The sequence below is a fragment of the Gordonia hankookensis genome, assembly GCF_014673215.1.
Classification (GTDB): Bacteria; Actinomycetota; Actinomycetes; order Mycobacteriales; family Mycobacteriaceae; genus Gordonia; species Gordonia hankookensis.
Genome location: NZ_JACWMS010000006.1, coordinates 172187 through 287529 on the forward strand (window position 1 = coordinate 172187; position 115343 = coordinate 287529).

Annotated in this window: 111 protein-coding genes and 2 pseudogenes (2 of these 113 running past the window's edge); 53 read left to right on the forward strand and 60 right to left on the reverse strand. The window is 66.1% G+C overall.

Annotation, left to right across the window (positions count from 1 at the left end; genetic code table 11):
- Positions 1-515 carry the 3' portion of an MFS transporter gene (locus tag IDF66_RS23155; protein ID WP_190268799.1) on the forward strand. Its footprint begins 1063 nt before the window's first position, so the window shows 515 of its 1578 coding nt (coding positions 1064-1578); the start codon falls outside the window, past its left edge; the stop codon is at positions 513-515.
- Here IDF66_RS23155 and IDF66_RS23160 read toward each other — a convergent pair.
- The 6 genes from IDF66_RS23160 to IDF66_RS23185 form a co-directional block, all read right to left on the reverse strand.
- Entirely contained in the window at positions 477-1616 is a 1140-nt protein-coding gene (locus tag IDF66_RS23160) for a PDR/VanB family oxidoreductase (protein ID WP_190268800.1), read from the reverse strand. The two genes, IDF66_RS23155 and IDF66_RS23160, sit on opposite strands and share 39 nt — an antisense overlap.
- Before the next feature lie 13 nt (positions 1617-1629).
- Complete coding sequence (locus IDF66_RS23165) at positions 1630-2565, reverse strand: metal-dependent hydrolase (protein ID WP_190268801.1); 936 nt, start codon at positions 2563-2565, stop codon at positions 1630-1632.
- Between the two features lie 16 nt (positions 2566-2581).
- The gene (locus IDF66_RS23170) at positions 2582-4369 is read right to left on the reverse strand and encodes an SDR family oxidoreductase (protein WP_190268802.1); all 1788 of its coding nucleotides are present in this window, start codon (positions 4367-4369) and stop codon (positions 2582-2584) included.
- A gap of 117 nt (positions 4370-4486) precedes the next feature.
- Positions 4487-5740, reverse strand: a complete 1254-nt coding sequence (locus IDF66_RS23175) for a pyridoxal phosphate-dependent aminotransferase (RefSeq protein ID WP_190268803.1) — start codon at positions 5738-5740, stop codon at positions 4487-4489.
- 149 nt (positions 5741-5889) lie between these two features.
- Positions 5890-9552 (reverse strand): heterodisulfide reductase-related iron-sulfur binding cluster, encoded by a 3663-nt coding sequence (locus IDF66_RS23180; protein WP_190268804.1) that lies wholly within the window; start codon positions 9550-9552, stop codon positions 5890-5892.
- A gap of 233 nt (positions 9553-9785) precedes the next feature.
- Positions 9786-11186, reverse strand: a complete 1401-nt coding sequence (locus IDF66_RS23185) for a WS/DGAT/MGAT family O-acyltransferase (RefSeq protein WP_190268805.1) — start codon at positions 11184-11186, stop codon at positions 9786-9788.
- Positions 11187-11343: 157 nt separating this feature from the next.
- Here IDF66_RS23185 and IDF66_RS23190 point away from each other — a divergent pair, with 157 nt between their 5' ends.
- Complete coding sequence (locus tag IDF66_RS23190; protein WP_317628832.1) at positions 11344-11937, forward strand: SanA/YdcF family protein; 594 nt, start codon at positions 11344-11346, stop codon at positions 11935-11937.
- A 19-nt stretch (positions 11938-11956) separates the two neighbouring features.
- Here the strand turns inward: IDF66_RS23190 and IDF66_RS23195 are convergent, their stop codons facing one another.
- Positions 11957-13150, reverse strand: a complete 1194-nt coding sequence (locus IDF66_RS23195; RefSeq protein WP_190268899.1) for an acyltransferase — start codon at positions 13148-13150, stop codon at positions 11957-11959.
- Positions 13151-13397: 247 nt separating this feature from the next.
- Positions 13398-15536: an acyltransferase family protein gene (locus IDF66_RS23200; protein ID WP_190268806.1), complete on the reverse strand. Its 2139-nt coding sequence runs from the start codon at positions 15534-15536 to the stop codon at positions 13398-13400.
- A gap of 200 nt (positions 15537-15736) precedes the next feature.
- Here IDF66_RS23200 and IDF66_RS23205 point away from each other — a divergent pair, with 200 nt between their 5' ends.
- Positions 15737-17098, forward strand: a complete 1362-nt coding sequence (locus IDF66_RS23205) for a styrene monooxygenase/indole monooxygenase family protein (protein WP_190268807.1) — start codon at positions 15737-15739, stop codon at positions 17096-17098.
- 16 nt (positions 17099-17114) lie between these two features.
- On the opposite strand, the gene IDF66_RS23210 is transcribed toward IDF66_RS23205, so the two are convergent.
- Together IDF66_RS23210 and IDF66_RS23215 are read right to left on the reverse strand one after the other, a co-directional pair.
- Entirely contained in the window at positions 17115-17357 is a 243-nt protein-coding gene (locus IDF66_RS23210; RefSeq protein ID WP_190268808.1) for a hypothetical protein, read from the reverse strand.
- Positions 17354-17545, reverse strand: a complete 192-nt coding sequence (locus IDF66_RS23215; RefSeq protein WP_190268809.1) for a hypothetical protein — start codon at positions 17543-17545, stop codon at positions 17354-17356. The genes IDF66_RS23210 and IDF66_RS23215 overlap by 4 nt, the downstream gene beginning before the upstream one ends.
- A gap of 219 nt (positions 17546-17764) precedes the next feature.
- Here IDF66_RS23215 and IDF66_RS23220 point away from each other — a divergent pair, with 219 nt between their 5' ends.
- A complete protein-coding gene (locus IDF66_RS23220; protein WP_190268810.1) occupies positions 17765-18763 on the forward strand; it encodes an iron-containing redox enzyme family protein in 999 nt (332 codons plus the stop codon).
- A 5-nt stretch (positions 18764-18768) separates the two neighbouring features.
- On the opposite strand, the gene IDF66_RS23225 is transcribed toward IDF66_RS23220, so the two are convergent.
- On the reverse strand, positions 18769-18978 hold the full coding sequence (locus tag IDF66_RS23225; protein ID WP_190268811.1) for a CDGSH iron-sulfur domain-containing protein: 210 nt from the start codon (positions 18976-18978) through the stop codon (positions 18769-18771).
- Entirely contained in the window at positions 18975-19646 is a 672-nt protein-coding gene (locus tag IDF66_RS23230; protein ID WP_223310030.1) for a methyltransferase, read from the reverse strand. Before IDF66_RS23230 ends, IDF66_RS23225 begins: the two co-directional genes overlap by 4 nt.
- Before the next feature lie 198 nt (positions 19647-19844).
- Here IDF66_RS23230 and IDF66_RS23235 point away from each other — a divergent pair, with 198 nt between their 5' ends.
- Positions 19845-20297, forward strand: a complete 453-nt coding sequence (locus IDF66_RS23235; protein WP_190268813.1) for an ATP-binding protein — start codon at positions 19845-19847, stop codon at positions 20295-20297.
- On the opposite strand, the gene IDF66_RS23240 is transcribed toward IDF66_RS23235, so the two are convergent.
- Entirely contained in the window at positions 20275-20685 is a 411-nt protein-coding gene (locus tag IDF66_RS23240; RefSeq protein WP_190268814.1) for an STAS domain-containing protein, read from the reverse strand. The genes IDF66_RS23235 and IDF66_RS23240 overlap by 23 nt on opposite strands.
- A 266-nt stretch (positions 20686-20951) precedes the next feature.
- Here IDF66_RS23240 and IDF66_RS23245 point away from each other — a divergent pair, with 266 nt between their 5' ends.
- On the forward strand, positions 20952-21767 hold the full coding sequence (locus tag IDF66_RS23245) for a SigB/SigF/SigG family RNA polymerase sigma factor (protein ID WP_387999193.1): 816 nt from the start codon (positions 20952-20954) through the stop codon (positions 21765-21767).
- Here the strand turns inward: IDF66_RS23245 and IDF66_RS23250 are convergent.
- Complete coding sequence (locus IDF66_RS23250; protein WP_190268815.1) at positions 21745-22923, reverse strand: zinc-dependent alcohol dehydrogenase; 1179 nt, start codon at positions 22921-22923, stop codon at positions 21745-21747. The genes IDF66_RS23245 and IDF66_RS23250 overlap by 23 nt on opposite strands.
- A 192-nt stretch (positions 22924-23115) precedes the next feature.
- Here IDF66_RS23250 and IDF66_RS23255 point away from each other — a divergent pair, with 192 nt between their 5' ends.
- The 4 genes from IDF66_RS23255 (at position 23116) to IDF66_RS23270 (ending at position 25363) form a co-directional block, all read left to right on the forward strand.
- The gene (locus IDF66_RS23255) at positions 23116-23616 is read left to right on the forward strand and encodes a hemerythrin domain-containing protein (protein WP_190268816.1); all 501 of its coding nucleotides are present in this window, start codon (positions 23116-23118) and stop codon (positions 23614-23616) included.
- 94 nt (positions 23617-23710) lie between these two features.
- Complete coding sequence (locus IDF66_RS23260; RefSeq protein WP_190268817.1) at positions 23711-23908, forward strand: CsbD family protein; 198 nt, start codon at positions 23711-23713, stop codon at positions 23906-23908.
- Positions 23909-23957: 49 nt separating this feature from the next.
- Entirely contained in the window at positions 23958-24233 is a 276-nt protein-coding gene (locus IDF66_RS23265) for a GlsB/YeaQ/YmgE family stress response membrane protein (protein ID WP_190268818.1), read from the forward strand.
- A 188-nt stretch (positions 24234-24421) separates the two neighbouring features.
- A complete protein-coding gene (locus IDF66_RS23270; RefSeq protein ID WP_190268819.1) occupies positions 24422-25363 on the forward strand; it encodes an oxidoreductase in 942 nt (313 codons plus the stop codon).
- 28 nt (positions 25364-25391) lie between these two features.
- Here the strand turns inward: IDF66_RS23270 and IDF66_RS23275 are convergent, their stop codons facing one another.
- The gene (locus IDF66_RS23275) at positions 25392-25586 is read right to left on the reverse strand and encodes a hypothetical protein (RefSeq protein ID WP_190268820.1); all 195 of its coding nucleotides are present in this window, start codon (positions 25584-25586) and stop codon (positions 25392-25394) included.
- Between the two features lie 14 nt (positions 25587-25600).
- Positions 25601-26431 carry a helix-turn-helix transcriptional regulator gene (locus IDF66_RS23280; RefSeq protein ID WP_317628835.1) on the reverse strand — a complete coding sequence of 277 codons (831 nt, stop codon included), beginning with the start codon at positions 26429-26431 and terminating at the stop codon, positions 25601-25603.
- 175 nt (positions 26432-26606) lie between these two features.
- Here IDF66_RS23280 and IDF66_RS23285 point away from each other — a divergent pair, with 175 nt between their 5' ends.
- Entirely contained in the window at positions 26607-27353 is a 747-nt protein-coding gene (locus IDF66_RS23285; protein WP_190268822.1) for an SDR family oxidoreductase, read from the forward strand.
- A 319-nt stretch (positions 27354-27672) separates the two neighbouring features.
- On the opposite strand, the gene IDF66_RS23290 is transcribed toward IDF66_RS23285, so the two are convergent.
- Together IDF66_RS23290 and IDF66_RS23295 are read right to left on the reverse strand one after the other, a co-directional pair.
- Positions 27673-27810 carry a hypothetical protein gene (locus IDF66_RS23290; RefSeq protein WP_164310561.1) on the reverse strand — a complete coding sequence of 46 codons (138 nt, stop codon included), beginning with the start codon at positions 27808-27810 and terminating at the stop codon, positions 27673-27675.
- Positions 27811-27991: 181 nt separating this feature from the next.
- A complete protein-coding gene (locus IDF66_RS23295; protein ID WP_190268823.1) occupies positions 27992-29755 on the reverse strand; it encodes a glycoside hydrolase family 15 protein in 1764 nt (587 codons plus the stop codon).
- A gap of 77 nt (positions 29756-29832) precedes the next feature.
- Between IDF66_RS23295 and IDF66_RS23300 the strand changes: the two genes are divergently transcribed.
- The 5 genes from IDF66_RS23300 (at position 29833) to IDF66_RS24170 (ending at position 33851) form a co-directional block, all read left to right on the forward strand.
- Positions 29833-31194 (forward strand): glucose-6-phosphate dehydrogenase, encoded by a 1362-nt coding sequence (locus IDF66_RS23300; RefSeq protein WP_190268824.1) that lies wholly within the window; start codon positions 29833-29835, stop codon positions 31192-31194.
- The gene (locus IDF66_RS23305) at positions 31191-32348 is read left to right on the forward strand and encodes an epoxide hydrolase family protein (RefSeq protein WP_317628836.1); all 1158 of its coding nucleotides are present in this window, start codon (positions 31191-31193) and stop codon (positions 32346-32348) included. The genes IDF66_RS23300 and IDF66_RS23305 overlap by 4 nt, the downstream gene beginning before the upstream one ends.
- Positions 32349-32426: 78 nt before the next feature.
- Positions 32427-33038 (forward strand): VOC family protein, encoded by a 612-nt coding sequence (locus IDF66_RS23310; protein WP_190268825.1) that lies wholly within the window; start codon positions 32427-32429, stop codon positions 33036-33038.
- A gap of 57 nt (positions 33039-33095) precedes the next feature.
- Positions 33096-33584: a DinB family protein gene (locus tag IDF66_RS23315; RefSeq protein ID WP_164310565.1), complete on the forward strand. Its 489-nt coding sequence runs from the start codon at positions 33096-33098 to the stop codon at positions 33582-33584.
- Between the two features lie 90 nt (positions 33585-33674).
- The gene (locus IDF66_RS24170; RefSeq protein WP_396264282.1) at positions 33675-33851 is read left to right on the forward strand and encodes a VOC family protein; all 177 of its coding nucleotides are present in this window, start codon (positions 33675-33677) and stop codon (positions 33849-33851) included.
- Here the strand turns inward: IDF66_RS24170 and IDF66_RS23320 are convergent.
- Positions 33839-34621, reverse strand: coding sequence for an ArsR/SmtB family transcription factor (locus IDF66_RS23320; RefSeq protein ID WP_190268826.1), 783 nt, complete (start codon positions 34619-34621; stop codon positions 33839-33841). The two genes, IDF66_RS24170 and IDF66_RS23320, sit on opposite strands and share 13 nt — an antisense overlap.
- Before the next feature lie 64 nt (positions 34622-34685).
- Between IDF66_RS23320 and IDF66_RS23325 the strand changes: the two genes are divergently transcribed.
- From IDF66_RS23325 to IDF66_RS23335, 3 genes are all read left to right on the forward strand, one after another.
- Positions 34686-36089, forward strand: a complete 1404-nt coding sequence (locus IDF66_RS23325) for an MFS transporter (protein ID WP_190268827.1) — start codon at positions 34686-34688, stop codon at positions 36087-36089.
- Between the two features lie 82 nt (positions 36090-36171).
- Positions 36172-36591, forward strand: a complete 420-nt coding sequence (locus tag IDF66_RS23330; RefSeq protein WP_190268828.1) for a hypothetical protein — start codon at positions 36172-36174, stop codon at positions 36589-36591.
- Positions 36592-36662: 71 nt separating this feature from the next.
- Complete coding sequence (locus tag IDF66_RS23335; protein WP_164310571.1) at positions 36663-37313, forward strand: dihydrofolate reductase family protein; 651 nt, start codon at positions 36663-36665, stop codon at positions 37311-37313.
- Here the strand turns inward: IDF66_RS23335 and IDF66_RS23340 are convergent.
- From IDF66_RS23340 to IDF66_RS23355, 4 genes are all read right to left on the reverse strand, one after another.
- Entirely contained in the window at positions 37285-37887 is a 603-nt protein-coding gene (locus IDF66_RS23340) for a dihydrofolate reductase family protein (RefSeq protein ID WP_190268829.1), read from the reverse strand. The two genes, IDF66_RS23335 and IDF66_RS23340, sit on opposite strands and share 29 nt — an antisense overlap.
- A gap of 93 nt (positions 37888-37980) precedes the next feature.
- Positions 37981-38628 carry a cutinase family protein gene (locus IDF66_RS23345; protein ID WP_223310031.1) on the reverse strand — a complete coding sequence of 216 codons (648 nt, stop codon included), beginning with the start codon at positions 38626-38628 and terminating at the stop codon, positions 37981-37983.
- Positions 38629-38816: 188 nt separating this feature from the next.
- Positions 38817-39146: a VOC family protein gene (locus IDF66_RS23350; protein WP_190268831.1), complete on the reverse strand. Its 330-nt coding sequence runs from the start codon at positions 39144-39146 to the stop codon at positions 38817-38819.
- Positions 39147-39326: 180 nt separating this feature from the next.
- Entirely contained in the window at positions 39327-40838 is a 1512-nt protein-coding gene (locus IDF66_RS23355) for an MFS transporter (protein ID WP_164310576.1), read from the reverse strand.
- Positions 40839-41216: 378 nt separating this feature from the next.
- On the opposite strand from IDF66_RS23355, the gene lon reads away from it, so the two are divergent.
- Complete coding sequence (gene lon / locus IDF66_RS23360; protein WP_190268832.1) at positions 41217-43544, forward strand: endopeptidase La; 2328 nt, start codon at positions 41217-41219, stop codon at positions 43542-43544.
- A gap of 120 nt (positions 43545-43664) precedes the next feature.
- Here lon and IDF66_RS23365 read toward each other — a convergent pair whose 3' ends face one another.
- A complete protein-coding gene (locus IDF66_RS23365; RefSeq protein ID WP_164310578.1) occupies positions 43665-44234 on the reverse strand; it encodes a TetR/AcrR family transcriptional regulator in 570 nt (189 codons plus the stop codon).
- A 400-nt stretch (positions 44235-44634) separates the two neighbouring features.
- Between IDF66_RS23365 and dnaK the strand changes: the two genes are divergently transcribed.
- The 5 genes from dnaK to IDF66_RS23390 all read left to right on the forward strand — a co-directional run bounded on the left by dnaK (position 44635) and on the right by IDF66_RS23390 (position 50143).
- Entirely contained in the window at positions 44635-46491 is a 1857-nt protein-coding gene (gene dnaK, locus IDF66_RS23370) for a molecular chaperone DnaK (RefSeq protein WP_190268833.1), read from the forward strand.
- Positions 46488-47180, forward strand: coding sequence for a nucleotide exchange factor GrpE (gene grpE / locus IDF66_RS23375; protein ID WP_190268834.1), 693 nt, complete (start codon positions 46488-46490; stop codon positions 47178-47180). Before dnaK ends, grpE begins: the two co-directional genes overlap by 4 nt.
- A gap of 170 nt (positions 47181-47350) precedes the next feature.
- Positions 47351-48550, forward strand: coding sequence for a molecular chaperone DnaJ (gene dnaJ, locus IDF66_RS23380; protein WP_164310581.1), 1200 nt, complete (start codon positions 47351-47353; stop codon positions 48548-48550).
- Between the two features lie 2 nt (positions 48551-48552).
- Positions 48553-48948 carry a heat shock protein transcriptional repressor HspR gene (locus IDF66_RS23385; RefSeq protein WP_164310582.1) on the forward strand — a complete coding sequence of 132 codons (396 nt, stop codon included), beginning with the start codon at positions 48553-48555 and terminating at the stop codon, positions 48946-48948.
- A 64-nt stretch (positions 48949-49012) separates the two neighbouring features.
- Positions 49013-50143 (forward strand): hypothetical protein, encoded by a 1131-nt coding sequence (locus IDF66_RS23390; RefSeq protein WP_190268835.1) that lies wholly within the window; start codon positions 49013-49015, stop codon positions 50141-50143.
- A 34-nt stretch (positions 50144-50177) separates the two neighbouring features.
- Here the strand turns inward: IDF66_RS23390 and IDF66_RS23395 are convergent, their stop codons facing one another.
- The gene (locus IDF66_RS23395; RefSeq protein ID WP_190268836.1) at positions 50178-51329 is read right to left on the reverse strand and encodes an FAD-binding oxidoreductase; all 1152 of its coding nucleotides are present in this window, start codon (positions 51327-51329) and stop codon (positions 50178-50180) included.
- Between the two features lie 135 nt (positions 51330-51464).
- Here IDF66_RS23395 and IDF66_RS23400 point away from each other — a divergent pair, with 135 nt between their 5' ends.
- Positions 51465-52592 carry an amidohydrolase family protein gene (locus IDF66_RS23400; protein ID WP_190268837.1) on the forward strand — a complete coding sequence of 376 codons (1128 nt, stop codon included), beginning with the start codon at positions 51465-51467 and terminating at the stop codon, positions 52590-52592.
- 237 nt (positions 52593-52829) lie between these two features.
- On the opposite strand, the gene IDF66_RS23405 is transcribed toward IDF66_RS23400, so the two are convergent.
- Positions 52830-54335, reverse strand: coding sequence for an amino acid permease (locus tag IDF66_RS23405; protein ID WP_190268838.1), 1506 nt, complete (start codon positions 54333-54335; stop codon positions 52830-52832).
- Between the two features lie 214 nt (positions 54336-54549).
- A complete protein-coding gene (locus IDF66_RS23410) occupies positions 54550-55509 on the reverse strand; it encodes a serine/threonine-protein kinase (RefSeq protein ID WP_190268839.1) in 960 nt (319 codons plus the stop codon).
- Positions 55510-55549: 40 nt separating this feature from the next.
- Here IDF66_RS23410 and IDF66_RS23415 point away from each other — a divergent pair, with 40 nt between their 5' ends.
- Positions 55550-56947 carry an FAD-binding oxidoreductase gene (locus IDF66_RS23415; RefSeq protein WP_190268903.1) on the forward strand — a complete coding sequence of 466 codons (1398 nt, stop codon included), beginning with the start codon at positions 55550-55552 and terminating at the stop codon, positions 56945-56947.
- Here IDF66_RS23415 and IDF66_RS23420 read toward each other — a convergent pair.
- From IDF66_RS23420 to IDF66_RS24175, 5 genes and pseudogenes are all read right to left on the reverse strand, one after another.
- Positions 56944-57387 (reverse strand): DUF1330 domain-containing protein, encoded by a 444-nt coding sequence (locus tag IDF66_RS23420; RefSeq protein ID WP_190268840.1) that lies wholly within the window; start codon positions 57385-57387, stop codon positions 56944-56946. The genes IDF66_RS23415 and IDF66_RS23420 overlap by 4 nt on opposite strands.
- A 6-nt stretch (positions 57388-57393) precedes the next feature.
- Positions 57394-59076 (reverse strand): acyl-CoA dehydrogenase family protein, encoded by a 1683-nt coding sequence (locus IDF66_RS23425; RefSeq protein WP_190268841.1) that lies wholly within the window; start codon positions 59074-59076, stop codon positions 57394-57396.
- A 94-nt stretch (positions 59077-59170) separates the two neighbouring features.
- A complete protein-coding gene (locus IDF66_RS23430) occupies positions 59171-59848 on the reverse strand; it encodes a TetR/AcrR family transcriptional regulator C-terminal domain-containing protein (protein WP_190268842.1) in 678 nt (225 codons plus the stop codon).
- A 241-nt stretch (positions 59849-60089) separates the two neighbouring features.
- Positions 60090-61523 (reverse strand): exonuclease domain-containing protein, encoded by a 1434-nt coding sequence (locus IDF66_RS23435; RefSeq protein ID WP_223310069.1) that lies wholly within the window; start codon positions 61521-61523, stop codon positions 60090-60092.
- A gap of 237 nt (positions 61524-61760) precedes the next feature.
- Positions 61761-62027, reverse strand: a pseudogene (locus IDF66_RS24175) (DUF2510 domain-containing protein); the annotation flags it as partial.
- Positions 62028-62873: 846 nt separating this feature from the next.
- Between IDF66_RS24175 and IDF66_RS23440 the strand changes: the two are divergent.
- Complete coding sequence (locus IDF66_RS23440; protein ID WP_190268844.1) at positions 62874-64415, forward strand: lipase family alpha/beta hydrolase; 1542 nt, start codon at positions 62874-62876, stop codon at positions 64413-64415.
- A gap of 403 nt (positions 64416-64818) precedes the next feature.
- On the opposite strand, the gene IDF66_RS23445 is transcribed toward IDF66_RS23440, so the two are convergent.
- The 3 genes and pseudogenes from IDF66_RS23445 to IDF66_RS24185 all read right to left on the reverse strand — a co-directional run.
- A complete protein-coding gene (locus tag IDF66_RS23445; protein ID WP_190268845.1) occupies positions 64819-65436 on the reverse strand; it encodes a hypothetical protein in 618 nt (205 codons plus the stop codon).
- Positions 65437-65558: 122 nt separating this feature from the next.
- A complete protein-coding gene (locus IDF66_RS24180) occupies positions 65559-66425 on the reverse strand; it encodes an MSCRAMM family protein (RefSeq protein WP_387999188.1) in 867 nt (288 codons plus the stop codon).
- Positions 66426-66461: 36 nt separating this feature from the next.
- Positions 66462-67943: pseudogene (locus IDF66_RS24185) on the reverse strand (MFS transporter); the annotation flags it as partial.
- Between the two features lie 103 nt (positions 67944-68046).
- Here IDF66_RS24185 and IDF66_RS23455 point away from each other — a divergent pair.
- Positions 68047-68526, forward strand: coding sequence for a MarR family winged helix-turn-helix transcriptional regulator (locus tag IDF66_RS23455; protein ID WP_164311115.1), 480 nt, complete (start codon positions 68047-68049; stop codon positions 68524-68526).
- Positions 68527-68602: 76 nt separating this feature from the next.
- Complete coding sequence (locus IDF66_RS23460) at positions 68603-69433, forward strand: SDR family NAD(P)-dependent oxidoreductase (protein ID WP_190268847.1); 831 nt, start codon at positions 68603-68605, stop codon at positions 69431-69433.
- A gap of 36 nt (positions 69434-69469) precedes the next feature.
- On the opposite strand, the gene IDF66_RS23465 is transcribed toward IDF66_RS23460, so the two are convergent.
- The 9 genes from IDF66_RS23465 to IDF66_RS23505 all read right to left on the reverse strand — a co-directional run bounded on the left by IDF66_RS23465 (position 69470) and on the right by IDF66_RS23505 (position 76549).
- Entirely contained in the window at positions 69470-70324 is an 855-nt protein-coding gene (locus IDF66_RS23465) for a class I SAM-dependent methyltransferase (RefSeq protein ID WP_317628840.1), read from the reverse strand.
- 34 nt (positions 70325-70358) lie between these two features.
- The gene (locus IDF66_RS23470) at positions 70359-70931 is read right to left on the reverse strand and encodes an AAA family ATPase (protein WP_190268848.1); all 573 of its coding nucleotides are present in this window, start codon (positions 70929-70931) and stop codon (positions 70359-70361) included.
- Entirely contained in the window at positions 70928-71314 is a 387-nt protein-coding gene (locus tag IDF66_RS23475; RefSeq protein ID WP_164310593.1) for a TA system antitoxin ParD family protein, read from the reverse strand. Before IDF66_RS23475 ends, IDF66_RS23470 begins: the two co-directional genes overlap by 4 nt.
- A 72-nt stretch (positions 71315-71386) precedes the next feature.
- A complete protein-coding gene (locus tag IDF66_RS23480; protein WP_190268849.1) occupies positions 71387-72535 on the reverse strand; it encodes a threonine synthase in 1149 nt (382 codons plus the stop codon).
- Positions 72532-73362 (reverse strand): oxidoreductase, encoded by an 831-nt coding sequence (locus IDF66_RS23485; RefSeq protein WP_190268850.1) that lies wholly within the window; start codon positions 73360-73362, stop codon positions 72532-72534. Before IDF66_RS23485 ends, IDF66_RS23480 begins: the two co-directional genes overlap by 4 nt.
- A 31-nt stretch (positions 73363-73393) precedes the next feature.
- A complete protein-coding gene (locus IDF66_RS23490) occupies positions 73394-74128 on the reverse strand; it encodes an SDR family oxidoreductase (protein WP_190268851.1) in 735 nt (244 codons plus the stop codon).
- Between the two features lie 37 nt (positions 74129-74165).
- Positions 74166-75182, reverse strand: coding sequence for an aldo/keto reductase (locus IDF66_RS23495; RefSeq protein WP_190268852.1), 1017 nt, complete (start codon positions 75180-75182; stop codon positions 74166-74168).
- 75 nt (positions 75183-75257) lie between these two features.
- Positions 75258-75656, reverse strand: coding sequence for a (R)-mandelonitrile lyase (locus tag IDF66_RS23500; protein ID WP_190268853.1), 399 nt, complete (start codon positions 75654-75656; stop codon positions 75258-75260).
- A gap of 8 nt (positions 75657-75664) precedes the next feature.
- Complete coding sequence (locus tag IDF66_RS23505; RefSeq protein WP_190268854.1) at positions 75665-76549, reverse strand: aldo/keto reductase; 885 nt, start codon at positions 76547-76549, stop codon at positions 75665-75667.
- A gap of 125 nt (positions 76550-76674) precedes the next feature.
- Here IDF66_RS23505 and IDF66_RS23510 point away from each other — a divergent pair, with 125 nt between their 5' ends.
- On the forward strand, positions 76675-77049 hold the full coding sequence (locus IDF66_RS23510) for a DUF2255 family protein (protein WP_164310600.1): 375 nt from the start codon (positions 76675-76677) through the stop codon (positions 77047-77049).
- A 3-nt stretch (positions 77050-77052) separates the two neighbouring features.
- Here the strand turns inward: IDF66_RS23510 and IDF66_RS23515 are convergent, their stop codons facing one another.
- On the reverse strand, positions 77053-78102 hold the full coding sequence (locus tag IDF66_RS23515) for an alcohol dehydrogenase catalytic domain-containing protein (protein ID WP_190268855.1): 1050 nt from the start codon (positions 78100-78102) through the stop codon (positions 77053-77055).
- Between the two features lie 102 nt (positions 78103-78204).
- Here IDF66_RS23515 and IDF66_RS23520 point away from each other — a divergent pair, with 102 nt between their 5' ends.
- The gene (locus tag IDF66_RS23520; RefSeq protein WP_190268856.1) at positions 78205-79104 is read left to right on the forward strand and encodes a helix-turn-helix transcriptional regulator; all 900 of its coding nucleotides are present in this window, start codon (positions 78205-78207) and stop codon (positions 79102-79104) included.
- Positions 79105-79322: 218 nt separating this feature from the next.
- A complete protein-coding gene (locus tag IDF66_RS23525) occupies positions 79323-80705 on the forward strand; it encodes an HNH endonuclease signature motif containing protein (RefSeq protein WP_387999183.1) in 1383 nt (460 codons plus the stop codon).
- Positions 80706-80735: 30 nt separating this feature from the next.
- On the opposite strand, the gene IDF66_RS23530 is transcribed toward IDF66_RS23525, so the two are convergent.
- Entirely contained in the window at positions 80736-81341 is a 606-nt protein-coding gene (locus IDF66_RS23530) for a TetR-like C-terminal domain-containing protein (RefSeq protein WP_190268857.1), read from the reverse strand.
- 51 nt (positions 81342-81392) lie between these two features.
- Here IDF66_RS23530 and IDF66_RS23535 point away from each other — a divergent pair, with 51 nt between their 5' ends.
- Genes IDF66_RS23535 through IDF66_RS23545 form a run of 3 tightly spaced genes read left to right on the forward strand, consistent with a single transcriptional unit; the run spans position 81393 to position 85890 of the window.
- On the forward strand, positions 81393-82523 hold the full coding sequence (locus IDF66_RS23535) for a hypothetical protein (RefSeq protein ID WP_190268858.1): 1131 nt from the start codon (positions 81393-81395) through the stop codon (positions 82521-82523).
- Positions 82520-83497 carry a TIGR03617 family F420-dependent LLM class oxidoreductase gene (locus IDF66_RS23540; protein ID WP_190268859.1) on the forward strand — a complete coding sequence of 326 codons (978 nt, stop codon included), beginning with the start codon at positions 82520-82522 and terminating at the stop codon, positions 83495-83497. Before IDF66_RS23535 ends, IDF66_RS23540 begins: the two co-directional genes overlap by 4 nt.
- Before the next feature lie 5 nt (positions 83498-83502).
- The gene (locus IDF66_RS23545) at positions 83503-85890 is read left to right on the forward strand and encodes a PEP/pyruvate-binding domain-containing protein (RefSeq protein ID WP_190268860.1); all 2388 of its coding nucleotides are present in this window, start codon (positions 83503-83505) and stop codon (positions 85888-85890) included.
- Here the strand turns inward: IDF66_RS23545 and IDF66_RS23550 are convergent.
- Complete coding sequence (locus IDF66_RS23550) at positions 85882-86391, reverse strand: VOC family protein (protein ID WP_190268861.1); 510 nt, start codon at positions 86389-86391, stop codon at positions 85882-85884. The two genes, IDF66_RS23545 and IDF66_RS23550, sit on opposite strands and share 9 nt — an antisense overlap.
- A gap of 51 nt (positions 86392-86442) precedes the next feature.
- Here IDF66_RS23550 and IDF66_RS23555 point away from each other — a divergent pair, with 51 nt between their 5' ends.
- Positions 86443-87399 carry a Gfo/Idh/MocA family protein gene (locus tag IDF66_RS23555; RefSeq protein WP_190268862.1) on the forward strand — a complete coding sequence of 319 codons (957 nt, stop codon included), beginning with the start codon at positions 86443-86445 and terminating at the stop codon, positions 87397-87399.
- Here the strand turns inward: IDF66_RS23555 and IDF66_RS23560 are convergent.
- The 6 genes from IDF66_RS23560 to IDF66_RS23585 form a co-directional block, all read right to left on the reverse strand.
- Entirely contained in the window at positions 87384-88064 is a 681-nt protein-coding gene (locus tag IDF66_RS23560) for a DUF3159 domain-containing protein (RefSeq protein ID WP_190268863.1), read from the reverse strand. The genes IDF66_RS23555 and IDF66_RS23560 overlap by 16 nt on opposite strands.
- Positions 88061-89977, reverse strand: a complete 1917-nt coding sequence (locus tag IDF66_RS23565; RefSeq protein WP_190268864.1) for a S9 family peptidase — start codon at positions 89975-89977, stop codon at positions 88061-88063. Before IDF66_RS23565 ends, IDF66_RS23560 begins: the two co-directional genes overlap by 4 nt.
- Positions 89978-90101: 124 nt before the next feature.
- Positions 90102-90722 carry a response regulator transcription factor gene (locus IDF66_RS23570; RefSeq protein WP_190268906.1) on the reverse strand — a complete coding sequence of 207 codons (621 nt, stop codon included), beginning with the start codon at positions 90720-90722 and terminating at the stop codon, positions 90102-90104.
- On the reverse strand, positions 90719-91885 hold the full coding sequence (locus IDF66_RS23575; RefSeq protein ID WP_317628844.1) for a sensor histidine kinase: 1167 nt from the start codon (positions 91883-91885) through the stop codon (positions 90719-90721). Before IDF66_RS23575 ends, IDF66_RS23570 begins: the two co-directional genes overlap by 4 nt.
- Positions 91882-92712 carry an ABC transporter permease gene (locus IDF66_RS23580; RefSeq protein ID WP_190268866.1) on the reverse strand — a complete coding sequence of 277 codons (831 nt, stop codon included), beginning with the start codon at positions 92710-92712 and terminating at the stop codon, positions 91882-91884. The genes IDF66_RS23575 and IDF66_RS23580 overlap by 4 nt, the downstream gene beginning before the upstream one ends.
- Positions 92709-93734 carry an ABC transporter ATP-binding protein gene (locus IDF66_RS23585; RefSeq protein ID WP_190268867.1) on the reverse strand — a complete coding sequence of 342 codons (1026 nt, stop codon included), beginning with the start codon at positions 93732-93734 and terminating at the stop codon, positions 92709-92711. The genes IDF66_RS23580 and IDF66_RS23585 overlap by 4 nt, the downstream gene beginning before the upstream one ends.
- A gap of 156 nt (positions 93735-93890) precedes the next feature.
- On the opposite strand from IDF66_RS23585, the gene msrB reads away from it, so the two are divergent.
- From msrB to IDF66_RS23620, 7 genes are all read left to right on the forward strand, one after another.
- Positions 93891-94379: a peptide-methionine (R)-S-oxide reductase MsrB gene (gene msrB, locus IDF66_RS23590; protein WP_190268868.1), complete on the forward strand. Its 489-nt coding sequence runs from the start codon at positions 93891-93893 to the stop codon at positions 94377-94379.
- The gene (gene msrA, locus IDF66_RS23595) at positions 94376-94924 is read left to right on the forward strand and encodes a peptide-methionine (S)-S-oxide reductase MsrA (RefSeq protein ID WP_190268869.1); all 549 of its coding nucleotides are present in this window, start codon (positions 94376-94378) and stop codon (positions 94922-94924) included. The genes msrB and msrA overlap by 4 nt, the downstream gene beginning before the upstream one ends.
- A 238-nt stretch (positions 94925-95162) precedes the next feature.
- Entirely contained in the window at positions 95163-96515 is a 1353-nt protein-coding gene (locus IDF66_RS23600; protein ID WP_190268870.1) for a hydroxysqualene dehydroxylase, read from the forward strand.
- Positions 96512-97744 (forward strand): glycosyltransferase, encoded by a 1233-nt coding sequence (locus IDF66_RS23605; protein ID WP_190268871.1) that lies wholly within the window; start codon positions 96512-96514, stop codon positions 97742-97744. The genes IDF66_RS23600 and IDF66_RS23605 overlap by 4 nt, the downstream gene beginning before the upstream one ends.
- Before the next feature lie 265 nt (positions 97745-98009).
- Complete coding sequence (locus tag IDF66_RS23610) at positions 98010-99323, forward strand: quaternary amine ABC transporter ATP-binding protein (protein WP_223310032.1); 1314 nt, start codon at positions 98010-98012, stop codon at positions 99321-99323.
- Positions 99320-100180, forward strand: coding sequence for an ABC transporter permease (locus IDF66_RS23615; protein WP_164310613.1), 861 nt, complete (start codon positions 99320-99322; stop codon positions 100178-100180). The genes IDF66_RS23610 and IDF66_RS23615 overlap by 4 nt, the downstream gene beginning before the upstream one ends.
- Positions 100181-100267: 87 nt before the next feature.
- Positions 100268-101269, forward strand: coding sequence for a glycine betaine ABC transporter substrate-binding protein (locus IDF66_RS23620; protein ID WP_190268872.1), 1002 nt, complete (start codon positions 100268-100270; stop codon positions 101267-101269).
- Positions 101270-101347: 78 nt separating this feature from the next.
- On the opposite strand, the gene IDF66_RS23625 is transcribed toward IDF66_RS23620, so the two are convergent.
- Positions 101348-101983: a DUF1345 domain-containing protein gene (locus IDF66_RS23625; RefSeq protein ID WP_190268873.1), complete on the reverse strand. Its 636-nt coding sequence runs from the start codon at positions 101981-101983 to the stop codon at positions 101348-101350.
- A gap of 171 nt (positions 101984-102154) precedes the next feature.
- Between IDF66_RS23625 and thpD the strand changes: the two genes are divergently transcribed.
- Entirely contained in the window at positions 102155-103045 is an 891-nt protein-coding gene (gene thpD / locus IDF66_RS23630; RefSeq protein WP_190268874.1) for an ectoine hydroxylase, read from the forward strand.
- Positions 103046-103159: 114 nt separating this feature from the next.
- Positions 103160-103618: a MarR family winged helix-turn-helix transcriptional regulator gene (locus tag IDF66_RS23635; RefSeq protein ID WP_190268875.1), complete on the forward strand. Its 459-nt coding sequence runs from the start codon at positions 103160-103162 to the stop codon at positions 103616-103618.
- Positions 103619-103629: 11 nt separating this feature from the next.
- On the opposite strand, the gene IDF66_RS23640 is transcribed toward IDF66_RS23635, so the two are convergent.
- Complete coding sequence (locus IDF66_RS23640) at positions 103630-105120, reverse strand: MFS transporter (protein WP_190268876.1); 1491 nt, start codon at positions 105118-105120, stop codon at positions 103630-103632.
- A gap of 97 nt (positions 105121-105217) precedes the next feature.
- Here IDF66_RS23640 and IDF66_RS23645 point away from each other — a divergent pair, with 97 nt between their 5' ends.
- The 3 genes from IDF66_RS23645 (at position 105218) to IDF66_RS23655 (ending at position 107089) form a co-directional block, all read left to right on the forward strand.
- Positions 105218-105706 (forward strand): MarR family winged helix-turn-helix transcriptional regulator, encoded by a 489-nt coding sequence (locus IDF66_RS23645; RefSeq protein ID WP_190268877.1) that lies wholly within the window; start codon positions 105218-105220, stop codon positions 105704-105706.
- Between the two features lie 14 nt (positions 105707-105720).
- Entirely contained in the window at positions 105721-106581 is an 861-nt protein-coding gene (locus IDF66_RS23650) for an SDR family oxidoreductase (protein WP_190268878.1), read from the forward strand.
- 112 nt (positions 106582-106693) lie between these two features.
- Positions 106694-107089 (forward strand): nuclear transport factor 2 family protein, encoded by a 396-nt coding sequence (locus IDF66_RS23655; RefSeq protein WP_164310621.1) that lies wholly within the window; start codon positions 106694-106696, stop codon positions 107087-107089.
- A 37-nt stretch (positions 107090-107126) separates the two neighbouring features.
- Here IDF66_RS23655 and IDF66_RS23660 read toward each other — a convergent pair whose 3' ends face one another.
- The 3 genes from IDF66_RS23660 to IDF66_RS23670 form a co-directional block, all read right to left on the reverse strand.
- The gene (locus IDF66_RS23660; protein ID WP_190268879.1) at positions 107127-107789 is read right to left on the reverse strand and encodes an O-methyltransferase; all 663 of its coding nucleotides are present in this window, start codon (positions 107787-107789) and stop codon (positions 107127-107129) included.
- Between the two features lie 207 nt (positions 107790-107996).
- Positions 107997-108782, reverse strand: a complete 786-nt coding sequence (locus tag IDF66_RS23665; protein WP_190268880.1) for an enoyl-CoA hydratase/isomerase family protein — start codon at positions 108780-108782, stop codon at positions 107997-107999.
- Positions 108779-109438: a TetR family transcriptional regulator gene (locus IDF66_RS23670; RefSeq protein WP_190268881.1), complete on the reverse strand. Its 660-nt coding sequence runs from the start codon at positions 109436-109438 to the stop codon at positions 108779-108781. The genes IDF66_RS23665 and IDF66_RS23670 overlap by 4 nt, the downstream gene beginning before the upstream one ends.
- Before the next feature lie 158 nt (positions 109439-109596).
- Here IDF66_RS23670 and IDF66_RS23675 point away from each other — a divergent pair, with 158 nt between their 5' ends.
- Positions 109597-110832: a cytochrome P450 gene (locus tag IDF66_RS23675; protein ID WP_190268882.1), complete on the forward strand. Its 1236-nt coding sequence runs from the start codon at positions 109597-109599 to the stop codon at positions 110830-110832.
- 44 nt (positions 110833-110876) lie between these two features.
- Entirely contained in the window at positions 110877-111359 is a 483-nt protein-coding gene (locus tag IDF66_RS23680) for a nuclear transport factor 2 family protein (protein ID WP_164310626.1), read from the forward strand.
- Positions 111360-111385: 26 nt separating this feature from the next.
- Here the strand turns inward: IDF66_RS23680 and IDF66_RS23685 are convergent, their stop codons facing one another.
- Positions 111386-112294, reverse strand: coding sequence for a TIGR03619 family F420-dependent LLM class oxidoreductase (locus tag IDF66_RS23685; protein WP_190268908.1), 909 nt, complete (start codon positions 112292-112294; stop codon positions 111386-111388).
- A gap of 247 nt (positions 112295-112541) precedes the next feature.
- Between IDF66_RS23685 and IDF66_RS23690 the strand changes: the two genes are divergently transcribed.
- Both IDF66_RS23690 and IDF66_RS23695 read left to right on the forward strand, forming a co-directional pair.
- Complete coding sequence (locus IDF66_RS23690) at positions 112542-113645, forward strand: phosphotransferase family protein (protein ID WP_190268883.1); 1104 nt, start codon at positions 112542-112544, stop codon at positions 113643-113645.
- Positions 113645-115033 (forward strand): flavin-containing monooxygenase, encoded by a 1389-nt coding sequence (locus tag IDF66_RS23695; protein WP_223310033.1) that lies wholly within the window; start codon positions 113645-113647, stop codon positions 115031-115033. Before IDF66_RS23690 ends, IDF66_RS23695 begins: the two co-directional genes overlap by 1 nt.
- A gap of 55 nt (positions 115034-115088) precedes the next feature.
- Here IDF66_RS23695 and IDF66_RS23700 read toward each other — a convergent pair whose 3' ends face one another.
- On the reverse strand, positions 115089-115343 hold the 3' end of the coding sequence (locus tag IDF66_RS23700) for a mycofactocin-coupled SDR family oxidoreductase (protein WP_164310628.1). It continues 567 nt past the right edge of the window; the window shows 255 of its 822 coding nt (coding positions 568-822); its start codon lies beyond the right edge, outside the window; its stop codon occupies positions 115089-115091.

Genomic DNA, 115343 nt, shown 5'->3' on the forward strand with positions numbered 1-115343 from the left:
TCATCTGGTCGATGTCGCTGATGGCGATGGGGCTCGCCTTCATCTCCGGACCGTGCACGCAGGTGATCATGGACGCGCTCACACCGGAGCAGGCGGGGGCCGGCTCGGCGGTCAACGACACCACCCGTGAGATCGGCGGGACGCTGGGCGTCGCGGTACTGGGTTCGGTGCTGACATCGGTGTACACCTCGGGTGTCGGTGAGCGCCTCGCCGATCTCGGTGTGCCGCAGGCTGCCACCGGTATCGCGGAGGACTCGGTGATGTCGGGGGTCGAGGTGGCTGCCCGGGCGCCGTCGGAGGTTGCGCAACAGCTGCGGTTCGCGGTGCAGGATGTGTTCGTCGAAGGCCTGCACAGTGCGGTCTGGGTGGCGGTCGCGGTGACCGCGGCCGCGGCGCTCGCGGCGGCCTACTTCTTGCGGGGTGTGCCGAGCGGGCGGGCAAACGGCACACCGACGATCGTCGACGACCCCGCGGTCCTAGATGTCGAGGGTGAGGCGGTCGCCGTTCGCCCGTGACACGCAGGTGAGGAACATGTCCTGGGCACGTTCCGGTTCGGTGAGGATGTTGTCGCGGTGATCAGGTGCGCCGGACAGCATCCTCACCTTGCAGGTTCCGCAGAAGCCCTGCTGACATGAGTACGGGACCGACGGCAGGACCTTCCGGATGGCGGCCAGCGCGGTCTCGTCGGCGGCCACCGCGATCTCCTGACCTGTCGACGCGAGAGTGACCGTGAACGGTTTGCCGTCCTCGACCGGCGGCGGGCTGAAGCGTTCGTAGTGCAGTTCGATGTCTGGCCGATCGGCCAGATGTCTGCGCAGGCGCTCCAACATCGGTACCGGTCCGCAGCAGTAGACCGCGAGCCCGCCCGGCGCGCGGCCCGTCTCGGGGTCGATCGGACCGAGCAGCTCTTCCATGGCAGGTAGACCGTGTTCCGCGTCGGTGCGGATGGTGATCCTGTCGTCGTACCGGGCGAGTTCGTCCTGGAATGGGATCGACTCGATCGTGCGTCCGGTGTAGATCATCGACCAGTCGAGGCCGAACCGGTCGGCGGCGGCCAGCATCGGGAGGATCGGGGTGATACCGATGCCTGCGGCGATGAACCGGATCGACCGGGCATGCGACCCATGCCCCGGGATGGCGAGGGGAAAGGCGTTGCGAGGTCCCTTGATCGAGACCGGGTCGCCGACGCGCAGGTCGTCGTGCACCTCGATGGATCCGCCGCCACCATCGGGGATGCGGCGTACGGCGATCCGGTAGGTGTGACGATCGGCCGGGTCTCCGCACAGTGAGTACTCCCGCATCCGTCCCGACGGCAGCAGCAGGTCGAGGTGAGCACCGGGATGCCACCTGGCGAGGATGCCGCCGTCGGGTGCGGCCAGGGTGAGCGCGACAACATTTTCGTCGGCGGCCACCACTTCGCGGTCGATGAGTTGCAGATTGCTCACGCCGTCGTCGGCCGGGGTGGGGTGCAGCGGGGCGAGTGGCCGCCAGAACGGCCACCACATCTTGGCCATGACGGTACCCACGGTGAGGAACGGGTCGTGGCGCCACCGTCCGTAGAGATGTGGAGGGGGAGCGGTCATCTCGGTGCTGTGGGGGTGCGCACGCTGGTTCATCGCATACCTTCGGTCAGCCGGCGTTGCGGGCGGCCGGAGACGCGGCGAGATAGGCCACGGCCTGCGCGGTGCTGCCGATCTCGTTGGGATGGAATCCGGGCCGGAAGTAGCTGAAGGTCGCGAGGATGATCTTGCGCATCTTCGGCAGCACGCCGGCATGGACGCCGCGGAAGTAGTGGTACTGCCGCTGGAAGTAGTTGTACGACAACGATGTGTCCTGCTTCATGATGAACCGGAAGCCCCGGTTGAGCAGCAGCAGCAGAACGGGTAGGGCCACCAGCATGGCGCGGCCGCGGCGCAGGTACCCGTCGCCGAAATAGATCGCCACCTCGTGGGCGACCGCGCGGTGCTCGACCTCCTCGGCGCCATGCCAGGTGAACAGGTCGGTCATCCCCGGATCGGCACCGGATTCGACCCAGGCGTTGTTGAGGGCGAAATCGCCGAGGATGGCGGTGTAGTGCTCCAGGGCGGCGATGAGCCACAGGCGTTCGATGAGGTGCTTCTGCCGTGCCTTGGGGCTGCCGCCGTGCATGGGGCCCAGGACTTTCCGGAAGATCCATTCCATCTGGCGCAGATAGGGCCGCGGATCGATCCCATGATGGTCCAGGAACTCCCACAGCACGTGATCGTGGGCCTCGGCATGCATTGCCTCCTGTCCGATGAATCCGCGCATGGTGGCGGCGAGCTCGTCGTCGGCGACGAGCGGGAGCGCCTCGTTGTAGGTCTGCACAAACCAGCGTTCCCCTTCGGGCAGAAGGAGGTTCAGCACGCTGATGAAGTTGGACGGGACGGGGTGGTCGGGGATCCAGTGCAGCGGTGTGTCCGACCAGTCGAAGGTGACATTACGGGCGTGGAGCTCCACCGGGCCCGGATCGGAACCGTCCAGATCGCGTGGCTCACGAGCATCGCTGATCGGATGTGGATGGTCGGCATGTGCGGGCGCAGACATCGTCGTCGAAACCTCTCTAGCGGGTGACCTTCTGGCGCGCCGCGAACCGCGACAGCCAGGGCGTGAATCGATAGATGCGATAGCCGATCTTGGCTTCGGCCGTCACCGGGACGACCGCCTTGTCCCGGATGATGGCGCGGACGATGTCGTCGGCGACCCTGTCCGGGGTGAACCCGCGCCTGCGGTACCAGCCGGCGAGCCGATCTCGTTCGGCTGCTTCATGTGTCGCGTCCAATCCGGCGATCGGGGTGTTGGCCACGATGGCGGTGTCCACGATGCCCGGACAGATGGCGGTGACGCCGATCCGGTGTTCGGCCAGTTCCGCTCGCAGCGATTCGGAGAACAGCAACACGCCGGCCTTGGATGCCGCGTACACCCCGAGCGTGCGCTGCGGCGTGAAGGCGGCGGCGGAGGCGATGTTGACGATGTGCCCACCCACGCCGCGCTCGACCATCTGCCTGCCGAATGCCCTACTGCCGGAGACCACCCCGCGCAGATTCACGTCGAGCAGGCGATCGATCTGTTCGTCGGTCGCGTCGAGTGCCCCACCGGCCAGACCGATGCCGGCATTGTTGACGACGATGTCCGGGACACCATGCCTGGCGCGGACTACGTCGGCGAAGTCCGTGACCGCCGCGGTATCGGAGACGTCGAGTTCATACGGCGATGCCGACGCGCCTGCGGCCTTGCTCTCCTGGGCGGTCTCTTCGACGGCGGCGGTGTCGATGTCGGCCAGGACGAGTTCGCATCCACGCTCGGCGAGCGCCCGCGCAGTGGCCCGGCCGATGCCGCTGCCTGCGCCGGTGACCACCGCGAGCTTGCCGGACAGTGGATTCGGCCTGCTGAACACCCGCGCGCGGTCCATCCGGCCCGAGGTGCCGGTCCGCGAGCCCGTGGAGTGTGTGGCGATGAACTCTCGTGCCACATCAGCAAGATACCCGGGTCGGGTGTATGGCAGCCAGTGCCCGGTCGGGGTGTTGCGTCGCCACAGTCGCTGAGCGTGCCGGTAGGTGTCGGCGAAGATCGCGGGGCGTAGCGCGATGTCGCGCTCGTTGACCACCTCGAGCACCGGGACCGCCGTCGGACGGGACTCCGGATTGCGGAGCTTCTGCCGGATGTTGGCCCGGTAGAGCCGGAGGCCGGAGATCATGTCGTCGCCCAATGTGTCTGCGACCACCACGTTCTCCCGTGGCGTGCCCTCGACCCGATGCAAGAATTCGCGCCACACCGCTGGGGTCCCCGCCACGGAGAAGAACATCTTCGGCAGCACGGGTAGCTGGAAGAAAACCGTGTACGACGACGAACTCGCTTGCGCAAGAGCGCGTCCCAGTTTGCGCGGAGTCGGTCGGGAGAGATTGTCGCGGGCCCAGTCGGCGAGGTAGTCGAGATTGGGCCCGGACACGGAGACGAACGATCCGATGCGCTGCTCTGCGCCCGGCCGGGTGACCGCCTCCCAGGCCTGTACCGATCCCCAGTCGTGGGCGACGATGTGGACCGGCCCATCCGGGCTGACGGCCTCGGCGACCGCGAACAAGTCGTCCGCGAGGACGCTCAATCGGTATGCGTCGTCGCCGTCGGGGCGGTCGCTCTCCCCGAATCCGCGGGAGTCGTAGGCCACCACCCGAAAATCCTCGGCCAGCACCGGTGCGACGTGAGTCCACAGGTGATGGGTGTCCGGCCAGCCGTGGATCAGCAATACGGTCGGACGCGGGTCGGCGACACCGGGCTCGGCCGATCCCGCCACCTCGAAAACGGCGAGGTGAACCCCGCCGTTGGTGACACTGCTCTTACGCCAATCGACCATGTGACTCCCCTTCGAGACGATCGAATGGAGTTAGACGTTACCAAGCGTCACAGGAATTGACCAGAGTGTCCGTGACTCAGGGTCACGTGTATCTCGTGGGAGGCAGATCCGCGCAGGTCACTGCCGGTACGACGACAGGAAGTTTCCGATTCGTTCGATGGCGACACCGAGGTCCCGGGACCAGGGCAGGGTGACGATCCGGAAATGATTGTGGTCGGTGAGGTTGAACCCGGTTCCCTGCACGACGAGGATCTTCTCCTGCAGGAGCAGGTCCTGGACGAACAATTCATCGTTGTGGATCTCGTGTACGTCGGGGTCGAGGCGAGGGAACGCGTAGAGCGCGCCCATCGGCTTCACACAGCTGACCCCGGGGATCTCGTTGAGCTTCTCCCAGGTGACGTTGCGCTGCTCGAAGAGACGTCCGCCGGGTTCGACGAGAGCGTCGATGCTCTGATAGCCGCCGAGCGCGACCTGGATGGCATGCTGGCCGGGCACATTGGAGCAGAGTCGGGTGGAGGCGAGGATGCCGAGTCCTTCGATGAATCCCCGCGCATGATCCTTCGGGCCGGTGAGGACCAGCCAGCCTGCCCGATAACCACAGACCCGGTAGGCCTTCGACAGGCCGTTGAAGGTGAGGCAGAGGAGATCCGGGGCCAGCGACGCCACGTTCACGTGCTCTGCGTCGTCGTAGAGGATCTTGTCGTAGATCTCGTCGGCCATGATCAACAGCGAATGCGCCCGGGCGAGGTCGACGAGCTGTTCGAGGACCTCGCGTGAGTAGACGGCGCCGGTCGGGTTGTTGGGGTTGATGATCACGATCGCCTTGGTGCGGTCGGTGATCTTCGAGGCGATGTCGGCGATGTCGGGGTTCCACCCGTTGTCCTCGTCGCAGCGGTAATGCACCGCACGCCCGCCCGACAGCGCGGTCATCGCCGTCCAGAGCGGGTAGTCGGGCGAGGGGATGAGCACCTCGTCGCCGTCGTTGAGCAGCGACTGCATGGTCATCGTGATCAGCTCGGACACACCGTTGCCCAGGATCACGTCGTCGACGTCGAAGTACGGGAAGTCGGGGATGAGCTCGTACCGGGTGACGACGGCACGTCGTGCCGACAGAACGCCGGCCGACTCGGAGTACCCCTGTGAGTACGGCAGCGCGTGGATCATGTCGCGCATGATCACATCGGGTGCCTCGAAGCCGAACAGGGCCGGGTTGCCGATGTTGAGCTTCATGATCCGGTGGCCCTCGGCCTCGAGTCGTGCCGCATGCGCATGCACCGGCCCCCGGATCTCGTAGCACACGTTCTGCAGCTTCTGTGACTGCTCGAGTGGCTTGAGGTTCTGGTTCAGATGCGATACATGCGGTCTACTCACGAGTTCAATTGTGACAGCCCACGGCAAGCCGGTTTCCGCGACTCCGCCGACCGGCTGTGGGAACCGCTGCACACCCTCATACGACAACACCACCCCGGTTCGAAACCGAGGTGGTGTTGCGAATCGAGGGTGAGGGTTTCAGAGGTCGATCAGGAGTGCCCCGGCCGCTTCTTGCCGGCCGCGATGCCGAATCCGTTCGCCTTCGAGGCGCCTGCCTCCGAGATCGTCTTCGCTGACGACCCGTTCCCCGACGACCCGTTCGGCGACGGCGCGGGTGCGTCGTCGGCGGGCGGTGTGGAGTCGGGTTCCGTCGTCGACTCGGCCTCTGGGGCCGGCTCGGACTGCTCGCTCGACGTCGCCTCGGGCGCTTCCGGAGCTGCCTGCGCCGGTGCGGCCTTGCCGATCCCGCCCGGGCGCTTCTTGCCGGCGGACATGCCGAATCCCTTGGCCTTGCCGGGCTTGGCTTCCGTCGATGCCGCCCCTGTCGGTGCCGATTCCGCGGACGTCCCCTCGGTGGTGGTCTCCGTCGATTCCGTCGAGGAGGCCGACCCGCCTTCGGCGGGGGCCTCCTGCGTCGCCGACGATTCGGCGGCAGCGGATTCGGTTGCCTCTGGCTCCGATTCCGCCGGAGCCGACGCCGCAGCCTTCGGCGCCGACGACCCGATCCCGCCCGGGCGCTTCTTGCCGGCGGACATGCCGAAGCCCTTGGCCTTGCCGGGCTTGGCTTCCGTCGACACAGCCTCCGTCGACGCAGCTTCGGCCGCCGCGCTCGGTGCGGACTCGCTCGTCGCCGGCTCGGATTCGGCCGGCGCGGAATCGGATTCGGCCGCAGGCTCCGCGGGTGCCGAGGCGGCCGGCTTGGGCGCCGACGATCCGGCGCCCCCCGGGCGCTTCTTGCCCGCGGCCATGCCGAAGCCCTTGGCCTTGGCAGGCTTCTCCTCGGTCACGGCGGCGGTGGATTCGGTGTCCGCGGTCGGCGATGCTTCAGGAGCGGACTCCGCCTCGGCGACGTTGCTCTCCGCGGGTGCGGTGACCCCGGCGTCGGCAGCGGCGGCGTTCGGCTTCTTCGCGCCGGGACGCTTTGCACTGCCCATGCCGAAGCCCTTTGCCGCGGGCTTCTTCTCGGCCGCAGCGGATTCGACGGCCGCCGACGACTCGGCCTCGGCGGGTGCGGGCTCGGCGGAGCCTGCCTCGGGCTTGGCGGCACCTGGGCGCTTGGCTCCGCCCTTCATGCCGAATCCCTTGGCGGCGGGCTTCTTCTCGGCTGCCGGCGTCGCGGCCGGTGCCGATTCGGCAGCCTTCTCGGCGGCCGGAGCGTCGGTCTTCCCCGCGGCACCGGGCTTCTTGCCGCCCTTCATGCCGAGTCCGACCTTGGGTTTCGGCTTGGCCTCCGTCGCGGTGGCGGTCGCAGCGGCAGCGGCAGCCGGTGCGGCATCCGCTTCCTTCTCCTCGGCGGCCGGCGCGGCTTGTGCTGCGGCCGGTACCGAAGCGGGACCCAGGTAGCGGCCCCCGCGACTCACCTCGGGAGCGCCACGCTTGACCGAATCGAGGAGCAGCTGCGCGACGTCGACGACCTCGATCTTGCCTTCCTGCTCCGTACCGCTGGTCCGAGCGGTCACACCGTCGGTGAGCATCACTCGGCAGAACGGGCAACCCGTCGCGACCTTCTGCGGCGCATCACCCTTCGACGCACCGTTTCGATTCGGCCCGCTCGCTCCGCTCCCGGCGCCGAGGGTGTCGAGCGCCTCGTCGACGCGATCGAGGTTGATGCGCTTACCGATCTGCTCTTCCATCCACATGCGGGCGCCGCCGGCGCCGCAGCACATCGATCGCTCGCCGTGGCGCGGCATCTCGGTCAGCGTCGATCCCGATGCGCCCATCAGCTCACGCGGGGCGTCGTAGACCTTGTTGTGGCGGCCCAGATAGCACGGGTCGTGATAGGTGACGCCTTCGCCGAGCGGCGCCACCGGCACCAGTCGCTTCTCCCGGACCAGCCGGTTCAGCAGCTGGGTGTGGTGGACCACCTCGTAGGTGGCGCCCAGCTGCGGGTACTCGTTGCCCAGCGCGTTGAAGCAGTGCGCACAGGTGACGACGATCTTCTTGCGCTGTTCGGGTGCGGTGGCGAAGACCTCGCCGAGCATCTCGATGTTCTGCTGGGCGAGCATCTGGAACAGGAACTCGTTGCCCGCGCGGCGAGCCGAGTCACCGGTACAGGTCTCACCCTCGCCGAGGACGAGGAAGTTCACCGCGGAGATGTCGAGGAGTTCGGCGACGGCCTTGGTGGTCTTCTTCGCACGGTCCTCGTATGCGCCAGCGCAACCGACCCAGAACAAGTACTCGAACCCTGCGAACGTCTCGACGTCCTTGCCGAACACCGGGATCTCGATGTCCATCTCGTCGATCCAGTTGGTGCGTGCCGAGGAGTTCTGGCCCCACGGATTGCCCTTGTTCTCCAGGTTCTTGAACATGCCCGCGAGCTCGGTCGGGAAGTCCGACTCGATCAGCACCTGGTAGCGGCGCATGTCCAGGATGTGGTCGACGTGCTCGATGTCGACCGGGCACTGCTCCACGCAGGCACCGCACGTGGTGCAGCTCCATAGGGTCTCGGTGTCGATGACGGCGCCGAGCTCGCCGTCGATGGCGCCGGTCCCGGCGCTCTCACCGACGAGCTTGCGGCCGGCCTCGGCGCGGGCGGATTCCGGGATCTTGGCCAGCTTGGCCTCGTCGGCATTCCCGTCGGCGTCGACCAGACCGACCTCGTCGCCGCCCATGTCGGTGCGGCCGCCCGCGATGAGATACGGCGCCTTGGCCTGCGCGTGGTCGCGCAACGACATGATGAGCAGCTTGGGCGACAACGGTTTACCGGTGTTCCATGCCGGGCACTGGCTCTGGCATCGACCACACTCGGTGCAGGTGGTGAAGTCCAGCCAGCCCTTCCAGCTGAAATCCTCGACCTTGCCCGCGCCGAACGCGTCCACGTCGGGATCCGCGGTCTCCATGTCCAGGATCTGGCCCTGGCTCATCATCGGCTTGAGGGCGCCGAGCGCGACCCCGCCGTCCGCCTCACGCTTGAAATAGATGTTGAAGAACGCCGCGAAGCGGTGCCACGCGACACCCCAGTCGATATGCGTACCGACCACCGCGAGCCAGATCATGCCGCTCATCAGCTTGACCACCGCGGCCGCGGTGACCCAGTACTCGGACGACCCGTCGAACAGCATCGCGAAGTAGTGGGTGAAGAAGGAGGTCCAGATGGGCGGGTCCTCGAGCCCCGAGGAGATCTTGAACGTCTTGACGAAGATCATGCCGAGGCCCTCGAGCAGGACGACCCACTCGACGAAATAGGCTGCGCCGAAACGTGAACCGGTGAACCGGGAGAGTCGTTCGGGAACTCGGGGGTGATTGAGCTGGCGGATCACCATCAGGACGACGATGCCGATGACGGTCCCGAGTCCCAACAGTTCGTCGGCGAAGATGTAGATTTTCCAGGCGCCGATGACGGGCCAGTGGAAATCCGGATCGAAGATCTGCCCATAGGCCTCGAACCACAGGATGAATCCCGCCAGGAAGCCGACCATGACCAGCCAGTGCGCCCAACCGACGCTCCGGAACTTCGCCATGCGCGTATGGGCGATGAACTCCTTGAGCATCGTCCACAGGCGTGGGAAGAACGGCCAGAATCGCGAACTGTCGACCCGCTGGCCTTGCGCGATGGACCGGACCATGGTCCATACGCCGCGCAGGAACAGCGCCCAACAGAAGAGACTGATGACGGCGGCAATAGTGCCGATGGTGATCGTCGTGGCATTCACGGCGTCACGGCCCCTCTCTGGTTGATCACCGACTCATTTGCGCAGGACTGATGCGCACGTGGCCGACGTGTACTACCGGTAACCGTAGTTCCTCGGGGACATCGAGCGCTGCCAAGGATTACCTAACTAACACTCGGTCCGCGCTGACGTACGCATCGATGATACTCACGAGTAACTTACTGTCGAGTCAGGTCGGGTCGGAATCGACGATTGTGCTGATCGTCACCGACGATTCAGCCGACGATTCCGGCGACCTTCTCCAGTTCCTCGAGTGCCGTGTCGAGGTGGGTCAGGAGTCGCTGCAGGCTGGGTAGTTCCTTGCGCGCCCCGATGAGTCCGAAGTTGACCTGATCGGCCGTCGTGGTGATCGTGATGTTGAGCGCCAGACCCTCCATCGCGATGGACACCGGATATGCCCCGTCGAGCCGGGCGCCGTTCCAGTAGAGCTGTTCCGACGGTCCGGGCACATTGCTGATGATCAGGTTGAACTGGGGCGGCGTGTACCGCACGAAGCCCGGGACGGGCGCGAGGGCCAGCGGTGCGAACGCGGCGGCACCGAACATCAGGGCCTGTAGCGGGGACAGACCACGGATGACCTGCTTTGCCTTGCGGGTGGATGCGACGACCGTGGCGAGGCGTCGTTCCGGATCGGGTTGATCGGTCGCCAGGTTCGCCAGGATGGCGGTGACCAGATTGCCCTCGGATGCGTCGTCGGTGTGCATCGAGACGGGAATCGCCGCGACCAGCGGTGTGTCGGGTAGGTCGTCGCGGTCGATCAGGTACGAGCGCAGCGCTCCTCCGCACATCGCGACGATGACGTCGTTGAGGGTGATGTCGAGCGTGGTGGCGATCGCGCGGAGCCGTTCCATCGGCCACTGCTGGGCGGCGAACCGGCGTGCACTGCCGATCGAGACGTCGAGCATGGTGCGCGGTGCCGGGACGAACGGTGAGGCGAAGTCGTCGTCGGTGACAGCGGTCCACGCGACCCTGGCCGCGGCCGGGGTCGCCCCGAGGATCTGCCCGGCGACGCCGACGGCCTGCCCGACCAGGCCGGTCACTGCCGAGAGGGTCGGGATGCGCGAGCCCGACGACGACGGTTTGCGTGATCGTCGGACGAGCCGGGGATCCCACCACGCGGTGCCGTTCCGATCGTCGGGATCGGTGGACAGCGAGTTCTCCAGGAGGCGCAGCGCCGAGACGCCGTCGACGAGCGAGTGATGGATCTTGGTGTAGATGGCCACGCGGCCGTCTTCGAGGCCGTCGACGATGTGGAGCTCCCACATCGGGCGGGTGCGGTCGAGTAGCGCGCTGTGGTTGAGCGACACGTAGCGCAGCAGTTCGCGGATGCGCCCCGGCCGCGGGAGCACGGCCCGACGCACGTGGTAGTCGAAGTCGATCTCGTCGTCGTGGGACCAGGCGGCGTAGCCGAACAGTGACGCCGGAGATGCGGGACGCTTGCGGAACAGTCGGCGCACATCGGTGCAGCCCTGGAAGGTCTCGAAGATCTCCTCGGCGAGTTCGGTTCCCGATTGTCCGGCCCGGGGCACGAACAGTTGGAGTCCGCCGACATGCATCGGTTGCTCGCGGGTCTCCGCGAGCAGGAACATGGATTCGGTGACCGGCATGTAAGGCATCGTGGTGACCTCTGGATCTCGGGGTGGGGCACCGTGCGGGCAGTGCGATCATCTCAGTATCGGCCCCCGACCGGCCGCCATCTCCCGATTGGGCCAAGTGGTGAGCAACGACTCAGCAGCCGGTGTCGGCGGAGGTGTGATCGCCTAACGTGAGATCGTGCATCCGGCAGCCCGGGCGGTACTCGTCGTCCTCGTGACCGTCGAGCTGATCATCACGATCGCGGCCACCTGGGTGTACGTCTCGTCGTCGGGACGGGTGCTCGACGAGGCCGACGTCCCGGCCGGTTCGACGGCCCTGGTACTCGGATCGCTGGTGGCCGCCGGCGAGCCCGGTGACTATGTGCGTGGCCGTCTCGACACCGCGGTCGACCTCTACCGATCGGGACGCCTTTCGCAGATCATCAACTCGGGCAACGGTTCCGCTGCTGCAGGTGATGAGCCCGCGGTGATGCGACGTTATCTCGAGCAACACGGCGTCGACGCCGACGACATCGCCGACGACCCGCTCGGCGTGGACACCGAGGCGAGTTGTCGTCGAGCCGGTGAGGATTTCGGTGTCACCGCTGCGGTGATCATCACGCAGGACTTCCACCTGTCGCGAGCGATCGCGTTGTGCCGGCACCGCGGGATCGACGCCACCGGAGTGGCGGCCCGCTGTGACTGCCCGACGTGGACGCTGTTGCGCAACCACGTTCGCGAACTCGCGCTGGCACGACCACGAGCGTTGCTGAGCACGATCAGCGGGCAGTGAGATCGGCCGGCGAGGCCGATCAGCGTTTGATCGCGAGCGGCAGGCGTGGGCGTCCGGTGAGGTACAGCGACCCTGGCAGGCGGCGCAGGATCTCCACCAGCAGCAGGGCCCCCGCGATCGTGGCGACGTAGGTGACCAACGTGCCCCACGGCTGGCCGAGCGTGGCCAGGATCCAGGGCTGGTCGCCGGACTGCGGCTTGAGCACGAAGTACAGCACCAGCACATGTCCGAGGAACACGCCGAACGAGCGGTTGGACGCGAAGGAGACGGAACGGGCGAACCGCGGCGTGACGTCGCGCCAGTTGCTCGCCCAGTGCGCGGCGGCCGCGTACAGGCAGGTGATCGCCACGATGATGAAGGGGATCAGGGTCGGATGGAAGGCGGAGTTGCTGTCGTGCACCGGTTTTCCGCCGAACCAGACTCCGGCCAGATACGTGCCGACGGCGAAGATCCCGGTCGTCAGCAGTGCGCCGAAGAGCCACCAGCCCTTGCCGGCGAGCCATCGGGCGATGGCCTCTCGATGTACCGCGGCCACCGCGCCGTACAGGATGAAGAACTGGTACGGGATGAACGTCGCGTAGTGATGCCACCAGTACTGGGAGATGGGGGCGGGCGGATGCCAGAAGGTGATGGTGGCACTGATCGCGACCTGCGCGGCGAGACTGATCCCCAGGAGTGTGACGTGGTGCCCGCGGGTCGCGCGGACCAGCCACAACACCAGCGGGAACAGCAGGTAGACCTGCAGCATCACGAACAGGAAGTACATCTGGAAGCCGGACAGCCCCCAGCCGGCCAGCCGGCCGAACTCGGCGAGGCTCCCGACCGGATTCGACAGCACGTCCCCGATCCGGTCCTTCGCCCACACCTCCTGCACGACCCAGTAGATCGCCGACCAGATGATGTACGGGAAGATGACCAACTTGATGCGCTTGCGCCAGAACCCCGTCGTACTGAACTCGGCGTTGTCGAAGTTCTGATACATCAGCACGAAGCCGGTCAGCGCGAAGAAGGTGTTGCGGGTGAAATGCAGCAGCAACGACGCAGTGTTGACCGGCATGCTGGTGAACTCGTCGGTCGTCTGCGTCAGGCAGTGGACAAAGATGACCAGCGAGAACGTGGTGACCCGGATGAGGTCGAGGTGGTGGAGGTAGGCCTTGCGGCCTGCACGGCGGACCGTTTGTCCGGAGCGGGCGATGGTGCCCGCGCCCTCGATGGTGGCGCTACCTCGCTCCGGCGCAAAGGTGGTCACGCGTGTCTCAGCCCCAAACCGTTGATGGACTTCTCTGGTTCCGAGGCGCTCGCCCGTGAGTCCTCGGAGCTCGTGGCGATCGGTCGCGGCCCCGCGCCTCCCGCGTGGGCGCCCGCAGCACGAGCATCGGTTGACACCTTAACAGCGCAGTCTGGGGGCACCCTGAGATGCTGACCGGCGACGACCGCGACCTATCGGCCTGTGACCGGGATCACCACCAGTGAAGTGACTTTGCGAGATCGGCCTCGACGGCGGGGGTGAGACTGCGCACGAACGTCGCCGACAGGTGGTGGAAGTCGTGCCAGACGACGATGTTGCCGACCACGGCCGGACAGTAGGTCGGCCCGCACATGGCATCGGTGTAGTCGAGGAAGGTCGTGTTCGGGAACCGGGGCGCGATGGCCAGTGCCGGGTCGGTCCGTGCCATCGCGATGTCCCGCGACACTCCGCAGACCTGTGGTTTCTTGCCCTCGGCCAGGCATTCCGGCGGCTTGAGCTGCCCGTGCGCCCACGGGTTGTCCCGTACCGCGATCACGCGCTGTCCACGATCCCGGAACTGCGCGAAGATGTCCTCGTAGTCCTGCGGGACGTAGTCGCCGCGAGCGCCCCTGCCCTCCACCGGGCGGGTGGAGTTGGTGAAGACGACGTCGGGCTTGTCGGCGGCGAGTCGGGTCATCACCCGCTTCGACCAGTCGTTGCACTGGTAGTACTTCTGGCCGAACCAGATGAAGACGTGACTCGTGGTGAGGGCGCACCCGACCTTGAGATAGGTGGTCACCTTGAATCCGCGTCGTTTCCCGATGGCGTCGAGCGCGGTGATCCAGTATTCGGCGTGTGAACCTCCCACCAGCGCGACGGTTCGGGTGGCGTTCTTGTCGCCGTAGACCCCGACCTTGATCGACGGGTCCTTCCAGCCGCTGATGACCGAGTCGTAGGAGGTGACGGGCCAGTCCTTGTCGACCACCTCGGGGCTCGGCTGCGGGTCGACCTTCGGAACCGGTGCGCCGTCGAGGTACGCGCGAGCTCCCGGATACAGGCGGGTGTCGAGGTTCTCGGTGTTGACGGTGGCGTTGGCCGCGTTCCGCTGCCAGATGACGACGGTGGAACCGGCGACGACGGAGGTGATCAGGACGAGCGCCAGAAGAACTCGCCGATATCGCCGTCCGAGCCCGGTCGACCGCCCGGCACGCAAGGGCGCCTCGATGAACGTGGTGGTCGCCCAGGCCAGCACCACAGAGATCGCGAGGATGGCTGTGCCCTCCAGCCAGTTCACGTCGTCCTGGTACCGCCAGGCGAGATAGAAGATCAGCAGCGGCCAGTGCCACAGGTAGAGCGCGTAGGCGATGGAGCCGAGCCAGACGAGACGCGGATGTGCCAGGGCGCTGCTGACCGAACTCGGTCCGGCCGTGGAATCGGGGCGGGTCGCGGTCGAGCCCGTCCAGATCAGGAGCAGCGTCGCACCGACGGGCACGAGCGCCATCACGCCGGGGTACTGCTGTACGCCCGCGATCCACCAGCCGCAGGTGACGATCAGGGCCAGCGCGACGACGCCGAGGAGGTTCCGCATCCACGGGCGTAGCGCGAGGCGCGGCATCCAGACCGCGAGCAGGCCTCCGACCAGTGGTTCCCAGAGCCGTGCGACGGTGTCGTAGTAGTTGAATGGCTGGTTCACCGCGTGCCGGTGATTGGCCCAGGCGAACGAGACCAGGGCGACCGCGAGGATGCTGAACCCGACGATGCCGCGGATCACCGATGGCTTCGACAGCGCGGCGAACCGTCGGGACAGGGCGCGCAGCAGACCACCGAGGGCAAGCGCGCACAGCAGTGTCAGGACGAAGAACTGTCCCTGCATCGACATCGACCAGAGGTGCTGCATCGGGCTGTTGGCGGAGTCCGCGGCCTGGTAGTCCTGCGAATCGAGCGCCAGATGCCAGTTCTGGTAGTAGAGCGCGCTGGCCTGCACCTCGGAACCGAGCGGTCCCCACCGCGTCTTCGGCATCACCAGGGCGATGAGTGCGGTGATGACGACCAGGACCACCAGGAGCGCGGGGAGCAAGCGGCGTAGGAGGCGAGAGAACCGCGGCCACGGGTTGATCGCGGTCCGCCACGACACCGATGCGGATTGGGTGGCGATGACGTGCTTGAGCAGCGACGCGACGAAGAAGTAGCCCGACAGCGTCAGGAATACGTCGACGCCGCCGGAGACGCGTCCGAACCACACGTGGAAGATCGCGACGAGAGCGATCGCGATCCCGCGCAGGCCGTCGAGATCCAGCCGGTAACCAGACGTGTTGCCGGTTGCGGCGTCCTCGTTGGGCGTCCCGGTTGGGGTTGTTACGGCCGTGCTCACAGGCAGGGATGCTACTTGGCCCCGGAGGGGATTCTCGTGACCAGGCGCCGTGTAGCCGCAGGCAGATCGGGAAAAGGTGCGGCACCGATACGCGCGCCCTGCGCCTAACTCTTCAGCAGGCAGGCGTCTGCAGGCACGCTGACGCCGAGGGGCATCGGCCCCGGAGACACCGGGACAGCGACGAGCAAGAGGGGAACGGCATGACAGACGAGGGACGCAGGAGCGTGGGGGTCGTAGGTGCGGGCCTGGCCGGCACGAGTGCGGCACTGGGCTTCGCCGAAGCGGGTTTCGACGTGACGCTCTACAGCGACAAGGACCGGGAATCGTTGCGCGACAAGGTGCCGCCGACCGGGGTTGGCGTGCTGTTCGGGAAGTCGCGGGAGTGGGACGCGGAGATCATCGAGGACATCTACGACGTCGGCAACACAAGCGGGATCAGCGTTCGACTGCATTCCGGAAGCGGTGAGGACCGCACCGATGTGCTCGAGTTCAACCCCGACTACGGCTATGTCGCCCAGGCGGTCGACCTTCGTCTGCGCGCCGACGACCGGCTCGGCCGGTTCCTCGATCAGGGCGGCCGCTTCGAGGTGGGGTCGGTCGACGTCGACCGCCTCGACGAGATCGCCGGCTCCCACGACCTCACCCTGGTCGCGACCGGCAAGGGCGGATTGTCGGCGTTGTTCCCGGTGGACGGGTCGCGGACGCATTATCGGGAGCCGCAGCGCAAGCTGCTGCAAGTGACGCTCACCGGCCTCGACCACGGACCAGACGCGTTCGCCTATCGCAGCAGCGCGGGCGGCAATCACTCCCTCTTCAACCTCGACAGCGAGAACGGCGAGATCTTCGTCGGCCCGTTCCTCCACAAGGACGCCGGTGCGACCTGGTCGTTCATCGTCTTCGCGAAACCCGATGGAGCGTGGGTGCCCACGATCGACGAGGTCGACGATGCCGTGTCGGCGCGTGCGGCGATCCTCGACATCTTCACTCGATACTTTCCGCACGACGCCCCGGTGATCGAACGGCTGGCGGTGATCGAGTCGGACCCGGTGTCGTGGCTGACGGGTGCGGTCACCCCGACCGTGCGGCATGCCGTGTCCACCACGCGCGGCGGGCATGTCGTCGCCGCGATCGGCGACACCGCCATCGCGGTGGACCCGGTCGCGGGCCAGGGGGCCCAGAACACGCTGATCCAGGTCGCGGAGCTGGTGAGAGCGGCCAAGGCCCACGACGGCGCGTTCGGCGCCGACTGGCTCGAAGCCGAGTTCGAGAAGCACTGGCAGCGGCGTGGCCGAGCGGCGGTCGAGGTTACCCGCCTCTATCTGGGCGATCCGGACTACGCCACCCACCTCGAGCTCTCGTTCCCGGCCGCCGCCGTCGACACCAACGTGGCGTCGGCGCTGTTCGGACTCCTCTCGGAGCCGAATCCGCTTCTCACCCTGACGAGTCGAGAGGACGTGCTCGGGTTCATCACGGCAGTGTCCGGCGAGCCCGCCGACGATGTGCTCGGCAGGTTCGAACCGGCCGGTCGGTTCGGTTCGGCCGCAGACCGGGTCGCGAGCTGACGGGCGGGTACGGCGCTCAGGCTCGCTGTAGCCAGAGCCGCTGACGAGCGACTCGTCGCAATTCGGTGATGGAGTGGCCGGTGTTGTCTTGGTCGGTGTTGTCGTGGTCGGTCGCATCGAGGATTCGGGCGAAGAACTCCTTCTCGTTCATGCCGAACCGGTCTCTGATGAGGTCTGCCGGACCACCACCGGACCGCACCCACCGAGTTGCGAAAGTCAGGAGTTCGCTCTGTGGCCCAGCCCATTTCGTCGAGCTCATGCCGTCTCCCCGGCATTCTGATCCGAGTCGTCGGAATCGGCCTGTCCGTCCTGCATGCCCTGCACGCCTTGCTCGTCTTGCTCGGAGTCCATGACCGAGGTCCACCAATCACGCAACGGCGAGGGGTCCGGCCACACCACGTTGGGCGCTCCCGAAGGATTGACCGAGTTCTTCGGGGTGACCGCCATATTGGCCTTCTCTCAAGATCGCTCGTCATGGCCGCATTCTCTGACCGTGCGAGAGTGTCCACTATCGGTCGGCGCCAAACATTTCAGTTACCTCGGGGGTTCTCGCTCCGGTGGCCGTCCGGCGAAGCGCCGGTGGTCTCGCAGACGACGGTCGCGTTTGGTGACCGGCGCGATCGGGTAGTCGCGTGGTGTCCACCGTCCACATGCGAGAGGTGTTCCATGCTTGCTGATCGTCGCGGCCATGCGGTGACGGCCGAATTGCCGATGTCGCGCGGACCCTTGTCCGCAGCGCTGATCGAGGCACTGGAGGATGACCGTCGCTTGGACCTGCCGTCCGGTGTGGATTCGGTGGACCCCTACGGCGACGACCTGCAGCTCGCCCTCTACGTCGCCTTCGAGATGCACTACGCGGGCTGGGCCGGGATCGACGACGACCGGGAATGGGATCACGACATAATTGCGTACCGCCGGGAACTCGAGCGGCACTTCCTGGATGCGGTGCGTGCCGATGTCGGGCCCGTCGACGAGTTCTCGTCGGCCCAGATCGAGATGAACCGGCTCTGCGTCGAGCCCGCCGACGGCGACGGTGTCTCGTTTATCCTGCGTGACAGCGGTTCCTGGCGGCAGTTCCGTGACATGTTCGCGATGCGATCGCTCTATCACCTCAAAGAGGCCGACCCGCACGCGTGGGCCATTCCGCGACTCCGGGGCGCGGCCAAGGCTGCTTTCGTCGCCGTCGAGTTCGATGAATTCGGTGGCGGCCATGGCGAAGCGGTCCACCAGGAGCTGTTCGCGGATCTGTTGGCGGCGGCGGACCTGCGCCCCGATTATCTCGCCTATCTCGAGGGCGCTGCCGGATGGGTGCTTGCGCCGGTGAACCTCATGTCGCTCTTCGGTTTACGTCGATCCATGCGCGGCGCCGCCGTCGGACATCTCGCTGCCACCGAAATCACTTCTCCGCCGGGTTCGCAGCGATTGCTATCCGGTCTTGAACGCCTCGACGCCCCGGAACCGTGCAGGCACTTCTATGCCGAGCACGTCGAGGCGGACGCTGTTCACGAGCAGATCCTGCGGAACGACGTCGTTGGTGAACTCGTGCGCGACGAGCCGCATCTGGAGACGGATGTCGTGTTCGGAATCCGGGGGTTCCTGTTGGTGGAGGACGCGTTCGACCGGGGTCTGCGGTCCGTCTGGGAGCAGGGCGCCCTGCTCGTGTGACGGTCTCAGCCCACATCGTCGGGCCGCGCGCGGCGCCGATGGCTGGTGTCGCACAGCGGATATCGACGGCTGCGGCCGCACGCGCACACCGCGACCGTGAACCGGTCGGAGTGGACATGCGAACCGTCCGGCAGCTCGATGTCCACCGGTCCGGCCACCAGCATCGGACCACCTCGCACCACCCGGACGCGAGTCGGCTCGGGTGAGCGGGTCATCGTTGTCCTCCCGACGTCGCTGAGATGCATGATCGGTCGGCGCGGATGACCACGAGCTCTTCCACCCGACGGCCCGTATCCAGGAGCCCGACATCCTCGAACCATGTGGCACGTACGGAGAGCACCGGGCCGAACTGAACACGACGACGAGCCACGATGGTTGTATCAAGGCCGGTCCGACGCAGCGCTGCGACGGTCGCGGCCGGATCGGCGAACTCTGACTGCACCAGCAGGAGGGTTCCGCCGGGATTGAGCAGTTCGGCGGCGCCGGCGCACAGCGGATCGAGCACCGCCCGGCCATCGGGCCCGGCAACCCAGGCGGTTCGGGGCCCGTCGCACTCTTCGATGACGCCCTCATCGAGCGGTGTCGGTACATAAGGCGGATTGCAGGTCACGAGGTCGAAGGTGTCCCGGCCCGTGAGATCGGTGAGATCGCGATGTTGAACCGTGACGGTGCCGGAGAGTCTCCGGCACAGCGCCGTGGCGGTCTGCGCGGCACCCGGGCACGAATCGATCGCCAGCACCGAGGCGGCACCCAGTTCCGCCATCTCGATGGCGACGACACCAGTGCCGGTGCACAGGTCTGCCGCTCGGGCGCCCGTAACGCGTCCGGACGCACGCATCGCCTCGATCAGCAGTTGCGAGTCGTCCTGGGGTCGGTAGACCATGTCGGGAGAGTTCGGGAGTTCCGATCCGGCTGGTGCGCGGTGGTCACAGCTGAGCGTCATGCGTGCGGTGTTCCCACCGGAACCTCTGACCAAACCGGATGCCTAACCAGGGAACAGACGGACCCGAGGGTTTCAGCCAGGTGCCGTGAGGGTAAGACTGCGGCGACACGAGTTTGTCCCTGGTGAGGAGAGCGCGCAGTGACCGAGAACCGCAACATCACCGATGACCGGCGTGTCATCGACGACGTCGCGCAGTCGGCGGATGTGCCTGTAGAGCTTACGGTGCCCGCCCGCGCCGACCGTCTCCAGATTGTCAGAGCAGTGGTGGAACGCACTCTGTATGCCGTGGACTGGACCATCGACGACGTCGCCGACATCCAGCTCGCGGTCGACGAGGTCTGCTCACAACTCATCGTGGCGTCGGTTGACGACGGCCGTCTGCGCGTCTCATTGTTGCTCGGAGATGCCGGCTTCGTGGGTGAGGTGGTGGGAACCATCGAGACCGGCATCGCCCTCGACACGGCCGGCTTCGGCTGGCATGTGGTGGAGACCGTGACGGATGCCCAGTCGGTCAGCTACGTCGACGACGCCCGCCGACGCGAGGTCACGGTTCGATTGGCCAAATTGCTCAGCGGAACTCGACCGAGGTGAGCGACCTACCGGCTTCCTCCAACGAATGATGGAGATCGATCGCGTCGTCGAGACGGCATGCCTCGACAGGCCGCGCGACGACGCGACCGCACGCGACGGCAACCGGTATGCGACGTCGAGCGGCGTCATCGCAGAACTTTCCGAGCACCGCCAGCCCGGACGTGCTCAGAAAACGCACCTGCAGCAGATCCAGCAGCACACACTCTGGCCGACGGTCGGTCAGGCGGTCCAGCGCCACGGCGAAGTCGGCCACGCTCTGTAGATCGATCTCACCCGAGAACTGTTGTACACAAATGGTTCTGGCCGCAGTGAGATTGCCTGCGGCAGGTCTCTCGGTTGCCGCCGACACCGGCGAATCGCGAAAAGTGATGTGTGAATCCAGGCTCACGCGTCTGCCTCGTTCCGTGTTGTACGAGTGCGCTGAGACCCGCTTGCACGTCTCACCGCTGCAGCTGTTGGCTGAACCGCTATGACCAACCGTACGGCGCCGGCCACCCGTCTACAAGTGGAGTTTCGACGGGACGTCACCCGGGTAGCCGCTACGTTGGAGTCACACCTGCGCTCGCGTACCACACAACCCTCCGGAGGAGCTGCTTGACATCGACACCCGAGAACGCTTCGGCGCCGCGCAACACGTCGGCCGGCGACTCTCGGGTGGACGACTACGCAGACGTGGCGCCGGCGATCCAAGCACTGCGCGAGGCCACCGACGACCAGGTCAGGGCGCGGATGCGTTCGGACATCGTCGAGCGATGCCTCCCACTGGCCGACCACGTCGCCCGCCGATTCAGTGGGCGTGGGGAATCGCTCGACGATCTCGTCCAGGTCGCACGCATCGGGGTGGTCAATTCCGTCGACCGCTTCGACGCGCAACGTGGCGGAAGTTTCCTGTCGTTCGCCGTACCGACGGTCATGGGCGAGGTGAAGCGTCATTTCCGGGACAGCATGTGGACGATCAGGGTGCCGCGACGGGCCAAAGAGACCTCGCTGAGCATCAACAGGGCGAGTGATGACCTGGTCCAACGGTTGGGCAGGTCGCCGCGACCGAGTGAACTGGCCGAACACCTCGGCATGCCCGTCGAGGACGTCATCGACGGGCTCATGGCGCGCTCGGCCTACAACGCCATGTCCATCGATGCCGAGCCCGGTGACGATGAGGGGCGATCGATCCGCGAAACCCTGGGCGCCGACGACGAGCGTTTCGCGCAGATCGAGGACATCGTCGCGCTGCGGCCGGCGTTGGCGACCCTGCCCGAGCGGGAACGGCGGATAGTGTCTCTGCGGTTCTTCCGCTCCATGTCGCAGAGCGAGATCGCCGCAGAAGTCGGCATCTCGCAGATGCACGTTTCGCGGCTGCTGAACCGGACCTTGGCCCGGCTCCGCGACGAGTTGACCACTCGGCCCGAGACAGACCCCGGCCCCCGACCTGAGCGCCGTGCGCAGCCTCCTACGGCTTCAGGATCACCTTGACGGCGCCGTCGTCCTTGCGCTGGAAGATGTCGTACGCGTGCGGTGCGTCGTTCAACGGGAGTTCGTGTGTGGCAAAGGAGTCCACACCGAGGGGATCATCGTCGCCGAGGAGCGGCATGATGCTCGGCGCCCATTTCTTCACATTCGCCTGACCCATCCGGATCTGGATCTGCTTGTCGAACATCGTCAACATCGGCAGGGGGTCGGCGGTGCCGCCGTAGACGCCGATGATGGACAGTGTGCCTCCGCGGCGCACGGTGTCGATGGCGGAGTAGAGCGCCGACAGGCGGTCGACGCCGGCCTTGCGCATCATGGGCTCGGCGAGCGCGTCCGGGAGCATCCCCACCACCTGCTGCATCATCTTGTTCACCGGGGAGCCGTGTGCCTCCATGCCCACCGCATCGATGACCGCGTCTGTGCCACGACCTTGGGTCAACTCGCGGACCGCATCTCCGATGTCGTCCACCCCGTCGAGATCGATGGTGCGGATGCCGCGTGCCCGAAGGCGCGCCAATCGCTCGGGTACGCGGTCGACCGCGATCACATCCGCACCCTGATGGGCGGCGATGCGTGCGGCCATGTCGCCGATGGGGCCGAGGCCGAGAACGGTGACAGATCCCTCCGGCGGGATGCCGGCGTAGGCGACCGCCTGCCACGCGGTCGGGAGAACATCGGAGAGATAGATGTATCGGGAATCCGGTGCGTCACCAGGGACCTTGATGTGGGTGAACTGCGCCTGCGGCACGCGCAGGTATTCGGCCTGACCACCGGGAACCGATCCGTACAGCTTCGAAAACCCGAAGAGCGCCGCGCCCATTCCCTGAGCGCGGACCTGAGTCGTCTCGCACTGGGTGTACAGCTCCTGCGTGCATGTGTGACACGATCCGCACGAGATCTGGAACGGGATGACGACACGGTCCCCGACTGCGAGATCGCCGACCTGTGAGCCGACCTCCTCCACGACGCCCATGGGTTCATGGCCCAGGATGTCGCCCGGTTCCATGAACGCCCCGAGAACCTCATAGAGGTGCAGGTCAGACCCGCAGATGTTGGTCGAGGTGACCCGGATTACGGCGTCCGAATCCTCTTCGATCTTCGGATCGGGGACATCCTCGACGGCCACTTTCCGCTTGCCCTGCCAGGTGACTGCACGCATCGGTTCTCCTCTGATCGGCTCGTCGGCAGCGTGCCCGCACCGGACCGGGATCAAACCTCCGCCGGGCCGATGGCCTCAGGTGGTTTGACGTGACCGGTGCACGGGCATACGTCACCGTCGGCGTCGGACGGGCAGTGACGCCCGCCGCCGCCCCGCAGCAGACCCATCGCACCACCAGCCAGAGGAGCCCCCATGTCGACAGATGCGATCGTGATCTTGAAAGACGACCACAAGCAGATCAAGAAGCTGTTCAACGACTTCCGCGAAGCGGGTCCGAACGCGACGAAGACGAAGGGTGACATCGTCGGGAAGATCATCGAGGCCCTCACCGTGCACACCTACATCGAGAACGAAGGGATGTACCCAGCGGTCCGCAAGGCCGTGCCCGCCGTCGAGGACGACATCCTGGAATCGTATGAAGAGCACCACGTGGCCGACCTGCTGGTGATGGAACTGGTCACGATGAAGCCCGAAGACGAACGATTCGATGCCAAGACCACCGTTCTCATCGAGAACGTGGAGCATCACATCGAGGAGGAAGAGTCCGAATGGTTTCCCGAGGTGCGTAAGACGCTGGGCCGGAAAGAACTCCAGCGGCTCGGTGAGGAGCTGCTGGAGTTGAAAGACAAGGCGCCGCACTCACCCGTACAGCCATCCGCGCTGAAGAAGACCATCGACGCGATCGTGAGGTGAGCGGGTCGTCGACGGCCGCGGGAGATGTTTGATCCACCGCCCCGGTGGGTATCAAGGGCTGTACGCAAACGACATTCGATCCAAGGAGCACACGATGGGTCTCGACGACAAGATCTCGAACAAGGCAGAAGACCTGCAAGGCAAGGCCAAAGAGGCCACCGGAAGCGTGACCGGCGACCGTGAGCTCAAGAACGAGGGCAAGGGCGATCAGGCATCCTCGGCCGTGAAGGACGGCGTCGAGAGCGTCAAGAACGCCGCAGGCAAGGTCAAGGACAAGCTCACTGGGCACTGACCCGTGTTTGTCGTTCGCCCATGCCACTCGAAGAACGGATAGGTGAAGCATGATCGGAACCATCATCAGTGCCATCGTCGTCGGCCTGATCGTAGGAGCACTGGCTCGGCTGTTGATGCCGGGCAAACAGAACGTCGGCATCATCATCACGATCGTGCTGGGGATCTTGGGATCCCTGATCGGTTCGTGGCTGGCGTATCAGGTGGGCTACAGCAACAGCAACGGCGGCTGGGAGATCATCCCGTTCATCGTCGGCATCGTCGTGGCCATCGCACTGATCGCGGCGTACCTCGCCGTACGCGGACGACAGGTCAGCCACCGCTGATCCACTCCACTGAAGCACCTCGATGGCGGTCACCGTGTCTCACGGTGACCGCCATTTCAGGTGTCGGCGACGGCCCCGTGTGGTCGCGTAAGTGGACACCGGGAATGGGTTCCGGCGCCATTGTGGCAGGCTGAAGCGGCGAACGAACGGCACGAACGCCGTAGGTGGTCGACACAAGGGCGAGGGACATGGCGAAGAACGGGTGGTCACCGGCGCAGGCACCGCGGATGGACGGCAGGACCGTGGTGGTCACCGGATCCAACACGGGCATCGGCCTGGAGACCACGCGCCACCTCGCACGGCTGGGTGCCCACGTGCTGATGGCCTGCCGCAATGTCGATGCCGCAGCCACCGCCCGCGCCGACATCCTCGCAGGCGTGCCCGATGCTCGGCTGGACGTCGTGCAGCTCGACCTCGGTGACCTCGCGTCGGTGCGCAAGGCCGCCGACGAGATCGGGACCAGCCATCCCGTTGTCGATGTCCTGATCAACAACGCAGGCGTGATGGCCGGTCGACGTGAACTCACCGCCGACGGCTTCGAGATGGATTTCGGGACCAGCTTTCTCGGCCACTTCGCATTGACGGGTCTGCTCCTCGAGCGCCTGTTGTCGGCGGAATCGGGGCGGGTGGTGACGGTCGGCAGCAGTGCGCATCGCGCCGGTGTCCTCGATTTCGACGACCTGACGATGGACCACTCGTTCAGCACCTCACGTGCCTACGCTCGTGCGAAGTTCTCGCAGTTGGTCTTCGCGGTGGAATTGCAGCGTCGGCTGTCGGCGAGCGGCCACACCGCACCGATCTCGGTGGCCGCGCATCCGGGCGCCACCCACAGTGGGGTGATGCGTGATTCGGGCCGGCTGCTGCACTGGCTGTTCACCACGCCGACACTGCACTGGCTGCGCAGATCCTTCATCATGGAGGGCCCCGAGGGTGCGTTGCCGTCCCTGCGCGCGGCCACCGATCCGGATGTGATCGGTGGCCAGTACTTCGGTCCGTCGGGGCCCGGGCAGTTCAGCGGACCGCCGGTGCTCGTGGTGCCCAGCCCTCGCGTCCTCGACGGGAAACTCGGAAACCGCTTGTGGGACACGGCAGAAGAGCTGACCGGGGTGACGTACGCGTTTTCGCGGTGAGTGGTCTCGATACGCCGGCTCGCTTCGCTCACGCGGCTACTCGACCAGCGGTATGTCCGGCCTCGCCGATCGAGTGAGGTTTGCCGCCGATACCGCTGATCGAGTGAGGTTTGCCGCCGATACCGTCGATCGAGTGAGGTTTGCCGCCGATACCGCTGATCGAGTGAGGTTTGCCGCCGATCGAGTAGCCGAGGAGCGTAGCGACGAGGCGTATCGAGATCACCCGACCACCACGCCTCAGACTCCCACAGCGCTCAACATCGCCAGCTTCTGATGGCTCTCGCTGCCCGGCGTCGCCGTGTAGACCAGCAGGGCCTGCGCGCCGTCGGGGTCGAGGAGGGTCTGACAGAAGACCTCGATCAGCCCCAGATCCGGATGGAGCAGGCGTTTGCGCTGATCGGTCAGCGACGTGGCGACGTCGTGCCTGCCCCAGATCTCGCCGAACTCCTGACTTGTCGCGAGTAGCGCATCGGCGACCTCACCCGCGCGTGACCCTGCCCCCTCGCGCGTCACCGCTGCCCGGAGCCGGGCGGTGTGTGCCCGGGCGTGATGAGCGTGGTCGTCGGCCGGAAAGCGTTGTCGGGTGGCCGGATCGGTGAACCACCGGTAGGCGATGCTGCGACGAAGACCGGTGAACTGCGTTTCGTCGCCGACCAGTGCGACCGCGGGTGTCGTCTGTACCAGCGTCTCCCCGGCGCTGTTGACCACCATCGCGGGCGTATCGGCGAGCCGGTCCAGGATGCGCATCATGCCGGGGCCGACGTGGTCGGGAATGGCCATGCGGTCGGGGGCATTGTGCCCGGCGAGACGGAACAGGTGGTCGCGTTCGTCGAGCGTGAGGTGCAACGCCCGTGCGATCGCCGCCACCATCTGATCGGACGGTTGTGGCCCGCGCTGTTGCTCGAGGCGGCTGTAATAATCCGTGGACATTCCGGCGATCATCGCGACTTCTTCGCGCCGCAGTCCGCTCGTCCTGCGACGTTGCCCGGGCGGCAGCCCGACATCGGCAGGTGTGAGCGATTCACGTCGGCGCCGGAGGAACTCGGCGAGCCCGGGCCGGTCGATCACGGGATTCCTCGATTCTGGCTGCGCGTCGGGTACTGCATGGTGTTCACCCACCACTGTTCCGCATGCGGATGCCCGCATCCAGGGATCGGTAATCCATGGATGACCGCTTCCTTGATGCACGGGCGCGAAAAGGGTGAAGTCGTGGGTGGCAGTACATCGGAGTGAAGGAGACATCATGAAGACCACCGGCAACACCATTTTCATCCCCGGCGCGACCTCCGGCATCGGCTTCGGTCTGGCGCTTCGATTGCACGAAGCCGGCAATCGCGTCATCGTCGGCGGCCGTCGGGTCGAACTGCTGGAACAGATCGCGTCCGACCATCCGGGGATGGAGACGATTCGGATCGACACCGCCGATGCCGCTGACGTCAGCAGCGCCTGCGCAGATGTGCAGAAGCGGTTCCCCGAGACCAATGTCCTGATCGCGATGGCCGGCATCATGCGATCGGAGGATTTGAGTGATGCGGGCTTTCTCGACACCGCGGTCGCCGAGGTCGAGACGAACATCCTGGGGCCGCTGCGGCTCGTCGCGGCATTCGCCGAGTTCCTTGCCGCCCAACCGGACGCGGTCATCATGACCGTGTCGTCGGGGCTGGCGTTCACTCCGATGGCGGGAACACCGACCTACAGTGCGACCAAGGCGGCCATCCACTCGTTCAGCGACAGTCTTCGACTGCAGTTGGCCGACAAGGGTGTCGGAGTCCTGGAGTTGGTTCCGCCTGCGGTGCAGACCGACCTGATGCCGGGCCAGGCGGAGGCCGACTGGGCCATGCCGCTCGACGATTTCCTCGATGAAGTGATGTCACTGCTGCCGAGCGCAACCCGCGAGATCCTGGTGGATCGGGTGAAGCCACTGCGGTTCTCGGCGCAGGAAGGCAACTACGACGACCTGATGGCCGCTCTCGCGCAGCAGGCCGGGTGACCTTCTCCCGGTTGATCGAAACTCCCCGTTGATCGAGTAGGGACGGGTGGTCACTTCCCGCTGATCGAATCTCCCCGTTGATCGAGTAGGGACGGAGCGTAGCGACGACCCGTATCGAGATCACCGTTCGAGCAGGCGCGGTGATCTCGATACGCCCTCCGCTGGCGCTCCGGGCTACTCGATCAGCGGAGGGCGGAGGAGGCGCTCCGGGCTACTCGATCAGCGGAGGGCGGAGGAGGCGCTCCGGGCTACTCGATCAGCGGAGGGCGGAGGAGGCGCTCCGGGCTACTCGATCGGCGGAGGACGGGGGAGGTTCGGGTCAGTCGCCGCAGGGTTCGGCGGTCAGGTCGTCGATCCCGTTGCCCATGCAGGCGGCAGTCGCCGGACCCGAGCCGGCCAGTCCGATTGTGGCAACGGCGGCGCACGCAGCCAGCACAGCGATCAATCGTCTTCTCATCGGTCTTGTCTCCCTCGGGAATTCACCGAACGATCGTGGATGCGCGGCACCACCCACCGACCCGGGCGGACGTTGCCCGGTGAGGCCTCGCTGGAGTCCATCCTTGCGCGGTCGACCTGGTGGCGCAACCGTCAGGTGAACCTGTTCCCCGAAGGCCGAAACCCCTCGGGGCCTCGAATGCTCACGCCAGTGCGTCGGCCGCCCGCACGAAGGCCAGATGGGACAGGGCCTGCGGGGTGTTGCCCGCCTGGCGCCCGGCACCGACGTCGTACTCCTCGGAGAACAGGCCGACGTCGTTGGCCGTGGCACACGCACGCTCCATCAACGCCACCGCGTCGTGGTGCCGTCCACTCGCCGCGTACTGCGTGACCAGCCAGAACGTGCAGGCCAGGAACGGATGTTCGTCGCCGTCGAGCCCGTCGACCCCGGAACCGGTGCGGTACCGATGAACCAGTCCGCCCTTCATCAGAACGCGCTCGATCTCGGCGACGGTCGCGAGCATCCGTGGGTCGTCGGCCGCGCAGAATCCGACCTGGGGGAGCAGCAGCAACGACGCGTCGACGTCGGCGGTCCCGGCGTATTGGACAAATCGCCCCGTGTCCGGATCCACCCCGGCGCTGTCGATCTCGGCCCGGACCCGGTCGCGGAGTTCGCGCCAGTGATCGGGCGAGCCGCCGAGGTCGAACCGTTCGGACGCACGGACACCGCGATCGAAGGCCGCCCAGATCATCGCGCGGGAGTGGGTGAACATCTGCGGGTCGCCGCGCATCTCCCAGATCCCGTTGTCGGGACGCTCGAGATTCGCCTCGACCTGCTCGAGCAACGCCTTCTGCAGTGACCACGACATCGGGGTCTCCTGCAGTCCCGCCTCCCGTGCCGACTCGAGACCGCAGAGCACCTCGCCGATCACGTCGCCCTGGTACTGGTTGACCGCGCCGTTTCCGATCCGAACCGGTGCGGCGTTCTGATAACCCGGCAGATGCGACAACACCCGCTCCTCGAGATCGCGCTCCCCGGCGATGCCGTACATGATCTGCAATTCCTTGGTGTTCCCGGCGATCGCGCGCATCAGCCACATGCGCCAGTGCTCGGCCACCCGCAGAAAGCCGTGATTCACCAACGCCTCCAGGGTGAGTGAGGCATCGCGCAGCCACACATATCGGTAATCCCAGTTGCGGCTGCCGCCGAACTGTTCGGGCAGCGATGTGGTCGCGGCGGCGACGATGCCACCGGTGTCGAGATTGCTCAGTGCGCGCAATGTGATCAGCGATCGGACCATCTGCTCGTGGTGCGGTCCGGAATGGTCGATGCGGCTCGACCATCCGGTCCACCAGCCGACCGCGTGGTCGAGCGCCGTGTCGACGTCGAGGGGTTCGGGCTCGGGACGGTGCGAGTGATACCAGGTGAGCGTGAGGTCGACGGTCACGTCGGGTTCGACGGTGAAGAACCCACGATGCACGTTGCCGTCGGCGTGCAGCGCGGCGCCCCGCACGACCACCGCGTCCGGGCCTGCGATGGCTCGCAGGGCGGGTCCGGAGGCGTCGCCGACCTGCAGGACCCACGGCACCGCGCGTGCGTAGTCGAAGCGCATCCGCAGGTCGGTCTGGAACTCGACGTGCCCCGACACCCCGACGACGCGTCGCACGAGGTCGACCCGGCCGCCGTCGAGAGGCATGAACTCGTGCACCTCGGCCACGCCGGTCGAGGTCTCCCATCGGGTGACGAGGACGAGGGTGTCTCCCGTGTACGCACGACTGCACTGTGCCGATCCCTCGCGTGGTGCCAGCGTCCAGCAGCCGTGCTCTTCGTCGCCGAGCAGCGCGGCGAAGATCGACGCCGAGTCGTACCGGGGCACACAGAACCAGTCGATCTCGCCGCGGCGCGACACGAGCGCTGCGGTACGACAGTCTCCGATCAGGGCGTAATCCTCGATGTTCGGACGCATACGTCGATTCTTACCGCCAACGTGCGATGTATCGGCGAGTTCGGCCATGGTGAGTTCGATGCGCGTTACCGTCGGGCATGGCCGAGACGACACTCTTCATCCTTGGTGCGACGGGCGATCTGACCTCACGCCTGCTGCTGCCGGCACTCGAGCAGCTCCTCGCGCTCGAACCGGAACGCGACGTACGGCTGGTCGGTGTGGGGCGGCGTGAGGTCTCCGACGATCAGTGGCGCGATCGCGTCCGCGAAGCGTTCGGTGACGGGCAGGCGCCTGCTGCCGCCCGTCTCGCCGACTCGACGACCTACCTGCAGGCGGACATCGGTTCCGCGGATGGGCTTCGCACGATCCTCGGGTCGGCACAGGGCCGACCGATCCTCTACTTCGCCGTCCCGCCCGCCATCGCACAGGCATCATGCGAGGCGATGACGGACGTGGAGGTCCCGTCCGGCACCATCCTCGCTCTCGAGAAACCATTCGGCACCGATGAGGCGAGCGCCCACGCCTTCAACCAGACCCTTGCCCGCCTCGTCCCCGAGAACCAGGTGTTCCGCGTCGATCACTTCCTGGGGCAGTCGATCCTGCTGGACCTGATCGGGGTGCGGTTCGCCAATCGTGTGTTCGAGCCGGTCTGGTCGGCCGATCACATCGAGTCCGTCCTCATCCGCTACGACGAGACGCTCGGACTCGAAGGCCGCGCAGGCTATTACGACAAAGCGGGCGCGTTCACCGACATGCTGCAGAGTCATCTGCTGGAGCTCCTCTCGGTGGTGGCGATGGATTCTCCCGCGTCATTGGCCGAACGAGATCTGCGCGATGCGACGGCCGCCGCCCTGCGCGCCACCCGGGTCTGGGAGGGCGATCCCATCCGTGCGTCCCATCGGGCGCGCTACACCGCCGGCGAGGTGAATGGTCATCGGCTGCCGTCCTACACCGACGAGGAGGGTGTCGACCCGGCACGTAACACCGAGACCCTGGCCGAGGCGACCTTCGAGGTGTGCACCGCCCGCTGGGCGGGCGTGCCCTTCACCCTGCGGTCGGGCAAGGCGATCGAACCCGCGGTCAAGGAGATCGCCCTCACCTTTCGTCCGGTCCGTCATCTGCCGGAACAGTTTCGCGGCGAGGCGGCGAGCAACGTCCTCCGATTCTCCTTCGGTCCGGACACGATGTCCCTGCGGCTCAACGTGCACGACGGTTCGCACCCGTTCGACCTGAAGGCGACCGAACTCGACGCCGACCTCGGAGTCGGGTCGCCGCGGGCCTACGCCGAGGTGTTGTCCGGAATCCTCGACGGCGACGCAACTCTCGCGGTGCGTGGCGACACCGCGGAGCAGTGCTGGCGGATCGTCGCGCCGATCCTCGACGCGTGGCGCTCCGATCAGGTCCCCATCGACGAGTATCCGGCCGGTTCCAGCGGGCCCACGGACTGGCCTGCGCTGTGAGCGCCGGCCCACGGCCGATGTCGCTGCGGACGGAGCCGCGGGTCGTCGAGGATCTCCGCGTGCGACTGCGGGCGACCCGATGGCCTGACACTCCTGCGGGCTGGTCACTCGGTGTCGACGTCGATTACCTCCGGGATCTGATCAACTACTGGGCCGACGAATTCGATTGGTCGGCACAGGAATCCGAGATCGACCGACTTCCGAACCTGCGAGTCGAGGTCGGTGGCCTCGGGATACATGTCATCCATGCCCGCGCGGCGGACCGCGCCGGGCCGGTGATGCCGTTGCTGCTCAACCACGGTTGGCCGGACTCGTTCTGGCGGTACCTCAAGGTGATCCCGCTGCTGAGTGACCCCGGGGCACATGGCGGCGACCCCGCCGATGCCTTCGACGTGATCGTGCCCGACATGCCCGGTTTCGGATACTCCGATCAGCCTGCCCATGCCCACGATTCGATCGCGGTGGCGATGCTGTGGGCGGAACTCATGACCGAACTCGGATATGACGAGTTCGGCACGGCGGGTGGCGACATGGGCAGTCACGTCAGCAGGTACCTCGCACTCGACCAACCCGAACGTGTTGTCGCCGTGCACCGTACGGACGCCGGATTGCCCAGGTACTGGGGAGATCCGGAAGAACTCGACGACACCGAACGCGCGTGGATCGAGACCGGGGCGGTGTGGGCGCGAACCGAGGGTGCGTATGCGGCGATGCACAGCACCAAGCCGGTCACCGCCGCTGTCGGTCTCACCGACTCGCCTGCCGGCCTCGCGGCGTGGATCGTCGAAAAGCTGCGGGCATGGAGCGACTGCGGCGGTGACGTCGAGACGGCGTTCACGAGAGACGAGATCCTGACCTTGCTCACCCAGTACTGGGTGACCGGCAGCATCGGATCGTCGATGCGGATGTACCACGCCAATGCGGCGATCCCACTCGATCAGTACACGCGACATGTGGACGTGCCGTCTGGCTTCTCACTGTTCGGCGGTGACGTGCTCAAGCCGCCGCGGGCCTGGCTCGAACGAACCGCGAACGTCGTCAGCGTGACGGAGCCGGAACACGGCGGGCATTTCGCGCCGTTCGAGCAGCCCGAGCGGTACGCGCAGGAACTGCAGGACTTCTTTCGGCCGTTTCGCGGCGGGTTCGCGGGCTGACGGGGCACCACACCGCCCGAACGTGATCGAGCAGGAATCGAGAAGTCTTCCGGCGCGCCCCGGCCTAACGTCATGTGCATGACAACAATCACCGCCATCACCCTCGACGTTCCCGACACCGCTGCCGCGGAGACCTTCTACGACAAGGCCTTCGGGCTGGGCGATCGACTCCGGTTCCGGACGGCCCAACAGCCGACATCCGGCTTCCGAGGGTTCGTCCTGTCCCTTGTCGTCGCCGATCCCGGCGTCGTCGATTCGCTGATCACGCCCGCTCTCGACGCTGGTGCCACCGAGATCAAGCCCGCCAAGAAATCGTTTTGGGGCTATGGCGGCGTGGTGGCGGCGCCCGACGGCGCCATCTGGAAGGTCGCGACGTCGAACAAGAAGGCATCCGGCGCCCCGGCCCGCCAGGTCGACGACATCGTGCTCCTCATCGGCGCCGACGACGTGGCCGCGAGCAAGAAATTCTACGTCGAGCAGGGACTCGACGTCGCGAAGAGCTTCGGCCGCAAGTACGTCGAGTTCGCGAGCGAGGCCGACTCGGTGAAGCTGGCACTCTACGGCCGGCGGGCCGCGGCCAAGGATGCCGGGGTGGATGCGGAGGGCAGTGGGTCGCACCGGTTGCTGGTGGGCAGCTCCGGCGCGTCGTTCACCGATCCTGACGGCATCGTGTGGGAACCCGCCCGTTGATCCGGGACCGCATTAGGCTGGGCGCCGTCACCTACCCCCGGCGAAGTGGATCAGTCGATGGAACGCATCATCAGCGGAGATGAACGGGCCCTGCTGGAGAACATGCTCGATCGCAACCGTGAGGCGTTGATCGACTCCGTCGTCCGACTCTCGGACGCGGCGTCGCGGTCACGCCGCGTGCCGTCGGCGACGACCCCGATCGGCCTGCTCAGACACAGCGCGGCAGCGGAACGCTTCTGGTTTCAGCACATCCTGGACGGACGATCGAAAGAGGACTGCAGCGGGCCGGCCACCCCGGGGGAGGCGAGCTTCGCCGTCCCCGACGGGCGGTCGCTCGACGACGTGGTCGACGAGTTCCGGAGTGCCAGCGCGCAGTCGCGGGAGATCGTGTCCGCGTACGACATGTCCGACACCTTCCAGAACTCGCACGGTGCGGACGTCAGCGTGCGGTGGCTCCTCCTGCACATGATCGAAGAGATCGCTCGTCATGCCGGGCACGCCGACATCCTGGTCGAAATCATCACCGCCGAGGCCGCACCCACATGAACCTCCGCGGCGGCTCGCCGAGTTCGCGGGTGAATGCGGTGACAAAGGCGGAGGGCGTCGAGTAACCCGCACGGGCACCCCACCCTGGGACTGGAGTGCACGTTTGCGGTCGACGACGTCGACGCGACCGCGCAATCGGTGCGCGATGCGGGTGGCACGATCCTCATGGAGCGATTCACCATCGCGGGCGTCGGCCATCTGATCTTCTTCGCCGATCCGGCGGGCAACCCGATCGGGGCCATGCAGTACGACGATCAAGCGGGGTAGCCGGCCCGATCCATGCCCGCAGGAGAACCGCACAGCCGGTCGAGGTGTGGTCGCCCAGATTCGGTGATCGTCACACTGCGCGGGGTGGTCCCGCGAGCGATCCATCCCTGCTCGAAGAGAAATGTGGCAAGCGCGCTGCCGTGGGGACCGGCGAGGTGATGGGCCTGCTCGGTCCAGTCGGTGCAGTACCGCAGCGTGGTGTCGACACGTAGGAGTCGTTGGGGCACGCCCCAATCGGACAGCGCCCCGGCCCCCTCCGGGGTGAGTCGATAGTCGATCGCGTGACCGGGTGCGGAGAGTCTGTCATCGGTGTCGGGGTGGTGCAGACCGTTGCCGCCGACGACCCAGCGGCGGTCGAGCAGGGCTCGGAACAGATGCACGCCGAGATGCCCTGCCAGGTGTTGATAGCAGGTGCGCCCGCTGCGGAGGGCGTGCGCTCGGGTGTGCTGGCGCAGCGACGTGATGGGTTCGCGTGGTGCCAGGCGGGCCAGCGCCTCCAGCACGCCCTCGACGTCCGGCGTGGACAGCCGATAGTAGCGGTGGCGGCCATGCTGCTCCGCGGTGACGAGACCTTGATCGCGAAGTCGCGACAAATGATTGCTGATCGTGGAGGCGGACACGCCGGCCTCGGCCGCGAGACGTCCGGCCGGTAGCGCCCGCCCGTCGGCCAGAGCCATCAGCACTCGGATCCGCCGCGGATCGGCAAACCCCGCGGCGACCACCGCGAGGTCGGGGTCACCGCCGGTCGGCACCTCTCGTGGAGTGCGCATGGTTCGACGATACGACGGAGATGCTTCGACGCCGGCTGAAATGTCGCGTGACCACGATGGACGCATGGCTGAGATCTCTCGTCTGCGCCGATCGGTCGTCGTCGCCCTCTGCGGCGGGTACTTCCTGGTGTTGCTCGACGTCACCGTGGTCAACGTGGCACTGCCTTCCATCGGTCACGCGTTGTCGGCGCAGGGTGCCGGGCTCGCGTCCATCGTCGACGCCTACACCGTGCCGCTCGCGGCTCTGCTCCTGTCGGCCGGGGCGATCGGCGATCGTGTCGGTCACCGGCGGATGGTGCTCGTGGGACTGATCGGGTTCGGCGCGGCATCGGTGCTGTGTGCGTCGGCGTCCGGGTTGTCGGTGCTGATCCTGGGCCGTCTGGTTCAGGGCGTGGCCGCCGCCGTGATGCTCCCGGGCACATTGGCGATGCTGACCGAGTCCGCCGTCGATGATCGGCAGCGCACCCGGTTGGTCGGTGTGTGGGCAGCCGTCGGCGGGGCGGCGGTGCCGGCAGGGCCGGTGATCGGTGGCTTCCTCGTGCAGGAGTGGGGATGGCCGTCGGTGTTCTGGGTCAACGTGCCGGTGATCGCCGCGACGGCGGTGATGATCGCACGGTCCGAACCGGCTGCGTTCCAACGTGATGCTGATCCGGTCGGCGACGATCGGGTGGATTGGGCCGGTGCCGTGGTGCTGGCTGCGGCCATAGCCGCTGCGACTGTGGCAGTGTTGCGAATCCGCTCGACGCCGACAGACGCCGTCGTCGCACTGAGTATCGCCGTTGCCGCGTCGGTCGGGTTCGTGAACATCGAACGGCGAACGCGCACACCGTTACTCCGGGTCGAACGATCCGCGAGTAGATCACTGATCGCGGCCTGCCTCGTCGCCGGATTGATGAACGCCTGTGTGCTCGGGACGTTGTTCGTCCTCACCCAGCTCCTACAGTCCGTCCACCATCTGAGCCCGTCGGCGACCGGCCTGGTCTTGTTGCCCGCGTTGCTCCCGCTACCGTTGCTGGGCCCGGTGTCGGCGCGGACGACGGCGCGGTTCGGCCCGTGGCCGACCTCCGCTCTCGGACTCACGATGTCGGCCATCGGATTCGCGGTGATCGCCTCGACCGCGGACTCGCTCGATCGTCCCCTCGTGGCGGCGGGATTCGTGGTGTGGGGAATCGGCTTGGGGATGCTGACGCCGGCAATCGTCACCGCCGCGATCGAGGCCGCCCCGGCAACTCCCGGAGCCGCCTCGGGAGCCTCCAACACGGCCCGGCAGATCGGGGCCGCGCTGGGCGTCGCGATCTTCGCCGCGGCGACAGGCTCGAGTGGGGCGCCCGGCTTCGATCAACGCGTGTCCTGGGCAATCGTCACGGCTGCCGCCGCTTTTGCGATCGCCGCAGCGATCATCACCGCACGCCGTGTCCGATTGGGCAGGAGTCGGGCCGCGCCGCGCGCCCGGCCAGGACCCCGGTGATGTTAAACGCCACTGTCTATGATTTGCTGTCCTGACGCTGAGATTCGACGAGGGGAATTCTTCGATGGGGTGGGCGGTATCGGTGATTCCTGACCGCGTCGAGGCGCTCTTCGAGTTCTGGCCGGATCTGACGGCTGCCGAAGTTGTGGGGCGTGCTCGAGCGCGAGGCCATCGCCTCGACGTCGGCACCCTGTCGGCCGTTCGGTCCGGTCATATCGCGCACCCGTCGGTCGAGATCGTCATCGCCATCGCCGCCGGGTTCGGCGTGAGTCCGGAGTATTTCGCGGAAGCCGGCGAGACGCAGGCCGCCGGCGACGACATCCGGACCGCGCGGCTCGAGGTCGACCACGACCTGTGGATGATGGCCGTGGCGATCGCCCGCCTCCCGCCCGATCGGCGCGACAGTGTTCTCGAGTTGCTCGACGTTCTCGAGACGACCGATCGCCCACGGCCGCGGCCTGCCTCGCCGGACCCCGACGAGCTGCGGCGAGAGAGCTCGTGAGGGGCCGATGATTCTTCCGGACTCGTGCAGTCTGACCATCGTCAGCAACGTCGAGAGTGCAGGATTGTGGAATGGGTCAGTTATTGAAAGTGCAGAACTTCACGGTGTCGCGCGACGGCTTCGGCGCCGGTGACGGCCAGAGCCTCGAACGGCCCTTCGGCCACGCCGATCCGGCTTCGCTGATGTCGTGGGCGGGCGCGACCGCGAGCTGGCCCAACCGCACCGACCCAGGCGGCAGTCGCGGTCTCGACGACTACCTGACCCGCGACTTCAGCCACAACATCGGTGCCGAGATCATGGGCAGTCACAAGTTCAGCCCGTATCGCGGCCCCTGGGAGGACCACAGCTGGCTCGGGTGGTGGGGCGACGAGCCGCCGTTCCATACGCCGGTGTTCGTCCTGACCCATCACCTGCGACCGTCGTTCACCCTGTCGGACACGACGTTCCACTTCATCGACGACGACCCGGCGACGGCCCTCGAGAAGGCGCAGGCCGCCGCGAACGGGAAGGATGTGCGGCTCGGTGGCGGCGCGACCACCGTGCGGGAGTTCCTCGACGCAGGTCTGGTGGACACCTTGCATGTGGCGGTCTCCAACGAGGTCGAGCTCGGGTCCGGGGTTCGACTCTGGGAGTCACCCGACGAGCTGCTCGATCGCTATCACTGCGACGTCGTGCCCAGTCCGGGCGGTGCGGTCACGCATCACCTGTTCTGGCGGCGGTGAGATAACGCAGGTGAGTGGCGCGGCGACCGGGGACGACCGTCGGGTCTGCGAGGAGCCGATGGCCGTTCGCCAGCGGGCCGAAGTAGCGGATCCCATCGCCGAAGAGGACCGGTACGAGGCTGACGCAGATCTCGTCGACCAGATCGAGGTCGAGGGCCTGTTGGATGATCGTCGGGCTGGCGATGATCACATCGGCGGAACCGGCGATCTGCCGCGCCCGTGAGATGGCGTCGGCGACGTCGCCGACGAAGGTGGTGTTCGGCCACCGGGTCGTGGCGTCCTCGGGTGGGTGATGCGTGACGACGACGACCGGGACGCCGACCGGGTGGTGGTCGCCCCAGCCGTCGGTGATGTCGAACAGGCGTCGCCCGGACACCAGTGCGCCGGCGTTGCCGGTCAGTTCGCCGAGAACGTCCGCGTCGGCACCGTCGACGTGGAATCCGACGTCGTCATTCGCGCTGGGCACCGCTGTCTCACCGGCGTCGTACCAGGCGAACAGCTCGCCGGGATCGTCGTTGCGGTCGGCGATGAAGCCGTCGAGCGACATCGTCATGTGTGTGATGACTTTTCCCATGGTCGAGCCTCCTCGGTCGCGCCGGTCAACAGTTGTGACCAGGCGCGACCGAGGAACTCATCGGAGTGGGAAAGGGACGTCGATGGTCAGGCTCTACAGTCGTCCGACCACGAAGTGTGCGGCATCCAGTGGCATGCCGTTGACGGTGTAGAGCACGTGCAGCGCGTTGGGCTGTCCCACCGGGGCGCCGTTGCAGATGGTGTCGCCGGGGATGCAGTACCGGACCGTCTTGGGCTCATATGGGGCGCCGACGCGAATGCGCGGTGCACCGACGTCGCTGATGAAGCGGTCTGAAGGCGGTGCGAAGAGGACCACCGCCGCGACATGGCTCGCCACGTTGGCGGGGAGCGGAGCGGGCACCTGCGACTCGTACTGGCGGTAGCGATCGGCGATCGTGATCTTCCCGCTCGTCGCATAACCGGCGACCACTGCTCCCTGCGAATATCCGCCGAGGACGATCCGGGTCCGCGGGCAGGTTGCGGCGATGGTCTTCACCTCGTTCTGGGCTTCCTTCACGCCGTCCACCACGGACCTGACGAACTTCGGGCGATTGTTGAAATCGCTGCTGGCGGCGTATTTCACACCCTGGGCGGCCACTGACTTGCCGGGTAGTTGCGACCGGAGAGCCCCGACGAACGACTGACCGGTCAATCCGATCGGAGGCGCGGGTTCGGCCGTGCCGCGGGCAAAGACGACCGCGACGTCGGAGCAGGTGGCGGCGGACGCCTTCGGTGCGTTCATCACCACGCCGCCGGCGATAGCCGCGAACAAACAGAGAAACGACACGGTCAATCGGGCGCCGATGCTGGACAGAGCACTGGTTGAACTGTGGGATTCAAGGTTCATGCACATGGTTCGGACGTGGACGGCGTTCGGATGGGTGCGATGTCCCGTTGATTTCCCGGCGGGTTGCATCCGTCGTCGATTGTTCATTGGCCACCCACACCGATCTCGTTGCCGTCAGGATCGCGGAAGACGGCCTTGCGGACCCCGTTGTCATAGGTCTCCGTCGACTCGGGTTCGACTCCGCGACCCGCGGCTGCGGCGAGGAACTCATCCAGACTGTCGACGAACAACGTCGCCAGCCCGTGTCCGGCGTCGTGAGGTGCGATGACCGCGTAGAGGTGGCCGTGCTCGGTGAGTGTCCAGACCCGTTCGTGATCGTTCGGGTCGAATGACCTCACATCACCGAGGAGACGTTCATACCAGCCGGCAGCGTTCGACAGGTCGCTGACGGGGATGCCCGCGAACAGATCCATGCTCGTGACCCTTTCGGAACGGTTGTGTTCGATCATCGCACCTGAGCACTGTGCGCCGGGCCCGAATGTTCGCCGCCGGCCGGCCGGATTCACGTCCAGGGGGATGACCAGATCGTCACTTCACACCGTCGGGTACCACACCAGATCGACCGTGGTGACGCATGGTAGAGCGCGTCGGCCTCAGACGCTCACCGCAGCAGCCGATTTGCGTGCCGCAGCGTAGGTGCGAGCAGCCTCGGCCGGTGAGTCGACCTGTGGTGGCGAACCGGTCAGTGGTTGCCGTGCCGACTCACGCAGGAACACCACGGCGACGAGGCCCACCAGCCCGCTCGCGATGAGGTAGAAGCCCGGTACCAGATGGTTCCCGGTCGCGCTGACCAGTGCCGAGGCGACCAGTGGCGTGGTGCCTCCGAATGCGGACACTGCGATGTTGAATCCGATGGACAGCGCTCCGTAGCGCACCGTCGTCGGGAAGAGCGCGGGCAGTGTCGAGGCGGTCGGCGCGGCGAAACACGCCAGAATCGCACCGAATACGATGCACGCCACGATCGGCGCCCAGAGCGTGTCCATTCCGAACAGGACGAAACATGGTACCGCGACGATGATCTGGAGGATGGCGCCGAAGGCGAACACGGGTCGTCGTCCGATGTAGTCGGTGAGGCGGCCAAGCAAGACGATCAGAGCCACCACCACCAGCATCGAAAGCAACACCAGCAGATCGGAACTGAGCTGGCTGCGTCCGATGACGTCGGTGAAGTAGGTCGGCAGATACGCGGTGATCATGTAGTTGGTGACGTTGTAGAGGATGACCAGTCCGATGCAGACCAGCAGCGGTCGCCAGAACCGCACGAAGATGGTGCCGATCTCCCGGCCGGCGCTCTCGGCCTTCTTGACCTGGGCGTCGTGCTCGTCGAGTTGTTTCTGGAACGCCGGTGTGTCTTCAAGGCGCAGACGGAGATACAGCCCGATCAGACCCATCGGGCCGGCGATGAAGAACGGTATGCGCCAGCCCCACGAGGTCATCGTGTCGTCGCCGAGCCAGGCGTTGAGGACAGTGACGAGCAGTGAACCGAGCGAATACCCGATGAACGTACCGAAATCGAGCCAGCTGCCCAGGAATCCGCGACGACGATCCGGCGAGTACTCGGCGATGAACGTGGTGGCCCCGCCGTACTCGCCGCCGGTGGAAAAGCCTTGCACCATGCGCGCCACGAGCAGCAGGATCGGTGCCCAGATGCCGATCGTGGCGTAGGACGGGATGAGGCCGACGGCGAAGGTGCCGACAGCCATCATGATCATCGTCACCGCCAGTACTTTCTGACGGCCCACCCGGTCGCCGAGCGGGCCGAAGAAGAACCCGCCGAGCGGCCGCACGATGAAGGCTGCCGCGAATGTCGCAAAGGTGGCCAGCAATTGGGCACTCGACGATGCGTCGGGGTAGAAGACCTTCCCGAGGGTGGCGGCGAGGTAGCCGTACACGCCGAAGTCGAACCACTCCATCGTGTTTCCCAGAGCGGCCGCGGCGATGGCACGCTTGAGCATGGGTTGGTCCACGACGGTGATGGACTCTTCGGTCAATGGCGGTTTGCGGCGGATCAACGCGCCCAGTGCGCGCAGGTGACGTTCCACCACGTGGGCGTGTGCCCACCGCATCGGCGAGGTCCTGCCGTCGACAACTCCGGATTCGGACATGTCTCTACGGTAGGCAGTCGGCGTAATGATAGGCGAATCATCAAGTCGCATCGGCGGTTTGGGTGTTATGTCCGTAATGTTCGCTTCCGGCCTGCTTGGCAATGCCGGCTTTTGTCCATGTCGAGGCAGCAGAAAGGCGCATGAGCTGCCGCGCGCCTCACTGTTCTGATCGATGGGCTGCTCATCGGGGATGGCGCGATGCCACCTCTACGGACCGGATCGATCGTCGATATGGTGCCCGACTTCACAGAGACTACCGAGCTTCATCGGATGAGCGCGGGGCGGTCACCATCATCATTCCGCTCCTGGCGAAATATCCCCGGGAACAAAGATCCCGCCACCAGGGTTGAGTCGGTCAGACTGAACTTTGGAGGATGAATGTCACAGACATATTCAGTGCCCGTTCTGTTCGTTCCGGACCTCGTGGTCTTGCCGGGCATGGTTGTCCCGATCCCGCTCGACGACGCCGCCCAGGCGACCGTTGATGCGGCTCGGGCCAGCGAATCCGGCAAGCTCCTGGTCGCGCCGCGCCTGGACGACCGGTATCCCAGCTACGGGGTGATCGCGTCGATCGTGCAGGTCGGGCGCATGCCCGGCGGTCAGACCGCCGCGGTCGTGAAGGGTGAGACCCGGGCCCAGATCGGCACCGGTGCGCCCGGCCACGGCAACGCGCTGTGGGTCGAGGTCACCGAGATCGACGATCCGGAGATCACCGACGATGTGAAGGCCCTGGCCGCCGAGTACAAGAAGCTCGTGCTGGCCATGCTGCAGCGCCGGGAGGCGTGGCAGATCATCGACGGCGTCAACAAGATGTCGGACCCGTCCGCACTCGCGGACACCTCCGGCTACTCGTCGTGGCTGACCGACATCCAGAAGCGTCAGCTGCTGGAGACGCCCGACATCGGCGAGCGCCTCACACTGCTCATCGACTGGACCAGCGAGCACATCGCCGAGACCGAGGTCAGCGACAAGATCGCCGACGACGTCCGCAACGGGATGGAGAAGCAGCAGAAGGAATTCCTGCTTCGCCAGCAACTCGCCGCCATCCGCAAGGAACTCGGTGAGGATGAGCCCGAAGGTGCCGACGACTACCGGGGTCGTGTCGAGGCCGCCGATCTTCCCGAGAACGTGCGTGAAGCTGCGCTGCGCGAGGTCGGCAAGCTCGAACGTGCCAGCGATCAGTCGCCGGAGACCGGCTGGATTCGTACCTGGCTCGACACTGTTCTGGACCTCCCGTGGAGCGTGCGGACGGAGGACTCGACCGACATCAAGGGTGCCCGCGAGATCCTCGACGCCGATCACCACGGTCTGGTCGACGTGAAGGACCGGATCGTCGAGTATCTGGCCGTCCGGGCTCGTCGAGCGGAGCGTGGTCTGCAGGTCGTCGGCGGGCGCGGCTCGGGTGCCGTGATGGTGCTGGCCGGCCCTCCCGGCGTCGGCAAGACGTCGCTGGGTGAATCGGTCGCCCGCTCCCTCGGCCGTAAGTTCGTCCGCGTCGCCCTCGGCGGCGTCCGGGACGAGGCGGAGATCCGCGGTCACCGGCGCACCTACGTCGGCGCCCTGCCCGGCCGGATCGTGCGGGCCATCGGCGAGGCCGGATCGATGAATCCGGTTGTGCTGCTGGACGAGATCGACAAGGTCGGCTCGGACTACCGTGGCGACCCCGCGGCGGCGCTGCTCGAGGTCCTCGACCCGGCGCAGAACCACACCTTCCGCGACCACTATCTCGATCTGGACCTCGACCTCTCCGATGTCCTGTTCCTGGCCACCGCCAACGTGATCGAGAACATCCCGTCGGCGCTGCTGGACCGGATGGAGCTGGTCACCATCGACGGCTACACCGAGGACGACAAGGTCGCCATCGCCCGTGACTTCCTGCTCCCGCGGCAGGCGGAGCGTGCGGCCCTGACCGACGCCGAGGTGACCGTCGCCGACGATGCACTGCGCGAGATCGCCGCGAACTACACCCGGGAACCGGGTGTGCGACAGTTCGAACGGCTGCTCGCCAAGTTGCTTCGCAAGGCTGCGACGAACCTGGAATCCGGCAAGGCGCAGGCGCCGATCGAGATCGGTGAGCGTGACCTCAAGGATTACATCGGCCGAGCGCGTTTCACACCGGAATCGAAGGAGCGCACGGCAGTGCCGGGTGTGGCCACCGGTCTTGCGGTCACCGGTATGGGTGGCGATGTCCTGTTCATCGAGGTCAACGCGGTCGACGGTGAGTCCGGACTCAAGCTCACCGGCCAGTTGGGTGACGTCATGAAGGAATCCGCGCAGATCGCCCTGTCCTACGTGCGTGCGCACGCCGAGCAACTCGGCGTCGACCCGGTGACGCTCGACAAGACCATCCACGTGCACGTGCCCGCGGGTGCCGTGCCCAAGGACGGTCCGAGCGCAGGCGTGACGATGGTGACGGCGCTGGTGTCGATGGCGACGGGCCGCAAGGTTCGTGCCGACGTGGGCATGACCGGTGAGGTCACGCTGAACGGTCGGGTGCTGCCGATCGGTGGCGTCAAGCAGAAACTGCTTGCCGCGCAACGCAATGGGCTGCGGACCGTCTTCATCCCGCAGCGTAACGAGCCCGACCTCGACGACGTGCCCGCCGAGGTCCTCGAGGCGCTCGAGGTCAAACCGATGGTCGATGTCGCCGACATCATCGCGCAGGCGCTGGAGCCGGTCGAGGAACCGGCGGTGTCCGCTGCCTGACGGTTGCGTCGCTGCTGATCGATCGGAGTTCTGAATACGGCTGCGGCGTGGGCGGGCCGCGACGACAATTATTGTCGCCGCGGTGCGCTCACGCCGCAGTCATATTCGTCGACGGACTGTTCATCCCCCGGTGAACCCGAAGATCCGTGCGATCGCGGCGCGGACCATCGAGCGGTGGAAATTCGTTGTCGCAACGAGCGTCTGCTGCTGAATCAGACCTTCGACCAGGGCCACGATGAGTTCGGCGGTTCGTGCCGGGCTGTCGGGCGCCTTCGACCGGACGAACGGTTCGGTGAACGCGACAAAGGCGGTGCGATTGGTTCTCACCTGTTCGCGCAGGACGGCGTCGAACTGCGATTCGACGAGCAGCGCATGGCGGGCCGCGACGAGTCCCGTCTCCGCCGACATCGCCGCCACGAAATCGGTCGTGCAGTCGAGGACGAGATCGGTTGAGGGGTCATCGGTCTCCAGGATCGGCCCGAACGTGCGGATGGCGATCGCGTACATCTGCTCGTATGCCTCGGTCAGCGCGAGTGCCTCGAGCTTCGCCCGGGTCGGCGCGTAATAGTTCACCGAACCGGCAGGCAGGCCGGCCGCCTCGTCCACCGAACGATGGGTGAGTGCGCGGAGCCCTCCGGTCGAGATGACTGTCAGGGCGGCCTCCCCGAAGAGTTTGCGCCGGTCAGCCATCGACGAGATCCGTCGTCATGCCGCCTCCATCATTTCCCAGGTCACGTCCGCAATGGCCGGGACGTGAGCCTGCGCCCGGCCGCATGAGTGTATTCGGCGGCGTACCAGACCATGGGGTACGGGGAGGGAGATCCTCCCCACATTGAGCCCACTCCACTCAACTGTTTTGGTCGATCCGGGAACAATCCGCCAGGTGGGTCCGTTGAGCAGATCGAGAGACCTGAGTCATGTAGGCTCAACCCAGGTTGACTCCGGCTTGTTTGTTCAGTAGGACATGAGTCGGATGCACTGAAGTTCGGGTTCCGACGCGGGTCTCGACGAAACATCCGCGGTTCGTGCAGTAAACGGCTCGGGCCCGGCCACGTACTTGGGTGCAACCCATGAACCAGGAGGAGAACACATGTCTCGTGCAGTTGGAATCGACCTCGGCACCACCAACTCGGTGGTCTCCGTGCTCGAAGGCGGCGAAGCCGCTGTCATCGCCAACGCCGAAGGCTCCCGGACGACCCCGTCGGTGGTCGCATTCGCGCGCAACGGCGAGGTGTTGGTCGGGCAGCCGGCGAAGAACCAGGCGGTGACCAACGTCGATCGCACCATCCGTTCGGTCAAGCGCCACATGGGCGAGGGTGACTGGACCGTCGGTGTCGACGACAAGAAGTACACCCCACAGGAGATCAGCGCGCGCACGCTGATGAAGCTGAAGCGCGACGCCGAGTCCTACCTCGGTGAGGACGTCACCGACGCGGTGATCACCGTCCCCGCCTACTTCAACGACTCGCAGCGTCAGGCCACCAAGGAAGCCGGTCAGATCGCCGGTCTGAACGTGCTGCGCATCGTCAACGAGCCGACCGCGGCCGCACTGGCATACGGCCTCGACAAGGGTGAGAAGGAACAGACCATCCTGGTCTTCGACCTCGGTGGCGGTACGTTCGACGTCTCGCTGCTCGAGATCGGCGACGGTGTGGTGGAGGTCCGCGCCACCTCGGGCGACAACCACCTCGGTGGCGACGACTGGGATCAGCGCATCGTCGACTGGCTCGTCGACAAGTTCAAGAGCCAGAACGGCATCGACCTGACCAAGGACAAGATGGCCATGCAGCGGCTCCGTGAGGCCGCCGAGAAGGCCAAGATCGAACTGTCTGCTTCGCAGAGCACCTCGATCAACCTGCCGTACATCACGGTCGACGCAGAGAAGAACCCGCTGTTCCTCGACGAGCAGTTGAGCCGCAGCGAGTTCCAGAAGATCACCTCGGACCTGCTGGAGCGGACCCGTTCGCCTTTCCAGGCCGTCATCAAGGACGCAGGCATCGCCGTCGGCGACATCGATCACGTTGTCCTGGTGGGCGGCTCGACCCGTATGCCCGCCGTGACCGAGCTGGTCAAGGAGCTCACCGGTGGTCAGGAGCCCAACAAGGGCGTCAACCCCGATGAGGTCGTCGCGGTCGGTGCGGCCCTGCAGGCCGGTGTGCTGCGCGGCGAGGTCAAGGACGTGCTTCTGCTCGACGTCACCCCGCTGTCCCTTGGTATCGAGACCAAGGGTGGCGTGATGCACAAGCTGATCGAGCGCAACACCACCATCCCGACCAAGCGGTCGGAGACCTACACCACGGCAGAGGACAACCAGCCCTCCGTGCAGATCCAGGTCTATCAGGGTGAGCGCGAGATCGCCTCGCACAACAAGCTGCTCGGTTCGTTCGAACTCGGCGGCATCGCCCCGGCGCCACAGGGTGTCCCGCAGATCGAGGTGACCTTCGACATCGACGCCAATGGCATCGTGCACGTCACCGCGAAGGACAAGGGCACCGGCAAGGAGAACAGCATCCGCATCCAGGAGGGCTCGGGCCTGAGCAAGGACGAGATCGACCGGATGATCAAGGATGCCGAGGCACACGCCGACGAGGACCGTACGCGTCGCGAGGAGGCGGAGACCCGCAACCAGGCCGAGTCGCTGGTCAACCACACCGAGAAGTTCCTCAAGGACAACGAGGACAAGGTTCCCGGTGAGGTGAAGGACAAGGTCAACGCGGCGATCGCCGAGGCCAACGAGTCCCTCAAGGGCACCGATCTCGCGGCGATCAAGTCGGCCGTCGAGAAGCTCTCGGCCGAGTCCCAGGAGATGGGTCAGGCGATCTATGCCGCCTCGGCTGCGGAGTCGCCCAACGGTGACGCGCCCGAAGGCGAGGCCGCAGGCGGCGACAGCGACGTCGTGGACGCCGAGGTCGTCGACGAGCCGTCGAACACCGGGGACAACAAGTGACCGCTGGCGAGCCGGACGGCACGGTTCCCGGTGCCGGGAGCGGGCCCACTGGACCCGACGAGCCGGTCACGGTGTCCGACCGTCGACGCATCGACCCCGAGACGGGCGAGGTGCGCGACGCGACGGGCGCCGGACCGGGCCCGGCGGACGCCGAGCCGGCAGCCGGCGAGCAGGCCGACCAGTCAGCGGACACCGACGCCGTGGGCGATCAGGTCGATGCGCGTATCGCCGAGTTGACCACCGATCTGCAGCGTGAACGCGCGCAGTTCGCCAACTTCCGACGGCGCGCCGCGGAGGAGAAGCAGGGATCGGTCGCCTACGGCAAGCAGGTGCTGATCGAGAAGCTGCTCCCGATCCTCGACGATCTCGACCGCGCCCGTGCGCACGGCGACCTCGAAGACGGACCCATGCGGACCATGGCCGACAAGCTCAGCGCCGCACTCGGTGCCGAAGGGCTGGTCAAGTTCGGTGAGTCCGGCGACGAGTTCGATCCGGAACTCCACGAGGCGGTTCAGCACGACGGCGAGGGTGCCCATCCGGTCATCGGTTCGGTGTATCGCGGTGGGTACCGTCTCGGCGAGCGGGTGATCCGCACCGCGATGGTGACGGTCACCGATCCGGTCGAGGGTGCCCCCGAGGGCACCACGGTCGGAGCCGTGCCGGAAAACGACGAAACTGGTGCACAATAAGGCAACCGTCGTCGCGCCCTGAGGTGTGCGGAGCGTAGCGACGAGCCACGAAGGGGCGGCTGCCGCAAGCCCCTTCGTGGCTCGCCTCGCTCGCACCCAGGGAGCGGAGACAGCCATATCCAGACAAGAAGACATCGAGACAACTGAGACAACGAAGGAGGTGACGTCTGGTGGCTCCACAACGTGAGTGGTTGGAACACGACTTCTACAAGGACCTGGGCGTTGCTTCTGACGCTTCGGCTGAAGAGATCAAGAAGGCCTACCGCAAGCTCGCGCGCGAGCTGCACCCGGACGCGAACCCGGGTGACACGGCGGCCGAGGAGCGCTTCAAGCGGGTGTCCGAAGCCCACAGCGTCCTGGCCGACGCCGAGAAGCGCAAAGAGTACGACGAGACCCGCGCGATGTTCGCCGGTGGGCGATTCCGCGGCGGGGGCAACGGCTTTCCCGGAGGTTTCCCGGGCGGTGGCGGCACATATACGACGACGACGGGTGGCGCCGATTTCAACATCGGCGACCTGTTCGGCAACGGCGGCGGCGCAGCCGACTCGGCAGGCGGATTCGGCGACCTCTTCGAAGGACTGTTCAATCGCGGACCGCGGACGTCCACGGCGACGCGGCCCAAGCGGGGCAACGACCTCGAGACCGAGACCACGCTGAGCTTCAAGGACGCTGCGCAGGGCACCACGGTTCCGCTCCGGGTGACCAGCCCGTCGCCGTGCACCACGTGTCACGGCAGTGGGGCAAAGCCTGGAACCAGCCCGCGAGTCTGCCCGAACTGCAACGGTTCCGGATTCGTCAGCCGCAATCAGGGGGCGTTCGGCTTCAGTGAACCCTGCCAGGATTGCCAGGGCACCGGATCGCGTATCGACGACCCCTGCACCGACTGCGACGGCTCGGGCGTCAAGGTTCGAGCCCGGACCATCAACGTCCGCATCCCCGCGGGCGTGGAAGACGGACAACGGATTCGGCTGGCAGGGCAGGGCGAGGCCGGTCGTCGAGGGGCGCCGTCCGGAGACCTGTACGTCGTTGTCCACGTACATTCGGACAAAGTCTTCACCCGAAGTGGAAACGACCTCAAAGTCCAACTGCCCGTGAGCATCTCGGAGCTCGTCCTGGGCGCCACGGTGTCGGTGCCGACACTCGACGGCACGGTCGGGGTGAAGATCCCGCCCAACACGACCGATGGCCGCACACTTCGCGTCCGTGGTAGAGGCGTGCCGAAGCGTTCCGGTGGGGCGGGCGACCTGCTGGTCACCGTGAAGGTCGCGGTACCGCCGCAGCTCGATGACGCGGCCACCGAGGCAATGCGTCGGTACGCAGAGGCCGAGAAGGCAGGCGGCTTCGATCCGCGCGCCGGGTGGGGGCGATGATGATGGCAGGCAAATTCGAGAGTGAGGGCGGCGCGACCTTCATGATCTCGGTTGCCGCTGAACTCGCCGGCATGCACGCTCAGACGTTGCGTACCTACGACCGGCTCGGTCTGGTCACCCCCCAGCGCACCAGCGGTGGCGGGCGACGGTACTCGGCACGCGACGTCGAGGTGCTCCGCGAGATCCAACGTCTCTCCCAGGAGGAGGGCGTCAACCTCGCGGGGATCAAGCGGATCATCGATCTGAGCAATCAGGTCGACGCCTTGCAACAGCGGGTTCGCGAACTCCAGACCGAGGTGGACAACGTTCCGCACCGGCGCAGCGGTGAACTCGTGCCGGTACCGCGCACCAGCGCGCTGGTGGTATGGCAACCGCGCCGCAAGCGCAACGCCGACTGATCGCGGTCGGGAACCACCCGCTACCCTGACTCCCGACAAACGTCGCCGGAGACAGGACAGGACCATGGCCGAGACGCAGAGCACCCGCACTCAGGGCAGCTCGGCCTCGGCCGGATCGGTCCTCGGCATCTCCGTCATCGAGGATCAGATCGTCTCGGTCGTGCGCGGTGGCGACGGCGAGATCGTCGCGAGCAATCTGGTCGACCTGTCCGACCCGTCCGCGCAGAGCGCGGAAACGGCCATCCACGAACTCGTGGACTCCGTGCCGTACGACATCGACCGGATCGGCATCGCGTGTGCGAGACCGGCCACCCAGAGCTACCTGCAGGCGAACCTCGCACCCGGGACCTCGCGTCCGGGTTGGTACGAGAAGGTCGCGGTCACCGACATGCCCGCTGCGCTCGCCGAGGTCGCGCGGGGCTCGGCCGGTGTCCGCGGCATCGTGGCCGTCGTCGATCTGGATCGAACAGCTGTCCCGTCACCGGGCTCGTCGGTGGTCACCTTGGACTCGGCGACCGGCGAGGTGCTCGGCACCGCGGAGTTCGCCTACGGCTCGCCGGGACCCGTGACCGATCCGGCACACGCGACCGCGGTCGCCGAGGCCGTGATCGCGGCGCCTGGCGGATCGTCGGTGACGTCGGTGTTGTGCACCGGACCTGGCGCCGACGTGCCGGGTGCGGTATCTGCGTTGGGCTACGCATTGGCTCGCCCGGTGGCCGCCGCCGACCAGCCCGCCCTGTCCTCCGCGGTGGGCGCTGCGATCCTGGCGCTCCGGCCCGGAGCGGTGTCAGGCGGTTCGTCGAATCGCCGGTGGTGGCTGATCGGCGCGGCGATGGCCGGCGCCCTGGTGCTCGGCGCGATCGCGGCGTCGGCGGTTTTCGCGGGTGTCGATGCAACCGAGGAGAAGGCGCCGACCACGACGACGGTGACCGCTGCGCCCTCGACCATCACCGTCACCTCGACGGCGCAGCCGCGGACCGAGACCCAGACCGCCGTGGAGACCTCGACGGTGACCCGGGATCGGCAGACGGTCACCAAGACGACCACCGAGACGGAATCGGCGGCGGACCCCGCCACGGTCACCGAGACGGAGACGACGACCGAGACGACGACCGAGACCAGGTTCGGCGGTGGCGGCGAGGCCTCCGCGAACCGGTGGGCGCCCCAGGCTTCGCAGGACACGCCCACCCGGTGAGCAGATCCGGGTCAGGCGGCGCGGACGACCACCCTCAGGTCACCGGGTCGTGTTGAATCCGGCTCGACCGGACACCTGCGATCAGCAGCCGCCGGCGCGTCGCCTCGATCATCTTTGCCGAGCCTGCGATGAGGACCTGACGGTCGTCCCACGGACCGGTCTGCGCCACCGCGTCTCCCAGGGTGCCGATGATGTGGTCGATGCCGAGGGCCTCGGGTGTCGTCGTCGACGTGATCCACCACGGGTCGCCGGTCTCCTCCGACACGGCGGTGACGGTCAGCCACGGGTTGGTGGCCGCGATGCGGCGCAGCACCGCAAGGTCGTAGAGCTCACCGGGATGACGCATCCCGTAGAAGATGTGCGTCGGCGGCGAGTCGGCTCGCTTCGACATCTCGATGAGCAGCGCTCGCAGTGGCGCGAGACCGGTGCCGCCCGCAACCATGAGCACCTTCTGATCAGGCTCGACGTGTAAAGTCCCGTGCCCTTGCGCGAAATACCAGGTGTCACCGCTACGGGTCTCACTGACGATCGCCGAGCTGACCGTTCCCCCGGACACGGCGCGCACGTGGAACTCCAGTTCGCCTGCGGGGTTCGGTGGAATGGCAGGGGACAGGTTCCGCCACATCCGAGGGCGCTGGGGGATCTGGACCTCGAGGTACTGCCCGACGACGAAGCGCAGCGGTGCCTTCGTGATCAGGCGGACCACCGCGAGGTCACGGGTGATCCGGAATTTCTCCACCACCTCGGCCGACCACAACGCGGGATGCGGCGCTGTCTCGGCCGCACCACGCATGACACCGGTGGTCAGCATCATCGCCTGCGTCACGGTCTGCGCGGATTCGTCGTCCCAGTATTCGCCGAGCACCGACGCGAACTCGGCGACCAGTGCCTGGTAGATGATGCCGTAATGCTCGGGCCGCACGCCGAACTTGCGATGATCCCGACCGAGTTGTGCGAGGAATTCGACCAGTTCGTTGTGACCGTCCTCGCGCGGCACCACGTCGAGGACGTGATCGATGACGTGATAGAACGCATCGCGCTGTCCCGCCATCACCGCGGGGAAGAGTTCGCGGAGATCGGGATCGATGGCAAACATCCTGGTGTAGACGTTTGCGGAGAATTTGTCGGGATCGCGCCCGATCAGCGTTCGTAGGTGATGGAGCGTATGCCGAGAGTGGCTGGGCACGTCGTGGGGTCACCTCCCTGTACCGGTACCGCGGATTTTCCCGCCCAAGACTAATCACCCTAGCTGTCGTTCGACGAGGTCTGATGATCCATCATTCGATGTCGGGTTCGCGCGGTGTGTGGCAGGCTCAGAGATGTGAGCTCGCTCGATGGCGTGGTACCGGGCATAGTCGATGCCCATCTGCACCAGTGGAATCCGCGGAGCACGCCGTGGGCTGCCAACCGACTGTCGCGGCTCTACAGTTTCCTTCCCGCCTTTGGCGATCGTGTCTTTCCGATGGTGGTGTCGCAGGCCGACCGCGAGTACGTGCTCACGCCGAGCACGGTGGCCCGGGTGTACGAACCCCTGCAGTATCTCGCCGATGCGTCGGCGGTGCGCACGGTCGCCGGGGTCCGGGTCGAGACCGTCGTGCACATGGAGTCGCATTGGCGCCGCGACGACACCGCAGGCCGGACCGATACCCCGGCGGGACGTTCGGCCGTGGAGGAGACCCGATACGTCACCAAGCTGCCCTTCGGGGTGGGCCAATCGCCCGAGTTGGGTGCCGTCGTGGCGCACGCCGATCCGCGCGCCGAGATGTTCGCGGAACTGCTCGACGAGCATGCGGCGCTCACCGACCGCCTGCGCGGGGTCCGCTGGATCACCACGCGGCACCCCGATCCACGGATCCGTAACGGCGCCGACGCGGACGGGATTCTCGCGTCGACGGCATTCCTCCGCGGATTCGCCGAGGTGGCCGAACGCGGTCTGGTGTTCGACGCCTTTGTCTACTCGCATCAGTTGTACGACGTGGTGACGCTCGCGCGTGAGTATCCGGAGGCGACCATCGTGGTCGACCATCTGGGGACGCCGGTCGGGGTGTTCGGTCCGGTCGGAGCGCGGACCGGCGCGACCGCAGGCGCCCGGGCAGACATTCTCCGCCTGTGGCGGGAACGGATGACCACCCTGGCCGCGTGTCCCAACGTGGTGGTCAAGTTGTCCGGTCTCGGGTTGCCGGTGCTGGGCTACGGCCGGGAGCGGTGGGGCAACATCGGCAGCCGCGGCACCCTCGCCGAGATGGTCGGCCCACTGGTCGAACACGTCCTCGGACATTTCGGCCCTGACCGCCTGATCTTCGGATCGAACTTCCCGATCGACAAGCCCAACACCGCACTCGACATGGTGATCGGTGCACTCATCGATCTGCTCGAGCCCCAAGGCGGGGAGTACGTGTTGAGGAAGGTGTTCCGCGACAACGCCATGCGGGTCTACGGGATCGAGTGAGGACTGGCCGGTCCCGGTTTCGATACGCGTCGGACTCGCTGCGCTCGTACGCCGCTACTCAACCGTCGGTGAAATCCTCTGCTGCGCTACTCAACCGTCGGTGAAATCCTCTGCTGCGCTACTCAACCATCGGTGAAATCCTCTGCTGCGCTACTCAACCGTCAGTGGGAACACTTCTGCTGGTCGAGTAGCCGGGTGAGCGTAGCGAGCCCGGCGTATCGAGACCACACACCCGTCTCAGCTCTCGTCATCCTCGGAGTGATGCCGCGAGTGCGGGCCCTCCGGGACAGGCGGCTGCGGCACCACCGGGTATTCGCCGGTGTAACCCTGTCGCTGTGCCGCGATCGTCAACACCTTGCCGCGCACCGCATACCATCCGCCGACGAGAAGCGGCACCAGCACGACGATGGCGATGAGATTCCAGATGTTCTCGTAACACATCAGCACGACCACGGCCGCGAGGAACACCAGCGTCGCGTAGCTGGTGTACGGCGTCCCCGGCAGTCGGAACGACGGACGCTCGAGGATGCCCTTCTGCTCCCACCGGAACAGCTGGAGCTGGCATGCCATGATCATCGCCCATGTGGAGATGATGCCGAGTGCCGACAGGTCGAGCGCGATGTTGAAGGCATCCTCGGGGACGAAGAGATTCAGCACGATGCCCAGCAACGTCAGCGCACCGGTGAGCGCGATGCCGCCGAACGGCACGCCGTTGCGGTTCATCTTGCCGGTGAACGCGGGGCCGCTGCCGTTCATCGACATCGACCGCAGGATGCGGCCCGTCGAGTACAGGCCGGCGTTGAGGCTCGACATCGCTGCCGTGAGGACCACCAGATTCATGATGCCGCCCGCGGCGGGCACGCCGATCTTGGAGAAGAACGTCACGAACGGACTCTCGCCCTCGGTGAACGCGGTGTAGGGCAACAGCAGCGCCAGCAGCAGCAACGAACCGACGTAGAAGACGGCGATGCGCACGATCACGGAGTTGATCGCGCGCGGCATGACTTTCGGTGGATCGGCGGTCTCGCCTGCTGCGATACCCACCAACTCCACTGCGGCGTAAGCGAAGATGACGCCGGAGGTCACGATGCAGAGCGGGAAGACACCCAACGGGAACATGCCGCCGTTGTCGGTGATCACCGAGATCCCCGTCGACTGGCCGTCGATCTCGAACCGTCCTGCGAGGAAGACGATACCGACGACCAGGAACGTGACGAGGGCTGTCACCTTGATGATCGACGCCCAGAACTCCATCTCGCCGAACAGCTTCACCGAGATGACGTTCATGGTGAGCACGATGCCCAGGGCGATCAGCGCGATGAGCCACTGCGGGACCGCTTCGAACATTCCCCAGTAATGCACGTAGAGCGCAACCGCCGTCACGTCGACGATCGCGGTGGCGGCCCAGTTGAAGAAGTAGAGCCAGCCCGTGACGAACGCGGTCTTCTCGCCGAAGAACTCGCGCGCATAGGAGACGAACGACCCGGACGACGGTCGGTGCAGCACCAGCTCGCCGAGTGCGCGCAGGATGAAGAACACGAAGATGCCGCACACGGCGTAGACGATGAACAATCCCGGCCCGGCATCGTGCAGGCGACTTCCGGCGCCCATGAACAGACCGGTGCCGATCGCCCCACCTATCGCGATCATCTGGATCTGGCGTGGCTTCAGGCTCTTGTGGTAGCCCTCGTCCTCGTGGGTCAGGGCCGAGTTGTCGTAGCTGGTGGGTGATTCTGCTGTCATGGTTCCCCCTCTGTCGGGTGGCGGTGAGCGCATGGGCTTTCCGGTGGCGCAACCCCGGGGCGCGACCGATCACACAATGACTGCCGACGTTAACGGGGTCAGAGATCCCCGGCATCTCGAAGAGTGTTAAATGTTTGCACACAGACCGCGTCCTGATCGCCACGACGGTGTGGAATATGATGGTGGACAGCGCAAATCGGCACGATGTCCGAATTTACATGTCGTGAAGCGCGCTTCGAACCCAGGGCCAGCGCCGCGTCCGGGGAGCCGCCGGCACCGGGATGTCTCGCAGTGCTCGTGTCACGATGTCGGTGAACGCGCTGCATGTCTCGTACCGGGTGCGTGGATCCTTTGCCAGCGCCTTGGCGAACACCGAGTTGAGTGCCGAGGGCAGCCAGGGGCGAGCCCGGGTCAGGGGTGGTACCGGATCGTGGAGGTGGGCGTGGGTGATGGCAAAAGCCGTCGCCCTCCGGAAGGGCGGATCGCCGGTCAGCAGTTCGAACAGGCTGGCGGCCAACGCGTATTGGTCGGTCGCCGGTGAGAGACGTTGAGCGGTGAGCAATTCCGGCGACGCATAGGCGATCGATCCCTGGACCCTGCCGTTACGCGCGAGCGGACGGGCGTCGTCGAGCAGCTGGGCGATGCCGAAATCCGTCAGGACCGCATGAACGTCGTCGGATGGCATGGTGACCATGATGTTGGCGGGCTTGACATCACGGTGTAGGACTTCGCGGGCATGGGCGAAATCGAGCGCGTCGGCGATCTGCGCGCCGATCTGCGCGATCATCGTGATGTCGGGCTCAGCGGGACGATGGGCGATCAGATCGGCGGCCGACACTCCACCGATGTACTCCATCGCCATCCACAGAACGCTTGCAGCACTGTGCCTGTCGTCGACCTGGGGTGGGTCCATCTCCCCGCGCGCGTACATCTTGACGATGTGGGGGTGCCGCAGTCGAGATGCGATGGTGAACTCGCGGTCGAAGCGTTCGCGAACCCGTTGCCGGTCGTTGGGCCCGGTGTGGAGCACCTTGAGCGCGACCGGATCGGCGGCACCATCGCGGTGCGCGCGATAGACCTCGGCGCTGCTGCCGCTGCCGAGGAGCGCATCGATGGTGTAGCCGGCCACGGTGTCGCCGGCACCCAGCACCGCAAAGTCGCTCACCCTGCTCATTCTGCCGGGTCGTCGCACCTATGGTTGACACATGACGCGAATGACGGAGCCCGCCTCGTCCGGTCCCGGCGCCCGAAGCGTGGCCACGGACTCCCTCGCCGCTGCGCTGCCGAACGGGATGGTGGTCACCGACCCCGACATCCTCGCTGCATATCGGCAGGATCGTGCGCAGGATCCGCAGGCCGGGACGCCGCTCGCGCTGATCCGCCCGACGACCACCGAGCACGTGCAGATCGCGGTCCGCTGGTGTGGTGAGCACGGCATCCCGCTCATCACCCGCGGAGCCGGGACCAGCCTGTCCGGCGGTTCGACCGCTGTCGACGGAGCGGTGATGATCTCGACCGAGAAGATGCGTGAGCTCGCGATCGCCACCGCGACGCGGACCGCGGTGGCACAACCGGGACTGTTCAATTCCGAGGTCAAGGCGGCCGCCGCAGCCAATGGTCTCTGGTATCCGCCGGACCCGTCGTCGTTCGAGATCTGCTCGATCGGTGGCAACGTCGCCACCAATGCGGGCGGTCTGTGTTGTGTGAAGTACGGCGTGACCACCGACTACGTGCTCGGCCTCGAGGTGGTCCTCGCCGATGGTCGCGCGGTGCGGCTCGGCGGCATGCAGTTGAAGGACTCCGCCGGGTTGTCACTGACCAAACTGTTCGTGGGCAGTGAGGGCCTGCTCGGGATCATCACCGAGGTGACCCTGCGTCTGTTGCCGCCCCAGGCGCCGGCCTCCACCGTCGTGGGAACTTTCGCGTCGGTTCACGAGGCGAGTCAGGCCGTCCTCGCGATCACGTCGCAGATCCGGCCGGCGATGCTCGAGTTCATGGACTCCGTCTCCATCAACGCTGTCGAGGACATGCTGCGGATGGGGCTCGACCGGCAGGCGGGAGCTCTGCTGGTGGCCCAGTCGGATGCTCCCGGCCCGGCCGGGGCGGCTGAGGTCGAGATAATCTCGCAGGCGTTCGAGGCACACGGCGCAAGTGAGGTGTTCGCCACCGACGATCCGCAGGAGGGCGAGGCCTTCACCGCCGCTCGGCGTGCCGCGATCCCCGCCGTGGAGAAGATCGGGTCGTTGCTGCTCGAGGACGTAGGGGTGCCGCTTCCGCAGTTGCCCGCGCTGATCGACGGCGTCGGGACGATCGCGGCCGACAACGGCGTGTTGATCTCCGTGATCGCCCATGCCGGCGACGGCAACACCCATCCGTTGATCGTCTTCGACCCGGCCGACACCGACGAGGCCGCCCGCGCACAGCGCGCCTTCGGGCAGATCATGGATCTGGCGATCTCCCTCGGAGGCACCATCACGGGCGAACACGGCGTCGGCAGACTCAAGAAGAACTGGCTGCCGGATCAGGTCGGGCCCGACGTCATGGATCTCACCGCGACCATCAAGCATGCGCTGGACCCGCAGGGGATCTTGAATCCTGGTGTACTGCTCTAACTCTCGGCGGTTGTCGCGATCAGCCGCGAGTCCGCCATCGCAGCAGTGCGATGCCGCGACAGCGACTGATACGCCGGGTCGGTGACCATCTGGCGGAAGGCCTCCGGACTCGGGTAGCGGACCAGGAGGATCGAGTCCCACTGCTCGTCGGCAGGCCCGATCACGGTCGGCCCGCAGTCACCGTGGTAGATGACCTCTGCCCCGGCCTTCTCGAGATGCGGAGTCGCCGCCTTGCCGTAGATGCGGTAGGCCTCGGCCCCGGAGATCGGCTGTGCCGGCGCCAGTTCCTCCGCCTGGGAGTAGTCGGCCACCTCGCGGTAGCGGAGCAGATTGAGCATCGTGACCGGTTGATCCGCCGGCAACTCCGACAGCTGCTTCGCGAACTGTCCTCTTTGTGGATCGATGGCGCGCCGGTCGGCGGGCGGAAGGTCGGGGCTCATGGTGGGTCAGTGCCTTTCGAGGATCGCGGACAGGTCGGCGCCGTCCGGCAGCGCGCCGTACTCGAACTTGCGGTCCTCGCCGAGACGGGCCGCGATGAACGCGTCGGCCACCGGTGCCGGTGAGAACCGGACGAGCAGCGACGCCTCGAGGGCAAGGGCCATCGACTCCACGACGGAACGGGCGCGCCGTTGGGCCGATGCCGCGTCGAGGCGGGCGAGCTCACCGAGGTGATCGCGGAGGCTGTCGAGATGGGTGTCGAGTATCCGGCTCGAACCGCGGGCCAGGGAGATCTCGGCGTCGAATGCCGCCACCGACTCCGGCTCGCGGGTCATCGCCCGCAAGACGTCCAGCGCGATCACGTTGCCGGACCCCTCCCAGACGGCCATCACCGGCTGTTCTCGGTACCGCATCGCGAGCGGGAAATCCTCGGTGTAACCGTTGCCGCCCAGGCACTCCAGGGCTTCGTACGAATGGTGCGGGCCGCGCTTGCAGATCCAGTACTTGGCGACCGCGGTGGCCAGCCGTCGGAAGGCGCGCTCCTGATCGTCGGCGTCCTCGTCGTGGGCGCGGGCCAGGCGGATCGCGGTGACCGTCGCGGCCTCGGATTCCAGTGACAGGTCGGCGAGTACCGCGGCCATCGCCGGCTGATCGGCGAGCGTCGCACCGAACGCGGCGCGGTGGCGGGCGTGCCAGACCGCCTCGGCGACGGATTGCCGCATGCCGGACGCGCTGCCGAGGACGCAATCCAGGCGGGTCTGCGCGACCATCTCGATGATGGTCCGCACGCCGCGGCCCGGCTCGCCGATCATCACGGCGACGGTGCCGTCGAGTTCGATCTCCGACGACGCATTCGACTTGTTGCCGAGTTTGTTCTTGAGCCGCTGGATGCGGAAGACGTTGCGGGTCCCATCCGGCAGTACCCGGGGCAGCAGGAAGCACGAAAGGCCTTCACCTGCGGGACCTTCCGCCTGCGCCAACACCAGGAACGCATCCGACATCGGGGCCGAGCAGAACCACTTGTGACCCGTGAGCAGGTATTCGGCGCCGGGACCGCCACCTCCCACCGGCTTGGCGACCGTGGTGTTGGCGCGGACATCGGAGCCGCCCTGCTTCTCGGTCATCGACATCCCGAAGATCGCCGACTGCTTGTCGGCGCTCAGGTCGGGGGAGTAGCTGCGGGACAGGGCCTTCGGAACCCACTGCGCGGCCACGTCGGGCTGCAGTTCGAGCGACGGGATGACCGCGTGGGTCATCGACACCGGACAGGCGTGGCCCGGCTCGATCTGACCGAACATCATGAATCCGGCGGCCCGCACCACATGGGAGCCGGGCTGCGGGTCTGCCCAGCAACGGGTGTGCGAGCCGTGGGCGATCGAGGCGGCGATGATCCGGTGGTACGCGGGGTGGTACTCGACCTCGTCGATCCGGTTGCCCCACCGATCGTGGGTGTGCAGCTCGGGCGTGATCGTGTTGGCCAGGTGTGCGTCGTGCTGGAACTGCTCACTGCCGACCAGGGCGCCGATCTCGCGCAGCTCGTCGTCGGCCCATCCGCCGTCGTGGCGTCGAACAGCCTCGCGGAGAACGGTGTTGAGCTCATATTCGTTGATGTCGCGACGGGGCGCGGACTGGTTGAGCACCGTGTGCGTGACGTGGGGCTGCGGTGTGGTGTGGGTGTCGGACTGCGTCATCGTGTTTCCTTCTCATCTCGCTGGTCGAGTGGCTGCGAAGTCGTGCCGTGACCTCATCCCGCTGGTCGAGTAGCCACGAAGTCATCCCGCGACCTCATCCCGCTGGTCGAGTAGCCACGAACGAAGTGAGTGGCGTATCGAGACCACCCGCCAACGTCCGATCGAGAACCTGCTCGGGTATCTGCAGATTCGTGAAGATCACGGCGACAGCATCTTCGAGGTTGTCGTCGAAGTCGGGACCTGTCGCGGCCTTCTGGACGATGAGCCCGAAGATGGCCGACCAGAACGCTTTTGCCTCCACCCCGATCTCGGCGCGCAGTTGCCAGCCGGTCCGGACCAGGGTGCGCATCAGGGCCTCTTCGCCGCGTTCGTGGAGGGTGCGCAGCGTATCGCTGATGCTGTCCCGGAGATCCGCGCGACGCGAGACGAGGAGCATGGCAGTGGTGAAGAGTTCGACGTTGCGGGCCTGCGGACCGAGCAGCGACTTCACCAGGGTGGTGGTGTACTCACGCACCGTGGTCGCGGACGCGGCGGCATCCTCGGCGTGGCGGCCGGCTCGTAGTACGGCCGCACACGCCACCTCGACGAAGAGTTGCTCCTTGGAGCCGAAATAGTACGTGACCTGGTTCGGGTAGGCCCCGGCCCGCTGACAGATCTGCGCGATGGACGCCGTCTCGCCATGTTCTGCGAACACCTCGGTGGCCGCGGACAGCAATGCGCGACGTGTCGCCTTACCGGCTTCACGCGTTCCGCGTCCGTTTGCGCTGGTCATCGCCACCTCATCGAGTGTTTGTATGGCAAACAATAAATGACGGAGTGGTGGGGGTCAAGGACGAATCGGGAGTCAGCTTGCTAGCAGCAGCAACATCCGCCTCGAGTGGGGATAATCCGATGGGTCTGCTGCACGGACAGGTGACAGTTTCGGTGTTATGCCGCAGTCCTTCGACCCTGCCCGGCGTGGGTGTGGTCGGACATTGATCGATGAGTCGTCCCAGCGAGACGTATCGCCGCGATCACGCCGTGACCGCGGCTGCGCAGTCCGGGCATCGATGCGGTCGGCGGCCACGGGCACGTGGACGTTCCCAGCTCCGTGAGCAGTCGATGCAAACGAGGATGTCAGTGCCGACAATCGATGTCGGCGGACCGGCGGCGGACGCTCTTACCGATGGAGCGCGACGACATGGCGGGCACACCCGTGTACGACGGGTCGCGGTCCAGGAATCGCCGCACTGCTCGCAGACGCTTGCGACGCCGTGGCGGCGAAGCACTGTGACGGGCAGTCCTGTGCTTGTGGTTGCTGCGGTGAGGAAGTCGTCGAGCGCGGCAATCGGAATTCCGAACTTGCGGGCTGCCTTCGCCTTTCCGGAAAGGGTGGCAGGGTCGGCGGCGACGAGTAGCCCGCATCCTTTTGAGGTCACGGCGTCAACCGGTGTCAATCCGTGTGCTGTCGCGATGGCGTGCAGCTCGGCTCGCGGCAGCGCGCGGCCGGCGGTGTCGCCGTCGCCGGTGAAACACACCGTCAGCCCCGGTTCGAGCGAGACTACGTCGTCAGTGAACCGGAACGGGTTGGTGCGGGTGGCCACCACGTGGGGGTCGAGGTTCAGGAGGGCTGCGACCCGGACGAGTCTGTCTATTTCGTCATCGGTGACGATTCCGTCGTCGAGTGCGGTGTCAATCAGATCGTTGAGGAAGCCGCGATGAGCTCGGGCGATGTCGGCTGCCGAGAGGCCGCTGTCACGGGCCAACTCCTCGAGTTCGGCTCTCTCTGCCGCGCTCAGTTGCAGATCGGCCAGGGCCTGATCCAGCAGCACGGCATAGTCGGCGACGTCAGGTTCCAGGTGAATATCACTCGCCAGTTCGACCAGATACGGTGCGGGCTCGTGTACGAATGCGCCGGCAGCGCGCGCCACCAGTTGGGTGGAGCCCACTGAGCAGATCCCGGTGTGTGCGGGTTTGCCGGCAGTCGCGAAGCGGTCGGCTACCGCGAGTAACAAGCTTGCGGTAGCGCGCGCATCGTTGGCAGCGCAGTGTGCGCCGTGAAGTATAACGGCGTGGTCGCGGCAGGCTGCGGCGAGTTTGCGTCCGGTTACCGCTAGTGTGTCGAGGCCTGTGCCCCAGCGGATATCGATGCCCGCACGGGTCAACTCGCTGCCAATCATGCGAGTGTCGAATGAGATGTTGTGGGCGACGACGACAGCACCGTCGAGGCGGGCTGCTACCGCAACAGCGATATCGTCGAACGACGGGGCATCGGTCAACATTGTCGGAGTTAGGCCGTGTATCCAGGTAGGGCCGACATCGCGGTGCGGATTGACCAACGTCTCGAACTCATCCCGAATCTGTCCGTGCTCGTCGAGCGTAATGATCGCAATTTCGACGACACGATCGGTACGTCCGAGTCCGGTGGTCTCCACATCGACCACTACGACTCGTTCTGCGGATCCCATCAATGCTCGCAGCGTCGGTACCGTGACGTTGTCGGCACTGATTGCTGAAGGTTCATTGACCGGCGAGGTCTCGCTTGGAACGAAGTCACCAACCTCAGAAACTACGTGCGCCGCAGACGGTTCAACGGACTGAAGCTGGATGAGTTCTACTCCCCGGGCATCAGACTCTTGAGGTGGCAGGGTGTCAGGGGACGATGTGTTCGTTGGCATTGATGCTGCCAGGCGTTGCTGGGCGTGGTCGTGGGTAGTTGCAGTCCACGTTGCGCCGTCGAACCACCGCAGGTGGGCTTGGTGCCAAGGGTCGGCGTACCAGCCTTGCTGAGCACTCGTCGATTGGCTCCAGTTGGCACCGTCGAACCATCGCACTGGAGCCTGGCGCCAAGGATCTGCATACCAACCGGCCGGTGCGCTCATATGTTGCGGTCCTCCCTGAGTTCGGATGCCATACAGTATCGGTCGGCACTGACGAAAATGGTCGACTGATGTTCGTGTCGATGCCGACATGCCGTTTTGTTCGGAAACCACTGTCCGACGATCGTGCAACGAGGTGCCGCCGATTGGACGCCAGCTTGGAATGAATACAATTCGGGAAAAGACTGAAGTGTTCGAAGGAGAAGATGTCGCGGGACACGCACTTCAGGCCGCGCATAGCGTTATCGATGACGCTCTTAACTTCGACAAAGATCAGAAACCGTTAGAGAAACTCATGATCGGTTGCTGGAAGATCCTAGTCAAGCAGCTCGGACAAGGCTCAAGTGTGCGGGGGCGGATGCGACGACAGAAATGTGGGTACCGGACAGGCGATTCGTGTAACCTCGCCGAGCGCATGCCCTATGCGGCAGACTACTTGGCCAGAACTCTTGTGACCCAGTTTCCGAAGGGCGAGCTGGAGGAATGGTTGGTTCCTGGACTTCGTGGAAGGTCCGTGGGCGTCCTTCGAATGGGCGATCGCCCCCCTTGGGCCCTGTCGCCGGTCGACCCGCTCGTACGCGACGCGCACGGCCTCGTCAGTCGACCAAATTCGACCGCCATACGTCTCTGGTTGGCTTATGATTTGTCCGCACGTGAGGGCATGTAGCTGCCGCTGGGACCACATTGGCTACGAGACGGCCATGAGTGCTCGGCCTCTGCCTGACGAGCAGTGCGCACTCACTTTGAAGAGCCATCAAATGACAGGCAATAATCACCGGTATCAGCCGTCAAGACGGCGCTTCCTGGAACTGGCAGCGAAACTTGCGCGACTTGTGTGTGGCTCTTGTGAGCGTGTGCCATCCTTGTGAAAGGCTCTATTCTGAGGAGGCGGTTATGTACGTAGGTCTCGCGTATGGCAGCGGAGTCTCGCAGCTCAGAGTGCTCGAAACTGATATCGGTAATCACGAAGAGATTGGCCAACGATATATCAGTCACACGCATATTTCGCCCGAGGAAATTGTTGACATGGCCGACGTTGTGTGGGGTGACCTCGGCGTTCCAGAGGCGTTGTGGAGGAGAGTGGGCAGAGAGGCAACTGCGCCCATCGGAACGGCGACTCAGCCGCCCGGACAATGGCTTCCGCACCAGTTCTCCAATAGTGCCAACATCGGTAGCCTGAGAGCAACCGAGGAGCTGTTTGGGCAGATGTGTGCCCGGGAGGGAATCGGGGGCCAAGGACCCGCGATCGATTTTCGCACGATTCAGTCGACAGGTGGCTCGGGAGTGAGCACCTCGCTGATCCTTACCGGTGACGATGGGCAAATTGCCGGCGGCGTTGCAATCCTCTCAGGTCGTACTTTCATCGCAGGTGTTCCTGACGAGGTTGACGACCTGCAGGTCTTTTGTGCGCCGAGTTCCTCACGTGAAGAGGAAGATATTGACGCTGCGTTCCGCGCACTGCAACAGGATGGCGATGAGTTTGAAGATCCAGAGATTCATATTTGGGCTCGTTACTATCTGGGTCGAAACTCCCAGACGATTGATTTTGTCGTTCCGAACGGCGCCAAGTTCCGGCCTCTGAAGACAATCGCTCGATCTGCAGGCGTGCTAGTCGGTGCCGCTGTGATGATTCTTTCCCGGAAGAACGCCTCGCCCACTGATCCATTTCGAAAAATTCGTTCGGTGCGGGCATCCGTGGTTCACCGGCACGTGGACGAAGAATGTCCAGAGCTAGCTGCAGGTTCCAGCTATGGCGGGAAAATGGCGGTCGCTGTACATGGGACAATGGCTACAGGCCACGACCTCGCGCATCACCTACAAGTCATCTTGCCGCATGACTATCGAGTCGTCCGGTACGAGCATGATACGTTTTCGCCGATAGGCGCGAACTCCGAAGAATTGCGTGAATTGCTTGCCGCCGTTGATCCGAGCGACCTGATATTAGTAGGGCATTCGCGTGGAGGACTGGTTGCGGAGCAGTGCGCTCGACTGCTTGACCGTACACCGAAGGTGGTGACACTGGGTGCGCCCTTCTTCGGTACGCCCATGGTTGGGGCAGCTGACCTCGCAGTTCTTGGAATGCGCTCGCTTTCGGGTGGGATTAGGGCCCTTTCGGGCAGTGTCATCGTCGATGCGCTGGCCATGTTCGTTGGATTCACGATAAAGAACACGCCGCAAGGGATAGCTGCAATGGCTGAAACTTCTGATTGGGTGGGACAGAGCAGAGCAAATCGAAGCCCTGCAGTGACATTGGCTTATGGCGGCAGGGCGCCGCGCGATCCTCTGTCAGAATCATCAGGAGTCTGCGCGTTTTTGTCAGGGATTGGGTCTCGTGTGTTCTCTGATGCACATGACCTAGTCGTGCCTTCAGAATCGTCTCTCGGAAACTGTAAGAATGGATTCGAGGTTGTCTGTGATCACTTTTCCTATCTGAACAACGTCGATGTTACTAGTGGTATCCAAAGTATCGCTGCGAACTAGCGGATGGACGAGTCTTCGAAGCAAGTAGCACGGAAATGATTTCCATAAATCTTATAGCCAGTGTTTTTGTTGAGCGCGCTGGCGGTGTCGTCCGCTGGCAGTCGCTTGGAGAATTGGCAGAAGATCAGTTCGCGAAGTCTCCAATCGGCAGAGGATCGGTCAAGGGGCAACGATCCCAATCCAGTGAGAAAATCCTCTTTGGCTGTTTCAACTTCGCTCTTGGCGCCGTACCGGCAGCTGACGAGCGTACCTCGGCACCTTCGGTGCAGTTGTAAAAGTGGGTGGTGTAATGAGCACCGCTAGCTAGTTCCAACCCGGCGGGACTTGGTTCGCCTCCGCAAGCTCCGCCACCGGCCGCGCTGCCAGGCAAGGGCCCCGCTCGGGACGCGAGTCCGTGCCGTACTCATGGTGTGTACGTGGATGCCGACGTCGGTTGATCGGCGCGCCGATCGGACGTGGTCCGCATCTTGACCGTCGTCGCCAACCCCACGCCGAGGAGCACGAGGTACAGCGGGAACGCCGCTTCGGCGACGGTCCAGGTCTGAAGACTCAGCACGGTGATGGTGCCGTTGAGCGCCGTGCACACGTACACCGTCGAACGTTCGGTGTCTGGGCGGCGCCAGGCTTTCAGGATTGTCGGGATTCCGCCGATCGCATCCGCGGCGAGGGCGGCGAGAACGGCCAGCAACGGGTTGTCGAAGGTCAGCCACAGGACCAGGGCAAGTACCGAGACCGCGCCGCAGGACAGGTCGAAAGTTGTTATCTGCCAATAGCTCGAACGATTGGCGAATGATGCCGCAAGGATGACGAAGGGTCCGAGACCGATCGCGAGGGTCGAGATGGCGGGCAGGCCGACGCCGTCGTGGAGCTGGGCGAAGAAGGCGATCATCGGCGCGGCGCCCCACAGAAACCACGACACCCTGTTCGGTCGAACGCGACCGCGGACGGCGAGGATGGCGTAGCTGATGCTCCCGACCATCGAGAACGCGGCTCCGAGGAGCACGAACCGCGGATCAATCACCGAGTGCCCCCACTGCTTGTCCACCTCTCTCTGGGGATGCGAGTAGTCATACTGCAAACGCGTCGGCCCACCCGAGGCTTCCCCGGGTGGGCCGACGCGGTTCGCGAGTCGTTGCTACCCCGTCACGGCACCGCCGGATCCTTACCGAAGCCCAATCCGATGTCGGCGGTGTTGCGTTGGCCGGCAACCACATTGACCTGCACCGCGGCCGGCTCGTACATGCTGGCGACCACGGTGAACAGCCCTTCGGTCAGCCCCTCGATGCGGTAGCGGCCGTCGGAGTCGGTGGTCACCGAGGCGACGATCGTCTGATCGGGACCGATCGCCGACACCGTCGCACCCTCGAGCGGAGAGCCGTCGGTGGTGCGTACCGAACCCTGCATACCGCTGGTGGCGACCAGCAGGATGTCGACGGCTTCGGTGGTCCGGCCGGCGGAGTCGACCGTCACCAGTTGACTGGCCGGCTGATAGCCGGGTGCCGATGCGGTGACCGCGACGGTGTCGCCCGCCGAGAGTCCGGCGATCGTGAAGTACCCATCGGAATCCGCGTGTGCCTGTGTCACCACGGCGCCGGATTGGTCCGTGACGATCAGGTTGGCGGCGAGTGGGCGCGCGCCGTCGCGGACTCGTCCGCGCAGCACAGAGCCGCCGGCCAGGGTGAAGTCGCGGCGGAACACCGCGTCGCCGACGACCGATACCGTCATGGCCCTGGGCGAGCGGCCCGGCGCCGTGGCGATGACGGTGTATGTGCCGTCGGCGATGTCGTGCGCGGTGTAGGTGCCGTCGGCGTGCACCGCAGTGGTCCCCGCCTGGTGGCCGCGGGTGTCGGTGACGGTGATCGCGGCTGTCCCCAGGGGCGTGCCATCGTCGGCGGTGATCCGCCCGGCGATGCGCGGGCGGTCATCTCGTGATGCGACCTCACCTGTGGAGTCGAGTCGATGACGGGCACCGCTGATGGGTGCTTCGTCGACCGGCTTCGGCGTCTCCACCGCGACGGTGTCCTCGTCGACCGGCCGGGTCTCGTCGGCGCCCGCACCGGCACCGGCGCGACGGTGCTTGATCGGGATGAACAGAGTGATCGCCACACCGACGAAGGCGGCGATCGCACCGATCACGAAGCACCACTTGAATGCCGTGTGGCTCGGCACCTCGGCGGGTCCGTAGGCCACCGTGGAGCTGGTCAGCACCAGTGCCATGACGGCCGATGCACTGGTGGTGCCGACCGACCGCATCAGACCGTTGAGACCGACTGCGGCGCCGGCCTCGGTCATCGGCACCGCGCCCATGATGAGGGTCGGCATGGCGGCATAGCCGATGCCGACGCCCGCCGAGCAGATCACCGCCGCGACGGCCAGCTGCCATGGCGCATCCATCAGCATGGACGCCACGAGATAGCCGAGGCCGAGGACGGTCGCGCCGATCGCGAGAGTGAACTTGGCGCCGATGTTGTTGATCAGCGTGGCCGAGACGGGCGCGAACACCAGCATCATCAGACCGCCCGGTGCCATCCACAGGCCGGCGGCCAACAGGGTCTGTCCGAGGCCGCCCATCGCCTCGGGGATCTCGAGCAGCTGAGGCACGACGATCATCTGCGCCATCATTCCGAAACCGATGGCGATCGCCCCGATGTTGGTCAGCAGCACCGCCGGACGGGCCGTGGTCCGCAGATCGACCAGAGGCTCGGAGTGACGCAGCTCGAACATGCCCCAGACGAGCAGCACGGCGATCCCGCCGAACATCATGCCGAGCGTGGTGCCCGAGCTCCAGCCCCAGTCGTTGCCCTTGGAGACGGCGATCAACACGCCGGACAGGCCGATGGCCAGACCGACGGCGCCGACGACGTCGAAGCGTCCGCCTGAGGTGCCGTCCTCGACGTGGGGAACCAGCAACGTGACGAGCGCCGCGACGATGACGGCGAGTCCGGTCGACACCCAGAACAGGGCGTGCCAATCCCATTGCTGCGCCACCCACGCGGCCAGCGGCAGCCCGATCGCGCCGCCGACGCCCATGGTCGCGCTCATCGCGGAGACCGCCATCGACGTCAGGCGTGGTGGTGTCACCTCGCGCATGAGGCTGATGCCGAGGGGGATGAAGCCCATCGCGAGACCCTGGACGGCGCGTCCGACGATCATCGGGATGAGCTCCGAGCTCAGTGCGCACACCAGCGAGCCGGCAATCAGCAGGACAGCGCTGGCCAGGATGATGCGCTTCTTGCCGAACATGTCGCCGAGACGGCCGGAGATCGGCATCGCGATGGCAGCGGCCAGCAGCGTGGCGGTGACGACCCACGAGGCATTCGAGATCGACGTGTTCAGCAGAGTCGGGAGTTCCGGCTGGATCGGCACGATCAGCGTCTGCATGAGCGACGCGACCAGGCCGCCGAAACACAGCACGATGACGACCGCGATGGCGGCACCGGTGTGGTTGCCGTCGGTCAGTTCGGTGTCCACCGGCACGATTTCGGTCTCGTTCGTGGACGGTGTATCGCGCGTTGGCGTAGTGGTCATAAGGGACAACCCTCCTTCGAGATGTGTACCCTACATATGTATGGTGCACATGCCAACCCGAGAGTATGTTGTCCGTGGAAATCGGACGTGGGAGGACATGCGTATGCCCGATGTCGGCGACGATTCGTTCTGGGAGTCACCGGTCTACCGTGACCTGGCCGAAGAGCTGCTCCGGATGAGTAGGCGGCGCACCAACGTCTTCCCTGGGGCGCGACTGGAGACCTCGGCTTTCGGCATTCTCTGGACGTTGTCCGACGGCCGGGCCCGCACCCTGCGTGAACTCGGCGAAGAGCTCGACCTCGAACAGTCGACGGTGAACCGACAGGTGAACGCGGCCATCAAACACGGATACCTGGAGAGGTTCGAGGTCACAGGTCAACTGAGTCGGCTGATCCGTCCGACAGCGCTGGGCATCGAGGCCTTCGAGCACGACGGCAAGCTGCGTGCCGAACGACTGGTGCGAGTGTTCTCCGATCTCACACCGGGTGCGCCCGATGCGCTGCTGCACGAGTTGCGCTCCTTCAACGATGCCTACGAGCGGACCATTGCTCGTCAGCACCAGCAGGAGCACGCCGCTCGGTGAGACACCGGAGACGGTGACGCAACGTATGGTCGGCAACGGACTGGGTCGACCGCAACCGATAGAAGGACGGAAACTCGTGGCAAACCAACGGACCATCGTGATCACCGGGGCGAGTGACGGGATCGGCGCAGTCGCTGCGCGGGAACTCGCCGGACCTGATGTCGACCTCGTCGTCGTGGGCCGTTCGGCTGAGAAGACCAAGGCAGTGGCCGGCGAGACCGGTGCCACCCCGTTCGTCGCGGACTTCGCGAAGCTCGACGACGTCCGGCGTCTCGCCGACGAGATCCGGGAACGCGTGGGCACGATCGATGTGCTGCTCAACAATGCCGGCGGTACGTTCGACCCGAAGAAGCGGACCGCGGACGGTCACGAACCGAACTTCCAGATCAATCATCTGGGTGGGTTCCTGCTGACCAACCTGCTGCGCGACAAGCTCTCTGCCGACGGTGGTGCGCTGGTGGTGAACACCGCGAGTATCGGCAATCTCGCAGGCAAGGTCGATCTCGACGATCTGGATTTCCAGCGTCGGCGCGCGCTGGAATTGCGGTGCTACGGGACGAGCAAGCTGGAGAACATCCTGTTCACCCGAGGTATCGCCGAGCGCTGGAAGGATGACGGAATCATCTCCGCTGCAGTGCATCCCGGACCCGTGGCGTCCAGCTTCGGGCGGGACTCCTTCTTCGTGGGGCTGCTCTATCGCACGCCGCTGAAGAAGGTCGCCACCATCACACCCGAGAAGGGTGCCGAACCGTTGGTCGCGCTGGCGAACCGTGGCACCGATCCCACGATCAACGGCGTGTATTTCAGCCGCCACAAGGCCAATGGTCCGCAGAACTCCCAGGCGCACAAGCAGGAACTCATCGATGGGCTGTGGCAGGCGTCCGAGCGGCTGGTCGGGATCGCCTAGGCGCCACGCGCCCAACCGGTCTGGCCATGACGACCGTCAGATGGTGGCCACCAGAAGATCTTCGCCGCTCGACGGTCGCGGACAGTCGGTCCGGCCGGCGAGATAGCGTTCACCGAGCGATGACCCGGTCACCTGCCGAATGTTCGTGAGACCGGCATCACGGGCAAGCGTCGCGACTTCGGCAGGCGTGTAGAAGCTGACGAACGGTGTCCCGGATGCCTTGGCGCCCTCTTCGCTGGTCTTCAGGCCGGATCGGTCGGCGTCCTCGACCAGGTCGGTGGGCAACAGGTAGGTCATCACCAGCGTCGATCCGGGCGCGAGCCGTGCGGCCTGCCGCAGTGTCACGGCTGTTGCTTCCCTGGACAGGTAGTGGGAGACACCCGTGGACACCACGACCGCGGGTCGGCTCGGATCGAATCCGGCGCTCGCCAGCCTCGCCCACCAGCTCTCGCCATCCTCGAAATCGACTGGGACAAGGTGTAACCAGTCGGGTATCCCGTATCCGAGTTCGACGAGGCGCCTGCGTTTCCACGCCTGAGGGCCCGGCTGATCGACTTCGAAGACCTGCAGCCGTGCGCCTACGTCGGACCTGCGCTGGGCGAAGGTGTCCAGGCCGGCGCCCAGGATGACATATTGGCTCACGCCGCGGGCCTCCTGCTCGATCACCAGATCCTCGATGAATCGGGCCCGGTCCACGATGGCCACTCGGAATCCGCTGGTGGCCTCCGGATCCATGTCCGGACGATCACGCCAATCATCCTCGGGTGCCAGGAGTTTCAGTCCGACCTCATCCGACAGCACATGCGGCGGCGGATCCACCTGGACATGCATTGCACGCCACAGGGCCACGCGTTCGGCCGTGCTCTCCGGCGCCTCGACCTGTTCGGTCACGATGGTGATCTCCCGTCTGTTGTCGACAAATACCTCAACCGCCCCTTCGGAGTTCGGTGGGCGCCCACTCTGGCCACCTGCTGGCGCCGACCAGCACACCTGCGGTGAACTCCGCCACGATGGTGGGGGCCGGGCCGAGTGCGCTGTTGTAGACGGTCGATTCGTCGGCACGATGGATCGCCTCGACCGCGAGTGGCCACAGTCGATGGAAGCGGGCGCGGATCTTGTTCTCGGGAACGGAATGTCCGCCCGAGGCCGCTCGGTGGGCGACCCGAAGCACCGCGATGGATTCGGGCACGATCAGGACGTGGAGTACGACGAAGTATCCGGCGTCCTGTGCGCGGTCGATCAGGTCGAGTTTCGATTCGTGCGAGAAGACGGTCTCGGCGATGAACGAGCGCCCATCGGCGATCAGGCGGTCACGGGTGTCCGCGGCGATTCGGGCCGCGTCATACGAGCGTGCCTCGGCCTCGGCCGGCCAGCGTTGCCGTGCGATCGAGTCCGCGTTGACAAACACGCTCGACGGCAACAGCGGGGCGAGGGTGTACTCGACGAACGTCGACTTGCCCGAGCCGTTCGGGCCGATGACCAGATCGAGACGTCTCACTCGACGTCGAGCACGTGGGTCGTTCCGTCTGGTCGGTATTCGACGATGCGGCCGTCCTCGTCGAGTGAGACGGTCGTGACACCCCGTTCGGTGAGCTCGTGTCGGTAGTCGGCCGCTGCCAGACTCTCGCTCACCAGGGCCCGGACCTGGGCGTTGAACGCGCGGCCCTCGTCAGGTGTGAGGTCGGTGGTCGCCACCGTGCCTGCGAGTGCGTCCTGCACCCGCCGCAGCGACGCGGACTCGTGGGTGGTGAGTGCCCGGCCGACGCGCGCCCAGTACTCGAGTTGTTGGCGGCCGGTTCGCTGTTGTCGACGCCCTTCGGCGATCGCACTGTCGACGAGGTCGGCGTCGACGCGGGTGACCTTGTCCGCGGCTCTGGTCATGGCAAGCCCATCTGTGGCACGGTGCGAGCTGTAGCAGGGTGAAACCCAGTGTAGCAGGTTGCTACAGGCCGGTCAGGCGGGTGTTCGCCCGACGATGGCCGCCATCGAGTCCGCGGACTTCAGCCCGGTGCCGGTCAGGACGACGACCGTCGTGTCGCCGGGTCCGATGGTGCCGTCGGTCAGGAAGCGATCGAGCGCGGCCGCCGCGACCGCGCTCGTCGGTTCCGCGTAGAGGCCCCGTGCGGTCAGTGCCGCCACGGCCGCCCGGATCTCGGCGTCGGAGACGGCGACGGCCGACCCGCCCGAGTCGACCACTGCGGCAACTGCTTCGTCGAGTCGAATCGGCCGCGCGATGGATGCGCCCTCGGCAATCGTGGGCTCTCGGGGCCCATGGCTTTCCGGGTCGATGCCGTTGACTCCATCGGCGATGGTCGCCCAGTGCTCGGGCTGTCCGACGAGGAGTCGCGGGAGCCGGTCGATCTGCCCGGCTTCGAGCAGCTCGCGGAAGGCGATGTCGCAGCCGAGGATGTTGCTGCCGGCGCCGGCGACCAGCACCACGTTGTCGGGTGCGGTGAAGCCGAGTTGTTCCCACATCTCATAGGCGATGGTCTTGGTGCCCTGCAGGAAGAAGGGATGCCAGTTGTGGCTCGCGTACGGGATCGTCGTGGATTGCCGGATGGCCTCGTCGGAGACCTGGTCGCGAGTTCCGGGCACGAGCTCGATCTCCGCGCCAAAGGCGCGTGCCTGCAGTATCTTTGCCGGCGAGGTTGCCGCGGGGACGATGACCTTGGCGTGGATGCCGGCGGCGGCCGCATAGCAGGCCACGGCCGATCCGCCGTTGCCCGAGCTGTCCTCGAGGACGTGAAACACCCCCTGGCTGTGCAGGTGCGACATCATCACCGACACCCCTCGGTCCTTGAAACTCGAGGTGGGATTGAACCATTCGAGCTTGAACCGGATGTCGCCGTGACCCCACGGGAGGGAAACGAGTGGCGTCCAGCCCTCACCCAGACTGACCCGGACGCTGGGGTCGACGGGCAGAACTGCACGGTAACGCCACAGTGATCGCTCGGCGGCGTCGATCTCGTTCGGGGTCAGTCCGATGATCGGGCTCACCGTCAGCGGTGCGCCATCGTCGCCGCGCCATCGGCGGTCGGTGAGCGGATGCGTTGTACCCGAACGCTCCACCAACACGGCGTCGGCGAATGCCGGCGTCGTCATCCCGCGAAGTCCGTACTCCGGGTCAGCTCATCCCAATTCTCGATGTCGACGGCCAACGCGTCGAGCGAGCCGCGAACGGCCGCCGCCGCGTCGCTGCCGAGCGGCAGGAAGTACGGCGGATCGGCAGATTCGGCAACTGTGATGAGTGCGGCGGCCGCCTTGGTCGGGTCGCCCGGTTGGGTGCCGTGCACGGTGTCGTTCTCGATTCGCCGTTTGCCTGCGGTGTCGGCGTAGTCGGCAATGGCGTCGGCCGACTGGGTCAGTGATCGGCCGGCGAAATCGGTTCGGAAAGCTCCGGGTTCGACGACGATCGCTCGAATACCCAGCGGAGCAACCTCTCTGCGCAGTGACAAGGTCAACGCCTCGATTGCCGCCTTGACCGCCGAGTAGTACCCAGAGCCCGCCGGGGACATCCGGGCACCGATCGACGAGATGTTGATGATGGTGCCGGCGCGGCGCGCCCGCATTCCGGGCAGCACGGCTTTGACCGTTCGCGCCGTCCCGAACACATGAGTGTCGAACAGGCGCTGAACCGGCTCGTCTTCACCCTCCTCGACGGCGGCGCGATAGCCGTAGCCCGCGTTGTTGACGAGGACGTCGACGCCGCCGAAACGTTCGTCGGCAGCGCCGACCGCGGCCGTGACCTGTGAGCTGTCGGTGACGTCGAGGGCGACCGCCAGGGCGGTGTCCGGATGGCGGTCGACAAGATCCTGAACCTTCGCGACGTCGCGTGCGGTGACGACGGCGTTGTCGCCGTGCTCGAGCACGGCGTCGGCAAGTGCTCGCCCGAGGCCGGACGAGCAACCGGTGATGAGCCATGTGGTCATCGAGTTCCCCTTTCCTGCGATCTGATCTCCACTATCCCAACTGGTCTGCGGGACGCAGAAGGATCTCGTTGATGACGAGATGTCGAGGTCGGGTGAGGGCGAAGGTGATGATCTCGGCGACCTCTTCGGGCTTGACGGTCGCGGCGTCGTACATCTTCTGGACGCCTTCGCGCGTCCCCTCGTGGGTGATGTGGGTCGGCAATTCGGTGTCGACCACGCCCGGCTCGATCAGGGTGACCCGGACGTCGGGGAGCAGTTCCTGACGCAACGATTCCGACCAGCCGTTGATGCCCCATTTGGTCGCGGCGTACACGCCGTTACCGGAGCGTGCGGTACGTCCGGCGACCGAGGAGAGGTTGACGATGTCGCCGCCCCCGTCTTTGAGCTGGTCGAGGAACACCTCGGTGGTGGTGATCGCGCCCATCAGATTGACCTGGATCATGTTGCGGTAGTCGTCGCGCTGGTCGGCGGAGAACGGACCCAGCAACATGACGCCGGCGTTGTTGATCAACACATCGGCACCGCCGAGTTCGGCTTTCACGCGTTCTGCTGCGGCGACGAGCCCGTCGCGATCGGTGACATCGGCTTCGATGGCGATCGCACCGTCACCCAGCTCGTCGGCGAGGCTGGTGATGCGGTCGAGGCGACGCGCCAACAACGCAACTCGATATCCGGCGGGATACAGGGATCGCGCGGCGGCGGCGCCGATGCCCGACGACGCTCCGGTGATGACGGCGACTGGAGAACTGTGCTCGGAGGACGACACCGGTGCTTCCTTTCGAGAGGTTGGAGGAATGGGGCCTTCAGCGACGACGCGCGCTGGCGCTCAGCTCGTGAGCGCCGTAACTGTTGTCGTCGGGATTGATGGTGACGCCCGGAGCGACGATTTCATCGATCCGGTCCAGAACGTCTGTCGTGAGTGACACCGATGCCGCGGGCAAGTACGACGCGAGTTGTTCCATGGTGCGGGGGCCCACGATCGCACAGGTGACACCGGGATGATTGATGACAAAGGCGATGGCCATATCGATGAGTGTCAGTCCCGACTGCTCGGCGAGAAGGGCAAGTTCCTCGACGATCTCGAGCTTGCGCTGGTTCTCCGGACTCGACATGTCGAAACGAGCACTCGGTCGCGCACTCGATGTCGGACTTGATGCGGCGTCTTTGCGCCAGCGGCCGGACAGCCAACCGCCGGCGAGGGGGCTGTAGGTCAGTGTGCCCATCCGGTGCCGCTGAACCGTGGGGAGCACATCCTCTTCTATGCCGCGAACGAGGATCGAATACGGTGGCTGCTCAGTGACAAAGCGGGAGTACAGATTCTCCTTGGCCGCCCATTGCGCTTCGACGATCTGCGACGCCGCGAACGACGACGAGCCGATATAGCGAACCTTGCCCTGGCGGACCAGGTCGGTGAGCGCGCCGAGCGTCTCTTCGACGTCAGTATCGGCACTCGGTCGGTGGACCTGGTAGAGATCGAGATGGTCGGTACCGAGTCGCCTCAGCGAGTTCTCCACCGCCCGAATGATCCACCGCCGCGATCCGCCTGCGCTGTTCGGGTCGTCACCCATGGGCATGAAGAACTTCGTCGCGAGAAACACGTCGTCACGTCTGCCTCTGAGGGCCTCACCGACGACCTCCTCTGACTCGCCTCCCGAATACACATCGGCGGTGTCCACGATATTGATGCCGGAATCGAGTGCGGCGTGGATGATTCGGATGGAATCGGCCTTGTCTTGGTTTCCCCAGGGGCCGAACATCATTGCCCCCAGGCAAAGCGGACTGACCTGGACGCCGGTGCGCCCCAGCGGACGGTATTTCATCGTGCTCCTCGGGAATGAGAGTTGTGTTACGCATTCGGCTGGGTGATAGCTGAGCGATCGTCGCGACGTGCCGCGTCAGGCGAGGTACTCCTCCTCCGCGACATGTTCGAGCCACGTCGTGGTGGTCGCCGGATCGTCGGCATTGTCCAGCATCGCCAGGTGTTCCATGAAGGAGTCGGTGCTCGCGCCGTGCCAATGTTCCTCGCCGGGAGGGCAATACAGCGTCTGACCGGGGTAGGCTTCGACCTTGGCCCCGCCACGGGACTGCACCCACGCCACACCCTGGGTGATGTGCAGGGTCTGACCCCGGGCGTGCGAGTGCCAGGCGGTGCGAGCGCCCGGGGCGAAGCGCACCTTCGCTACGACCATCTGCTGACCGGACTCGCGCGGAAATGCGATGGGATCGAGCCAGACATCGCCGGTGAATTGTTCGGGCGGGTTCTTGGTGGTGGGTTTCCGTTGGTCGATATCCATGGTTGTCCTCACGCTTCGGGGATGGTCAGGCCGAACTTCTCACGCGTGATGACCTGCGGCTCCGGGCCACCACGTACGCCGGTGTCGAGTGCGTCGATGGAGGCGAGTTCGTCGTCGGTGAGCTCGAAGTCGAAGACATCGAAGTTCTCCGCGATCCGCGACGGTGTCACCGATTTCGGGATCACCTGCCGGCCCTGCTGGATGTGCCAGCGCAGCATCACTTGTGCGGTGGTCTTGTCATGGGTGGCGGCGATCTTCTGCAGTGTCGGGTCCTCGAGCGTTGAGCCGTGCGACCCGTCCCGGTAGAAGGTGATCCCGCCGATCGGCGACCACGCCTGCGACACGATGCCGTGCTCGGCATCGACATCGAGGAGGGCGGACTGCCGAAAGTAGGGGTGGACCTCGATCTGGTTGACCGCCGGGACCACCGATGTCGCGTCGAGAAGTCGTGCGAGGTGGTCGGGCATGAAGTTGCTGACGCCGATGGCCTTGACCTTTCCGTCGGCCAGCAGGCGTTCGAGCGCCTTGTATGCGTCGGTGGTGAGATCGAATTCGCCGGGGAGCGCCTGGTGCAGGATGAGGAGGTCGATCTGCTCGACGCCGAGTTTGCCCGCCGCCTTGTCGAAGGCGTGCAGCGTGGCGTCGTAGCCGTAGTCGGTGATCCAGATCTTGGTCTCGATGAAGAGCTCGGCACGGTCGATGCCGGACCGGCGGATCGCCTCGCCGACTCCGGATTCGTTGAGATATGCAGCAGCGGTGTCGATATGGCGATAGCCGGTGGACAGCGCCGTCTCCACGGCGGTCGCCGTCTCGTCGGGTGGTGTCTGGTACACCCCGAAACCCAAAGCCGGGATGTGGATTCCATTGTTGAGTTCGATCTGCGGTATGGCCATATCTTCACGCTACGCCGACGGCACCGCACGAAGGAGTGTTCGTCGTACCAGGTACTGCGAGTACCTCCCACCACGCGCGGTCTGCGCTTACCGTGGTGAGACACCCCACGGAAGGACAGTCGACGATGACGTGGACCGATGACGAACTCAACCGGATCAGCGACGCCGACGAATTGCAGGTGTCTTCGTATCGGTCGGATGGCACGCTGCGGCCGTTCGTCACGATTTGGGCGGTGCGCTCGGGCGACCACATCTTCATCCGCTCGGCATACGGGCGGGACAACGGCTGGTTCCGCCGCGCGCTTGCCGGTGGTCGCGGCCGGATCCGGGCGGGCGGCGTCGAGAAGGACGTGGCGTTCGAGGAACCGGATGATGACGTGCATCCGACCCTGGACGCCGCGTACCACCTCAAATACGACCGTTACGGCCCGAAGATCGTCGGTACGGTCGTCGCCCCGCACGGACCGGGCGAGACGTTTCGACTCGACCCGCAGGACTGACGGTCAGGGCCGCACGGCCACCTTGAGTGCCTCGCGGGCATCCATCGCGGTGTACGCCTTGGGAGTCTCGGCGAGTGACATGGTCCGGTCGAACACCTTGCCCGGCACGACGCTGCCGTCGAGCACCTGGGGGAGGAGCTGATCGATGTAGGCCCTCACCGGTGCGGGGCCGCCGGTGAGCGTGACGTTGGGGCCGAACAGCGAGCCGAAGCCGACCGGCGCGTCGTCGTACTGAGGGACGCCGACCCGGCTGATGACACCACCGGCACGGACCACGCCGACGGCCTGATCGTAGGCGGGACGATGTCCGACCGCCTCCAGGACGACCTGGCTGCCCAGACCGCCGGTCAGGTCGCGGACCTGCGCCATTCCCTCGTCGCCACGTGCTGCGACCACGTCGGTGGCGCCGAACTCTCGTCCGAGATCGGTGCGGGCCTGGTGACGGCCCATCAGGATGATCTGCTCGGCACCGAGTTGCCGCGCGGAGAGAACGGCCAGCAGGCCGACGGCTCCGTCGCCGATCACGGTGACCGAACTTCCGCTGGTGACGCCACCGCGCACGGCGGCATGCCAACCGGTGCCGTACACGTCGGAGAGGGTGAGCAGCGAGGCAAGCAAGCCGTCGTCGGAGTTCTCGTCCACCGGGGCCGTCACCAGGGTGCCGTCGGCGAGTGGGACCCGAACAGCTTCGGCCTGCGCTCCGCCAGTGCCGATGGTGTCGTCGCTCCAGAATCCGCCACGCAGGCACGACGTCTGCAGGCCTGCCCGGCAGAACTCGCAGGTGCCGCACGATACGACGAACGGTGAGATGACGAAGTCACCCACGCTGACGGTGGTGACCTCGGCGCCGATGGCCTCGACGACGCCGATGAACTCGTGGCCCATCGGCGAGCCGGCGGGGGTGTCGGGCATGGAGTGGTACGGGTGCAGGTCGCTGCCGCAGACGCAGGCGCGCACCACCCTGACCAGGGCATCGGTCGGAAGTCGAAGGGTCGGATCAGGGACGTCGATCACACGGACATCGCCTGCGCCGTACATGTAGGTCGCTTTCATGGCGTCCAGTCCACCGCGATTCCACGCGCCGGGGGAGTCACCATCGTTCCGGGTACTGTCAGTACCTCCCTGGCCTGCGGCATCCTGCCTACCCTGGAGCCCATGGGTACCACCGACCTGCGCACTCAGATCCGCGAGTTCTTGAGCTCGCGACGCGCGCGCATCACCCCCGACCAGGCGGGATTGCCCGCGTACGGCAGTAACCGTCGCGTCAAGGGTCTGCGTCGCGAGGAGGTCGCACTGCTCGCGGGGGTCTCGGTCGACTACTACGTGCGAATGGAGCGCGGCAGCCTCGCCGGGGCGTCGGACAGCGTGCTCGCCTCGCTCGCCGACGCCCTGCAGCTCGACGAAGCCGAACGTGATCATCTCTATGCACTTGCCCGGCAGTCGCAGACCGGTGCGGGGACGCGTCGTGCGCGGACTCCCGCCTCCACCGTTCGCCCGGCCATTCAGCAGGTACTCGACGCCATCTCCGACGCGCCGGCCTGGGTGCGCAACGGACGTCACGACATCGTCGCGATGAATCAACTTGCGCGGGCACTCTATTCGCCGGTGCTCGCCGATCCTCGACGGCCTGCGAACACCACCCGGTTCGTCTACCTGCATCCGGAGGAGGCCGAGGAGTTCTTCGTCGACTACGACAAGATCGCCAGGGATGCCGCCGCGATGCTCCGGCTCGAGGCGGGTCGGAACCCGAACGACAAGGCCCTCATCCAGCTCGTCGGTGAATTGTCCACGCGCAGTGAGCTGTTCCGCCAACGTTGGGCCTCCCAAGACGTCCGGTTCCATCGCAGCGGCCGTAAGCGGCTCCGCCACCCGGTGGTCGGTCAGCTCGACCTCGACTTCGAGGGGATGGAACTGCCCTCCGAGCCCGGGTTGTACCTGAACATCTACACCGCGGCCGCCGGCACGCCCACCGCCGACGGGCTGAAGCTGCTCGCATCGTGGGCGGCGAGTCAGGAACACATCGACACCGAAGATCGCGCCGTCACTCGAGGATGAGCGCCGGCTGGTGCCGCAGTACCGAATCCAGCGCCTCCTGGTTTCCGGATCGATCTGGACCCGTCAGGGGTCCGCGCCGTTCCGCGGAACGCCGGTGTTGTCGGTGGTCACCGATATGTTGAGGCAATTCGATTCAGCTCGACCTGTCGGGGGTTGTCATGGCCGTTGTCGTTCCCATGGATCCGTTTGTGCCCGAGGCGGAGCCCCGGTCGCCCAACATCTTTGACGTGACTCCGGTCGGCGAGTTGTCGGATGGTCAGTTGCGCGAGCGGGTGGTCGGGTATGCCGGACAGATGGCGGCGCTGACGGCGCGGTTCATGGGGTTGCTGGTGGAGTTCGACAATCGTCACGCGTGGAGTGGTGAGGGGGTGATGTCGTGTGCGCATTGGCTGTCGTGGCGGACGGGGTTGTCGTTGCGGACCGCGCAAGACCATCTGCGGATTGCTCACGCGTTGACCGAACTCCCGCTGATCTCACAGTCGTTCGCCGACGGGCGGGTCACGTATTCGAAGGTGCGGGCACTGACGCGGGTGGCCACCCCGGAGCGTGAGCAGGAATTGCTGAACGTGGCGCTGAGTGCGACCGCGGCACAGGTGGATGCGCTGGTGCGGTCGATGCGGCACATCGATCGCGGCGCCGAAGAACAGGAATCCGGTGTGATCGTGTCGTCGGGCCGATGGCGATGGAACGATGATGGCTCGCTGTCGGTGAACCTGCGGCTCAACCCCCTCGATGGTGCGAGGTTTCTGGCGGGTGCTGTGCGGGCCGAGTACGAGCGGACCCGCACCGAAGACGATCGTGACGTTCCGCGGAACGCGCTCGAACGCGACGAGACCGCCACCGCCGACGCCGAGGACCTCGGGCCTGCGGAGGTCAAACGCCGGCAGCGAGATCTGTGGCGCCATGTGCCCGCCGACATCGCCCCAGCGATGATCGCGATGGCCGACACCCTCCATGGCGTCGTCGACATCCCCGAGATCGCGCCCGGTGCGGAGATCCTCGTGCACACCCGCGGCCAGGACATCGCCGACGGCGATGGCGACCATGCCGATGATCATCTCGATGACGGGCCCGCGTTGTTCGACGTGGAGGTCGATGAAGCGCGCTGCGGGGCGGCGGTCCGCGAAGTACACACCACCCGCCGCGGCGCCGTTCTCAACTGGGGTCACAAACGTCGGACGCCGACCGCCGCATTGATCCGGATCGTGACCCAGCGTGACCGATGCTGCCGGCACCCGGCTTGTGGACGCACCCGCCACCTGCACGTCCATCACGTGCGGTCGTGGGCCGACGGCGGCCCCACCGAACCGGACAATCTGATCTTGTTGTGCGGCACCCACCATCGCGCATTACATCGCGGCGAGTTCACCATCACCGCGAAAGGTGGGCAACAGTTCACCTTTCACCGCCAGAGTGGATCGGTGATCGAACGCGCGCCCACCCTCGTTGCGCCCGCCGGCTGGACCCCCGACTCTCGCATCGCCGTCGGCGCCACCATGCCGGTCGGCGGTGGGCGCCTCGACGTCGGATACACCACCGAGGTCCTCTACGCGATCGGGGCGCTCAAAGCCATCGAGCGCACCACGCCGATCGCGGCGTGAGCGTTCCGCGGAACGCCGTGGGAAGTAGTACTAGAGCGTCCGACCGGACGGCCAGCGTTCGGTGATCAGTTCGGTCATCTCGTTCACCCAGGCGTCGTCGAGGGCGGCGTCGCGGCGGATGAGGATGCGGAAGATCGCGGTACCCGCGACGACCTCGGCGAGCATGGGCAACTGGTCGTCATCGCGGCGCTCCTGGCCGAATCGGGATTCGAAAGTGGCCAGATTGCCTGCCAGTCGGGTGATCATCATGCTGTGCACCTGGGGATCGGCAACGGTGTCGGCGATCAGGCCGGGCAACGCCATCCGAACTTCCGGGGTGTCGAACATCTCGCGGACTGTCTCGACCAATGCCCGGATGTCGGTGTGGATGTCGCCGGAACCATCCGACGCGGGGATCTCTTCGGCGGACAGCACCGCCTCGTGCACGAGTTGGGCCTTGCCGGCCCATCGCCGGTAGATGGCGGCCGTGGTGGTTCCGGCGCGCGCGGCGATCGCCGACAACGACAACGCGGAGTATCCGGTCTCGAGGATCAGCTCGCGGGTGGCCGTGATGATCGCGGCATCGATCCGGCCGTCGCGGGGCCGGCCGGGCGACGGTGCAGACCTCTTGCCTTCGCCGGATCTTTCTGCTGTCATGACCACAGCATAGTTCCAATACAGGATGCATCGTATTTATAGGGAGAGTCAGTGCAACTGAGCCCACTCGACGAGTACCCGATTCACCAGACACCGGCGCCGATCTCATGGCCGGCCACGTCCGATCGGAATTTCTACGATCGGTCGTACTTCAACGTGCTCGACCGCGACGGCCGGTTCATGGCGCTGACGGGAATCGGCTACTACCCGCGCCTGGGTGTCAAGGACGCCTACTTCGTCGTCCGGCGTGGCGACACGCAGACCGCGGTACACCTCAGCGACGCCATCGATGACGACCGTCTGCACCAGAACGTCAACGGCTACCGTCTCGATGTTGTCGAGCCACTGCAGGAGATGCATCTGACCTTGGCGGAGACCGAGGGCATCTCGGCGGATCTGACCTGGCGGGGGCTATTCCCGGCCGCTCTGGAGCGCCCGCACGAGATGTTGACCGAGCGACGGGTGACGTTGCAGGCGTGCCGCTTTGCGCAGGTCGGCACGTGGGAGGGCTGGATCGACGTCGACGGCGAGCGGTTGGCGGTCGACCATGACTCCAGCGTGGCCAGTCGCGACCGGTCCTGGGGTATCCGACCGATCGGTGAAGCAGAACCATCGGGCCGGCCCGACGCCGCGTTCCGTGGCATGTGGTGGATCTATCTGCCGCTGGCCTTCGGCGACTACCAACTGTTCTTGATCCTGCAAGAGGATCCCGATGGCCACCGGAGTCTCTACGACTGCACACGCCGCTGGCGCGACGGCAGAATCGAACAGCTCGACGGAGTGCGCGTCACCATCCACTACACGCCCGGAACAAGGATTCCCCATGGTGCCCATGTCGAGTTCATGAACCGTGCGGGGGATCGGCTTCGACTCGACGTCGAGTCGAAGCTGTTCGCGCCCATCGCATTCGGGTCAGGATACGGCGGTGACTCGTCATGGGCACACGGCACGTGGAAGGAAGGGCCGTTCGCCGAGCGTGTCAGCTTCGACCTGACGGATCCGGACGTGATGGCGCGAGCGCCGTTCAGCCTCATCGACCACGTGGCCACAGCTGTGTGTATCGAGGCCGACGGTAGTTCCTGTGAGGGTGCAGGCTTGTTCGAGCACGGTGTCATCGGCCCGCACCATCCGTCGGGATTCTTCGACTGGACAGACGTGGCGGATCAGGGGCAGCGGCCGTGAAGATCATGACAGCGCTGTTCGATCCCACCGATGCAGTCAACCGCGCAGAGGTCCTCAAAGAGGCCGGGGCGTCCGGTGTGTTCACGTTCGAAGGCCCGCACGACGTCTTCACGCCGCTGGTGTCGGCATCGGCGGTCAAGGGCCTCGACGTGATGTCCAACGTCGCGATCGCATTCCCCCGCAACCCCATCCAGCTCGCACACCAGGCCAACGACCTGCAGCTGCTGTCCGAGGGGCGTTTCATCCTGGGGCTGGGCACGCAGGTGCGCGCACAGATCGAGAAGCGCTACGGCGTCGAGTTCGACCACCCGGTCGCCAGGATGAAGGAGATGGTCGGGGCACTGCGTGCGATCTTCGCGACGTGGAACGACGGTGCACGCCTGGACTTCCGAGGCGAGTACTACCGACACACCCTGATGACGCCGACCTTTGTGCCCGGACCCAACCCCTACGGTCCGCCGCCGATCTATCTCGGTGCGCTGGGCCCGCGGATGACCACGGCCACCGCGGAGGTGGCCGACGGTCTGCTGGTGATGCCGTTCGGGACGAAGCGATTCCTGCACGAGGCGACGATGCCGGGAGTCCGTGACGGGCTCGCTGCCGCCGGTCGGAGCGAGGACGACTTCGAAGTGGTTCCCGAGATCATCGTGTCGGTCGGCGACGACCATGCCTCGACCCGGATGCTGTTGGCGTTCTACGGCTCCACCCCCGCATACCGGCCGGTGCTCGACGCCCACGGCTGGGGCGACCTGCAGCCGGAACTCAACACGATGTCCAAGCAGGGTCGCTGGCAGGAGATGGCCACATTGATCGACGACGAGATACTGCACACCATTGCCGCGTGCGGTACCCCGGCGCAGGTGGCCGCGCACATACGTGACCGGGTCGACGGTGTGTCGGAGCGGATCTGCCTGTACCAGCCGGGCCCGATCGCCGTCGACGCACTCGCCGAGATCGTGGACGCGTTGCGGTGATCGACATGGCGCCGACAACGATCGACATCGACGACATCACCGACGACCGCTTCGGCGGCAAGGCAGCCGGACTCGCGGAACTGCGGCGTATCGGGCTGTCGGTGCCCGGCGGATTCGTCATCGCCGACGCTTCCGCACCGGGCTCCCTCGACGAGGTGACCGAACGCTTCGCCCGGATGTCGGCAGCCGGAACGGCTCCCGTCGCAGTCCGGTCCTCGGCGGTCGGGGAGGACGGTGACGACCAGTCCTTCGCCGGGCAGTACGACACGGTGCTGGGCGTCGAGTCCGTCGACGACTTCGCCGTGGCGGTGCGCACGTGTGCCGCCTCCGTGCATTCCCGACGGGCCTCGTCCTACCGCGGACAGCCTGGCGCCACCATGCATCTGGTGGTCCAGCAGATGGTCGACGCTCGCGCTGCCGGGGTGGTGTTCACCGCGGACCCGACGACCGGCCGGCGCGATCTCATGGTGATCGACGCCGTCGCAGGCCTCGGCGAAGCGCTCGTCGACGGTACGGCCTCGCCCGACCACATCGTCCTGGACGCAGCCGGCGCACCGGTCATCAGCGAGACGGGTACATTGCCGGTCGTGTCCCCGGACGAGATCGCGGAGATCCGTGCCGATTCCCTACGCGCTGCTCAGCATTGGGGCAGGCCGATGGATCTCGAATGGGCGATCGACCGATCCGGGAAGCTGTGGTGGCTGCAGGCGCGGCCGATCACCACTCTGGCCGCCGATCTCAACGAGATGGACTCGCCGCTTGCAGGTGCCGATCACGTGTACACGCGCTGCAACATCGGCGAGATGATGCCGGGCGCATTCTGTCCGCTGACCGCGTCGGTGTCCGGCTACGCCATCGACTACGCGATGCAGGCCATCCAAGTGGTCGCGCGGGCACAGGAGAGCTACGAGCGGCCGTGGCTCCAGGTCGGTTACTTCTACGGGCACATGTTCCTCAACCTGACCGAGGGTACGGCGCTGAGTTCCGGTATCTTGGGCAACTCCCTGGAACAGTTCTCCACGTCGATCTGCGGCCGGGTGATCGACGAGCTGAAACCCAAGCCGCCGCAACCGATCACCCGCAAGCTCGTCAACACGATCCGGCTCAGCACGCACGCACTGTCTGCCGGGCCGGCGATCCGCCGCATGGACGAGCAGATCGCCGCTTTCCGCATACCGGCAGGCGACGACCCACGAGTTGTCCTGCAGCAGCTGGAATCCGGCGTCGAGGAGTACTGCGACATCACCCTGACGCATGTGCGGTCGTCATCCCGCGCAGCGGTCGCGGCGAATGTTCTCGAAAGCGTGCTGATGCGGCAGGCGATCAAGGACGGACGTGGCGAAGACGATGGCCGGGCCGAGGCGAGTCGGCTCATGGCCGGTGCCACCGACGTCGAGAGCGCGCTCATGCTCTCCGAACTCGACGCGGTGGTGCACACTATCGCCGCCGATGCCGCGGCCACCGAGAAGTTCCTGTCGGCCTCACCTGAGGACGCGGTCACCGAGTTGCGCGCCGCTGATGGCGCGGGCGGTATCGCGTTGCGGCAGTTCTTGGGTCGTCACGGACATCGCGGCTACCGCGAGCTGTGCATGCGTGACCCCTCCTGGGCCGAAGACCCTGGCGGTCTGGGTGCGATGATGCAGGTCATGGTGCGGTCAGCACTCGATCCGGTCGACACTGCGCGCAGCAGCGCCGAGCAGGCGGTACCCCGGTCATCGACTGTCCGACTTCTCGCCCGGTGGGCGCAGAGTGGCGCTCGAGGGCGTGAGCACACGAAATCGAAGATGGCGCTGATGGCACATCGCCTCAAGCTGGGTTACCGCCACCTGGGTGAGGTGCTGGCCGGGTCGGGACGGCTGCCCGACGCCGATCTGGTCTTCTTCTTCGACCGTACGGAACTGCACCGCGTGGTCGGTGGCGACGATGTCGTCGGGCTCGTGCGGGACGCTGTGAAACGTCGAGAGGCGCTGGCATTCCAGGACTCCCTCGAGTTCGACGACGTCTCGGTTGGGCGGCCGTCCCCGCTCGTCACACCGCCACAGCGAGGTGACACCGGGGATGCGATCGTCGGTCGGGCCGCCGGCCGGGGAACGGTTGAGGGAGTGGTGCGCGTCGCGAAGTCGATTGTCGATGCGCGTGAGCTGCAGAGCGGCGAGATCCTGGTCGCCCCGATCACCGACGTGGGGTGGACGCCGTACTTCACCGTGATCGCCGCGCTGGTCACCGATATCGGCAGTTCGGTGTCACACGGCGCTGTGGTGGCGCGCGAGTACGGGTTGCCCTGCGTCGTCAATACTCTGGTGGCCACTCAAGTGCTCGAGACCGGCGATCGGGTGCGGGTGGATGGGGATCGGGGTGTGGTCACGCGGCTGGGCGGGAACACGTCACCGTGACGGTGACGAGCCCGTCGACCGATCCTTGACATGGCGGTAGAAGGCCCGCATGTCGGGCCCGATCTCGGCGAGTTCGATGCAGGGAACCCCTGCCTGCCCGGCGTCGAGGTAGGCGAATCGCATCGCGCCACCCATGTCTCCGCTCTGGATCACCTCGACCCCGGAGCGTGCGGCATCGGATACTGCGTCGTCGAAATTCTGCGGCTCGAAACAGATGTGGTGGATGCCCGGACCCGCGGTGCGAAGGAACTCGGTGTAGATGCTCTCGCCGCGTCGCGGCTGGATCAACTCGAGCTGCATCTCGCCGATGTAGGACAGTGAGATGTGCGCGGTGAAGTCGGCAGGTCGGCCGCGAACGGTGCAGTTGTCGCCGAATTCGATGTCGGGCATCCGGGTCCATTCGCCTGCGCCGCACAGCTGCGACAGCAAGCGCTCGGTTGCCTCGATCTCCTCGACCACCCACGCTGTCTGGGTGATCGGGCCCCATGTCGATGCGGTCATGCCTCACCGTACCGTTCACGCTTGCCCACTTGGGCGGGCAGAATGGTCGTCATGATCCGCATGGCGACCATCGGTACCAGCACGATCACCCGCTCGTTCCTCGATGCCGCCGCCGCCGTGCCGATCGTCGCCGTGACGACGGCATACTCGCGGGATGCGGGCCGGGCGGCGGACTTCGCCGCCGAGACGGGACTCGAGTCGTCCGCGTCGGATCTCGATGCGCTCCTGTCGTCGCCTGACATCGATGCCGTGTACATCGCCTCGCCGAACGGTGCTCATGGCGAGCAGGTGCGGGGGGCGATCGATGCGGGCAAACACGTACTCGTGGAGAAGCCTGCGGTACCGACGAGCGCGGAGTTCGTCGATCTCGCCGGTGCCGCGACATCGGCCGGTGTGATCCTGCTCGAGGCGATGCGCAACTGCTATGACCCCGGGATGGCCGACCTCGCCGGACTCCTTCCGCAACTGGGCACCCTGCGACGTGCGTCGTTGGCGTACTGCCAGCGGTCGGCCCGCTACGACAAGGTGCTCGCGGGGGAGCGGGTCAACATCTTCGACCCGGCGATGGCGGGTGGCGCCCTGCTCGACCTCGGGGTCTACACGGTGGCGGCGATGGTTGCACTGTTCGGTGAGCCCGAGCGGGTTGTCGCGTGGTCGATCCCGATCCCCGGCGGCGCCGACGGTGCGGGCGCCGCGCTCGCCGTCTACGCGGGCGGATTCGTCGTCGATCTGTCGTACTCGAAGATCACCGCGTCGGATCGGGTCAACGAGATCCAGGGTGAACTCGGCACGCTCACCTTCGAGCATGTCGCGCAGCCGACGTCGGCGCGGGTGAGCCTGCTCGACGGCACCGTGAGTGACCACACCTTCGACGGGCGGTCGAACAACATGGTCCACGAGGTCCGCCGGTTTGCGGACCTCGTGGACACCGCGGGTGACACGTCGGCCGACCATGCGCGGACGCTGGCCACTCTGCGTGTCGTCGAACGGATTCAGTCGGCGGTCTGAGCGGGGCCTGCCGCGTCGCCCTGACCGTCGTCGTCCTCGGCCAGTCGTCGCGTGGACCGGCGGAACGCCCACACCACCACCACGAGTGCCAGTGCCAACAGCGGGAATCCCATGCCGATTCGCGATACCCCGAGCCAGCCGGTCGCGTCCGCGTCGTAGAGCTGGTCCTGCACGATGAACCGGGCGGTGAACAGCACGGTCAGCGTCAGCGTCGCGATGTCGTGGGCGCGGCGCACCGGACGATCCTGATGCCACCGATGCCTGTTGCCGTGCATGGCATTCCACAGGAGTCCGGTCACGGGCCGTCGGGCGATCAGGGAGGCGCCGGTGATGACGGCTCCGGCGAGACTCGCCCAGATGCCGATGAGGAAGTAGCCGTCGGCCGACCCTGTCGCGCCGGCCACGGCGCCCGCGGCGACCACTCCGAACACGCCACCGAGTGCGGCCATCAGCTGTTCGCCACGGACCACGCGCAGCACTGCGATCGCGATGGCGACGGCGATGGCCACACCGATCGTGATCGGCAGCGGCGCAATACTGTTGGCGATGACGAAAACAACGACGGGGATGGCCGTGTAGATCATCCCGGAGGTGCCGCCGAGTTGGTCGAGGAGCAGTTGGCCGGTGTCCGGCTTGTTGTCGTCGCGTCGTTTCTGATCGATCATGCTGTCCGTCCTCCCAGGTGGCGAGCGAGGAAGCGCTCGACGGTGCGGTAGAAGGTGATCTGGTTCTCGGGGTTGACGAATCCGTGCCCCTCGTCGTCGAAGACGAGGTAGTCGACGTCCACCCCACGGTCACGCAGGGCGGCGACGATGGTGTCGGATTCGGCCTGGACCACGCGGGCGTCGTTGGCGCCCTGGGCGATCATGAGTGGCCGGGTGATGTCGTCGACCCGGCTGATCGGGGAGCGTGCGCGCATGTCGGCGGCTTGGTCGTCGACGTCCGGATCGCCGACGTACCGGTACCAGCTGTTGACGATGCCGGAGCCGATGAACGCCGGCTGGGTCCGCATGAAGTTCTCCAGATCGGAGATACCGACGTAGTCGACGGCCGCGGCGAACACCTCGGGAGTGAAAGCCGCCCCGACCAGCGTGGCGTAGCCGCCGTAGCTCCCGCCCATGATCGCGACCCGGTCACGGTCGGCGTAGCCCTGCGTGACAGCCCAGTCGACGGCGTCGAGGAGGTCGTCGTGCATGGCGGCGGCGAACTCGCCGACGGCCGCGTCGGTGTGTGCCTTGCCGTATCCGGTCGAGCCACGAAAGTTGGTTTGCAGCACCGCATATCCGCGATTGGCGAGCATCTGCACCAGGGGCTGGTATCCCCACGAGTCGCGGTACCACGGGCCGCCGTGGACCAGCAGCACCATCGGGAGATCTCGTGGCTCCTCCCCGACGGGCAGTGTCAGATAGGAGGGCAGGGTGAGTCCGTCACGGGCGGTGACGGTCACCGCCGTCATCGGCGCCAACTTCTCCGGGTCCAGGTGCCCGAACGGCCGGAACAGTTCGCGACTCTCTCCGGTCGCATGGTCGTACAGCCATGTCACCCCGGGCTCACGATCGTGGGCGAAGCTGACGACCCAGCGTGTTCCGCTCTCGTCGGACGAGATCTCGCCGATGTCGCCGTCCGACAACGACTCCAACCGTTCCAGGATCTCGGCGAAGTGATCGTCGAGGGCGTGGATGACCTGCCGCTCACCGAGATAGCGTGCGCCGAGCAGTTCGCCGGTGGCGCGGTCGTGGATCAGCGGTGACGACATCTGCGCCACCGCACGACGGTCGGCATCCAGTTCGAGGGTGGGATGGTGGTCGACCTCGGTCTCGGCGCCGGTCGTCAGGTCGGCGTGGACCACGGCGGTGAGGTCGCGGTCGCGCTTGGAGCCGATCCACACGCCGGTGCCGTCGGGGGTGATGGTCGCCAGGGACACCCCGAGCGGATGATCGTCGCCGTCGAGCGTGATGACCGTGCGCAGGTCGCCCGTCGCCGGATCACGCCGCGCGAACTCGTAGTCGCCGTCGGCGGTGATCGAGGAGCAGAACAATTCGCCGTCGCGGCCCGGAATCCAGGCCGACCCCACCCCGGGGCTCTCGGCGACTATCGTCAGTTCGCCTGAGGAGACATCGATCTCGTACAGATCAAACTGTGCGCGGTCACGGGCGTTCAACAGGACCGTCATGATCCCGGCGCGCCCCCTCGCCCGCTCGAGGGCGAGGGCACGGGCACCCGGATACGGGGTGAGGTCGACGGCGGCGGCATCCGGATCGTCGAGATCGACACGGAAGACGTGCCAGTTCTCGTCGCCGCCGGAGTCCTGCAGGTAGAGCAACCAACGCGGGTCGTCGGTCCACTGGTAGCTGAGCACGCTGCGCGTGTCGTCGGCGGTGACGCACCGGGCGTCGGCCATGACACCGTTCTCGTCGGGGTCGAGGTCCTCGATCCACACATTGAGCCGATTACGCCACGGTGCGAGGAAGGCGATCCGCGTGCCATCCGGGGAGATGGTCGCGCCGGTCCGGCGCGGCGGTGCGAAGAAGTCGTCGATGCTGATCAGCCGGGGCAAGGTGTTCGTGTGCTGTTCCATGCCTTCGACACTGCCGGGCACGGGCCGCGGCCAGTAGTACGCGCAGTCATCGATCGTCGGTGACTTTCCGTGCCGACCCGTGATGACAAATGTCAGATCACCGAGGTCAGCCGCGGAGAACCAGTCAGATCCAACCGAATTCGCGTGCCTTCCGTGCGGCCTCGTACCGGTTGGATGCGTTCAGTTTCGCCATCGCCGACGACAGGTAGTTGCGGGTCGTCCCCGGCGACAGGTGCGCGCGGGCAGCGATCTCGTCGACCGAGGCGCCATCGAGGGCGTACTCCAGGACATCGGCCTCGCGCGCCGTCAGTACCGTCTCACCCGCGCTGATGGCCTCCGCCGCGAGTTCGGGGTCGACGTACCGGCTTCCACCGTGCACCGTCGAGATGACCTCGGCGAGAGTGGCGGCCGAGGCGGTCTTGGGCAGGAAGCCGCGAACGCCGGCGGCCAGTGCCCGTTTGAGGTACCCGGGGCGGCCGTGACTCGTCACGATCACGATCCCGGCATCGGGGGTGATCTCGAGTAGCTGTGTGGCCGTGTCGATTCCGTCGATGCCAGGCATCTGCAGATCGATCAGGGCGACCGCGAGCCCATCGCCCGCATCGGCGCGGACGCGCCACAGGTCGACGAGTTCCTCGCCCGAATCGACATGTGCGACGACCTCGATCGTCTCCTCGAGGTCCAGCATCGTCGCCATCGCCGCCCGGATGAGGGTTTCGTCGTCGGCGAGCAACACCGGGATCATGCGTCCTCCCATTTCACCTCGAGCGCGAATTCGTCGGCGGTGCACGAGCGCTCGAGTCGAGCACCTACCTCAGCAAGCCGCTCGGCCAGACCACGGAGACCGGACCGCTCGTCGGCCGCACTGTCCCGGCTGTCGAGCGCATCCGACGATACCCTGTTGTTCCGCAACGTCATTCCGGACGAGCCCATGGCGAACGTGGCTGATGACGCCGACGAGTGTTTCACGATGTTCGTCGTCGCCTCACGGACCACCCAGGCGGCGACCTCGTGGAACTCGGCAGGCACCGCCGACGGATCACCCTCGACGGTGAGCTCGCATCCGGCGGCGGACAGCAGGGAGCGTGCGCCGGCGACCTCGCCGTCGAGATTGATGTCGCGGTAGCCGCGGACCAGCGCGCGCATCTGTTCCATCGACTCGACGGCCAGGGTCTTGATCTCGTCGACCTCGGTGCCCGCGCGGTCGGCGGCACCGGCCCGCAGAAGTGTCGACGCCAGTTCGCTTTTCACCGCGATCGCCGAGAAGCCCCGTCCGACCACGTCGTGCAGGTCACGGGAGAACCGCAGACGTTCCTCGGCCACCTGCAGTTTCGCCTCGACGACCCGTGCACGCTCCAGGTCGTCGACGACGGTGAGCGCCCAGCGGGTCAACAGGGTGGTGCCGACGAGGAAGGCGGCCACGACAAAGGTGATCCCGGCGACCTGCAGCATTCCGCGAGGACCCGCGGCGAAGGCCACCCCGGTCGCAACGCTGAGACCGAGGGTGATCCACCAGCAGTACCGGACGAACGGGACGATCGACAGGGCGGCGAGCATCGCGACGTAGATGCCTGCGCTCCGGGCGGCGTCGACGTCGGCGGTCGCCGACATCACCCTGGCGGCGACCGCGCAGCCCACCCAGATGGCCACCAGGAGTGTGGTGGCCGTCGGCAGCATCCATCGTCGCCGCCGGTCACGGCCGAGAGTGGCGAATCCCGGCTGGGCCTCGACCGCGAGCAGGGCGGCGGCACCGGCGGCCAGCACGCCGGGCACCGCCCACGATCGGGCGGTGGTGACGGCCAGGATGATCGCGACGCCGAGGATGGCGGCCTGCAGCGTGACTCGGGTGTAGAGCCGGAACCGCTCGGGTGCGGACAGTCCGCGCCACCAGCTCGTCACCGCCGTCACCCGCGATCGTCCCACCGGAAGCTCGTCGAGGTGAGGGCGAAAGCCAGAACCGACCATAGGACCAGTGTGGCAACCGGCTGCGCGATCTCGCCGAAGGTGCCCGCGAAGTCGAGGGCCGCGTCGGTCGACGACGCCATCACCGCCTTGCCGGTGGTCCCCAACGAGATGAGGTCGGACACGGCGGCGAACGGTGTCCACCCGGCGACGGTGGCGAGGCCGTCGGGGAGGATCGAGCGGATCGATCCGAGCCCGATGGTGGCGAGCACCATCACCGGCAGCGACGTGATCTGGGCCGCCTCGGCGTTCTTCGTGACGGCGCTGGTCGCCAGGGCGAGCACCGAGAACAGGATGACTCCGGCGATCAGGGCGACGGCGATCAGGATCGGGTTCACCGGTGCCGGCGCGCCGAATCCGTAGACGACTCCGGCGACCATCGCCGCACCGGCCGCGGTCAACAGGACGCCCGGCGCGGCCGGGGCCATGAGGATCTGCCAGTCGGCCGCCTCACCGGTACGCAGGCGTTTGAGCACACCTTCGCCGCGGCGCGTCGTGATCATCGACAGCACGGAGTAGTACTGCACGAACAACAGGGCGGCGTAGGCGAACAACTCGAGCGTGGTGGCCGCGAGAGCGGTGGTGACGTCCGCGTCGCGGCGCGCGATGAAGAACGTCGCCAGGGGAATCCCGATGGGGAACACGGTGCCCATCGTCACGAGTGCCTTGTTGCGGCAGAACTGGCGGAACTCCGCGGTCGCGAGTGCGGTGAGCGGCCGACGGCGAGGGGTGTCGACGGCGGTGGGGAGGGTGCCGGGGCTGGTGGTGGTCATCGGTGTGCTCCGATCGGGGTCGCATGGGTGGCCGGCGTCGTGGCCGGGCTGTCGTTATGTTCGGCGGAGTCCGCGTCCCCGGCGATGTCGAGGAACACCGATTCGAGCGACGCCGCCCGCGCTTCGAGGCCCTGCAAGGCGACACGGTGGTCGCGAGCCCACGTGAGGAGCGTGTCGAGGTGGGCCTGCAGGTGCTGGGTGGCGATGGTGACCCGCGCACCGGACTCGACGACCGCGTCGGGGAACTCGGGCAGCACCAGGCCGGGGTGATCGAACGCGATCCTGGCCGGGTGGCCGTCGACGATCTCGCGAAGGGTTCCACAGCGGGAGATCGCACCACGGTGCATGATCGCGATGCGGTCGGCGAGCGCCTCGGCCTCGTCGAGGTAGTGGGTCGTCAACACCATTGTGACGCCGTCGGCCTTGAGGTCGGACAACAACTTCCATGTCTGACGCCGGCTCTCCGGGTCCAGACCGGTGGTCGGTTCGTCGAGGAAGAGCAGTCGGGGCTGCCCGAGCAGCGCGCAGGCGAGGTCGACGCGACGCTTCTCACCGCCGGACAGCGAACCCACCCGCACATCCGCGCGATCGGACAGATCCACTTTGGCCAGCACGTCGGCGACCGTCGTCGGGCGTGAGCACGTACCGCGCCACATCTGCAGGGTCTCGGCGACGGTCAGCTCGGCCGGCAGCCCACCGGACTGCAGCATGATGCCGACCTGCGGTCGGACGAGGGCGCGGTCGCGGAGGGGATCGAGCCCGAACACCTCGACGTCACCCGCGGTCGGTGCGGTCAGGCCCTCGAGCAGGTCGAAGGTCGACGTCTTGCCGGCGCCGTTGGTGCCGAGGAGGGCGAAGACCTCTCCCTCGCGGACGTCGATGTCGATGCCGCGCACGGCCTCGAACGCCGAGTTGCCCTTGCCGTAGGTGCGCCGGAGTCCCGTCGCGGAGATGATCGTCGACCGCTGCGTCGTGTGGGGTTCGAGGTCGACCTCGAACCTGGTGGCATGTCTGTTTCGCATGCACCGAGCATCGTCGGGCGGCATCGTAGGAGGTAGTGGGCGCAATCATCGATTCGTGCTGACAAATGTCATCGCAGAAACGGGGCGGGACCAAATCGGGCGACCCCGTTGTTGGAAGGGGTGTCGCCGCAGCCAGCGGCGCCGACAGGAGGAAATGTGAGCAACGAGTACCGCAAGACCGACGAGGCCGTCCGAGGCCTCACCGACGCGCAGTACCGCGTCACCCAGAAGGATGGCACCGAGCCGGCCTTCCACAACGAGTACTGGGACAACCACGAGCCGGGCATCTACGTCGATGTCGTCTCGGGGCAGCCCCTGTTCTCCTCGACCGACAAGTACGACAGTGGAACGGGTTGGCCGAGTTTCACCAAGCCGATCGAGTCCGACGCGGTGACCACCAAGTCGGACCGCACGCTGTGGATGCGACGCACCGAGGTCCGTTCCGCAGGCGCCGACAGCCACCTGGGACATGTGTTCGACGACGGCCCGCGCGACGCAGGCGGACAGCGCTTCTGCATGAATTCGGCAGCGCTGCGGTTCATCCCGGCCTCTGATCTCGATGCGGAGGGCTACGGCGCCTACCGCACGCTGTTCGACATCACCGACGACCCCACCGACACCACGACCGAGAGGGATGCCTCATGACGACCGACACCGGACAGATCACCCGCCGCCCCGGCACCGAGACCGCCGTCCTCGCCGGCGGATGCTTCTGGGGGGTGGAAGACCTCATCCGCCGACAGCCCGGTGTGCTCGACACCCGGGTCGGTTACACGGGCGGGTCCAACGATCACGCCACGTACCGCAACCACCCTGGTCATGCCGAGGCGGTCGAGATCGTGTTCGATCCGACCGACACGTCGTTCCGCGACATCCTGGCGTTCTTCTTCCAGATCCACGACCCGAGCACCAAGGATCGTCAGGGCAATGACGTCGGCACCAGCTATCGGTCGGCGATCTTCCCACTGACTCCTGAGCAGGAGGAGGTTGCCCGCGACACCATCGCCGATGTCGATGCGTCGGGCCTGTGGCCCGGGAAGGCCGTGACGACCATCGAGGCGCAGGCGCCCTTCTGGGAGGCCGAGCCGGAGCATCAGGACTATCTGCTCCGTTATCCCACCGGGTACACCTGCCACTTCCCGCGGGTGGGCTGGGTACTGCCCAAGCGGGAGGACGCCGGCTCCCGATGACACCGCAGTAAAGACACGAAGAGCCGCCACCCGGATCACGGGTGGCGGCTCTTCGCAGTTGGCCGACGGTCCCGGACAATGCGCCTCTCGGCAAACGGCCGCTCGAAGCGGCGAAAAGGGGTGGGGCCCGGGGCAGAGATCCCGAGACCGTCGCGCTGTTCAACGGGGCGCCGCGGACTTCTATTCCCTGACCGGTTCGCGAAGCACACCAGTCAGTGCTGACCGCTACGCTGGCCGCATGCACTGCGTGGTCGTGGGTGGGGGATTGGCCGGGCTGGCGTCGGCGGTGTGGCTCGCGGAAGCAGGCCACCGCGTCACGCTCCTGGAACGACGCGGATCGCTCGGCGGGCGCACGATCGCGATGCCGGTGGCGGCGGTCGACGACGTTCCCGACAACGGGCAGCACGTGTTCGCGAGCGGCTACCAGCACCTCATGCGATATCTCGACAGCGTCGGGACACGAGAGCATGTGGCCTTTCCCGGTCACATGACCGTCCGCATGCCCGGTGGCGGCACACGTCGGTCCGCGTTCGGTGGCGTCGCGGGCCTGCGCGCCGCGACCGGCGATCTGCCCGGTGTGACCGGCCTGGACCGATGGCGGACGGCACGCGCACAGGTCACGCTGATCCGGCAGGCGCTGCGCCCGCCACCCTGGCTCGACGACATCACCGCAGACGAGTGGTTCCGCCGGATCGGTATGCCGCAGTCGGCGCGAGACGCATTGTGGGACGGCATCGTGATCGGGTTGACCGGTGACAAACCCGACATCTCGTCGGCCAAGGTGCCTGCCGACCTTCTCGTGACCGGTATCCGGCGGGCACGCGAGACTCGGACGCCGATCTCGATCGGTTACCCGACTGTCGATCTCGACACGTTGTTCGTCGACGGCGCCGAGAAGCTCTTCGCCGACGCCGGTGTCGTCGTGCGGCATCGAGCGGTCGTCGCATCGGTCGATGTCCTCGACGACACGGTCTCGGGAGTCACCCTGACCGACGGTGAACACATCCCCGCGGACGCGGTCATCTGCGCCGTGCCGGTGTGGAACGTCAGGGGCCTGCTCGACCAGGTACCCGGTCACGAACAGATCTACGCCGCGGTGGAGAACCTGACACCGGTCCCCATCGTGAGCGTCAACCTCTACCTCGACCGCTCGATCGGGATGGCCGACTGGGGCGAAATCCTTTACGGCGGTGAGGGAGTGCTCGAGCAGGTGTGGGATCGCCAGCGGATGCATGACCGCGACCCGTCGCGGCACCACCTCTATTCGACGACGGTCTCGGCGGCCTACGAACTGATCGCGAAGTCGAATGTGGAGATCACCGACATCCAGATGCGGATGCTGCGCAGCTACTACCCGGATGCCGCCGGGGCCACCGTGATCCACAGTCACGTGGTGCGGATGCCGAAATCCACGTTCGCGCAACGTCCGGGGAGCGCGGGCATCCGTCCCGACCAGCGCACCGAGGTGAAAGGCCTGGCACTGGCCGGTGACTGGACGCGCACCGACTGGACCACCACCATGGAAGGCGCATGCCAGAGCGCCGCGCGCGCCGTCGAGGTGATCCTGGAGGGGAGTTCGGAGGATCGATGAGATTCGGCTTTGCCATGCACGGCAGTCGGGGGGACGTCCAGCCGGGTGTCGCCGTGGCGCACGCGCTTGCCGACCGAGGCCACGACGTCACCGTCGCGGCGCCCGAGGACATCGCGCCGGCCGTGAGCCGCACCGGGTTGCCGACCCGAGTGTTGTGTCCGGACAACTCGGAGCTCCTGCAGAGTCCGCTCGTCAAGGAGCGGCTGAAGAGCAAGAATCCCTCGGTGCGCCTCAAGGCGCTGGCGGAGATATCGGCGTTCGGTGCGGAGACGTCGGAACAGGTCATGGGCGAACTCGCCAGGGACGCAGACGTGTTGGTGACCGGACTGCTTGCGCAGGAACGCGCGGCCACCGTCGCCGAGAGCCGACAGATCTCGTTCGTGCCGCTGCACTATTGCCCGATCCGCGCCAATCAGTCGGTCGAGATCCTCGGCTCGACGCCGCGGTGGGCCCGGCGTGCCTTCTGGTCGATCGGTGACCAGATCAACTGGTGGACTGTGCGAGGCCGCGACCGCGACCTGCGCAGGCGCCTCGGTATCGCGCCGGCGACGGGCCCGCTTCCCCGCCGCCTCCGCGAGGGAGGTGTCCCCGAGATCCAGGCGTATGACGCGTTGATGTTTCCGGGACTTCCGGACGAATGGGGGCCCACCAGGCCGTTCACCGGCGCCCTGTTGCCGGACAGGCCCACTCGCAAGGCATACAACGGAGACGACGGCGAGGTGACGGCACTGGCCGTTGCCTGGGCCGAAGCCGATGCCCGGCCCGTCTACGTCGGATTCGGCAGCATGCCGATCGAACGCGGGCGCATCGAGGGGATCATCGGATCGCTGACCGCCATGGGCCTGCGGGTCATCGCCCATACGTCACATGACATTCCGGAACGCGACGCGGTTCTGCGGGTGACCGGATCAGTCGATCACGAAGTGCTGCTGCCGCGCTGTCGCGGCGCGGTGCATCACGGTGGTGCGGGCACCACGGCGGCCGTCGCACGGGCAGGCATCCCCGCGGTGGTTGGGTGGCTCAGTGCCGATCAACCGATGTGGACCGCCTCGCTCCGCCGGTTGGGGGTCGGGGGCGGCCGGCGGTTGCGAAAGCTCGACGACGATGACCTTGCCCTGCTGCTCGACGAGCGCATCGCCGTGAACGCGGCGCACCTGGGCGGCCGGCTGACGCCGCCCGATCGTGCGGTGGCCCGCGCGTGCGACGTGTTGCTGTCGGCGGCGGGCTGAGCCACCGGGCCGGCACCCCGGCAGGGGGCCACGATCGATCCGTCGCGGCGACGGCGTTTTGTCCGTTTTGACGCGGTCGTTGTGGGCGAAGACACGGTCAACACCAGGCAAATGCTGTGCGTCAACTGTCACCTGACTAAGGTGACAGACGAACCGACCGACAAAATATGGCCACGGACGCGCCCCGCGTGATCCGGAATGTGATCGCAGGCGCTGGCTCCGAACGGGCCACGAGCGGCACGGCCAGGCCCGGAAAGGTGAGGGTTTGGCGACTCCATCCCTGAGTGAGGCTGCCCAGCAGGGTACGCATCCCAACGACATCGCGCTACGCGCCGAACACGTATACAAGATCTTCGGGCGGCGTGAGAACGAGGTGGTCAAGCGGTTGCGGGCGGGTGCGGACCCCGACGACCTGAAGGAGATGGGCACCGCAGCGGTCATCGATGCCAGTTTCGAGGTCGCGTCCGGTGAGATCTTCGTGGTGATGGGGTTGTCGGGTTCCGGGAAATCGACCTTGATCCGTACCCTCAACGGGCTGTGGAAGCCGTCCGCGGGCAACATCCACATCGGCGACACCGACATCACCAAGGTGTCCGACAAAGCCCTCCGGGGCATCCGTCGTGACCACGTCTCCATGGTCTTCCAGCATTTCGCCCTTCTCCCGCACCGAACGGTCCGGGACAACGCGGCCTACGCGCTCAAGGAACAGGGCATCGGCAAGACCGAACGGCTCGAACGTGCCGACCACTGGCTCGGCGTGGTCGGCCTCGAGGGTTGGGGTGATCGACTGCCCGGCCAACTGTCGGGCGGCATGCAACAGCGTGTCGGCCTGGCGCGAGCGCTGGCAGCGGAGACCGACATCCTGCTGATGGACGAGGCGTTCTCCGCGCTCGATCCGTTGATCCGCGGTGAGATGCAGGACCAGCTCATCGAACTCCAGTCCAGCCTGGGCAAGACGATCATCTTCATCACCCACGACCTCAACGAGGCGATGTACGTGGGTGACCGGATCGCCGTCATGAGGTCCGGACGGATCGTCCAGATCGGTACCGCGGAACAGATTTTGACCGACCCCGCCAACGACTACGTCGCGAAGTTCACCGCCGAGGTCGACCGCTCCCGGGTGTTGACCGCGAGTTCGGTCATGGAACCCGCGACTGCGGTGATCACGTTGTCCGCCGGGCCGCGCGGTGCCGTCAACGAGATGCGACAGCACCAGACCTCGGGTGTTCTCGTCGTGGACCGTGACCGGCGACTGCTCGGTTACGTGACCGACGACGATGCCGTCGCGGCAGTGAAATCCGACCAGAAAGAACTGAAGCCTTTGCTGCGAAAGGACGCGCTCGTCTCGGTCACCGGGTCGACGCCGGTGGCCGAACTGTTTGCGCCGTCGAGCGAGTCGCCGGTGCCGTTGGTGGTCACCGACGACGACGGGCGTCTGCGCGGCGTCGTGCCGCGGGTCGGGCTGCTCGCCTCGATGGCGCCACGGGATACCGCGCCGGCGTCATCCGAGCCCGCCGACGTGGAGACGCTCGCCGAACCGTCCGCCGGCGATCTCGAAGGCGGTGATGCGTCGTGAGCTTCGCCAACCCGCGCATCCATCTCGGGGATGCCGTCGAATCCGCCTTCGACTGGTTCACCGAACACGCCTCCTGGTTGTTCGACGCGATCAAGACCGTGATCGACGGGTTCTACGACGCGCTGTACAACGTGCTGTCCAGCCCGCCCTACTACGTCATGATCGTGATCTTCGCCGCGCTCGCGCTGCTCGCCGGTGGTCTCCGAAAGGGGTGGCCGCTGGCGGTCTTCACCGTGATCGGCTTCTATTTCATCCGCGCCTTCGACCAGTGGCTGAACGCGATGAGCACGATCGCGCTGGTCCTCGTGGCGGTGATCATCGCGCTCGTGATCGCAATCCCCATCGGTATTCTCGCGGCCCGCAACCGGGCGGTCTCGGCCGTCGTCCGGCCGATCCTCGACCTGATGCAGACCCTCCCCGGTCTCGTCTACCTGGTCCCGGTGATCATCATCTTCGGTATCGGCCCCACGCCGGGAGTCGTCGCGACCATCATCTTCGCGATGCCGCCGGGCATCCGCCTTACCGAACTCGCGATCCGGCAAGTGGATCCGGAAGTGGTCGAGGCGGGACAGGCTTTCGGTTCGAGCCCCGCGCGGATCCTGCGCCAGATCCAGATCCCGCTGGCGATGCCCACGATCATGGCCGGCGTCAACCAGGTCATCATGCTCGCACTGTCGATGGTGGTGATCGCCGGATTCGCGGGCGCAGGCGGACTGGGCGGGCAGGTCAACGAATCCCTGCAGACCCTGAACCTGGCGCTGGGAGTCGAAGCCGGTCTGTCGGTGGTGATCATCGCCGTCTACATGGACCGGATCAGTTCGGCGATCGGTGGCCGGGGCCGGGTGGCGAACGCCTAGTCGCATCGGTCCGGTCGCGCCGACGACCACAGGTACGTCCGGTGGGTCACACGACCCATTGCAGGAGTGAAAGAGGGTAGGAACGAGATGAAGAGAAAGCTAGGGATTTTCGCGGCGGCCATCACGGTCGGCGCGTTGGCGCTCAGCGGGTGCGGTGCGTCGAACTCCAACTCCGATTCGGCGGGCGGCGGCGGGACCGAGGCCAGCGCATCGGGTGCGGCGAGCAAATACGCGAACTGCTCGCTCACCGACGGTGTCGCGGATGCCACGAGTGCTTCCGCGGGTAGCGGCGACAAGAACATCACCATCGGCGCGTTCAGCGGGTGGGATGAGTCGACCGCGACGGCGTACCTGATGAAGAACATCCTCACGAAGAACGGCTACACCGCCAACGTCAAGACCCTCGACGCCGCGGCGGCCTTCACCGCGACCACCAAGGGCGACGTCGACGTCATCACCGACGTGTGGCTGCCGACGACCCACAAGACCTACATCGAGCAGTACGGCGACCAGATGGAGCCGCTCGGCTGCTGGTACGACAATGCGAAACTGACCATCGCGGTGAACAGTTCGTCACCGGCGAAGTCCATCGAAGATCTGAAGTCGATGGGTGGCGACTACAACAACACCCTGGTCGGGATCGAGCCCGGTGCCGGTGAGACCGGTGTCGTCAAGGACGACATGATCCCTGCCTACGGCCTGCAGAACATGACCTTCACGACCTCGTCGACCGCCGCGATGCTCGCCTCTATCAAGAAGGCCGAGGCCGAGAAGACCAACGTCGCCGTCACCCTGTGGAAGCCGCATTGGGCCTACTCGGCGTTCGACATCCGGGACCTGGATGATCCGAAGGGCGCGATGGGCGGCAAGGAAGGCATCTGGAACTTCGCCACCAAGGGCTTCGGTGAGTCCAATCCGAAGGCTGCCCAGCTGTTCAAGAACCTCATCGTCCCCGACCAGGAACTCTCCGATCTCGAGGACCTGATGACGCAGAAGTACCAGGGCAACAATCCCGATGCCGCGGTGAACGAGTGGCTGACCACGCACCCGGACTTCGCGAACCAGTTGCAGACCGGGGCGCTCAAGTAACAGCTCCAGTCGACAGTTCGACAACGACGTGCGCGGCGCCGGCCGAGGTCCTCGAGACCGAAAGCCGGTGCCGCGTAGTCATGTGACGACTATCCCGGCGACGAGGTTGATCGTCGTCGCGAGGATCACGGCGCCGAACACATACGAGAGCATGCAGTGTCGGAGCGCGACCGCCCGGATTCCGGAGTCGGAGACGTCGGTGTCCGACACCTGGTACGTCATGCCCAGGTTGTAGCTGAAATAGAAGAAGTCGCGGAACTCCGCAGGTGCGTCTGAATTGAAGTCGATGCCACCGGGTTCACCTGCGTAGTAGAGGAACGCGTACCGCGTGGCGTACATGAGGTGCAGGCTTCCCCACGACAGGAACACCCCCGCCAGCGCGACCGTGGCCGGGAACCAGTCGGCGTGGGAGCCCCCCTCGATCAACAGGCCGACGATCCCGCCGAGTGCCGACAAGGTCGCAACGACGACGATGAGTTCGTCGATGGCCGGCCGGTAGTCCTCGCGACCCGCGTGCTGTCGGGTCTGCTCTCCGTCCATCGGCCACAGCGCCGCCCATCCGAGCACGACGAACACCGCACCGGTGACCGCGATGGCGACGAGGACCGCCGACCCCGCATCGGTCGCGATCAACCCGACGACGGCCCCGCAGATGATGCCCACAGTGAGCGCGAGAAGTATCCGGGGCGTGGCGGTCGACGGCACGAATCGCATGTCGCCAGTCTGCCCGCATCTGCGGCGGTGGTCTTGCCCGCCACGATACGCAGCGGGTTTGCTTAGCCTGTCCGATCCGGGTAATCCTCAGGTGGGCGCCCATTTCGCGGGCGTATGACAAGTCAACATCCGGCCATAGATGCCAATTGAGGGAAAGGATCAACGTAGATCGTGGTAACTCAAACAGCAACTCGCTCCGTCGTCGATGTGTATCGCACACGTCTGTCGGAGCACAGCCAGATCGAGCCTCGACCACATCCGGTGGTCTGGTCAGGTATGAACACCCCGGGTCCGATGTCGGGTCCGGAACTCCGTCGGTACGACGAGCGCGGGTACCACACCGCGTCGTCGGTGATCAGCGGGGACGACATCGGGCGTTGTCTCGATGATGTGCATGCGGTCACCGATCGTCTCGGGGAGGACGATCGGGTGATCCGCGAGCCGTCGAGTGGCGATGTGCGGTCACTGTTCGCGGTGCATCAGCTCAGCGATGTGGTCGCCGAGATCTGTGCGCGTGACGAGATCGTCGGTGTCGCAAGGCAAATCCTCGGCGACGACGTGTACGTCCATCAGAGTCGGGTCAATCTCAAGCCCGGGTTTGCAGGTGGGCCGTTCTATTGGCACTCCGACTTCGAGACGTGGCACGCCGAGGACGGGATGCCCGCACCACGCGCGCTCAGCGTGTCGATTGCGTTGACGCCCAACCACTCCTACAACGGTGCGTTGATGATCGTGCCGGGATCGCACAAGCGGTTCGTCAGTTGTGTGGGCGAGACGCCGGACGGCTACCACGAGGAGTCGCTGGTGTCCTACCGCCCACCGTTCGGCACTCCGGAGGAGGGTGACGTCACCGAACTGACCGACGACCTCGGCATCGACACGATCACCGGGCCCGCAGGCTCGGCGCTCTACTTCGACTCCAACTGCATGCACGCGTCGTCGGGCAACATCACGCCCTACCCGCGGAGCAACCTCTTCGTGGTCTTCAACGCGAAGTCGAATGCTCTGCAGGAGCCGTTCGGTGCGCCGCAACCGCGACCGGACCATCTGGCGCACAGGTGATCTGACGCAGGTCGTTCGAGGGGTGGTTGTCGCCGCAACCACCCCTCGACAACCTTTAGCCGCGCTATATAGGAAACCTATGCAGCATCGTCGGAGGTCGAATAGGGTGGGCACATGTCCGCCACCTTCGTATCCTCGGCCGGTTCGAACGGCAACGCTGATGACACCGCTGACGCGCTTTATGCATTGATGGCCGACTTCGTGCGCCAGCGTCCCCGCGACATGAGCATGACCGCGGCAGCCACGTTGACTGCTCTACGCCAGCGCGGACCGCAACGTATCACCGCCCTCGCGGGCGGCCAGGGCGTCACCCAGCCATCGATGACCTCGTTGATCGCATCGCTGGAGAAGTCGGGACTCGTCGCGCGACGCGACGATCCGGCCGATGGCCGTGCCAGTCTCATCGAGCTCACCGAGGTCGGACTGGATTACATCGTGGAGCGCAGGCGGCAGGTGACCGATCGGATCGGCGAGTACATCGAGAGCCTGCCGACCGACCAGCGCTCGGCACTTGCCGCCGCCCTACCGGCCCTGCGGGGTCTCGAGGAGATGGCAGGCGAAGACGTGCCCTGACGCCCGCCTGCTCAGGCGGTCGGAATCGGCTCGGCGTCGGCGGATGATTCCGTGGCGGCGGTCTTGTTGCGCACGACCGGGATCAACAGGGTGATGGCGACCCCGACGAAGGCGGCGACCGCGCCGATCAGGAAACACCACCGGAACGCGGCATGGCTGGGCACTTCGGCCGACCCGAAGGTGACCGTCGAACTTGTCAGGACCAGGGCCATCACCGCCGACGCGGTGGTCGTGCCGATCGAACGCATCAGGCCGTTGAGGCCGACCGCGGCGCCCGCCTCGTGCATCGGGACCGAACTCATGATCAGGGTCGGCATGGCGGCGTAGCCGATACCCACGCCTGCCGAACAGATCAGTGAGGCCAGCGCGAGCTGCCACGGCGCGTTCATCAGCAGGAAGGCGCCGAGGTAGCCGAGGCCGAGTACGCAGGCCCCGATGGCCATCGTCGGCTTGGCGCCGATCTTGTTGATCAACGTGCCGGAGACCGGGGCGAAGACGAGCATCATCAAACCACCGGGAGCCATCCACAGGCCTGCGGCGAGCAACGTTTGTCCCAGGCCGCCGACCGCCGATGGCATCTCCAACAGCTGTGGCATGACGATCGCCTGGGCCATCATGCCGAAACCGATCGCGATTCCGGCCAGGTTCGTGAACAGCACCGCGGGTCGAGCGGTGGTGCGCAGATCCACGAGGGGATCGGTGTGGCGGACCTCGAAGACACCCCAGATCAGCAGGATCGCCAGACCGCCGATCGCGAGGCCCAGCGTGGTACCCGAACCCCAACCCCAGTCGTTGCCCTTGGAGACGGCGATCAGCACACCGGACAGGCCGAGGGCGAGTCCGATGGCGCCGACGATGTCGAAATGACCGCCGTTGCTGTCGTCGACGTGTGGCACGGCAACCGCGACCAGGACGGTGATCACCAGCGCGAGGGCGGCCGAACCCCAGAACAGCGCACGCCAGTCCCATTGCTGTGCGACCCATGCCGACAGTGGCAGGCCGATTGCGCCTCCGACGCCCATCGTGGCGCTCATCGCCGCGACCGCCATCGACGTCAGGCGCGGAGGGGTCACCTCGCGCATGAGGCTGATGCCGAGCGGGATGAACCCCATGGCCAGTCCCTGGATGGTGCGTCCGACGATCATCGGGATCAACGACGAACTGAGGGCACAGACGAGCGATCCCACCACCAGCAGGGCGGCACTCGCGAGCAGGACCCGCTGCTTCCCGAGGATGTCGCCGAGACGACCCGCGATCGGCATGGCGACCGCCGCGCCGAGCAAGGTCGCGGTGATGATCCACGACGCGTTGGCGATCGAGGTGTTCAGCAGGTGCGGTATCTCGGGCTGGATCGGGATGATCAAGGTCTGCATCAGCGAGGCGACCAGACCGCCGAAGCACAGGACCGACACGACGACGATCGCGGCGGCGGAATGGTGGTCGTCGGTCAGCTCGGGGTCCACGTGTGTGCCCGACGAATCGCCGGCGGGAGTACTGGTCATGTGGCATCCTCCTCGTTGGATATGTAGCCTACATATGTATGGTGCATACGCCAAATTTTGCGTAGATTGTCCGGTATCGGACGGAAGGTTGGAGACAATGTCAGGTGCCGGTGACGCATCGTTCTGGCCGTCACCCGTCTACCGTGACCTGGCCGAAGAGCTGTTGCGGATGGGGCGGCGCAAGACCAATGTCGTCCCGGGCACGCAGCTCGAGGCATCGGCCTTCGCGATTCTCTGGGTGCTCTCCGACGACCGGCCGCGAACCCTTCGGGAACTCAGTGAGGAACTCGATCTCGAACAGTCGACGGTCAACCGTCAGGTGAACGCGGCGATCAAACACGGTTACCTCGAGCGATTCGAGGTCGAGGGGCAGATCAGTCGGCTCATCCGGCCCACTGCCGCAGGCCTCGACGCGTTCGAACACGACGGGATGCGACGGGCCGACCGCCTCATCCGCGTCTTCGCCGATCTCGCGCCGGGCTCACCGGATACCCTGCTGCACGAGCTCCGGGCGTTCAACGACGCCTACGAACGCTCTACGGCTCGGCAGGACGAGCAGCACACCGCGCGCCAGCACGCGCACTGACCGCGAGGGGGTTCATGGGGACATATGTGGTGACCGGTGCGGCGTCGGGCATCGGCAAGGCCTGCGCCGAGCGGCTGCGTGCGGCGGGCAACAGCGTGATCGGGGTCGACCTGCACGACGTCGAGGTGATCGCGGATCTGTCCACCTCGGGTGGTCGTCGAGCCGCGATCGGCAAGGTCGGCGACCTGGCCGGTGGGCGCCTCGACGGTGCGGTCATGGCAGCGGGCCTCGGTCCGGCCGCAGGCCGGGAGCGCATGATCGCGGAGGTCAACGTTCTCGGGGTCACCGAACTCCTCGACTCCTGGCAGGCGGCGTTCGCTGCAGCCGGTGACGCCAAGGTCGTGGTCTTCGGTTCCAACTCGACCACCACGACGCCGATGGTGCCGAAACGAGCTGTCCGGCGCCTCATGGGCGGAGAGCTCGACGCGGCCGTGCGGCAGATCCGTCGTCGGAGAGGTGTCTCGGGTCCGGTCGCGTACGCCGCGTCGAAGATCGCGGTGACGCATTGGTGCCGGGCGCGGGCGGTGAGCGACGACTGGGCAGGCGCTGGTGTTCGTCTGAATGTGATCGCGCCGGGCCCGGTGATGACCCCTCTGCTGCAGTCTCAGCTCGACAGCGGAACCGGGTCGCAGGTGCGGGCGTTTCCGTTGCCCAGCCGTCGGTTCGGCACCGCCGAGCAGATCGCCGAATGGGTCCTGACGATGCTGTCTCCGGCTGCGGACTTCCTGGTCGGGAGCGTGATCGTCGTCGACGGCGGTACCGATGCGCTCATCCGGCCGGGCGATTGGCCGCGGCCGTTGCCGTTGCGATCGGTTCCACGCTTCCTGTGGACGATGTACCGGGCTCCGCGGCAGGGGCGGGTGGCCCGGTACTGACGTGTGACGTCCGGTGTGTGCAGTGCGTGGGTGCGCTGCATGGGACGTGCAGTATTGAGCTGTCGCGTCGTCCCGATCCGCGGGTGCGACCGACCGATCGAGAGGATCCGTGATGCCGAGTTTCCGTGAGGCGATCGACGCCCGCGACCTGGACGCCGTGGAGGCGATGCTCGCCGACGACGTGGTGTTCCGCAGCCCCGTCGCGTTCAAGCCGTACGAGGGCAAGGCCATCACGTCGGCGATCCTGCGTGCGGTCATCGAGGTGTTCGAGGACTTCCACTACGTGCGTGAGATCGGTGGCCCGGGATCGGTCGATCACGCGCTGGTGTTCGAGGCGAAGGTCGACGGCCTGGCCATCACCGGCTGCGACTTCCTGCACTTCGACGACGACGGGAAGATCATCGACTTCATGGTGATGGTGCGCCCGCTACGGGCCGCCGAGGCGCTCGCCCGCGAGATGGGTGCCCGCTTCGAGCAGATCGTGAGTTCGGCTGCCGCCGGCGAGTGATGAGGTCACACCGGTCGGGCCTCACACCCGACAGGGCTCAGACCCGACACGACAGCTCCATGGTGTCGTTTCCTTTGCCGGGGAAATTGACACTCGTGTAGCCGTTCTCGGGTCGTCGGACCCGGTCGAGGTAGTCGGCGGTGTCGGGGCTCTCGGTGTTGTCGGCGACGATCAGTGCGCCGGTGGGCAACCGGGGCTCGAGGAGCTTCAGCACGGGCAGGTAGATCTCTTTCCATCCGTCCATGAACACGAAACCGATCTCGCCCTCGACGGTGGCGAGGGTTTCGAGGGCATCACCGTCGAGCACGGTGATCACGTCGTCGAGCCCGACGTCGGCGAAGGTCGCCGACGCGGTCTCGATCTTCTTCGCGTTCAGCTCGGTGGTGTAGACGTGGCCGGTACCGTTGTCGCGCACGGCCGCCGCGAGGTGAAGAGTCGAGATGCCGTAGGACATCCCGAATTCGACGACGGTGACCGGCCGGGTCGCGCGGATCAGCGAGTACATGAGCCGGCCGGCCATCGGGCTCACCGGCATGTACCGGTCCTGTGCGGCATCGGCGCGTTCGGCGGCGGTCCCGGCAGGTGCGGTGCGGGGCCGGTCGGGTCGGTGTGGTGGTCGATCGGCGACCTGGGCGGTGGCCTGGTCGTACAGCCTGGTGATCGTGGCGGCGACGGGATCGGTGTCCAGGGTGTTCGTCATGTCCTCACGCTAACGAAACGATCTGGCCGCTCGCTGTGTGTTCCCTGTGCTGTCCCGCCGGCCTGCCAGGACCCGGTGCAGGGCCTCGGCTCCGTGCAAACGGATTCGGGAGAGCGGGCAATTCGACCGGATGCGCCCCGAGTTGTTCCGGGATCCCGGAGCCGTATTCGTTCGCGGGGCCGTCGAACACGGCGGTACGCCGGTGCGTCACGCTCCGGCCGGCAACCTGGTGAAGTCGGGGGCTCGGCCCTCGGCGAAGGCGGTGAGCGCCTCGGTGTTCGCCGGGCCACCCATCAACTCGGCGAAGGCTGCGTTCTCGCAGTCACGCGCCGCGTCGATCTGACCTCGGATGGGCTCGTTCATCGTCCGCTTCACCGCGATCAGGCTGGAGATCGGCTGTTGCGCAATCTGTTCGGCATGTCTGGTCGCTACGTCGAGAAGCTCGTGAGGCTCACAGAGCCGCCACGCCAGGCCGATGTCCACTGCCTGCTCGGCAGAGATCCACTCCGAGGACATCAATACCCAGGCCGCATCCTGTCGGCCGAGCAGGCGGGGCAGCAGGTAGGAGGACGCCGCCTCGGGTGCGACCCCGAGGCTGGTGAACGGGCACTTGAACCGTGCTGCGGTCGAGACGAAGGCGAGATCGGCGAAGCCGAGGATGGTGGTTCCCAGCCCGAGTCCGAGTCCGTTGACGGCGCAGATCAGTGGCTTGGGAAAGGCGACGAGCGCGTCGATGAGACCAGGGAATCCGTATCGGCCCGGGACGAAGTCGGGATCACCGACGCGTTGCGCCATCTCCTTCAGATCCGTTCCGGCAGTGAAGGCCCGGCCCGTACCGGTCAGGAGCACGACGGCGACCTCGGGGTCGTCGGCGGCGTCGATGAGTGCCTGCGCGGTCGCATCGTAGAGCGCCTCGTCGAACGCATTGAGGGCGTCGGGGCGGTTGAATGTCAGTGTGCGTACCCGGTTGTGGGTCTCGACGAGCAGATTCATCGGCGGGCTTTCGTGGAGGAGGGACGCTGCGCTGTCCGCGACGACGCAGCCTTACGGGGATTTCTCGGTGCTCGGGTGGCCGAGGCGCGCGCCGAGGTGACCTCGGCGCGGACACCGGCGAGTATCCAGCGGATCGATTGGACGAAGTTGGCCTCGGTCTTCGCTGCCGACTCGGGGTCGCGCTCCGAGAGCTTGATGTCGTGCATGCCGCGGACCTCAATGATCGTGTGGTTGATGGTGAGGGCCACGAGTGCCCGACAGCATTCCTCGGCCAGTGGCGGATCGAAACCCTCCTTGCCGGTGGCGGCGACCAATTCGCTGACGTACTCCATCACCGCGTCGCCGTCGTCGATCGTCATCAGCTCGGTGAGATGGGGATGCGCGCGCAGTGCGTCGTGCAGCCCGAGACACCACTGCAGTGCGGTCGTCTCCCAATCGCCGTGCTCGTGAAACTCCAGCCGCAGCCTGGAGAGATGCCGGGCAACGAGTGCACGGATCAGGTTCTCCCGGTTTCCGACCTGCTGATACAGCGTGCGGGTGGAGATCCTGAGGTCGGCGGCCAGGCGGCGTGTACTCAAGGCGCTGTCGCCCTCGTCGTCCAGCAAGACCAGTGCGCGCTCGTAGATCGTCTCCACCGGGATCAACGGCTTTGCCATGGTCGCATCGTATCCGCGACGTGCGCCGACCCGCCGATGCCGTCGGCAAAGCCTTACGGGCCGGCGAGAAAGCGGTGTAGTTTTACCTTACGGTAAGCACAACGGTCCGAGCCGCGGACGACGCGCAACCGGCCACCACCGGCCACGAGGAGTCACGGATGACTGCACCCACCATCGACGAGGCGGCGCGGAGCGTCGCCGACCCCAAGGCATATGCCGACGAGACCCGCATCCATGCCGCGCTGACGCAGCTGCGGAGGGCGGCGCCCGTCGCCCATGTCGACGCCCCCCGCTACAACCCGTTCTGGGCAGTGACCAAGCACGCCGACATCATGACCGTCGAGCGGGCGAACAACCTGTTCACGAACGCCCCCCGGCCGGTTCTCATGACCGCACAGGAAGAAGAACTGCAGGCGGCCGCTCAGATCCGCACGCTCATACACATGGACGATCCCGAGCACCGTGTGATGCGGGCCGTCGCGCTGGACTGGTTCCGTCCCAAGGCCCTCAAGGCGATGAAGGAACGCATCGACGAACTCGCCCGGATTCACGTCGACAAGCTACGTGACGCGGGAAGGGAGTGTGACTTCGTGCAGGAGGTGGCGGTCAACTTCCCACTCTTCGTGATCATGTCGCTGCTCGGCGTGCCCGAGTCGGACCTACCCCGCATGCTCGAACTGACCCAGGAACTGGTGGGATCGCAGGATTCCGAGTTCCAGCGCAGCACGAGTCCGGACGAGCAGATGGCGGCCCTGCTCGATATGTTCGAGTACTTCAGCACGTTGGCCGCCCGGCGGCGGGACCGGCCGACCGGCGACATGGCCTCGACGATCGCCAACGCAGTGGTGAACGGTGAACCGCTCGGCGACATCGACGTGGTGTCGTATTATGCGCTCATCGCGACTGCCGGACACGACACCACCACCTCGACGATCTCCGGTGGTTTCCAGGCGTTGATCGAACACCCCGAGGAGCGGCGTCGGTTGACCGACGATCTCGATCTGATGCCGACGGCGACCGAAGAGATGATCCGTTGGGTGACACCGGTGAAGGCCTTCATGCGCACCGCAGCAGAGGACACCGAGCTGGGTGGAGTTCCCATCGCGGCCGGTGATTCGCTCCTGCTGTCCTACGTATCGGGCAACCGGGACGAGGACGCCTTCACCGATCCGTTCCGGTTCGACGTCTCCCGCGAGATCAACAAGCACGTGGCATTCGGGTTCGGTGTGCACTTCTGCCTGGGCGCCGCTCTCGCCCGGATGGAGGTCAACAGTTTCTTCACCGAACTGCTGCCTCGGCTCAAAGACGTGGAACCAGCAGGGGATCCGGAACTCACGGCCACCACGTTCGTCGGCGGGCTGAAACATCTGCCGATCCGCTACACGCTGATCTGACGGTCGGACAGTCTGCGCTGAGTTGCTGCGCGAGGAGGAGAACGATGCAAGCACGGGAGACAGCCGACACCGCCGCCGAGATCGAGGCCATCAAGGTGGTGAAGGCTCGCTACTGCCGATATCTCGACACCAAGGATGCCGCGGGCTGGCGGGGCCTGTTCGCCGACGATCTGGTCGTCGAACTGGACATGATGCCCGCGACCGGCGGCGCTGATCCGATGACGGCCCCGCCGATCGTCGGTGCCGACGGCTTCGTGTCGAGCGTGTTGGAGACCCTGGCGGACGCGACGACGGTCCATCACGTCCATGGTCCCGAGATCGAGTTGACGTCGGCGGCGACGGCCACCGGCATCTGGGCGATGGAAGACCGGTTGGTCTATCCGGGTGGTCGATCGCTGCTCGGTGCCGGCCACTACCACGAGACGTACGAGAAGGTGGGCGGCGACTGGAAGATCAAGACCCAGCATCTCACTCGGCTGTGGGTCGAGTTGACCGGCGACTGGTCGGGTGCGGCGTTGTCGGATTGAGTTGTCGGATTGAGTTGTGACACCGATCAATCGATGAACATCTCGCCGAACCGTTTGAGATAGTTCACGGCTGCCTGCGGGCTCGAGCCGTCGACGTGGACAACGGCCCAGGTCGCTCCTCGACGACCGAGGTCGGCGAGGAAGTCCCGTGCTGCCCGGACCGATGCCGAGTCGTCCAGATCTGTCGGCGGGCACACCACCTGTACGTCGATGCCGGCCGGATCCCGGCCGGCATCGGTCAGTCGCCTCCGGAGCTCACCGAGCGCATCGGAGAAGTCGTCGGGTGTCGCGATGGTCGCGGTGCGGATCGCGGACGCCATCGCGCTGTCCACGATCAACGGCATCCAGCCGTCCCCGTGGTCGACGACGCGTCGCATCGCGGCGCGACTGTTGCCGCCGATCCAGATGGGCGGGTGTGGATTCTGGGTCGGACGCTGCAGCCACACCGGGCCGGTCGCGGCAAAATCGTCACCGCTCACCGGCGTTTCGGGATCTGTCCAGATCGCCCGCAGTGCTGCGAGAGCCTCGTCGAGCAGTTCTGCCCGCCGTTCGAAGGCGACACCGACGGCGGAGAACTCCGATCGGAGGTAACCCGCTCCCACTCCCGCCACCAGCCGGCCGCCGGAGACGAGGTCAAGACTGCCGAGTGCCTTCGCCGACAGGTAGGGAGTGCGAAACGGTAGCACGTACAGGTTCGTCATCAGCCTGATGTCGATGGTCACGCCCGCCATGAAGCTCAGTGCGGCAATGGGATCGAGAGTGTTGTGGCCGCCGTTGGCCCGCCACTTCGACGACGGTGCGGGGTGTTCGCTCAGGGCCACGCCGGCGAACCGTGACTGTTCGGCCTGCACGACGACATCGCGGATGGCATGTGGGTTCAGAAAGTCATCGGGGGCGCTCGGCAACTCGCTCGGATACTCGAGGACGAACCTCATCGGGGCGTTCGCTGTCACTGTTCCTGATCCCTTCGTGATGTGTTGACCGTTCAACTGTAGTGGTTACGGTAAATGGGGTCACGGGTCGCCGTCGGCATCCAGTCCTTCTCCGCGAATTCATCACCGAACACATTGCGGTATCAATTACAGTTGGGTCCGTCGGGCGATCCGTCACGCGGATGCCGAGCGCAGGAGGGCATCGCAGCCCGCGGGTCGCCCAACCGCAGCTGACGAAAGGGGCTCCGTCATGAGCCGAGCATCGACCGCGACGATTCCACGCGGGCCCGAGGATGTCACCGAAGAATGGTTGTCGAGCATTCTCGAACAGCACGGCCATCCGGCCGACATCGGAGCTGTGGTGGTCAAGCCGATCGGGACCGGTCAGGTAGGTGCCACCTTCAGGGTGACGCCCACCTACGAGCGGCGACCCGATGGTCTCCCGGACACCTTCGTCGTCAAGCTGCCGGCCGCCGACGAAAAAGTCCGCAACTCGGTGACATTCGGCTATCGCAGCGAATGTGCGTTCTACGCCTCGGTCAAGCGGCAAGTGCTCGTCCCGGCGCCCGACTGTTTTCATGTCGATGTGAGTGCGGATGCCACCGACTTCGTGCTGCTCCTCGCCGACCAGGTGGGTGCGGAGCAGGGTGATCAGCTGGCCGGATGTGGTTTCGACGAGGCACTGCTCGCCGTTCGCGCTCTTGCCGGCCTGCACGCGCCCACGTGGAACGACCCGGTATGGCGGGACTTCGAGGGGCTCGCGTTCAACCTCCGGGACGAGGCCGCGATCCGGGGCCTGGGAGACTTCGCCGAGATGAGTGTCGCGCTCGCACTGGGTCGGATCGGCGACCAACTCATCCCGGTCGACCACGAAACCCTCGCTGCTGCCATGGGATCGGTCACCGGCTGGCTGCTGTCCGAGCGCGCCCCATGGGCCCTGCTGCACGGCGACTTCCGCCTCGACAATCTCCTGTTCCACGCCGACGGGAAAGGTGTGGCGGTGGTCGACTGGCAGACTCTCGGGGTGGGTCTGCCCACCCGCGATCTGGCCTACTTCACCGGGACCAGCCTGGAGCCGGACGTACGACGAGCAGTCGAGGGTCGACTGGTCGACCATTACCACGCCGAGCTCCGAACACACGGCGTGACCGACTATTCCCGTGCCCAGTGCTGGGAGGATTACCGACTGGGGATGATCCAGGCACTCCTGATCCCGTGCATCGCGATCGCCGCCTCCATCGAAACAGACCGCGGAACAGCGATGTTCGTCGCCATGATCCGGCGCGGTTGCGAGGCGATCCGTGATCTGGGCACGCTCGCACTCATCCCCGCACCGATGGAACCGGAGCAGTGATGGTGGGACAACCCATTCCACGCACCGCCGTCATCGGGGCAGGCATCAGCGGCCTCACGACCGGAAAGATGCTGGGCGACTACGGGGTGCCGTACACCACCTTCGAGTCGTCGGACCGCATCGGCGGAAACTGGGCGTTCGGGAATCCGAACGGCCACAGCAGCGCGTACCGGTCGCTGCACATCGACACATCCAAGCATCGACTGTCCTTCAAGGACTTCCCGATGCCCGACAGCTATCCCACCTTTCCGCACCACACCGACATCAAGGCCTATCTCGACGACTATGCAGCGGCCTTCGGATTGCTCGAGAACATCGAGTTCGGCAACGGCGTCACGCATGCGGCCCGGTCCGCAGACGGGCGATGGCACATCGAGGACCAGGCAGGCGCTCAGCGTGAGTTCGACTTCCTGGTGGTCGCCAACGGGCATCATTGGGATCCGCGCTACGCCGACTTTCCCGGTGAATTCTCCGGTCGGCGGATTCACTCCCATGACTACATCGATCCGCGCACGCCGCTCGATCTGAGTGGTCAGCGCATCCTGATCGTCGGGATCGGCAACAGTGCCGCGGACATCGCCGTCGAACTCTCGTCGAAGTCGCTCGACAACACGGTGACCCTGTCGACCCGGTCGAGTGCCTGGATCGTGCCCAAATACATCGCCGGAAAACCCGGCGATGCATACTGGCGCACCACCCCGCATCTCCCACTGGGCTTGCAACGCAAGGCCTTGCAGATGATGATGCCGCTGATGGGGACCGATCCGACGCTCTACGGACTTCCTCCGGCGAACCACAAGCTCTTCGAGGCGCATCCGACCCAGTCCGTCGAGCTGCCGCTCCGACTCGGATCGGGCGACGTGATACCCAAGCCCAACGTGTCGCGACTGGACGGGGCCACAGTACATTTCGAGGACGGCACGAGCGGCGACTTCGACGTGATCGTGTACGCGACCGGCTACAACATCACCTTCCCTTTCTTCGATCCGGAGTTCGTCAGCGCCCCCGGCAACCAGATCCGTCTGTACAAGAGGATCTTCAGGCCGGGCATCGACAACCTCGCGTTCGTCGGGTTCGCACAGTCGGTCCCGACGCTGTTCCCGTTCGTCGAGTGCCAGTCGCGCGTGGTCGCGGCCTACGCCGTCGGTCGGTATGCCCTTCCTGACGTTGGTGAGATGGAGCAGATCATCGACAAGGATCAGGAGCTGCACAACGGACACACCACCGACAGCCCGCGGCACACCCAGCAGGTGGACTACTTCGTGTACGAGCACGACATCCGCACCCGGGAATTGCCGACCGGCGCGAAGCGTGCCGAATCACGCGGCTTCCCGACGCCGACCGGCGGCCGATCCGAACCGCGACTGCTTCGATCACGTCGTAACTGATAGATCGCCTTCTGATGCGCGCGTGCTCGCCGCGAGGCCTGCCGAGCGAACCCGATCAGTACTGGGTGTTGCCCAGATCGACGGCGATGGCGGCCGCCGTGATCCGTTTGGCGGCATCGCTGGCCAGCCACACGACGGTGTCGGCGATGTCCTCGGGCTCGGCGATCCAGTCCGGCAGGAACGGAGTTCCCATGTTGCCCAGCTGGGGGTTGGTCTGCACGGAACTCATCAGCTTCTCGACCATGTCGCCCGAGCCCATCGCGGTGTTCACGGCCCCCGGATGCACACTGTTGACCCGAATTCGATGCCG

Coding starts and splice junctions, on each gene's coding strand:
- IDF66_RS23410 (WP_190268839.1), bottom strand. CDS start 55,509: ATGAGCAGGGTGAGCGACTTTGCGGTGCTGGGTGCCGGCGACACCGTG.
- IDF66_RS23270 (WP_190268819.1), top strand. CDS start 24,422: ATGGCGAAGAACGGGTGGTCACCGGCGCAGGCACCGCGGATGGACGGC.
- IDF66_RS23645 (WP_190268877.1), top strand. CDS start 105,218: ATGTCAGGTGCCGGTGACGCATCGTTCTGGCCGTCACCCGTCTACCGT.
- IDF66_RS23670 (WP_190268881.1), bottom strand. CDS start 109,438: ATGGCAAAGCCGTTGATCCCGGTGGAGACGATCTACGAGCGCGCACTG.
- IDF66_RS23635 (WP_190268875.1), top strand. CDS start 103,160: ATGTCCGCCACCTTCGTATCCTCGGCCGGTTCGAACGGCAACGCTGAT.
- IDF66_RS23220 (WP_190268810.1), top strand. CDS start 17,765: ATGCTTGCTGATCGTCGCGGCCATGCGGTGACGGCCGAATTGCCGATG.
- IDF66_RS23335 (WP_164310571.1), top strand. CDS start 36,663: ATGGGTCAGTTATTGAAAGTGCAGAACTTCACGGTGTCGCGCGACGGC.
- lon (WP_190268832.1), top strand. CDS start 41,217: ATGTCACAGACATATTCAGTGCCCGTTCTGTTCGTTCCGGACCTCGTG.
- IDF66_RS23285 (WP_190268822.1), top strand. CDS start 26,607: ATGAAGACCACCGGCAACACCATTTTCATCCCCGGCGCGACCTCCGGC.
- IDF66_RS23390 (WP_190268835.1), top strand. CDS start 49,013: ATGGCCGAGACGCAGAGCACCCGCACTCAGGGCAGCTCGGCCTCGGCC.
- IDF66_RS23520 (WP_190268856.1), top strand. CDS start 78,205: ATGGGTACCACCGACCTGCGCACTCAGATCCGCGAGTTCTTGAGCTCG.
- IDF66_RS23300 (WP_190268824.1), top strand. CDS start 29,833: ATGGCCGAGACGACACTCTTCATCCTTGGTGCGACGGGCGATCTGACC.
- IDF66_RS23570 (WP_190268906.1), bottom strand. CDS start 90,722: ATGATCCCGGTGTTGCTCGCCGACGACGAAACCCTCATCCGGGCGGCG.
- IDF66_RS23420 (WP_190268840.1), bottom strand. CDS start 57,387: ATGAGCCCCGACCTTCCGCCCGCCGACCGGCGCGCCATCGATCCACAA.
- IDF66_RS23355 (WP_164310576.1), bottom strand. CDS start 40,838: ATGTCCGAATCCGGAGTTGTCGACGGCAGGACCTCGCCGATGCGGTGG.
- IDF66_RS23660 (WP_190268879.1), bottom strand. CDS start 107,789: ATGACGAACACCCTGGACACCGATCCCGTCGCCGCCACGATCACCAGG.
- IDF66_RS23690 (WP_190268883.1), top strand. CDS start 112,542: ATGAGCCGAGCATCGACCGCGACGATTCCACGCGGGCCCGAGGATGTC.
- IDF66_RS23225 (WP_190268811.1), bottom strand. CDS start 18,978: ATGACCCGCTCACCCGAGCCGACTCGCGTCCGGGTGGTGCGAGGTGGT.
- IDF66_RS23675 (WP_190268882.1), top strand. CDS start 109,597: ATGACTGCACCCACCATCGACGAGGCGGCGCGGAGCGTCGCCGACCCC.
- IDF66_RS23560 (WP_190268863.1), bottom strand. CDS start 88,064: ATGATCGATCAGAAACGACGCGACGACAACAAGCCGGACACCGGCCAA.
- IDF66_RS23165 (WP_190268801.1), bottom strand. CDS start 2,565: ATGTCTGCGCCCGCACATGCCGACCATCCACATCCGATCAGCGATGCT.
- IDF66_RS23455 (WP_164311115.1), top strand. CDS start 68,047: ATGCCCGATGTCGGCGACGATTCGTTCTGGGAGTCACCGGTCTACCGT.
- IDF66_RS23600 (WP_190268870.1), top strand. CDS start 95,163: ATGCACTGCGTGGTCGTGGGTGGGGGATTGGCCGGGCTGGCGTCGGCG.
- IDF66_RS23620 (WP_190268872.1), top strand. CDS start 100,268: ATGAAGAGAAAGCTAGGGATTTTCGCGGCGGCCATCACGGTCGGCGCG.
- IDF66_RS23545 (WP_190268860.1), top strand. CDS start 83,503: ATGGCGCCGACAACGATCGACATCGACGACATCACCGACGACCGCTTC.
- IDF66_RS23315 (WP_164310565.1), top strand. CDS start 33,096: ATGGAACGCATCATCAGCGGAGATGAACGGGCCCTGCTGGAGAACATG.
- IDF66_RS23485 (WP_190268850.1), bottom strand. CDS start 73,362: ATGACCACATGGCTCATCACCGGTTGCTCGTCCGGCCTCGGGCGAGCA.
- IDF66_RS23350 (WP_190268831.1), bottom strand. CDS start 39,146: ATGGATCTGTTCGCGGGCATCCCCGTCAGCGACCTGTCGAACGCTGCC.
- IDF66_RS23250 (WP_190268815.1), bottom strand. CDS start 22,923: ATGCGTGCAGTCACCTGGCAGGGCAAGCGGAAAGTGGCCGTCGAGGAT.
- IDF66_RS23290 (WP_164310561.1), bottom strand. CDS start 27,810: ATGAGAAGACGATTGATCGCTGTGCTGGCTGCGTGCGCCGCCGTTGCC.
- IDF66_RS23160 (WP_190268800.1), bottom strand. CDS start 1,616: ATGAACCAGCGTGCGCACCCCCACAGCACCGAGATGACCGCTCCCCCT.
- IDF66_RS23415 (WP_190268903.1), top strand. CDS start 55,550: ATGACGGAGCCCGCCTCGTCCGGTCCCGGCGCCCGAAGCGTGGCCACG.
- IDF66_RS23430 (WP_190268842.1), bottom strand. CDS start 59,848: ATGACCAGCGCAAACGGACGCGGAACGCGTGAAGCCGGTAAGGCGACA.
- IDF66_RS23505 (WP_190268854.1), bottom strand. CDS start 76,549: ATGGCCATACCGCAGATCGAACTCAACAATGGAATCCACATCCCGGCT.
- msrA (WP_190268869.1), top strand. CDS start 94,376: ATGACGACCGACACCGGACAGATCACCCGCCGCCCCGGCACCGAGACC.
- IDF66_RS23580 (WP_190268866.1), bottom strand. CDS start 92,712: ATGACCACCACCAGCCCCGGCACCCTCCCCACCGCCGTCGACACCCCT.
- IDF66_RS23650 (WP_190268878.1), top strand. CDS start 105,721: ATGGGGACATATGTGGTGACCGGTGCGGCGTCGGGCATCGGCAAGGCC.
- IDF66_RS23230 (WP_223310030.1), bottom strand. CDS start 19,646: ATGGTCTACCGACCCCAGGACGACTCGCAACTGCTGATCGAGGCGATG.
- IDF66_RS23655 (WP_164310621.1), top strand. CDS start 106,694: ATGCCGAGTTTCCGTGAGGCGATCGACGCCCGCGACCTGGACGCCGTG.
- IDF66_RS23585 (WP_190268867.1), bottom strand. CDS start 93,734: ATGCGAAACAGACATGCCACCAGGTTCGAGGTCGACCTCGAACCCCAC.
- IDF66_RS23435 (WP_223310069.1), bottom strand. CDS start 61,523: ATGGGATCCGCAGAACGAGTCGTAGTGGTCGATGTGGAGACCACCGGA.
- IDF66_RS23265 (WP_190268818.1), top strand. CDS start 23,958: ATGATCGGAACCATCATCAGTGCCATCGTCGTCGGCCTGATCGTAGGA.
- IDF66_RS23185 (WP_190268805.1), bottom strand. CDS start 11,186: ATGCCTTACATGCCGGTCACCGAATCCATGTTCCTGCTCGCGGAGACC.
- IDF66_RS23625 (WP_190268873.1), bottom strand. CDS start 101,983: ATGCGATTCGTGCCGTCGACCGCCACGCCCCGGATACTTCTCGCGCTC.
- IDF66_RS23385 (WP_164310582.1), top strand. CDS start 48,553: ATGGCAGGCAAATTCGAGAGTGAGGGCGGCGCGACCTTCATGATCTCG.
- IDF66_RS23680 (WP_164310626.1), top strand. CDS start 110,877: ATGCAAGCACGGGAGACAGCCGACACCGCCGCCGAGATCGAGGCCATC.
- IDF66_RS23340 (WP_190268829.1), bottom strand. CDS start 37,887: ATGGGAAAAGTCATCACACACATGACGATGTCGCTCGACGGCTTCATC.
- IDF66_RS23605 (WP_190268871.1), top strand. CDS start 96,512: ATGAGATTCGGCTTTGCCATGCACGGCAGTCGGGGGGACGTCCAGCCG.
- IDF66_RS23205 (WP_190268807.1), top strand. CDS start 15,737: ATGACAGACGAGGGACGCAGGAGCGTGGGGGTCGTAGGTGCGGGCCTG.
- IDF66_RS23640 (WP_190268876.1), bottom strand. CDS start 105,120: ATGACCAGTACTCCCGCCGGCGATTCGTCGGGCACACACGTGGACCCC.
- dnaK (WP_190268833.1), top strand. CDS start 44,635: ATGTCTCGTGCAGTTGGAATCGACCTCGGCACCACCAACTCGGTGGTC.
- IDF66_RS23550 (WP_190268861.1), bottom strand. CDS start 86,391: ATGACCGCATCGACATGGGGCCCGATCACCCAGACAGCGTGGGTGGTC.
- IDF66_RS23530 (WP_190268857.1), bottom strand. CDS start 81,341: ATGACAGCAGAAAGATCCGGCGAAGGCAAGAGGTCTGCACCGTCGCCC.
- IDF66_RS23215 (WP_190268809.1), bottom strand. CDS start 17,545: ATGGCGGTCACCCCGAAGAACTCGGTCAATCCTTCGGGAGCGCCCAAC.
- IDF66_RS23480 (WP_190268849.1), bottom strand. CDS start 72,535: ATGACGACGCCGGCATTCGCCGACGCCGTGTTGGTGGAGCGTTCGGGT.
- IDF66_RS23510 (WP_164310600.1), top strand. CDS start 76,675: ATGACGTGGACCGATGACGAACTCAACCGGATCAGCGACGCCGACGAA.
- IDF66_RS23425 (WP_190268841.1), bottom strand. CDS start 59,076: ATGACGCAGTCCGACACCCACACCACACCGCAGCCCCACGTCACGCAC.
- IDF66_RS23500 (WP_190268853.1), bottom strand. CDS start 75,656: ATGGATATCGACCAACGGAAACCCACCACCAAGAACCCGCCCGAACAA.
- IDF66_RS23260 (WP_190268817.1), top strand. CDS start 23,711: ATGGGTCTCGACGACAAGATCTCGAACAAGGCAGAAGACCTGCAAGGC.
- IDF66_RS23565 (WP_190268864.1), bottom strand. CDS start 89,977: ATGGAACAGCACACGAACACCTTGCCCCGGCTGATCAGCATCGACGAC.
- IDF66_RS23555 (WP_190268862.1), top strand. CDS start 86,443: ATGATCCGCATGGCGACCATCGGTACCAGCACGATCACCCGCTCGTTC.
- IDF66_RS23210 (WP_190268808.1), bottom strand. CDS start 17,357: ATGAGCTCGACGAAATGGGCTGGGCCACAGAGCGAACTCCTGACTTTC.
- IDF66_RS23320 (WP_190268826.1), bottom strand. CDS start 34,621: ATGCGCACTCCACGAGAGGTGCCGACCGGCGGTGACCCCGACCTCGCG.
- IDF66_RS23475 (WP_164310593.1), bottom strand. CDS start 71,314: ATGACCAGAGCCGCGGACAAGGTCACCCGCGTCGACGCCGACCTCGTC.
- IDF66_RS23665 (WP_190268880.1), bottom strand. CDS start 108,782: ATGAATCTGCTCGTCGAGACCCACAACCGGGTACGCACACTGACATTC.
- IDF66_RS23495 (WP_190268852.1), bottom strand. CDS start 75,182: ATGAAATACCGTCCGCTGGGGCGCACCGGCGTCCAGGTCAGTCCGCTT.
- IDF66_RS23255 (WP_190268816.1), top strand. CDS start 23,116: ATGTCGACAGATGCGATCGTGATCTTGAAAGACGACCACAAGCAGATC.
- IDF66_RS23685 (WP_190268908.1), bottom strand. CDS start 112,294: ATGAGGTTCGTCCTCGAGTATCCGAGCGAGTTGCCGAGCGCCCCCGAT.
- IDF66_RS23405 (WP_190268838.1), bottom strand. CDS start 54,335: ATGACAGCAGAATCACCCACCAGCTACGACAACTCGGCCCTGACCCAC.
- IDF66_RS23695 (WP_223310033.1), top strand. CDS start 113,645: ATGGTGGGACAACCCATTCCACGCACCGCCGTCATCGGGGCAGGCATC.
- IDF66_RS23295 (WP_190268823.1), bottom strand. CDS start 29,755: ATGCGTCCGAACATCGAGGATTACGCCCTGATCGGAGACTGTCGTACC.
- IDF66_RS23515 (WP_190268855.1), bottom strand. CDS start 78,102: ATGAAAGCGACCTACATGTACGGCGCAGGCGATGTCCGTGTGATCGAC.
- IDF66_RS23310 (WP_190268825.1), top strand. CDS start 32,427: ATGACAACAATCACCGCCATCACCCTCGACGTTCCCGACACCGCTGCC.
- IDF66_RS23325 (WP_190268827.1), top strand. CDS start 34,686: ATGGCTGAGATCTCTCGTCTGCGCCGATCGGTCGTCGTCGCCCTCTGC.
- IDF66_RS23170 (WP_190268802.1), bottom strand. CDS start 4,369: ATGGTCGATTGGCGTAAGAGCAGTGTCACCAACGGCGGGGTTCACCTC.
- IDF66_RS23365 (WP_164310578.1), bottom strand. CDS start 44,234: ATGGCTGACCGGCGCAAACTCTTCGGGGAGGCCGCCCTGACAGTCATC.
- IDF66_RS23345 (WP_223310031.1), bottom strand. CDS start 38,628: ATGAACGCACCGAAGGCGTCCGCCGCCACCTGCTCCGACGTCGCGGTC.